Genomic DNA, 107355 nt, shown 5'->3' on the forward strand with positions numbered 1-107355 from the left:
GCTGCACGGAGTGGCCCTGTCGATAAGAAGCACCGGTCTCGGGCTTCCTCGCGACCGCTGGTTTACCGCGGTAAACCGATCAATCCGGTCCGGGATCCCACCGTCTCAGCAACCGGAGTACACCTTGACGGGACGGTCCGAGAAGGTTGGATCGGCGCCTCATCCTGTCGTGCACCGGCTGCGGTTTACCGCGGTAAACCGCGCGTCGGACCCCGGGCGGGGGTCTCACTCGAACTGAACATGAGAACACTCCGTCCGGACACGCATTCGCTCCAGCGAAAGACTGGCCTCGCAAAGAGAGGGCATCGTGGGCGGAGATACTGCACTCAGTGGCCGGGAAGAGCGTTGAGGCACAGACACACGCCGGGGGCTGCGTATCGAGCACGTGGTGGGTTCGGAGTCGTCCATGAACGGTTGTGTCTATAGAGCGTTCTGGCCGTCGACGGTTTACCGCGGTAAACCGTCGACGGATCCTTCTCGTTATTGCCGGCGTATGGTCGGGGGTCCGGAGGGGTTCTCAGCAGGCGCAGACGGTGGCTCGGTTTACCGCGGTAAACCGCGCCACCGTCTGCGCCTGCTGGACTCGAACGGGCGACATTCGGCGGGATCCGCAGGTCGAATCGTGGGCAGGGCGGTACATGCGCCTATACCAAAGACGCGATTCGTTCGATCCTGGTTTACCGCGGTAAACCGCGGCATCTGTTGTACAGATCCGCATAATAGGGGAGCGGACACGGCATCCTCGCGTCGGTGCTGGCCACACCGATGACCAGACGGTCCCGCAGCAGTGGTCCGACAGCCCCGGGTGTCGATCGCGCCCAGATGGAAAGGGAGTGGGTTGCTATGAGGCGACCCCTCGATCCTCCGGTGCTCGGTGACGTCGACGCTCCGGTAACTCGTGTGTAAGTACAACAAGAATCCGTCGCTCTGCTCGAGCAACCTCGCGACATCCTGCCATTCTGAGGCCCGGTTTACCGCGGTAAACAGTGCCTCAGAACGGCAGGATGTGTAAACGGTAAGAGGGAGGTGAAGCGTCACGCAACGCGCGAGAGCCCCGCCGCCCGGACTGGGGCTCGCAAGGATGTACTCGCCGGTGGATCCGGAAGTTCGGTCGCGTAGGGGAGGGGAGGGGCAGCCTCCGAAGTGCGGGAGCCAACGACCAGGGGAGAGAGGGATGCGTAGTGACCGCATCGAATCGCCCGTCCTTCGCTCGGTCGAATCGCAGTAGGTCTGCCGAAACCCGTCACGATACCGAAATGGTGGGCGATCGTGCGCGATGCGATGTCGCAGCAGGGGCGCGCCCCTGCAGAAGTACGCGTCGTATAACTTGGAGACGAATGTCGTGATCGAGCAAGACTCGGACGTGGGGTGGATCGGTGCGCGACGCGAACTCGGACGGGTATCCGATTCGGTGGTTTACCGCGGTAAACCACCGGCCGCTGGAGGATCTGGACCAGTACCGCTGAGCCAGCTCGCTCGCTCTGCGAAAGCAATCTCGGCAGGACGGAAACTCGGAGCCTCGTCCATCCCCGTCATCGGTGTAACTTCCGCGTCGCTCAGGGGAATTCGAGACGCTGTGACTGCAGTTCTTTATGAAAGAAACCCTCGAACATTTGATGTCACTGTGACGAAATGGGGGAGGGGGAGGGAGCGCATTTTCGCCTCCTGCGGAAAGTGTCGCTTCATCCCGCGACGTCCCGGGGCATTCACGACACGCTGAAGCGGTCACAGATTCTCTGGCGTCGAACCCAGCCGGACGTAGGTCGGGGGAGTGCCCGCGTGTGTTCGTCGGCCTCGACCCGGCCGGGTTTCCATCCATGCGTCGACAGTCTCAGGGAGCCAACCGAATCGGGGACCGATAGACGCATCGGCTTGCGGCAGAACACCTTTCCGTAGATAACCTTTGGCGGTGTTGTAGGTGATACCGACACGGTCGGCAACCTCGTGCAATGTCAGGTAGCGGAGCACATCTGAGATGATACGGCGAAAGGTTGTTCCGTAGACCTGTAAGGGTCTATTGTACGAGTTGCGCGCCTCATCGAACTGCATCAGCACCGATGCGGCGATGCGGGCGCAACCGTCATCTCCGCCAGAAGATGGCGAAGCGTAGTCCGAAGTAGCCCCACCGTGGGGTGAAGCATACGGAGGTAACCTATGGCTGTTCATGTCATGCTCAACCAAAAGGGCGGCGTCGGAAAATCCACCCTTACAATGAATCTCGCCGCAGTCAAAGCGGATGTTCTCACCGCCGGCGACGATGACGACGTCCAGTCCCCGGTAGCCGCGATCTCGGTGGACCCCCAGGGATCCGCCGTCTGGTGGGCCTCCCGCGTCCAGGAATTGCCGTTCCTGATCGACCAGGTTCACGACAATCTCGACGTGCTCCGCAATCTCGACAAACTTCCCGGTATCAAGCACGTCTATGTCGATACCCCGGGCTGGATCGATCTGTCCGGCGCCGACGACGGCACCGATGTGCTCGGGACCGGCAGCTCCGCCGACGCCCTACGCGCCGTCCTCGAAGTCGCCGATCTGGTCATCGTTCCCATCGAGCCCGAACCGCTCTGCTTCGACCCCACGGCTCGGACCATCAAGCAGGTCATCGAACCCCTCGGTAAGAAATTCATTGTCGTTGTGAACAACTGGGACCCCCGGGACGGCAAGGTCGACCTCGAACAGACACGAGAATTCGTCCAGGCCAACGGGTGGCCACTTGCGCGAACCGTCGTGCGGCACTACAAGGTTCACACTCGAGCCGCCGCGGAGGGCAGGGTCGTCACCGAGTACGAAGCCAACCGCGTCTCTCTGCAGGCCCGGGAGGATTTCTACAAGCTCAGTCTCGAGCTCGCGGACGGTGGCCGCTGATGGCGCCCAAGGGTGGGCGCGCAAACTTCGCCTCTTTGGTCGGAGCAGTAGGCGACAACTCTCCGGTAGACCGGAAGCGCACTCCCACACCGTACAAAGTTGTTGCCCGGCCCGTCGAAGGTCAACTGCTCGCTGATGTTCCCGTCGGCCGGCTCGTTGCCAACCCCAGAAACCCACGCGACGAACTCGGGGACCTGTCCGACCTGGCTACGATCGTCGACCGGCAACTGCAACCGGGAACCGTCGTCAGCCGCGCAGCCTGGCTGAAACTGTGGCCCGAAGACGAAGACGATATCGGCACTGCCGAGTACATCGTCGTCAACGGCAACCGTCGTCTCGCTGCCGCCCAGAAGTACGGGCGCCCCGGACTCGATGTCGTCCTGCGCGACAGCATCGCCACCGATAGAGGAGAGATTCTCTGGGCTGCAACAAGTGAGAACATCGACCGCCGTGACTTCGACGTCCTCGAAGAAGCCAAGGCCGTCGAGCTGATGGTCTCCGAGTTCGGCAGCGCCGACGCAGCAGCGAAGAAACTCGGCCGCTCCAAAGGCTGGGTGTCCCAGCGCCGCGCCCTGCTCAAACTCGCACCCGAACTTCAAGCAGCCCTGCGCGCAGGCGATCTCGCCGTTCGTCAAGCCCGATCTCTGGCCCGAGTTCCGCTCGAGGAACAGGTCGCGGCATGGCAAGCGGCACAAAATTCTGAGCCGGAACCCGAAGTCGAGCCTGAGGCTTCGGATTCGGAGGAGCCACAGCCGAAAGAGCCTGCGAGCAAGCTCGAGCCGGTGGACAAGGTGGCTCAGGCACTCAAACGACTCGGCGCAGATCCGGATGTGCTTGCCGCGGCAGTGCGTAAGCACTTCACCGATGACGAGCGCCGCAAGCTCATCGATGCGCTCGAGCTCCGGTAGGCACGACTCGGAGACGGCGCCGGTGGATCGCAGAAGGACTGCAGTGGTGAGCCGATGAGCGGAATCGACGACCAGATCGCCCTTTTCGATCTCGATCCCGAATCCGAAGAGCCGACGGTCGAGCCACCTGTCTCCGAAGAACCGACGTCCGACACGCCCGATACGCCGCCGGAAGATCTGTCGGCCACCGACGCTGACACCGCCGCATCCGACGAGGATGTTGCCGCCGGCACCGACCAGGTGCCGGATCTTCCGGCCGAGTCTCGACCACGGGAGTCGCTACCTGTCACCGAGGATGCGGACGGTCACGCCATCATCGTCACCGCCGAAGCCACCTACACACCGTCGGGTGCCCGTCTGACCGGACCGGTCGACTCGATCGAGAAGCTGGACAAGCTGCTGCACTGGGCAGCATTGACTCCGCACGGACTCACTGCACAGGTGTGGTTCGTCGGGATCGACTCGTGCGCCCAGCTCGGTTGGACGATCGACCCCGGCAGTGAAGACGACGTCGACGACCTCGAACAACTCCGCCAACGCGCTGCGACCGAGCTGACCCACGCTATCGCTGCCACTCTGCCGCCTCTGATCGCTGCAGGTTGGGAACTGCGCGGCGATCCCGGCTACGTCATCCATCTCCTCCGCAAGGTCGGTAAAGCCACTCAGATGGTCGATCTCGTCCTCGAGCCCTACGTGTGGACCTACTGGAACAAGGACTTCGGCTGGGGTAACCGCGTCGGAGACATGGGCATCCTAGGCAATCCCGCTGCCGGTACCTACCTGCCCGACGACGACCGTCCCGCCGCCCGCGAACTCGGCCGCCGCCTGGCCTGGTCCGTCAAGCACCTCGACACCCTGCCGGGCCCGACCCCCGCCCGCACCGGTGCCGCCGTACTGGACAAGATCCGTCGCGAACGCCTCCGCACCGGCAAAGGCATCGTCGTCACGGCCGGCGGGCCCCTCCCACCGATCGCCGACGCCCCACGCGGGGACCTCGAACCGGCCGCCGGCTGGTCCCGTATCCCCGACGCCGACGACCTCGATGGTGCCTCCGCGCTGGTCACCATCGACCAGCGCGCCGCGTATCTGGCTTCGGCGGGCATGTTGTCGTTCGGCTACGGCCGGATCCGCAATCTCGTCGGTGACGATGCCGCAGCCGCCGCAGCAGTCGACAAGCCGGCTTTCGGCCTCTGGCGCGTGACTCTGCCCGCCGCAGCGCAATTCGGTCTACCGGAGAAGCTGCCGCTACCGCATCCGGCGATGCTCGACGACCGGCCGGTACAGACATGGATCACTACCGTCAGTCTCGACGGACTGTGCGCGCCCATCGCCGACGGGGGAATGGGGCTCGATGCCGACGACCTCGACGTCACCGAGGCCTGGGTCTACGAGGAACAAGGTCGCGCCCTGGACAAGTGGGCGAAAGTGTTGCGCGAGGCCCGCGCGGTGGCCGTCGGTACCGGCGACGTTGCCATGAAACGCTTTCTCGGCGCCTGCTACAAGGGCTATGTCGGTCGGATGGTCAATCCGGACATGTGGACCGCGACTCGCATGCACCACCACCATCAGCCGTTGTGGAGGGCGGCGATCATGGCGCACTGCCGCTGGCGTGGCCGTCGCGTCGCGATGCGCATCGCCCGTGAGACCGGGCGCTGGCCGATCCGCACCATGACCGACTCCTGGGTGTATCTGGTGGGGGAGGGGCAGACCCTTGCCGACGACAGCGACGCGCTGGGCAAGATGACCCTGGAAAAGCACATCGATCTCACCGATGAGATGCTGCTGGCCTTCGCAGGAGCCGAGACCACCCACGAGGTCCGTCTGGCGATCGCCGCTGCCTACGGCACCGACACCGACAAGGGGGAGTAGATGGCGCTGCACCTCCCGAAACCCCGATCGAAAGCGGTGCCGCAGAAAACTGTCGGTCTCGACGGCATGAAGGTCACCGTCGCCGCCGCGGCAGCCGCCGGTGTCGCCAAGGCACAGGAAACCAGCAGAGGCCTGGCCGGCTTGACCTCGCGAGTCTCGGTCAGACAGATCCGCACCGAGATCGGCAACGAGGGACTGCGGCAGGCAGCCATCGACGCCGGTCGCACTCCACCATCGGACCGAACGCTGCGCCGTTGGGTTCAGCAAGGCCGCATCCCCCATGCCGAGGTGGCCGAGTTGGCCCAGCGTCGCGCTGCCATCGCACGGCTCGGTGGAGTGAACAAGGTAGCGAGGAAGATCGGCCGCAGCCCCTCCTCGGTGCGTAAGTACATCTCCGGCAAGACCAACGAACTGCGCAACGACGCACGGTCGAAACTTAAGGACGTCAAGGCCAAGGACGTCATGGGTAAGGCCGGGGTCTTCAACCCCGACGGCACACCGAAGATTGCCACCATTCGCGTCACCGGCCGTGTCCATGTACGCAACGGTGATGAGACCGGCTACGACTACCGCACCCGCACACTGGACTTCGGCAACTCGGACGTCCCGTTCAGCGCCGTCGAATCGGAAGCGTTGGCGGCGGCGCTTGCCAACGACGACCAGGCCCGAGTCGTCGCCATCCTCGAACGTCACGCGACGATCGACTATCCCGAGAACAAGGGGTTCGACGTCTACAGCGACCAATTCGGCTTCCACTTCGACGCAATCGACAAGATCGACGTCACCTGGCACTGACCGACACCCTCGTTCCTGTTGCGGAATGAACGTAGGGGCGCAACCCGCGGACTCAGCGCTGGGGCTGTCCATATCGTCCAGCGGGTGTGATCCTGCTCGGCAGGCCGAATGTCAGCTCAGACGTTCGAGCACCATCACCATGCCCTGATCGCCACCGACGCACATCGTCTCGACACCGAACTGCTTGTCGTGGGTGCGCAGGTTGTTGATGAGCGTCGCCCTTGCGTGCTCGTCCGATCGGCGACCGTACGGCGGACACGATGACAGCTTCGGGCATGGTGTACTCCTGACAATAGCGGGGTCACAGGCCGAGGTCGCGGCCGATGAGTTCTTTCATGATCTCGTTGGATCCGGCCCAGATCTTGGTGACCCGGGCGTCTTTCCAGGCTCGGGCGACACGGTATTCGTTCATGAACCCGTAGCCGCCGTGCAACTGGACGCAGTGATCGAGCACGTCGTTCTGTATCTCGGCGGACCACCATTTGGTCTTGGCGGCGTCGACGGCAGTGAGGGTGCCGTCGACGTGCGCCACAATGGCCTGGTCGACGAAGGCCTGGGCGGCTTCGACCTTGGTGACCAGTTCGGCGAGCAGGAACTTGTTGTGCTGGAACGAGCCGATCGGCCGGCCGAAGGCGTTGCGGTCCTTGGTATAAGCGATCGTTTCACGCAGGATCTGGTCGACGTGGGCGATGTTGGAGACCGCGCAGCCCAGGCGTTCCTGGGGGAGGCGATCCATCATGTGTATGAAACCGCGGTCCACCTCGCCGATCACAGCGCTCTCGTCGAGGCGCACGTTGTCGAAGAACAGTTCGGCAGTGTCGGATTCGGGTTGGCCCACCTTGTCGAGCTTGCGGCCGCGGGTGAAACCGGGGGTGCCGGTTTCGACTCCGAACAGAGTGATGCCGCGGGCGCCGGCGCCAGGGGTGGTGCGGGCGGCGACGACAACCAGGTCGGCGGAACAACCGTTGGTGATGAAAGTTTTCGATCCGTTGAGCACCCAGCCGTTACCATCTCGGACCGCGGTGGTCTTCAGATTCGCCAGGTCGGTGCCGCCGGAAGGTTCGGTCATGGCGATGGCCGTGAGGATTTCGCCGCTGCAGAAACCCGGCAGCCAACGGCGGCGTTGGTTCTCGGTGGTCAGTTCGGTCAGATACGGGGCGACGACGTCGATGTGGATACCCAGACACGACGACAGGGAGGCCGAGATCCGGGCGAACTCCTCGGTGATCACTGCGGTATATCGGTAGTCGGAAGCCTCCGATCCACCATATGCTTCGGGGATCTGCAGACCGAGGAAGCCGTGCTTGCCGGCTTCGATCCACACATCCCGAGGCACCGCCCGATCCTCGACGAAGTGTTCGGTGCGGGGCGAGACCTGGCGGTGCAGGAACTCACGGACCGACGACCGAAAAAGTTCGTGGTCGTGGTCGTAGAGGGTCCGATCCATGAGAAATCCTCCTTGCGGGAACCCCGTCGTGAAGTGAACAGAAGCGATGTGATGGCTGGGTCGACATGGGGCCGAGGGAGAGCCCGACGATCTCTCGCCGTACGACGCGCCATGCACCCGAGATTCGGTAGGACTGCTCAGGCCACTATCGCCACACCGAGAAGCGCAACAAGCAGCACCCACCCGGTGGCGGCGGCGGCGAGGATGAACGGCCGCGGACCGACCGAGCGCAGCAGACTCAGCCGGACTCCGAGTCCGAGCCCGAACATCGCCGTGGTCAACAAGGCCGATTGAACGAGCGCGGCCTGGTCGACGACGACGTCGGGGAGCAGCCCCGACGACCGGACTGCCACCAATGCGAGGAACCCGAGGACGAAGACCGGGACCAGCGGCGGTCGCGTGCCGACCGTCGCGTCGTTCGTTCCCTTCTCGCGGCAACGGCGTCGCTGCACGAGCCCGAAATAAGCCATGACCGGGGCCAGCATCAGCACACGCGCAAGCTTGACCACAGTGGCCACGGCAAGTGCACTGCCGCCGATCACACCGCCGGCGGCGACCACCTGCGCGACCTCATGGATCGAACCGCCGGCGAGGATTCCGGCCTGTAGATCGTTCATTCCCATGATGTGTGCCAGCAGCGGGATACCGGGGATCATCGCAGTGCCGAAGACGACGACGAGCGCGATGGACGTGAGGGTCTCCTCGTCCTTCGCGTCGACCACACCGTCGGCGGCGGCTACAGCAGCCGCACCGCAGATCGAGAATCCGCACGCGATGAGGACTCGTTGAGTCCACGACAAGCCGAGGAGCCTGCCCAGGTACATCGTTCCGGTGATGCCGAGCGTGACGATCGCGATGACGACACCGATGACACCCCAGCCCAGTTCGATGATGTCGCTGAACATCAATTGGAGTCCGAGGACAGCGATGCCGAGACGGAGCAATCGTTTGGTCGAGAATTCCACCCCGGGCCGGATCCACGCGGGCAACGAGACCAGATTGGCTGCCAGCGCCCCGAGGACGATGGCGATCAGCATCGGGTTCACAGCCGGTGCCAGACCACCGAGCAACAGCGCGGTCCCGGCGCCGGCGACGCACAGCGCGATCCCAGCGGTCAGAGCGATAGCTCGGGAATGCGCGCGCGGCGTAGTCTCGGGCGTCGTGTCGGACTGTGCGGCGACGGGCATTTCCGGTGTCACGTGCAGATCGCCGGTCATCCCCGAACACCTTGCAGTTGGGGTTCTGCTGCGGCGAGTTCGCGCTTGAGGATCTTGCCTGTGGCGGTCGTCGGCAGGATAGTGGTGAATTCGATTGCTCGCGGATATTTGTAGGCCGCCATCTGGTCTCGGCACCAGACGATCAATTTTTCTTCGGTGATCTGCACACCGGGTTCGAGGATGACGAAGGCTTTGACCTCTTCACCGTGGGTGGGGTGGGGGACCCCGACCACCGCAGCGAGCGAGACCGCATCGTGGGTGATCAGTACTTCTTCGATCTCGCGGGGGTAGACGTTGAAGCCGCCGCGAATGATCAGGTCCTTCGCTCGGTCGACGATGTAGTAGAAGCCGTCGGCGTCCCGCCGCGCGAGGTCGCCGGTGCGCAGCCAACCGTTCCGCATCACCTCGTCGGTGGCCTCGGGTCGCCCGAGATATCCGGACATGACGTTGTGGCCGCGCACCGCGAGTTCTCCGATGACGCCGGGGTCGGTAAGGGTGTTCCAGCTCGCGTCGACGAGCCGAGCTTCCACACCCCACACCGGTACCCCGATCGATCCCGGTCGTGGATCCCGTTCCGGGTCACTGAACAGCGCCAACGGTGAGGTTTCGGACAATCCGTAACCTTCGAGGATCTGTACGCCGAATCGTTCGGAGAATCGGGTCAGAATCTCCACCGGAAGCGCTGCGCCGCCGGAGATCGCCCGGCGCATCGTCGCGGCGATCCGTTCGACGTCGACGTTCTCGTCCACCGCATTGAGCAGGCCCCAGTACATCGTCGGGACGCCGGCGAAGACGGTGACACCCTCAGCGGTCATCACGTCCAGCGCAGCACGGGCGTCGAAGCGAGGCAGGAGCACCAAGGTGGCGCCGACCGACAATCCCGCGTTCATCATCACGGTCTGTCCGAACGAATGGAACAGCGGAAGCGTGACCAGATAGGTGTCGTGGCGTACCGGGTTGCTGTCGAACAGTCGGTTGGCGGTGATCGCGTTCATCACCATGTTCGAGTGAGAGAGCTCGGCCCCCTTGGGTTTTCCAGTGGTTCCGCTGGTGTAGAGGATCACTGCGGTGTCCTGCGGCTCACGCACCGCCGACACGAACTCTGTCGGCAGGCCCGCCAGAGCTGCGTCGAGTCGTTGCACGCCGCCGGTTCCGGCATCACCGCCCTCGCCGACCACGAACAGCTCCCGGCACATCGGCGCCGATGCGAACGCGGTTCGCCCGCCCTCGCCGATCGGCAGGTCCGGTCCGCCTTCGAAGCAGAAGTACGCCAGAGCGCCGGAATCGTCGAGATGGTAGGCGATCTCACGGCTCTTGAGCATGATGTTCAGCGGCACTACGACGGCCCCGGCTTTGAGGATGCCGTAGTAGACGATCGCGAATTCCGGCACGTTGGGAAACGACATGGCCACGGTGTCACCCGGCGTGATACCTCGTTCGACCAGCAGGTTCGCTACCTGGTTCGCGCGGGCGTCGAGTTCGCCGTAACTGATCCGGGTGTTTCCGATCACCACGGCATCGCGGTGCGGGTACCGGCGGGCGGAATCCTCCAGAAGAACGGACAGGTTGAGCATTGTGGGGTCGCTTTCAGGATTCGGACAAGACAGTGGATTCGGCGATCGAGGACAGCGGTGCTCCTGTGGCGGCGCGCACCTGATCCTCGGTGACGCCCGGGGCGCACTAGGTCAGGACGAGGCCGTCGGCGGTCACGTCGATCACCGCGAGGTTGGTGACGATGCGCTGGACCACGCCCTCACCGGTGAGCGGCAGCGAGCACTGCGAGACGATCTTCGGGTTGCCCTGCTTGTCGGTGTGCTCCATGAGCACGATGACCGTGCGGGCCCCGTGGACGAGATCCATCGCCCCACCCATGCCCTTGACCATCTTGCCGGGCACCATCCAGTTCGCCAGATCACCGGTGGCCGAGACCTCCATGCCGCCGAGCACCGCGGTGTCGATGTGGCCGCCGCGGATCATGCCGAAGCTCAGAGGCCGGTCATGTCGTGACCCCTGACGGTCGCCGAAGCAGTTCCTGCAGGAGAACGTCGACCTCGGGCCAATCACCGTAACCGGACGCCGGATTGAGGTGTCCGACCTCGCCGAGGTCGACGAATCGACTGCCCCATACTTCCGCCATCCCTGCGACCCGACGCTTCTCTGCGAGCGGATCGTTGCTACTGGCTGCGACAATGCTGGGGAACGGAAGGCGGCGACGCGGTATCGGAAGCCAGCCACCCTGATCCAGATCATCCAGGCCGGGATACCCCTCGGGCAGGGGGTTTTCCAGATCGGCCGGGGTCGCGAGCAGTGCGCCTCGGACCGGCCGGGTGGTCTGCAGAGCCCAGTGCACGCTGATGAGAACGCCGGCGCTGTGCGCCACCAGCACCACCGGTCCGCCGATATCGGCCACGACCGCGTCGAGGGCGGCGACCCGTGCGGCCAGGCTCAGGCGGTCACGCTCCAATGGAGGTACGGTGCGCACCCGGTCGAGCCGATCGGCGAGCAGGGTCTGCCAGTGCTCGGCGACGTGATCGCGCAAGCCGGGCACGATGACCACGGTCGGTTCGATGTCGTCGTTCATCATTCTCCGAAATCATTTCTTTCGCAACGGATTACCGTTCACTCCGACCACCCGGGCGGTCAGCTCGCCCGGGAGGGTGGGGGAGACGGGGTTCGATCGGTCCCCGTCGCAGGCGACGGGGACCGATCGAGGCAGTGTCAGGCGTGCTGGGTGAAGCCGACCTGGCCGGGACGGCGATTGGGGGCGTAGCCGAGCTTGGCGAGGGTTTCGTCGGCGTCGCGGTAGGTTTCGCCGATCCGGTAGATCTCGCGGGCCTCCTTGCCGGTGGCGACCTCACGACCGAGTTCGCCCGCGATGCGGACCAGCTGCCGGATCTGCTGCACCGAGGTCATCTTCTCACCCTTGCGGCCCCAGATCGTGTCCTCGTTGCCGCACCGGGTGTGCAGCCCCATCGCGATGGCCATGGCATTGACCGGCAGCACCGAACGCATGAGGGTTTCCAGGGTCAGGCACGCCCCGTCGGGCACCCGCTGGATGAAGTTCATGATGTTGTACGGGTTCGGGCCGTCGAAGCCGCCGCCGATACCGACCCAGGTCAGGTTCAGCGGGCCCGTGTAGATGCCGCGCCGGATCAGCCGTTCGACGGTTTCGAGCTGCGGGATGGACGAGAGCTGGAAGTGTGGCTGGATGCCGGCGGCCTGCAGTCGACGCAAATGCTCCTCGACCCATTCCGGCCCGGCGGGCACCGTCATCTCCCGGTAGGTCGTCGCGAGCTCCGGGCGTTCCATCGAAGTGCCGGCGATGTCGTCCGCGGTCATCAGTTCCATGATGTTCATCTGGCTGGTGTTGATGGCGATGGTCACCTGATCCGGCTTCGGATCCAGTTCGGCGAGCATGTGCCGAACATCGTCCGAAAGCCACTTCGCTTCGGCGCCTTCACCTTCCGGTGCGAACGAGATCGAACCGCCGACCTGCAGAATCATGTCCGGGACTGCTTCGCGCAGACGGGATAGCAGTTCGTTGAACTTCGACAGTCGCTTGCTGCCCTTGCCGTCGAGCTCGCGAACGTGGATGTGCAGCACCGTGGCACCGGCCTCGTAACAGTCCACCGCCTGCTGGACATGCTCGTCCATCGTCAGCGGCAGGTCCTCCGGGAAATCGTCCGGTTCCCATTCCGGTCCGTACGGGGCCGCGGTGATGACCAGCTTCTCCTGGCATTCGGGGAACAAGGCATCGTCGTGGAAATGCATGACAGTCTCCTGTGATCGGTTCGTGAAGTACTGAGGGAAAGAGATTTCGGTGGTCAGAACGGCCGGTCGCCGATGATGCCGGCGCGCTCCATCTTTCGGACGGCCGGCCAGTAGTCCTGGACCGCGTAGTGCTGAGTGGAGCGGTTGTCCCAGATCGCCACGCTGTTCGGGGTCCACCGCCAACGGACCTGGTATTCGGGGATCGTTGCCTGGCTCTGCAGGTAACGGAGCAGCTCACCTGCTCCGGGGGCGTAATCGATCCCGCAGCGGACGTTGTCCGCATTGTGGAAGTTCGTGAAATGTGTGGTGAAACTGTTGACGAACAGGACCTTTTCACCCGTGTCGGGATGGGTGCGGACGACGGGATGCTCCGCGTCCGGGAATCGGTCCTTCAACTCGAGGCGCTTGTCGATCGGCAGGCGCGCACCGAAGGACGCTTCGATGCTGTGGCGTGCGCGCAGCTCGGAGATCTGTTCCTTCACGTGTTCGGGGAGCCGCTCGTAGGCGAGGGTCATGTTCACCCAGATCGTGTCGCCGCCGACGGCCGGGCCTTCGACGCAGCGAAGGACCGAGCCCATGGGCGGGTTCTGCCGCCAGGTGGCGTCGCAGTGGTAGGAATTCTCGAATGCCTCGGGTGGGCTGTCGAGCCCCTTGTAGATGCGGACCAGGCCGGGATGGTCCGGGTCGCTGCCGAGGACCGGATGGTCCTCGAGCGGGCCGAACCGCTCGGCGAGGGCGACATGGTCGGCCCGGCTCATCTCTTGATCCCGGAAGAACAGCACCTTGTGTTCGAGCAGCAGCGCTTTCAGTTCGGCGAACCGTTCGTCGTCGTGGGCCACGTCGGCGAGGTCCACGCCGTGCAGTTCCGCACCGATGCTGGCGGTGAGCGGTTGTGCATTCATGGTGATGTGCGACTGTGTCTCGTCCCGAGTGCGGTCGGCGGTGGTGGTCATGACGGTCCTCCTGGGCATGACGGGAATGAATGGGGGTCCGGGGAAGGTCAGAGTGCGAACACCGACGAGCCGACGCTGATGCCGGCTTCGAGGTCGCGGTGTGCTTGTTCGGCCTCGGCGAGCGTGTACCTCTGGTTGATGCCGATCTTGATGCGTCCGGTCGCGACATGGCCGAACAGTTCGTTCGCCAGGTCGGCCCGCTCGGCCGGATCGGCGATGTAGTCCGCCAATGCAGGCCGGGTGACGAACAATGAACCCTTGACTGCGAGCTGCATGGCGTCGATCGGGGGGATCGGACCCGACGCGGTGCCGAAGCAGACCAGCAGGCCCCGGCGGGCCAGGGAGTTCAGCGACGTCTCGTAGGTGGTGGCGCCGATGCTGTCGAACACTACCGGCACGCCGACACCGTCGGTCAGTTCGCGGACGCGGGTGGCGACATCCTCCCGGGTGTAGACGATGACTTCGCTGCAGCCGTGGGCCCGTGCCACTTCCGCTTTCGCGTCGCTGGACGTGGTGCCGATGACGTTGATGCCCAGGATCTTCGCCCACTGACAGAAGATCAGACCGACGCCGCCGGCTGCGGCGTGGAGCAGGACGGTGTCACCTGCCTTCAGCGTGGGGGCGATCCGGCGCAGCAGGTACGAGGTGGTGAGTCCGCGCATGGTCATCGCGGCTGCGGTATCGAACTCGATGCCGTCGGGGAGTGCGATCAGGTGGTCGGCCGGCATGATCCGTTCGGTGCTGTATGCGCCGAGGGGGCTGCCGGTGTAGGTGACACGGTCGCCCTCGCGGAAGTCGGTGACATCCGGGCCGATCGCCTCGATCACGCCTGCCGCCTCGACGCCCATTCCTGCCGGGAGCGGAGCTGGATACATCCCGGTCCGGAAGTAGGTGTCCGCGAAGTTCAGGCCGACGGCTTCGTGCCGGATCCGCACCTCGCCGGGGCCGGGTTCGCCGACCTCCACGGTCTCCCATTTCAAGACCTCGGGGCCGCCCGTCTCGTAGAAGCGGATCGCATGCGCCATTTGTATTCTCCTCGAATGTGGGGGAGCTCTACTTCCCTCGCACGGTGTGATGTCGATAACACGAGAGTAGGCGTATACTCGAGGAAATGCTTATCCCTGCGGGACATATTTATTATCATTTGGGGACCAGGCGTTGTCCGGGCAAAGCTGAATTCGAAGAAGGAGAACCAGCCATGGTCTCGCCGAAACCACTGGCGCGATACGCCTCCCTCACCGGCTTCGTCGACCTGGGGCGGTCCCTGTCGATCGATCCGGTTTCCCTGATGCGCAGCGTGGATCTCGACCCGAGTGGGCTCGAATTGCAGGATCGATGGGTGCCTGCTGCTTCCATCGCCCGATTGCTGGAGCTCTCCGCCACGGCCACCAACCGGCAGGACGTCGGACTCAGGCTCGCCGAACGGCGGCGCCTGTCCAGTCTCGGCCCCTTGAGTGTGGCAATCCGCGAGGAACCGAACGCCCGCAGTGCGGTGCACATGCTGATCCGCTACCAGCACACCTACAACGAAGCCCTGTTCATCGACGTCACCGAACGCGACGGATTGTCGAGGATCGCCCTGCGCGTCGAACCGGGGGAACCTATGCCCGTCCGCCAATCCACCGAGCTCGCCGTCGCCGTGATCCACCAATTGCTGCAGCATCTGCTCGGTGATCGTTGGCGGCCGGTGTCGGTGTCTTTCGAACACGGCCGACCCGAGGACGACAGCTCCCACCGTCGCATCTTCGATGCGCCACTGACGTTCGGCGGTGACTACTCGGGGATTGTCCTGTACACAAGTGATCTGGATCAGCCCAACCGCTTGTCCGACCCTCTGCTCCGCAACTACGCGCTGCAGTTCCTCGACGAACATGCTGCACCCGAGACTCCGACACTCGATCGACGCGTGAAAGAACTCGTCGAACTTCTGCTCCCGACCGGGCGTTGCTCGATCGATCAGGTGGCCTCGAGCATCGGCGTCGATCGGCGCACCATTCACCGCCACCTGGCCCGCTCGGGGCAAACCTTCACCGGCGTCGTCGACGCCACCCGCGCCGAGCTGGCCCAACAGTTGGTCGCGGGTCGACGACATACTTTCGCCGAGATATCTCAGATGCTGGCGTTCTCGGCACCGAGTGGGTTCTCACGATGGTTCACCCGCCGCTTCGGCATGACCCCCCGGGAATGGCGCGCACGCTCGGAAGAGTAACTGTCCCGAAATGTATGGATTGACGTCCCCACGGGATAATTCATTCGGCCTCACGGCGGATAAAGTGATATGCACCACCATCCGCCACGGAAGACGTGTGCGACACACCCACGTCCCTCTGCGTGAAACGAGTGCCGCGTGACAAGACCCGAACCCATCCCCACTCCGACACTGGATGCCATGCACCAAGACGGAAAATGGAACCCGTTGTGGGACAAACTGTCCGAATGGGATCCGGAGTGGACCGAGCAGTTCATGGCGATGAACGCCATCCCCATCCAACGCAAAGTCTTCACCCCGCAGTTCGTCGAACTGCTCAGCATCGCCATCGACGCCGCCGCAACCCATTTGTATGCGCCCGGCGTACGTCGCCACATCCGGGCCGCCCTCGACCTCGGTGTCTCCCGTGACGAGATCCTCGCCGTCCTGCAGATGGTCAGTGTTCTCGGCATCCACGCCTGCAATCTCGGCGTCCCCATCCTCGCCGAAGAACTCGACGCCCACCAGGCACGCCGCGCCGCCTCCTGACCACTCATCTGCCTCACCCGAGGAGCATCCATGGCCAATCGACTCCCCTCGATCGACATTTCCGTCGACACCGTTCCCGACTCACCACAGGGCGACGTCGACACTCACCACACCGATGTAGACGGTCGGGTACGCCGTCGTTCCGTCTATCCCTGGCTGGTCTTCGCGCTGACGTTCGCGCTGCTGCTGTCGGACTACATGTCCCGCCAGGTACTCAGCGCCGTCTTCCCGTTCCTGAAAGCGGACTGGGCCCTGTCGGACTCTCAACTCGCCTCGCTCACCAGCATCGTGGCCCTCATGGTCGGTCTGCTGACCTTCCCACTCTCGCTCCTCGCCGACCGCTGGGGTCGGGTACGCAGCCTGATCCTGATGGCAGTGCTCTGGAGCATCGCGACCCTGTTCTGCGCCATCGCAGCCAACTACGAACAGCTGCTGGCTGCACGCTTTCTGGTCGGAGTGGGCGAAGCCGCCTACGGCAGCGTCGGAATCGCCGTGGTCCTGAGCGTCTTCGCACCCCGGGTGCACTCCGCCCTCAGCGGCGCATTCATGGCCGGCGGCTCGTTCGGCTCGGTCATCGGTGTCTCACTCGGTGGCGTCATCGCGGTGCACCTGAGTTGGCGGTGGTCGTTCGCAGCCATGGCAGTGCTCGGTCTGATTCTCGTCGCGCTGTTCCGGGCCGTGGTCACCGAGCGGCGCTTGGCGGCGCACGCCGCAGACCAGGGCGCTGCGATGCCTGCCCGGCCGGATGCACCGCGGATCCGTGTACCCGTCTCGACCCTGTTCACCAGTCCCGCCGTGTGGTGCGCCTATCTCGGGGGCGGCCTCCAGATGTTCACCGCCGCCGTGTTGCTGGCGTGGACTCCCAGCTTCTTCAACCGCGAATACGGCATGGCCCCGGACAAGGCCGGCGTGATCGCATCGGTCTTCGTGCTGCTGGTCGGCACGGGCATGGTGGTGTGCGGGATGATCACCGACCGGGTCGGCCGCGACAATCCGTCCCGGAAATGGTCCAGCGCCATCGTGTTCTGCGCCATCTCCTTGACCTCCCTCGGGACCGCATTCCAACTGGAACCGGGAACGGCGCAACTGATCCTCATCGCGCTCGGGGCCTTCTTCTCCGCCGGCTCCTCCGGTCCGACCGCAGCGATGGTGGCCAGCTTGACCCACCCATCGGTACGGGCTTCGGCACTCGGCAGCCTCACCGTCGCCAACAACCTCCTCGGACTGGCGACCGGGCCCTTCATCGTCGGCATTCTCGCCGATCGCCTGGGTCTGCTCGGGGCGCTGCAAATCACACCACTGGTGTACGTCTTGGCGATCATCGCTCTACTCTTCGGCCGACGGCTCTACCCTGCCGGTTTGAGGAAGCTCTCGGCTCACAGCGACGCCGCGACCGACCGCTGTAGCCGACAGCCGTAACGATCCCCGGTACTACCGTTCTCGTGAAGACCCTCGACCGGCAACCGAACAGCCGGGTAGCCATCGCAATACGCCGAGAACTGCGTGCCTGGCCATCCCGCCGGTTGTCGCTCGGGGGCACATTCTTCTCGGGCATTCATGCGTTATCTGCAAGATGGCGTCCTGTTTCCGGGGTGCCGCCGCAATGGTGATGGAGGCAGGGGAGCGAACCTTCTCGCCGACCGCCCTGGTCCGCTGGGTCGTCGGTGTCGCAGCGAGGGGTTGTCGTCGACAGTCAGTATGTTCCGCTCTATGGGCGCGGCGTCGGATTCTCCCACGCAGCCGGGTTTCTGATGGGCGTGCCTGCGGGCGCTGTTCTCGGTGGCGTGATCACCTCGGTGGTCACGGCCCGATGCGTTCGTGGGTGGGTGATCGAGGACGGATCGATCGTGCCCCCGAAGGTGGGGAACACAGTGTCGGTGGCGTTGCAGTTTCACCAGTACACACCGGATCCGGCCGATCCGCGGACCTGCACGGTGCGAGCCGGGGCGCAACCGATCCAGGCGGACGCGCCCCCAATCGTCGACCGCGACGGGCAGTGGTGGTGGACGATCATGCTGCACGGCGACGGATGGAGCGCAGTGTGCCGAACCCTGCGGCCGCTGATCGATCATGTCGAGGTCACCGGGATGTTCTTCGCCCATATCGAGCTCGGCAGCGGCACCGCCCGCGGGTTGGTGCGGCGGGTGCAGTTGATGACCGGCGAGACCACCTTCGATCCCCACACCCGCAGCTGGGCAGCGGTGGCGGACGAGGACATCCGGTACACCGACATCGAGGCCTCGCCGCGGCGGTTCGAGCGCCCCGACCCACCGGACCCCGCGCACGCCGACCATCCTGTCGAGCGTCAGCTGGGGGTGATGATCGAGCTGGATCTCGGTGCCGCCGAACCCGCCCCGCTACGCCCGCGGGTGCGTCCCGGTGTCATCAGCAGCGGCGGCCGGGTGTTGTGGGCGCTCGACCGGCAACTGCCGGTCCTGCTGCAGCTCGACGACCCGGCCGGCGCTGCGGTTACGACCGAGCATCTTCTGCCCCTTTCCATCGCCACCACGGCCTTTTCGCCGCCACGGGGGCGGGTAGTTGCCGACGCGGCGGGCTGCTGGGTCGTCGCCGAACAGACGGTACTGCGCTGCACCCTCGATGCGGCCGGCGCCCTCGAGGTGTACCGAATCGATTTGGGCCACCGTATGGCAGCGGCCGCGGCGTGGCTCGGTGCTGCTCACCGCGGGCGAGGGCGTGTTTCTGCTGCGTCCCGGCACCGAACCGCTGAGGGAGGAGTTGCCGACCGCACGATGGGTGGCGGCTACCTCGGAAGGGTTCGTGGCGGTGGTGCCGGCCGTGCCCGAGGACGGGGCGGCGCCATTCCCGCGGATCTATCGTATGGTGCGCATCGATCTCGACGGCACGGTCACCGACGGACCGCAGATGCCGTTGTCGTTTCCTGTTCGTGTCGGCTCCACCGGTGACCGGATGGCCATCTACGATCGCCGCGGTGTGGCGGTGTCGATCGGTGCGGATCTGACGAGCATGCCTGTGCCCGCTCTCCCGGGTCGGCCGCTGACATTCGGTGGAGCCGGTGGGTATCTGTGGATGACCACCCACCGTCCCGACGGCACCGGGAAGACCGGCGGGTGGCCGTTCGACAGTTCGGACGAGGTGCCGGCCCGTGAGCACAAGCGGTGGCTGCTGGTGCTGCTCGATCCCGCCACGTATCGGGTCGTCGCGGCGGCGGCGATCGACGATCCGGAGCCGGCGGTGACGGTCGACGAGCAGGGAAGGGTGTGGGTGGCCACCAAGAAAGGCGTGTACCTGCTCGATCCGGTCGGCACACTCGTCGAACTCGACGTTGCTGCACGGCTATGCACCGAATAGCTCGAGGCCTTTCAAGCGAGCGGAGCACGTCGTGGGGTTATCTACGATGTCGCTGGGATCGTGGGCCCTTGTCGATGCGGCGTTGCCGGTCGACGGGTTCGTCGGGGTGAAGCATGCGGTGAAGATCGGCGATGGTGTCGTCGTCGAGGTCGCCGTGGATCACCCCGGCTGCCCAGTCCCAGTCGGGGGTCGACCAGATGTAGAAGCGTGTGCCCCACGACGGTTCCCATCCCTCGGCGCTGCGGGGCCGACGCGAGAGCATCGTCAGGTCGTTCATCGCGTCGAACGCCCCCGTTTGCGGATCATGGGACGGTACCTGGTCGGGGGTGAAATCCATCGGCACCCGCGTGCGCAGCGGCACCTCGGTGATGGCGGTGGTGAACCAGTGTCGCTGGTCGCGTTCGAGGGCGAACTGGCGTTCGCGGTACATCTGCTGTTCCTGCTCGGCAGTGAGTACCGGCCCGTCCCACCCGAACAGGGTGTCGTCGACCGGTTCGCCGACGACGAGGTCGACGAAGTGCGCGCCCAACCCCGCCTGCTCGATCTGTTCGCCCAGCATCTGCCCGGTCTCGATATCCACCCAGATCCGCATCGGGTACGGCTTGCGCAGCGGCGGCGCCAACTCCACCGTCCAGCAGCGCCGGCCCGCGAACTCGACCTCCTCGACCGGACCCGTCGGCTGGGCGAAATCGTCACCGGCCCATTCGGCCGCGCTGCGCCGCCGCAGCAGAAACTGACTGGTGCCCAGATACTGCACCTGACCGACCGGACCTATCCGCGGCCGCTGCGGATCGCGGGTGAAGTCCCACGCAGTCACCCCGTCGGTAACAAAGACCGGGGTTCCGTCCTTCCGTTCGACGCGCAGGCGTGCACCGTGACGCCAAACACGGTGGGCGTCACCGACCATCACCCGAAGCTTGCGCCCGACGGAGACGAATTGCTCGGTGTGCCCATCCGCGTGCACCGCGCGGATCGTTCCCCGCACAGGCAGATCGGGACCCGTGGTCAGTGCCCGCAGAACTTCGATCCACGTCGTCATCGTTCGACACTAAAGTGCGATCGGGGATACACACCCTCGCCGCCGCCTCCGGATTGTCGTTCGGCCATCCCTCCGAGATGCAGAAGAAGCAGTCCTCAGGAGTCGTCGTATAGGCCGCGAGGATCGACAAGACCCTGACGATATCGACGATCGCCGGCGGGCTGTACAGACGCTGCTCGGTCGTACCGGGTTCGGTACCTGCCTGGCCCTGGCCGGGGTGGAGGCGCTGTTGGCGGTGTGGTTCCTGGCGACCGTTTCGATCGGTCCGGGTGTCGGCTTCGCAGTGATCACGGCACGGTTCGTCCTGGCCGCGGTTCTGCGCCGCCCGAAAGCAGGGGACGCGGTGGTCACCGTCGTCGACCAGACGTCTGGCACGGGGAAGCCTGATGGGCGAGGTTGCAGCACGAGCAGGTCCTGGGGGACGCTTACACTGAAAACGACCAATCCGGCAGGTCAACGCACTGCGATGCTGAGCATGAGGGGAGTTGAGATGTCCGTCGTACCGCGGAAGGTCATCCGACAAGAGCTCATGCAGACTGCGGTCCTGGACAAGATCGAGCGTGAGCATCTACCGGTGGACACCGACCAAATTCGCCGAAACCTGGACAGGATCCGGGAGCAGGTCCGCGGTAAGTCCCTGCTCGAGCACGTGGAGCGGTGGGAGCACCTGCTGCGAACCGGTGATCTCGACTTGATCCGGCACGTGGTGCTCTCCGATGACGAGGTGGGACGCGAGATGCGGAATCTGTCACCGTTGACCGTGTTGTTGACCGAGTCCGAGCGTCTCGAGGTGCTCGATAACCTGCGGCATCGTGCTGCGTGAACCGCGAACAGTTCGCTCGCGCGATCAGGACTGCGTGCGCCTATCTTGAAGAGCCGTATGTGGTGGTCTTCGGGTCGCAGTCCATCCTGGGCAGCTACGACGATTCGGCGCTGCCCGCCGAGGCATCGATGTCCCGCGAGGGGGACATATCACCGGGTAGCGCCTTCACAGTCGGGAGCGACCTCGACGACAAGCTCGGTGTCCTGGACGTCTTCGTCGGGGAGGACTTCCCGTTCCACGATCTGCACGGGGTCCATGTCGAAGGCATCCACAAGGACACGGTGGTGCTGCCGAACGCCTGGGAGAACCGACTCGTGCGCTTCACCGCCGACGATGGGTCCGGCGCGGAGTACGGGCGCACCGGTTTGTGCCTCGATCCGGCGGATCTGTGCGCGGCGAAGACCATCGCCGGCCGGACCAAGGACCACGAGTTCGTCTCTGCTCTCATTCGGGACGGCATCATCGGCGCGACCGACATCCTCGATCGCATCACCAGTGCGGGAATCCAGTGGTCGGCCGTCTATACCGATGACCGCGATCTCGCGCTGACCCGCGCCAGGAAATGGCTCGAATCGTTCCTCGTCGCTGCGGAGCCGACCGCACGTGCTGGGCAGTCGGCTGCCGAGTCCTCGAGCGAGGACTACAGCGCTGTGCTCGATGGATTTTCCGCCGCGGCAACCGCACATCCACGCAGCGTCCGGTCGGTGCTGCGGCGACCTCCGAGGACAACATCGGCGGCCGAGGAGCGCAGCGCCGCCGGTCACGAACTCGATCCAGATCATGGACCCGAACTTGATCGCTGAGCTCAGCTGCCGTGGTCACATGGTTCGTGGTGCTGCCGCGCCACCGCTGCGCGCTGGCTTGTCCTCGGATGACCGGGGCCGGGATGGATCGGAGTCCGCTCGGTGGCCAGTGGAGGCGGCGGCGCGACGCAGCCGCTCCGTTCGGAGACGGTCTTCGCGGCCGGCCGGTCCGTGGGGGAATAGGCGAATCGGTAGTGTGGCGTCGGTCCGTACCGGGGTGATACCTGCATCCCGGTACGGACCTTGTCGTATCAGATCGAGAACAGGCCGATCAGGATTCCGTCCATGAGGCGAAAGTACTGTTTGGGTCAGCTACACGAGACCGTCATGCAGGACGGTTAAACAGGACGGTCGGACGGCCGGCTTCCCAGGACACGATCGAGTGCCAGGCAGCTTTGGGGTGTGCTGTTTGAGGATCGTCGAACAGCACGTCCGAAGGTCGGTCGAAAGAAGCGAAGGACTTTCTCTGTCCCTATGCGTCGCGTTGCTGCTGATGTACACGAGCGAGGAATGATTGCGCGGTGACCGGGGTCGTAGTGTCCCTCTTCGCCAGGTGGGGATGGAACCCGGCGAGCACGGTCGCAGGCACCGCAGTGGCGACCAGCATCATCGCGACGCCGCCCACGATCACGAAGGCCACGATTGCAGCGGCAATAAGCATCCCGACCGTCGCCCATGCCACGCTTCGTCGCGGGGCAATCGCCGGAATGGCACACAGCACAACTGGCAGCACCATGGCCACCACGTACCCGGCGCCGCCCTGGTCGATCAGCGATTCGTTGCACACGATGGGATCTGACATGGGGTCGATCTCGCAACTGGTGAATTGATATTGAGGCCAGGACGCCAAGTAGGTGGCGATCATCGCGAACCCGCCCACCGCGAGCGCCAGAAACAACCACGCGGCTCGGATCATCCTCATGTTCTGAGTCTGTCAGTGACCTCACCGGACGGTTCACAGGACACACCGCTGCAGATTGACGAGTTAGGGGCGAGGCAACGATGCTCGTAATGCTCGCAGGTGCATCGAGGTAGTGATCATGGCGGAGTTCAACCCTGAAAACGTACTGGTCGAACACCACTACGTGCTCACGTCATTCGTGACCACGTAAGACCCGCCCCGACCTCTGGCCGATACTTCCCCTGCAACAACGCTCCGTTTGTAGTCAGGGCGGTGAGCACATCACTTACCAGCGCTCCGAGCGAGGGCCACAACGCCTCGGAGCCCCCCATGCTGGTGCTGAACTCGATGACGCAGCCGTTCAGCTCGCCGCTGCGCATGTCCACGACCAATACAGCACCGGTGTTGTCTTCGGCGATCGGAATGAACTGTGGAAGGAAGCGATCCGCTGGTGATCCCGCCGGACGCTCGGCATCTGCTGCAACCGGAGGGAGATCGGCATGCTGTTCGACTACGAATGCCTCAGCGTCGAAGAACATCTGCCGCACCTCGAGCACACGCCCCAGATCCACCAGCTCGAAAGCAGGAACCAGCTCGAAGCCACCGCTGTGCTGCGTGAACAGTGTCCGCAGGTCGGCAGTCCATCGGACCCCCGTCGCGCTCTCCACTTTCGTAACGTCATCGAGGGGTGCACCACTGACGATCGAGACATCGGCGACCAAGTCTCGCAATGCCTGCCACGCGGTCGAGAAACCCGCGGAATCGGCCCCGTAGCGAGAAGCCACCCCAACCGGTGTCCGGACCGATCGCTCTGATTGCGGAGGTGATTGCTCCTTCTGGGATCGGCGATGCACCCTCTCTCGGACTGCGCGCTCTGCGATCTCGTCGAACGACAGGGAACCGTCGAGACCTTCGATCTTGTAGTAATCGTCATCGTCGTCCTCGCCGTCGAGCTGAAGAGTCGCGCAACCGGCGAGGGTCCTGCCGAACTTGTCGGCCCAGGCATGCGCATGGTCTGCGGCGTCACCGATGACATCAGGCAGGGCGCTGCTCGATGTGCTGCCTTTCAGAGTCACGAGTCCTCGGCGAGAATCACCTTCTTGGACTGAACTGAGGGTGATCCGCCAGTGCGTTGTCATGTGATCGAGTCTCCTTCGGTCCGGCTGGAGGCATTCGGTGACCAGCAGGTGACCGCGGTACAGGCATCAAAGGAGCATCTGACACCAGCGTTGGTTTTCCCGCCTCACCCCACCAGACCAGCTGCGGTTTTGTCGAAGGTAGGACGGGAGGGCTGGATTGACAGGCTACTTTGACAGAATGTCGGCGCCGCTGAAGGTCTCCGTTACAGGTAAGCGCAGGTGACACCGGTTTCGCCCTGACCGATCGTTGTCAATCTAGGCGGTCGAGTTCGTCAATCTTCACTGCATCTCGACATATATGAACTGTAGGTTCTCGCCGGACGTGTCAGTAGGACGGTCCTTGGACCTGCGGGTTTCCAAATTCGTGTCAGTTCGGGTTCTTACGATCTTGTCGGAATCCTCAGAAATTCCGGTTCCGTCTTACTGACCGTTCCAGAATGACCTCACGTGTTCGCGGGGTCGTCCGCTCGACAACGGAATTACCCGATCCTGCCTTCCAGCAGCAGTTTCTAGTAGCCCATCACTGCGTGTGCGCTGCGATGCTGGACGATACGAGGCGGCGCGTACGGTGCCGGCCATATCTGCAGCTTGTATCGCTCGACCACCTCGTCGACAACGAGATCCCACGCCAGGTCGCGCCCTGCAGCATAGGCGCGGACTCGGTAGGTTCCGGTGCCGGCCGAGAGCACTGTGTCGGGGAATCCGTCGACGGGTTCCTCCGCTCCGGTGAGGACTGTGGCGATATCCGAGTAGGTCTGCAGCGAGGCTTCCTCGATGTCTTCCCATCCACTGTCGACGAAATCAGGAGCATCACCGAGGACTTCGACTTGCAGATCGAGTGGTCCCATGGACATCCCCGTGTACATGTAGACCATCCCGGTGTCGGCAGCAAGCAGACCGAAGCCTGGCTCGGGCAACGGAGGAAGTTCTTCCCAGGCCCGATCGTCCGCGTCTTTCACACAGAACATCCGGTCGACGCTGGCTCTGCCGGTGTACAACATCGCGCCTCTCTCCTCCTACAACCGGAGCAGTCGATCAGCAGAGGACCGACCGTCCATCTCGGCGGTCCGTTCCCCGTGCATCATAGGAAGAGGCTGGCTGATTGCCGAGGTGATGCGGTGGGGTGGCTGCGGACTTTCCGGACTCGCAGTCCCTGGATCGTCCGACACGGATCCGACGGAGTGAGGGGTCGTTGCGACAGGATCATTTGGAGTCCTGCACGTACCTGATCTCGACCTCGCTGGTCCGGGGCACTTTTCCCGGGTCCCGCTACTGACACGAATTTGAGAAATCGACGCGCAGCTGACAGCCAACTGACGTGAAGTTGAGAAACTGACACCGAAAACGAGAACCTACACAAACCGGATAAATCGGGCGAATTTCGACCCGATTCTATGTCGGTCATGGTTTGTGCGGGATTGATTCTGCTAATTGCCATTAGCGCACCATCGACCGTGTAACTCCTGTTGAGCGCGTTTTCCCGTTCGGGAGCGTCGGTACGGGCCGGTAGGCTCCCGTTTCGTGCCCGTCGACCTGATCAGCCGCCGCCCAGACGACTCTTCGCCGCCTGTCCCGACTTCGTCGGACCCAGCTGCGCCGTCCGTGCCGGTGTTGCCGGCCGAGACCCTCACGAAGGTGGCCGGGACAGCGGGGCGGTCGCGTTCGGAGTCGACGCGCCGGAACTATGCCGCGGACTGGGCGCGGTTCACTGCGTGGTGCCGGCGGGAAGGACATGTGGTGTTGCCGGCGCATCCGCTGACGGTCGCCGCTTATCTCCTCGAGGCGGCGTCGACGGTGACGGAGGCGGGGGAGCGGGCGTACTCGCCGGCGACCCTGGCGCGGTGGGTCGCCGGGATCGGCTACCACCACCGCCGTGCCGGCCACCCCGCTCCCGGGGCGGACGAGCTCGTGGCCGCGACCCTGTCCGGGATCCGGCGGGACTACGCCGCGGCGGGGGAGCGGCCGCGCACGCCGCGGGCGCCGCTGCTCACCGCGGACATCGTCACCATCGTCGAGAAGATGCGCGCCGATTGCGGCGGCTGGGCCGCGGAGGTCCTCGAACGCCGCGACAGTGCCATTCTGCTGCTCGGCTTCGCCGGGGCGTTCCGCCGCAGCGAACTCGTCGCACTGAGTTGCAACGACGTCTCGCTGCACCGCCTCGACGGGTTGCACATCCGCCTCCGGAAATCGAAGACCGATCAGGAGGGGCGGGGGAGTGTCCGGGCGTTGCCGTTCACCCACTCCCACACGAGTTGTCCGCCGTGTGCGTGGCTGCGGTGGGCGCAGGTCGTCGCCGCCTTCGACTCCGGTGGCCGCCCGGCCGTCATCCGCTTGCTCCGGAATGCGGAGCCGTTCGAGGCGCACGTGTGCCGCGGCTCGCGGCCGCGCATGGTGCCGTCCTCGCCGTGGTTGCGGGCGATCCGTAAGAACGGCAACCTCTCCGACACCGCCCTGTCGGGGGCGGCGGTGCACAAGGTGATCCGCCGCCGCGCCGAACAGGCCGGCTACGACCCCGACATCGTGCAACAGCTCGGTGGGCATTCGTTGCGGGCCGGGTTCGTCACCCAGGCCTTCCGCAACGGCGCCTCCGCGCACGCGATCATGCGCCAAACCGGGCACACCACCCCCGCCATGCTCGAAACCTACGCCCGCGAACACGCACCCCTGATCGGGAACGCTGTGACGAACCTCGGATTGTGACAGCGATGGTCATGGGACGAGAAGCTTCTCGTCGCAACGAGGTTCACGATGCCGACCTCGGCCTACGCATCCCGGTCCGCTACCGACATGACTGGGCGCTGTTCGCGGATTGGTGCGCGGCCGCCGATCGCAATCCGATCCCCGCCGCCGCGGAGACCCTGGCGTTGTTCCTGCACGAGCACCCAGCCGCGGTCGCAACGCAGCGACGTCGCCTGTCGGCGATCAACGCCGTCCACACCGATCACGGCTACCCGGCCCCGGGGCGCACCGAGACGGTGCGCCGGCACCTCGACACCGCCCGCGCTTCGCGTCTTGATCGGCTCGGACGCCTTCTGGTGCAGAAAGCGGTCGAGCTGCCCACCACCGGCTGGCCGAGCGGGCTGTTCGGCCGCCGCGACGCCCTGCTGCTGGTCCTCGCCGCCACCGGCATGACCTTCACTGAGGTGGCGCGGCTGCGGCGCGGCGACCTCACGATTCGCCCTGACGAGGTCCTCCTCGTCACTACCGGCGACGGGCAGCACTTCCACGTGCCACCCGACCCGGACAACGGCGAGAATCCGGCGGTGGTGATCTATGAACGCTGGGCGGAAATCCACACGTTTCTCGACCGGAATCCCAGCACCGATCTGCTGCGGCAGCAGCTGACCGACCCGATCGACGTGATCCAGGAACCTCTCATGCCCCGGCAGGCGCGGCAGCCGCTGTTGTTGCCGATCGACCGCTGGGGGCACCTGCCGATCATGCTGCAGCACATGACTGCTCAGTCGGTGTCCGCGCTGGTCCGGGCTTATGTGTCCGGCCGCGTCCCGATCCGTCAGGCGCTGCCGGTACGTACACGCAGCGACGCTACCGACACGTGGATCGAACCCGACATCGAACTCGACCAGTCCTACTACGAACGCGGCACCGCTGCCCGCCGCCGCGACCACGACCGCCTCGAAGACCTCGACGCTGTCTTCGACGAGATCGCCGACCGCGCCGAGGCGCTGTTCGACGAACTACTCGCCGTGCTGGACGGGCTGTGACCAGGGACGTTTTGCGCTATGCATGCACGCACGCACGCAGTGCACGCATAGCAACGTTGGCCGAGATAGACTCGAACGCGTACCGGTACCCCGGGGATAACGGGGTCCACGAAAGTGGTCGATGAAGCTCATCGAACCTTCGTCGATCCTCATCATCAAGTGGGGTGCCTGACGGCGCCGGACATAGGCATATCGATAATCAACTGGTGAACCCGCGATTTTCAGAGCCCGAGTACCAGCTCGTCTGGCCCCGTGATCTCTTCAAAGCGGAGGCTGCGAAGTTGCTGAACATGCGCGACGTTCAAGGCTGGGATGATGACTGCGCGCTCCTACTCGAAGATGCCTTCATCCGGGGATATCGAAGTGGACCACTGAGCGAGTTTCACGACGTACCCGCGGTTGTCGACCCTGGCCGATGGGGGACAGAAGAGGTTGCCAGGGCCACCAGTCGATTGACGCCCCGCCAAGAGTATCTGCGGCTGCTGATGGCCGGTGCAGAGCAGCTCCGAGAAGATCCGCCCCCGCAGCGACGCTACTGGAGTGCGCGAAAAGCAGGGCAAACCCTCTCGGCCACAGCTCTGGAGATGCCGACACTGGTCCGTGAGTTCGTCTCCCTCATAGGTGAACTCGACAACGCGGGGTACCTCGAGAACCGGTTCGGGAAGGACTGCGTCGACGACCCGCGCGACGACACCATCCACACCCTGATCTACAGAGAGCTGGGGTCAGAAGGGATCTGGCCCCTCGACACCGACCGTCTCACCGATAACATCGATCTCTTCTACGACATTGTGGAGTTGCTGCACGATCAAGTCGCGCGACCGAACACGCGCTTCGACCACGACTACGGCGAATGCGGCTGGCATCATGGAAAGTTCGATATCAGGGTGGGTCGCATTGTCTATCGATGGCGGGTGAACAAGCTCTTCAACAACAGCGCCTTGGGACTACGGCTCGCCGAAAATGGCGACGATGTCGGCCGTTTGGTGACCGTGACCGACGAAGCGCGTACCGCCCTGGCCCAGTCTGTTGCCGCTCGTTCCGAAGGGGAGCCAGCGGACCAAGTGCGTCATGCGCTTGCACTCTTCCGCGAACGGGGAAGCGACCGACATCAAAAGCGGTCCGCCGTGGCTGCACTCGCCCTCGTTCTGGAGGAACGGCGCCATGGCGTGCTCACCGACGCGCTCGCGAAAAGTGATCGTGGAGCATTGTTCGACCTCGCCAACAACTTCCACGTGCGCCACCAAGACGCCAAGCAAAAACGTGACTATGACGACTTCTACCTTGACTGGATCTTCTGGGTGTACCTGTCCACCATCGAGCTGACAAACCAGGTTCTCGATACTCAACGAACTGGCTGACATGGCTAAGGAATGTCAAAACCCCGGTGACATGCACCTGGTGCAGAGGCCGATCCGGGGTCTTCACAGAAGATCATACAACACTTCCAGAGAACCCCGTAGAGACCACGGAGTGAGATGCACAACCGTTCCACCGACCTGATCCAGAGCCTCCACACGCTGCTCACCCCCGAACGCCTCGCACCGTACAGGGCCGCGGGCGGCGGTGACCTCGACCGGGCACTCGATCTCTACGAGTGGAACGGTCGCATCAGCGCTGCGATGTTCGAAGACCTCGGCTACCTTGAGGTTGTCCTACGCAACGCTTGCCACAACCAGCTCCAAAATTGGAGCGACCGACAGGGCGGCGGCACCCCCTGGTATCTCCACTCGGTCTTCGGGCCGGCATCCCAGGACGACATCGTTAAAGCACGCAAGCGCGCGACCCGCGGCGGACGCCCGGAGCTGCCCGGTCGGATCGTTGCCGAGCTGATGTTCGGTTTCTGGAGATTCCTCCACGCCAGAAGCTACGAAGCCACGCTGTGGACCCCCTGCCTGCGCCTGGCGTATCCACACCTGCAGCCCCGCCGACGTCACACCGTCTACACCCGGCTCGATCACCTCAACACTCTCCGCAACCGCATCGCGCACCACGAGCCCATCCACGCGACTCAGATCGCCGGCACTGGGCAGAACATAGGCGGCCTGCATACCGAACTGCTCGAGCTGCTCGGTTGGATCGATCCCGTCATCGAAGAATGGGTTCGCACCCGCAGCAACGTTCCGGCGCTCCTCCGAGCCCGACCTTGCTGACCGCCGGTGTTGTCCGTGGTCTGTGGCAGTGTCCGGGCATGCCCTTTGACGCACATGTACTGAAAGTCCTCATCGCCTCTCCCAGCGACACAGCTCCCGAACGGGACGCTATCCAACGAGCGATCATGACGTGGAATGCCTCTCGCGCGGAGGCCACGCAGACTGTGCTCGTCCCCTGGCGGTGGGAAGACAACGCAGTACCATTGCTCGGCGCGGCGCCGCAGAACATCATCAATACCCAGGCTGTCGACAGTTGTGACATCGTCGTGGCCGTCTTCGACAGTCGCCTCGGGACCGCGACCGACGCCGCCGTATCCGGCACCGCGGAAGAGATCATGCGGGCAGCCGACGCCGGCAAGCCCGTGCATGTCTGGTTTTCCAGCGAAGCCATCCCGCGAGACGCCGATCTCGACCAACTGCAACGACTCCGCGATTTTCAGGCGCAGCTTCAAACACAGGGGCTCTTGGGGGCGTACACCGGTACCGACGACCTGATGTTCCAGGTGCGCAACGCGCTCGAGCACGACCTCGAGTCTCTCAGGCTGGGGAAGGTGACGATCGCCAACCTCAACCAGAGCGCACAGGTTCGCGGACGGATCGACAAGCAGCGCGAACAGTCCGGTGTCGACAAAACGGGCGCCCCGAAGTTCACCAACCGCTACAAGATGGTGGTCGAGAACCTGAGTGACACCGTCACCGCAGAGAACCTCACAGTGCACTTCGGGGAATTCACCGAAAACATGCTCAACAGCGAGGAAGCGGCACACGCGTTCGATCTGATCCCGCGGTCGGACTTTGCGTGGCCAATGTGGGTGGCGTCGGGTACGGCGTCTGCTGCCACCGTCTCCTTCGAGTGGGAAGAGAACGGTGAGAACAAGAGTATCGAACAACGGATCGCATTGCCTTGATGTGGCACTTCGGGACTTTGGTGTTCTCGGAATTCATGGCGTCGGTGTGCCGGCTCTGGCACATGTCGGTGGTGTGATGCTGCGTGACACCGATGGCACCGCGGCTACTACGACCTACTACGACCTACTGGACTCCTCGGGGTTTCCCAGTGTGCCTCCAGAATCTTCCCTACCACCAGCACGCAGGTTCAGCCTCGTGTCGACTTCAGCGATAGCCTCCGGCGCCGACGGAGGTGGTGTGACGAGCCCATAGCCAGCCAATAGCCGAACAATGAAGCTCTCCACGGAGACTCGGTCACCCGTGGCTGTCGCACACCAGGTTCGTACCGGTGGCCCAGCCCCGATCCTTGAGCCACCGCACAATCGCAGCAGGCAGCTCACCATCGGCGTCGATACCGCTGATCAGCGACCCACCCCGCAGCGCGTGCAGCTGACCGCCACCGACCTGCTCGTGGGGCTGGCAGTGCGCACAGTGCCGACCCTCGCGGACCTGCCCGCCGGGTCGAGATGTAGCCAGAGCGTGTCGAGGTCGTCGAGGTGCGGAATCATCTCCCGGCGCGTTTGCGGCCGGTATCCGCAGTTCGGGCACTCGAGCCGATCCGCCGATTCGGTTGCTGTGTCGGGCTCGACCGAGACCGTCGGGGTCGGGCAGGCAGCGAGGGTGTGGCGGCGGTGACCGGATATGCCGGCCGAGTCGGCAGGTGCCGGTAGAGGGTCGAGCGGGTCAGCCCGGTCTTGGCGACGATCTCCGCGGCCGTAGCACCGGCGTCGCGGAATTGCACGGCGTGGGCGAGTTGGGATTCGGAGACCACCGAGGGCCAGCCGATCCGGCGGCCTTTCGCGGTCGCGACCTGGCGGGCGTGCGCGGCGCATTCGAGGCTGTAGGTGCGTTCCATCTGCCCGAACAGCGCCAGCAGCACCACCGCTAGCTGCGCCATCGGCGTCCGGATCCGACGAGTCGATCCGGATCGGGTCGGCGAGGTTGCGCACCCCCACACCACGCTCGTGCAGATCGTGGATCAGGTTCAGAGTGTCCCGCACGGTGCGCCCCAACCGGTCGAGAGCGTGTACGACGATGACGTCCCCGTCGCGGGCGTACTCGAGCAGCGCCGTCAACCCGGGCCGATCGGTGGGGCCCCGGACTTACGGTCGACGTAGATGCGCTGCGGGTCGACTCCCGCTGCGGTGAGTGCGTCGATCTGCCGGTCGAGGTCCTGCTTGGTCGTCGACACCCGCGCATGGCCCAGCTCCATGCGTCGGAGAGTGTTGAAAGTTGTGTCCGCACCCTGGTTTCGACACGCAGTTATGGACTCAACTTTTGAGACGCGCCTTCCTGGCCTTTCACACAGGTAAACGCGCATAAGTACATCGTCCCACTACCAAAGGAACGAGACAGTCCTCGGATCTCTTCTGTACTCATAGGGCGTGGCCCACGTTGTCGTGTTCTATCGCTTCTGCCAGCGATGCACGAATCTTCGATCTGCGGCTGGGATTGTCCTGACAGTTCTCGACGATGAGCTCTCGAGCCGCAAGTAGTGATCGCTCGGATTCGCTGCCATCGAAACTCTTGCGAGTGAGGGCGTCGAGGAACTGCTGGTCGGTTCGACCGGGATCAGCCAGCCCCGCTTCGACAAGCTTTGCCCGGATAGTTTCCGTTGTCGACGCATCGTCGGTTCCGTCTGCGGGAGCCGTCTTGGTAAACCGCTCGGAGTACTTCTCAAGAGTGTTGGCTGCGCGAGTTGCTATCGCGTCAGAATCTGTCGCCGCAAGGCTGACAAGGAATGTTCGCGTCGATCCTGCGTTTTGGTCAGCGAGCAGGGCATCCACTTCGCGCCATACCGTCCGGTTCAGGTCTACGGAACGCTCCATGAATGGAACCAGTGCGTCGACGAGCCGCGTGATGTGACTTCCGATGGGGCCTGTCACGAGCCGGAGTGCGGTGACTACTAGTTCCTCTTCAAATCTCGGCGTGTTGGCTGCGAACCCATCCTCAAGGGCATCGATTGCTAGACCCGCACCTGGCATTACGAGACGGTTCACCGCGCTGCTGTGGTCTGAAGCCGCCAGCCGGGATAGAACCGTGTCTCGTAGATAGAGTCTATCCGCGAAGATGTAACCAGCCGCGAGCAACCAGGTGTGGCGCCAGTGTGCCGATGGGATGAGTAGCTGGAGTTTGTCGGCGGCGTCTTCACCCGCCATCAGACACCGAGCGGCAAAAAATTCGGCGAGGCTTCGGACCTCGAATGCCAGGCCGTCCATCCTTGGGACCAAGAGCACCAATCGCTGTTGAGCGAGATGCAGTATCTGCTGGATCAATTCGTCTCGGTCCGATTCGCGGTACCCATCAGACTCAAGGAGGTTGCGGGCAATAGCCTCGAGTTCTTCCACCGGCAGGATAGATTCGGCTTCGCCGGCGCGCTCGGCACGAGCATGAATGGCAAGTCCGCACCGTTCGTGAAGTTGATCAAACTGGGGTCGATAGGCCTCCAGAACATCACCAATTCCCGCAGGCTTATTGCACTCGCGCGCATAGATGACGTCGTAATAGCTCTTGAAGAGCGAGTATCGGCTGGCGGGGGCTTGACGCCGCTGCTCGAGCAGAAGGCTCAAGATCGTGACCTGTAGAGGCGACGTCATCAGTCGGGCCGTCTCGGTACGTCGCGATGCTGCGTCCAGTCGCTCGAGTGTCTGTTCTTGCCGGTCAGGATTGTCCGCAAATCGGTTTGCCAACAGCCGCGAGGCGTAGTGCATCGCATCGCTCGGAGCCAGCGGGGTTAGGTGCAGTTCTTGATAGTCAATGTCAGGGTCGCGTTCGAACCCGATTGGCCGCGACGTGCATATCGTGAAAACGTCCGCCTTCAGAGCGGCCATTTCGTTCAAGAAGTCCGAGATCCGAGTAGACACTTCGCGGCGGTTGTCTGCGGAGGCGACTTCGTCCATGCCATCGAGCACCAATAGCAGGGGCCAGGCCGTCAGTAGTCGCTTGGCCTCTGGAACGTTGATGGGGTCTGAGCCGCGGTGGTTGATCAGGTCAAGAACATGCTGCAGCAGGGTCAACCTCTTGGAGCGGCTCACCGCGTCTGCGAAGGTACTTAATACGACCCGAACGGGGAGTCGATGCAAGGTCGGGGTGGGTAGGCCAGCGGTATCGAGCGCTTCGCGGATCTGCCCTGCTCGCTCCGCTATCTGCTGTGTGACTCGGCCGGATGCTGCCTCCTGCACTAGCGCAACTCGATACATCTGACACAGCAGCCGGGACAAGGTGGACTTGCCCGAACCAGGGCCACCCAAGATCACCATTCGGTCCCGCGCAGCGGGCTTGAGTGCGGGGGACAGAACTTGATCGCCTTGCTCGACGAGCAACCTCAACGCCTGTGACGGCGTCCCGTGCCGAGGATCAAGGGAAGAGGGGAGGTCAATAGCAACTTCCGCGAGAGACAACGGTGAGTTCGTGCTGTCGCCGGACTCGCCGAGCTCGACCTTGATGTCGCTATTGAGCGTTCGGGTGACGTGACCGATCCATGCGTGAGCGAGCCGTTCGTCGGATTCAGTGACCTGCTCATACAGCCGCGAGATCACATCGCCCGGAAGCACCAGATCTGCGTAACTACGGCGTACCTCGCCGTTGTTCTCCAGCAGGCGGTCCAGGTACTCGGCGTGCCACACGGCGTAGTCCCTAAAGTCGGGCATTCCGATCTTGAGGACCCTCCCGTCTGGTGGTGGGAGCTTCTTGGTCAAGTCGCGGTAGTGCGCAAACAGTCGTTCGAGGCGGTCCAACCCGCCTGAATATGCGACTGACGTGAGGGGGACGTTAGTTACGAGGACCAGATAATCAGGCTTGTTCAGATAGCGCTTCTTCTTTGGGTCGATCCATGCATCGAGCTCAGCGGTGACCTGTTCGAAGAACCAGGATTGATCCGCTGCTGTGGTCGTCAGCCGCTCCCGGTACTTCGCTTGGATGACGCCGTAACCGTTCCATTTGCCTTTACCCTCCATGTTGACCTCGCCGCGGAAGGTTGCCTCACGGCCGCCGTCTGGGCCAGCCCCGAAAATGTCGACCCCGTGACCAAGATGGTCGAGTGCGAGTGCCTGTACAAGGTGCTCGAAGCGAGTGCTGCCGAGCCGAGCGAGGTCGTAGGTCACGGTGTCGAGGTTATGTCACAGAGGCAGGTTTGTTGATCAAGGAACCGGATTCTTGATGAGCTCCAAGAGTGCGTTACTCGTCGGGTGGCAGGACCGGGATCTCAGTTGACTGATACCAAAGATCGGTATGCCAAACGCGACCAACGCAGCGGCCGCGAGGACTATGCCGCCGACGATTTTCCCGACAGGCAGGCGGATATCACAACGAGAGCGGCGTTCAGAACCGAGCACCCATGAGTCCGCGGGTTTCACGGGCTGATCGGACAGTTTCCTGAAATCCTCGCGCCAGTTGACCGAGTCTTTTCGGGTCGTGATCTGCTTGTATGACGGCGCCAGCGCCGGCGCGGGCGGGGGTGGCGGCCGCACGCGTCTTTGAAGCCCAGGCCACGCCTTTCCGTACCCAGCTCGAGACGTCGCATCTATGCAGACCAGTGGCAAGATCCTTCTGCGGCGGCACGGGTGAGACACCTTGCCCGGCCGGACCCGCCACCCGTCTCGTCATGCGCGATGATGCTCTGTGACGTACCGGCGTTTCAGACCGTGCGTTAGCTGTTTGGGCGCCAGGTACAGGCTCGCGCAAGGCGTCCGAGTTTCATCGTGAAGCGAGCCTCGTAAGGAGCGTTGTGAGCACCCTCGGTAGCTTCATCTGGTCGATCGCCGACCAACTTCGGGGTCCTTACCGCCCCAACCAGTACGGCAACGTGATCCTCCCACTCACAATCCTGCGCCGCCTCGACTGCATCCTCGAGCCCGACCGGGAGACCGTGTACGCGCTCGCGGCGAAGTACGACAACCCCAACCGGCTCAAGGTCGAGGTCAAAAAAGCCACCGGGCGGCCGTTCTACAACATCTCGAACTACTCCTTCGCCAACCTCCTCCAAGACGCCGACGGGCTGGCGGATAACCTGGCCGACTACATCGACCGGTTCTCGTCCGATGTCGACGTGTTCGAGTACTTCGACTTCAAGAAGGAGATCCTCGCCCTCGACAAGGCGGAGCTGCTGCGTGAGGTCATCATGTCCTTCAAGGCCGTCGACCTGCATCCGGACGTCGTCTCCAACGCCGACATGGGCGATGCGTTCGAGTACATTATCCGCAAGTTCAACGAGGCCGCGAACGAGACCTCCGGTGATCACTACACCCCGCGGGACGCGATCCGGCTGCTGGTCGACCTGCTCTTCGCCGAGAAGGACGCCGACCTGACCGAGGCCGGCATCATCCGCACCTTGTACGACCCCACCGCGGGCACCGGCGGCATGCTCGCGCTGGCCGAGGAACACCTCCTCGAACAAAACCCGGACGCGAAGCTGAGCCTGTACGGGCAGGAGTACAACGGGCAGTCGTACGCGATCTGCAAGTCCGACCTGCTTGCCAAGGGCCACGACGCAACCAACATCGCCTTCGGCAACACCCTCACGGAGGATGCGTTCAAGGACAGGAAGTTCGACTTCTGCATGTCCAACCCGCCGTTCCGTAAAATGTCGGTGTGTTGTGGCAGTGTGTGTTGCTGTGGAGCAGAGCGGAGGGACACGCGGATGGCGACTGGCCTATGCGCGGCCTAGCCGCCGGCGCCTGACCTCCGCTGTGGCGCTGAAGTACGCGCTAACGATCGATGCACGAGAAGCTGCAGTTGGAATCCGTCCCGGCCAGCCGTTCCTGCTGCCCCCGACCGGTCAACCGGACATCGACGTCTCGTTGTTCTTCGCTTCCGACACGTTCAAGCGCCTGGCCACCGACTCCCAGGCCTCGTATGCGATGGACCTCAAGGTGTTCCTGTCGTTCCTCGCTGTTCAAAAGCTCGATTGGCGGGAGGCCACGCGGGACGATCTTGTCGACTTCGAGTTCTGGCGGAGGCGCGACGACCGCAATCCCCGACGTGTGAGTGCGGCTAAATTCTCGCGGGAGCTTGCGGCGATCTCGAAGTTCTACAGCTGGCAGCAGTACCGAGGCACTGTAAGCCGGTCGCCCGTGGTGATGGTCGACCGGAGGAAACGCTCCGGGCCGCCGAGCCTGCGTCCGGAGTTGCTGCCGAAAAGCGTGCGTTCGACCCGGGTGAAGTGGTTGACCCCCCGCGCATATATGCGGTGGCGCGACATCGGACTCGGCGGATACCTTCCGGACGGTACGCGGGACGAGCGGTGGCGCGGCCGCAACGACGGCCGGAACATCGCACTCGCGGAAACCTTGTGGTCCAGTGGATTACGGCTCCGTGAAGGTGGATCTCTGGCGCTCGACGAGCTGCCGTCGTTCGCCTCGGATCTGCAGTACGCCCGAGGTCGAGTCGGCGAATCGGTAGCCAAGGGCGGGCGAGGACGGGACTTCTGGATCTCGGGCCGCACCCTGAAACTGATCGACAACTATCGCGAGTCGACCCGACGCGAGGCCGTCCACCGCGCCCAGCGCGAAGGCCGCTACACCACGATCACCACAAAGAAGGTTGTCGACCAGGTCGACAACCGCCGGATCGTCCACTACCGAGACGGTGCCGGTCGGCCGGGCACCGTGCCCCTGGACAACCTCGACTGGAAGGACCGGCTCGACTTCTTCGTCGAGGGTGAGGACGGTCTCGAGCCGTGGATGCTGTGGCTGTCGGAAGCCGGGCTGCCGTTGCCGTACCGCACCTGGGAGGCCGTGTTCTCTACGGCCAACGCACGCTGCCACGGACTTGGGGTCGACATTCGCTGCCACCCGCACATGCTGCGGCACTCATTTGCACTACGAATGCTGGTCGCGCTCATCTACGCCCACGACAGGCGGATGGGGATCACTGCGGAGGAACGCCGCGAGTTCCGGCACCTGTTCGGCGACCCGTGGGTGCTCGTCCAAACGATGCTCGGGCACGCAAACCTGGCAACGACCCGGGACTGCTATCTCGAGCCGGTATCCGGACTGCAGGTCGAATTGTTCCTCAACTCCGACCCGGCCGACGGGTCACTGATCGACGACCTCGTCTCCCGAGTCGCCCAATTCTCGCCCCGAATCCAGGACAGCGCGGGGCAGCGATGAGCGCGTCAACGTCGGCAGCGTTGCCGCCCACGAAGTACGCCCGACCGTCCCTGGTCGACGACTCTGTGAGGCAGGTGAGCTTCGTCGACCCTGACGGCCGCAGCAAGGTCTTCGATTTCACCGATGTCTCTGCAGCACCAACACTTCTCGACGATCTCATCCGTGCCTTCGCCAGCGGAATCGCACCGGGAGGGCGCTGGCAATCCGTCGCGACAGCAGAAGCGGCCGCTGGCACGGTCAAACACCTGACCCGCTACCTGACCGAGTTCCATCCGCACGTCGTCTCGTTGGCCGATATGAATGCCGAAGTGTGGTGGGCGTGGCGGTCCGAGAAGGACAAGCACACGCGCTGGCCCGGGCAGGTGACGATGATGCGGGCCCTGCTGTCGGAGGCGACAACGCTGCCGCAGTCGACCCGTCGAGCGATGCGCGCGAAGGCCGTGAAACCGCGTAAGCGTCTCCCGGCGAATGACGCTTACACCCGTGACGAGTTCACTGCCATCCGCACTGCGGCGAATCATCGTGTGAACCAAGCACTTCGCCGAATCGAGACGAACACTTCGGTGATGCAGCGCTACCTCGACGGCGACGAACCGGCCGATGCCCCGTCGTTCCGGGTTCAGGGCGCACGGTGGACGGCCGGTTCCCTGCTGGCTCACCTGTCCCGCACCGGGATGATGCCGTCCCCGTACCTGGCCTGGGCGGTGCGCCGAAAAGACTGCTTCGACCTGCGCGGTGTCACCAACCCGGCGCACGCACTGTTCCCGAGCATTGATGAGGTGCTCAGCTTGATGGCCCTACTCGTCTGTGAGCGAGGATTCAACCTGTCGGTGATGAACGCGCTGACTGTCGACTCGTTCCGGGCATCGGACCCGGACACCGAGGACCCCGTTCACACCGTGGGAGTGGACAAGCCCCGACGAGGATCCCGGCGATACTCCCACGAGATCCTTGCCGGCGAAGCCGGAAGACTCTGGGAACGTGCAGTCACACTCACACAACCGTGCCGCAACGCACTGCATCGGATGGGCCACCCCTCCGACAGACTGCTGGTCGCCCACCGGAACAAGAACCTCACATCTGACGGTCCGTTCCGCACCGAGTGGACAACTGCATGCCTCGGCACATCCAACGCAAGCCGGACCGCCGGCGGCCCGAACTGGACGTTCCGGCGTCTCCGGTTGACCGAGCAGGTCTTGAACCAGACAGCACGACAGAACACCGAAACCGAGAGCGAGAACATCTACCGCCGCCCAGACCCGCTCACCGCAGAAGCAGCCGCCGAGACGATCACCGCCGGGTTGAACGATGCCGTCGTACACGCACACGCCTCGATTCACGTCCGCGCGATGAACGCCAGCGAGGTCGAGCAGACGAGGCAGAACCCGGAAGCTGCGGCCGCAGCCCTCGATGTCCCGGTCCACACACTCAAGCTGCTCCTGGCGGGACGCCTGGACACACCGACCGCGGCCTGCGTGGACTTCTTCGGCAGCCCGTTCGCCGACGAGGCCGGTCAACCGTGCCCGGCCTCGTTCTTCGCGTGCTTCGCATGCGGCAACGCGGTGATCACACCACGGCATCTGCCGCGACTGGTCGTCCTCCTTGACGCACTCGACGACATCGCGACCGTGGTGACGCCGACCCGGTGGGACCGGGACTTCGCCGAACACTACGCACGGCTGCGCACGGTCCTCACGTCCAACGCCACGACCGCCGAGATCGTCCACGCACGCCGTGCTGCCTCCGACGAGGACCGAGAGATGGTCCGTCGGCTGCTGAGCCGGAGGCTCGACGGATGAGGCCGCACATCTCCGCGACCCCGACGACCTCCACTGATCTGACCCTGTCGGACTCCGCCCCGATCATCGTCGACAAGGCCCGCATCGCACCCGCTCACACCGAGCCGGTCTCGCGGGTCGGAGACGATCGCTGGGATCTGACTCCACTGCTGCACAAACCCACCGTCGCAGGTGCTCGGTCTATCAACTTCGACACTTTCCCGCCAGCGTTCCGTTCGGTAGCCAAGCGGCTCGTCTGGCTCTGCGTGAACGTGCCCACACCCGTGGAGGATCTGGAGCGACCGACCGCTACGCGTTCCCAGCTGTCGGTCGGCTCCATCGTTGCCTACGCCGGATTCATGCGGTTGTGGATGGCATGGCTTGATGCACACGGTATCCACCGGTTCGACGGTGTTACCGACGACGTGTATCGGTGCTACTGCTCCGAGGTCGCCGCCAGCGGGCTCGGTCGCGAGAGCCAGGCCAATCGACTCTTCGCGATCACCCGGTGCTGGCTGTACGGGCCGTATCTGCCCGACACCGACACGTTGATCCGTCCCTACTGGGAAGACACCCTTGCCCGAGTCGATGTGCTCGGTGACGCCCAGTGGTCCGCGGAGAACCGCACCCCACCGATTCACCCGCAGACCATGTCGGCGCTGCTCGTCTGGGCGATTCGGTTCTGCACCGACTTCAGCGCGGACATCATCGCAGCGGTACGCACGAAATCGAACCCACCACGTCTTTCGCACCTCGACGGCCTGATTCCGAGCGAGCGTTTCGGCAACTATGCACAGCAACAGGGGACGTCATCCAAGACAATTCCGGGGTTCTACCCGGCCAATCGTCCCGATCAACGCTGCATCGCCAAGCAGTTCATCGGGTGGCAGTTAGGCCTGGGCACGGACGACGTCGTTCACCTCGGTTCGATGGATCGGGTCTTCGGCGACCTCGATCCGATTGACGAGGCAGTGCTGCCGGTACCGATCACCGGCACCATCGATACCCGGCCGTGGACCGGCGGCATCAACTTCTACGACGTCGACAACCTGTCCCGGTTATTGGCGACCGCAGCATTCATCGTGGTCGCGTACCTGACCGGTATGCGCGGCGAGGAATGCCGAGCCCTACGACAAGGCTGCTGCCGCACGATCACCGACGAGAAGACCGGACAAAACCGGCACCTGATCTATGGCCACGTCTTTAAGGGCGCGCTCGACGAGTCCGGCAACACCCTTCCGGCCGGAAGTGAACGCGACCAGCCGTGGCGGGCAATCGCACCGGTCGCCAAGGCCGTCGAGGTGATGGAAGCGCTATGTCCCGACAGCGACCTGTTGTTCCCGGTCCGGGCGTACACGCCCTTCCAGAGCGCTGACGGCGACAAGGCTGTGCATCCGCGGATGATCCGTGACCGCACAGCGGACCTGATCACCTGGTGCAACGCCAAAGCCGAAGAGTTCGGTCGCACGCACGAATCCATTCCGGCCGACCCCGACGGTCCGATTGTCGTCAAGCGTTTCCGTCGCACCCTCGCCTGGTTCATCTACCGCAAACCAGGGGGACGCGTCGCTCTGGGAATCCAGTACGGGCACCTTCGGGGACACAGCACCGACGGCTACGGCTCCCGAGTCGCCAGCGGCCTGCGGGACGTATTTTCCATGGAGGAGGCTCTGGCCGCCGCCGAGTACCTCGAAGCTGCCTACACCCACCTCGACGACGGTGAGTCCGTCACCGGACCGGCCGCCCAGCGGTATCGGGACGGCGTCCGCCTCTACCACCGGCAGTTCGGTGGCCGATACCTGACCAGCCGCCAAGCTGCAGCACTGACCTCGAACCCACGACTGCGGATCTACGACAACAGTGTGCAGTTCGTGACCTGCTGCTACGACCAATCCAAGGCCCTGTGTCATCCAGACCGGGACAAGGCGGCGGGCGTCGAGGCGTCGCCAGACATCACCAACTGCCAACCCCACTGCGGCAACATCGCTCGCACCGGTCGCAATATCGCGGACGCCGAAGCGGCAATCCAACACGCCCGCGAAGAGATCGCGAGCCCGGCCATCCCGCTACCACTGAAAGCGCGCCTCGAACAACGCGTCGGCAGCCTTCACCGGATCATCGATCACCACCACAACTCGGAAGGACGTCGATGATGACGGCAACCACGGACGATGATGTGCGGCGGGCGATCCGCGACGCGATGGACCGTCTCATCGCAGGGGAACCCCTGTACTCCGACGGCAAGCTCACTATCAAGTCGCTCGCTGAGGAAGCGCAGGTCAAACGGTGGTTGCTCACGCACCGCCACACCGACCTGCAAGCGGAGTTCCGAGCTCGGGTAGCGAACACGGATACCCCACCCACTTTGGTGGCACTTCGCGATGAGCGCGACGACGCGCAGCGACGCATCGACGAACTGACCGCGGACGTCACAGCCCTGCAGGAAACCGTCCACCAACTCGAACGAGTCATCAACGTCCTTGGACTTGAAAACCATCAGCTTCGTACCGACTACGGACAGCCCGGCACGGTGACGCCGCTGCGAGGCGGCCCGTGATTCGGACACAACCCACAGGGCGACCACGCGCGGTCACCCTGTGTGGCAGTTGACCTCCCCGGCCATCTACCAGCGTCAGGACATCACCTGTGCCCAACATCTTCGACAACCTCACCGACGGCACCCGGTTGCGTACCGCACTGCGAGAGTCGCTCAAGGAATTCGACACCGTCGACGTCGCGACGGGATACCTCGACCTGCGCGGCTGGTCCGGTCTGGCCGACATCGTCGACACCAAACCCGCACCTGAGGAAAACTCGGGGCGTCCTACCGCCCGGGTACTGGTGGGGATGGTCGCCCCCTCGGACTCACAGGAGATCCTCGACGCCCTGCAACGTGACGTTCAACCACCCGCCTACGGTTCGGACATTCACGACCGTGAGAAGGCGCAGGCGAGGCAGGATCAACTCGTCAAACACCTGCGCAACCAGCTGATGCGGGGCCTAGCCACCGCAGATGGTCAAGCCACCCTCCAGACCCTCAAGCGCCAACTTGAGAACGGCTCGGTACAGATGAGGGTTTTCACCGAAAAGCCGTTGCATGGCAAGACCTATCTGTTCCACGCCCCCGACAAGAAGCATGCCCCACGGTGGGCGTACGTCGGATCGTCGAACCTCACCCGTGCAGGCCTGACCACCAACCTCGAACTGAACATCGACGTCCAGGACTCGGACGCCAACGAGAAGATCGCGAACTGGTTCGAAGCACGCTGGAACGATCGCTACTCACTGCCTATCAATGCGGAGATCATCGACCTGATCGCCGAATCCTGGGCCGCCGCCCAGCAGCCGACCCCGTTCGAGGTCTACCTCAAGGTATGCCATGCGCTGTCGCAGGATGCCCGTGACGGACTCGGCTATGTACTGCCGAAATCTATGAAGGATCTGCTGCTCGACTACCAGGAAAGCGCTGTCCGCACGCTTGCCCGCCGAATAGTCCACCGGGGCGGAACCATGCTCGGTGACGTTGTCGGTCTCGGCAAGACGCTGACCGCGATCGCGACCGCGTTGATGCTGCAGTCCGCCGAGGACTACTCGACCCTGGTCCTGTGCCCGAAGAACCTCGAAGGGATGTGGATCAAACACCTCGAGGAATACGGCATCGAAGGTGGCCGTGTCGTGCCCTATTCGATGGCGGACAAGGCGCTTCCTGATCTCAAGCGATTCAACTTGGTGATCTGCGACGAGTCCCACAACCTGCGTAATAGTGGAACCGTCGTGTACCAGGCGATCCGGGAGTACATCCGGCGCAACAGCTCCAAGGTGCTGCTGCTGACGGCCACCCCATACAACCTTGCCTTCCTCGATGTGGCCAGCCAGATCGGGCTCTACATCGACGACGACGAGGATCTCGGGATCGTGCCAACGCAGGCACTCGCCGCGGACCCTGGCCTGCGTGACAAGGTCGACGGCAAGATCAACACTCTCGCCGCATTCCGGCGTTCGGAACACGCTGAGGACTGGCGCCGGCTGATGAGTGATCACTTGGTCCGCCGCACCCGCAGCTTCGTCAAGCGCACAGCCCAGACCGAGACCGTCACAGCCGAGGACGGTACGCAGGAAGAACGGCAGTACCTGCAGTTTGCCAATGGAGAGAAGTTCTTCTTCCCGACCCGGGTTGCGCGTCCGCTCAGTCACGACTTCGCCGATGACGACCCAGCGCGGTTCATGGAGGACGACACCACCCTCGACACGGTGCAGGCCTTGACACTGCCTCGATATCGCCTCGCGGACTACGACAACCCCCGCGTCGCTCATACCGAGACCGACACCAAGATCCTCGACGACATCCGCTCCGGCCGAGGCAACGTCAGCGGATTCGTCCGCACCGGTCTGTACAAGCGACTGTCCTCGTCAGGACACTCGTTCATCTTGTCGCTGCAACGTCAGCGTGCACGCAATGAGCTGTTCATCCACGCGATCGATCACAAGTTGCCGATCCCACTCGGCAGCTTCACCGACAAACAAATCAACATCAGCGACGAAGACGTCGAAGACGGCGCCACCACGCATGGTTCACTTGAGAGCCGCTACGACCAGCTACGAAAGACGCTGCCGGCCAAGACCAAATGGATCAACTCGACCGTCTTCAAGGCCACTCTCCGTAAGGATCTGGAGAAGGACAACCAGCGGCTGACCGCGCTCCTCGACCGGTTCGGCAACTGGGACCCGACCCGCGACTCGAAGATCAACGCACTCGTCGACCTGCTGCGCAACGAACACCCGGGCGAGAAGGTCCTCGTGTTCACCGAATATGTCGACACGGCCGACTACGTCGCCCAGGCACTCCAGGACGCCGGCGTGGCCAATGTCGGACTAGTCTCCGGCAACACGGAGAACCCGGCCGATCTGGCCCGCCGATTCTCACCCCAGTCCAACACTGTGCCGGGCCAGGAAGTACCGGAGGCCTCTTCCGTAGGCGATCCCATCGACGTTCTCGTCGCCACCGACGTGCTTTCGGAAGGCCAGAACCTGCAGGACGCCCACATCGTCGTCAACTACGACCTGCCGTGGGCGATCATCCGGATCATCCAACGCGCCGGCCGTGTGGACCGAGTAGGCCAGAAGTCTGACACCGTCTACGTCTACCTCATCAGCCACGACAAGATCGAGCAACAGATCAATCTGCGGCAGCGGATCCGAAACCGGCTCGGAGCCTCAGCCGAGGCATTCGGGTCCGATGAACAGTTCTTCGGCGGCGACCAGGAAATCAAGATCCTCGACGACTTGTACAAGGGCAAGGTCAACGACGACGCTGAGGACGCTGACGGTGAGGCCGATGCGGTCAGCGAGGCATGGCTCGTATGGTCCAACGCACAGAACAAACACCCCAAACTCGCTCAACGCGTCCTCGGTATGCAGGATATGATCCACAGCACCCGAGAGCAGTACATAAGCGAGACCCGCGGCGGTGTCGCCTGTTTCGTCAGCACCGACTCCGGCGTGGATGCCTTTGCCATCTCGACCACAACACCTGATGGTCAATCGGTCGAGCAGCTCCTCACGCCGCTCGAAGCGATGCGAGTGTTCGAAGCCCAGCTCGACACCCCCACCGCCGAACTGAGAGACGATCACTTCAAACGCGAGCACGCACTGATCCACGGACCACTGACCGTTGAGACTCTCACCACCGGCAACCTGAAGGGCGTCCGCAAATGGGCGTGGGAGCGCCTCGGCGGAAACACGCTATTCGCGGGCATGGCCTCTGCAGCGCTCAATGCACTCCACGACCGGCCTCTGACCGAGCACGCAACCATGCGGTTGAGTCAGGCCAGGCGCAATCGGTACAGCCTCGATGACCTCGCCGATCTACTGAACCAACTGCACGTGGAAGATCGACTCGTCATCAAATCCTCGGAAACCGACAACATCAAGGTTGTTTGCTCGATTGGAGTTCGTGAAGCATGACCGACAACCTCGTCTCTCTCGTTGAGCAGCATCTCTATCAGGAGCTTTTCCTCCACGATCTGAACTGGAGTGCGCCCGACCACCCGCCGATCTCCTACACCGACGCCGAGGGACAGTCCTTCACTGCCACCAACGTCTCCTCCTACAAGGGCCTACGGGTGTGGGTCTGTGACCAAAAGCCGGGTTCGAAGGTTGAAGCCGAGCTCGATCGTTTGATCGCGAAGACCTCAACCGATCGGCTGGTCATCTTCCACAACGATGACGAACAGGTCTGGCGTTGGCCGGCCCGCCGCAACAAGGACAACTCGACTTCGACCCGTCTGACGAGTCACCGGCATCGCACCGGCACTGCGAACCCGAAGTTCGCGACCCGACTCGACGCCATTCGTCTACCGATCGACGTAGTCCTCGACGCGAACGCCGTGCTGGCCAGGGTTCGCGACGCCTTCGACGTCGAGGCGCAGAACGAGACCAAGCGGGCCTCGAAGCTCATGGCACGCATGTATGCCGCGATCGAGAAGTCATACCCGAAGAACTTCGACGACAAGACACGCGACCATGAGATCTCGGTGACCCTCGCCCGGGTCCTCTTCCTGATGTTCGGTGACGACACCGAAATGTGGGAAACAGATGCCTTCCGCAACTTCATCCACCACGACACCCCGGCCGATGGATCCACCTTCGCCGACCAGCTCAACGAGCTATTTGCGCAGCTCGACGCACCCTCAGGTGCTAAACAGCCCCGAGTTGCCGGCCTGCCTTACGTCAACGGCGGGATCTTCCGCGAGCGGATCACCCTTCCGGCGCTCGACGGAGAGTTCCGCGACGCGGTCCTCGATGCCTGCGCCGTCGACTGGTCGACCATTAGTCCCGCCATCTTCGGCTCAATGTTCCAGTCGGTGCGGGACGCGGAGACACGCCGTGAGCTCGGTGAGCACTACACGTCCGAGGAGAACATCCTCAAGACACTCAACCCGTTGTTCCTCGACGAGTTGCGTGCGGAGTTCGATAGAGCCCGCACGATGAAGGACGAGAAGGGCGTTCTGACACGGTTGTGGAATCGATTGGGTGAAATCCGCTTCATGGACCCCGCCTGTGGTTGCGGCAACTTCATCATCGTCGCCTATCGTGAGCTCCGCGATCTCGAACTGCGCATCATGGAGCGACTCCAGGAGGTCACCGGTGACGCCCAGCTCGCCTTCGATCCCACCCTGGCATTGAAAGTCACCCTTGATCACTTCTACGGAATCGAGATCGACGAATGGCCGGCCCGGATCGCCGAAACCGCAATGTTTCTCGTCGACCGGCAATGCGACCTCAAACTTAAAGAGCGTTTCGGCGAAGCGCCGCAACGATTGCCGATCCAAACTCAAGCGAGTGTCCGAGTTTCTAGCTCACTAACCACAGATTGGGCCGAGTTCATCGGCCCAATCGGCGAGATAGTAATTGCGGGAAATCCGCCATTTAAGGGCGGATTGAAGCTTAATCCTGATCAGTCCAAGGATCGTACGCTAGTTTATAACTCAATTTCGTCAGCCGAAGGACTGCGCACGGGAAGGATCGACTTTGTTTGCGCATGGTTTGCAAAGGCGTCGGAATTCTTGAAAACGAGAGAAGCCCGATGCGCCTTTGTCGCCACGAATAGCATTACGCAGGGCGAGCAGGCTCGAACGCTTGGGCCGTTGATGACCCGGCAAGGAGTCGCAATCGACTTCGCATATGAGGCATTCAAGTGGACCTCCGAAGCAGCCGGACAAGCTGCAGTTCACGTAGTCATCATCGGATTCTCTCGAGCAGCAAGAAAGTCGAGCAGAAAACGGCTTCTATTCTCGGCTGAGAACAATTACAAGCCGATTTTGGCTTCCGAGATAAACTGGTGGCTTGCCGCTGCTCCGCACGTGGAAATCAAGCCGCGGCGCACCCCATTTATTCCCGGGCTTCCCAGGATGACTGTCGGCTCCCAGCCAACAGATGGTGGGAATTTGATTGTTGATGAGTCAGAGATAGCGGAGGTCAGGAACGATCCGATCGCTTCTAAGTATCTTCGCAGATACATGGGGGCGAAGGAGATGATGCAGGGAAAGATGCGCTGGTGCCTATGGATGGTCGATGCTTCGACGTCTGACATCGATCGGTCGCCAGAGTTGTCCAAACGCATCCAAGCCGTAGCTACGGAACGCTCGACTTCTCCGACAAAGTCATTTAGAGAAACTCCTGCACACTTGTTTACCCATCGCAAGCATCCAAGTGTCCCATACCTTGCCCTACCTCAAAACTCAACCGACGCGCGAAAGTGGATCCCTGCAGCAATATTTGACATAGACACGGTCGCGTCAAACAAGGCGACAATAGTGTACCCCGCGGAGAAATGGATGCTGGCCTTACTGCAAAGTCAAATGTATCAAACATGGGTGCGCATGATCGGGGGGAGGTTAAAATCGGATCCGACGATCACTGCAGATCTTTCTTACAATTCATACCCTTGGCCAATTTTGACTAACGAGTCGAAGCGTGTGCTGGCGAGTGCTGCGGATGAAATCCTTGCCATCCGTGAACAGCAGGGAGGAAATAGATCCTTGGGTCGACTATATGATTCAGGAGAAATGCCACAGGACCTGATCATTGCTCATGAGGAATTAGATCGCATCGTTGATTCCCTCTACGGCTGCGATTCTGGCACCGAGGAAGAACGAAAGTCCGTTCTTTTTCTGAGATATCAAGAATTGGCCAATGTGACAGAGTGAAAGCTCGCGAAATGGTGGTCGGCGCTGAAGCTTACCGAGGCGTACACGGCGCATCCCAAGACTGGCCTGTTGTCCTGAATGCGTGGCGACGGGCCAGTCCCGGGGTTCTAGATTAACGACCAGCGACTACAGGCGGAGGCCACCTCGCGGAGCAGGTCACGGAGGATGACGACGAGCGCCTCGTGGGCCTGTCCGTCAACGGGGGATACTTCGCCTGCCCAGCGAGTGCCACCATCGTGGTGGAAGAGCCGTCCAGTAGATTGTTCACTCCAAAGCATGACGTATGGGCAACACGATTAAGCCGTCTACGGAACCGCCGTACGGTGTCGACTGGAAGCAGTACGCCAAGGCGGTGACGAAGGAGCGCGACGAGGCCGGCCCTTACGGCCGGTTCGCACCTGGCCTCCCCGCCACGTCGGATGGGCAGATGCTGTTCCTGCTCCACCTGGCCCACAAGATGCGCGCCCCCGAGGACGGCGGCGGCCGCGTCGGCATCGTCATGAACGGATCGCCACTCTTCAATGGCGCCGCCGAGTCCGGCCCCTCCAACATCCGCAAGTGGCTGCTGGAGAACGATCTGGTCGAGGCCATCGTCGCGTTGCCGACCAACATGTTCTTCAACACCGGCATCGCCACATACATATGGATCCTCGACAACACCAAGCACGCCGACCGAAAGGGCCTGGTCCAGCTCATCGACGGCACCTCGTTCTGGACCAAGATGCGCAAGAACCTCGGCTCCAAGGGCCGCGAGATCTCCGACGCCGATCGCGCCGAGATCGTGAAGTTGTACGCCGACTTCACCGACGCCGACCCGGACTATTCCAAGGTGCTGCGCAACGATGAGTTCGGCTACTGGACGATCACGGTCGAGCGTCCTCTCTTCGACAAGTCCGGCCAGCCGGTCGTGGACCGCAAGGGTAACCCCAAGCCGGACGCGAAGAAGCGGGACACCGAGAACGTCCCCTTCACCTACGGCGGCTCGACCGCTGGCGCCGCCGGCAAGACCCAGGTGATCCAGGAGTACTTCGACGCCGAGGTGAAGCCGCACGTCCCCGACGCATGGGTCGACTGGACCAAGGTCAAGATCGGCTATGAGATCCCCTTCACTCGCCACTTCTACAAGTACGTCCCGCCCCGCCCCCTAGCCGAGATCGACGCAGACCTGGAGAAGCAGGTCGCCAAGATTCTTGACCTCCTCCGGGAGGTCGAGGGATGAGTTCCCTGACGCTGATCGGTGCGCACCAGGCTGTCTCGTCGTTACTGGAGACCAGGCCCAAGTCATGGGACGTCGTTCGCTTCAAGGGCCTGTTCGACAGACTCGATCAGCGAAACAGCGACCTCTCCTACGAGATGTTGTCGTTGCGCTCGACAGGTGAGGTAGTTGCGCGCGCCGAGATGGGAGGGCGGCAGGAGCCGGACGAGCGCAGCCTGCCGAAGTACCTCGTCACCGAGATCGACGATCTCATCGTTAACCCAATGTGGCTGATCGGCGGTGGGATTGGCGTGTCTCCGCGCGCCGGAGCAGTGAGCCCCGACTACAGGGTTTTCCGGTCCCGCGGCGCTCTGCTACCGCGGTTCATCCACTACCTATTGCGATCGCAGCCTTATCTTGACCAGTACCTGCTGTACACGCGGGCACAGACCACCTTCGACCGCCGAGTACAGCAGCCAGACCTAGTGCCGCATCACGCAACGTTTGCCCTGTCGACGATCTCCCGTAGCTGTTGATCCTCGGCGTGCTTGTTGCGCCAGATGATGTAGCGACGGATCATCGACGCTTGCTCCCGATGACTGCCGTGGTCGGTGCCATCGAGCGCGAAGTACCGCAGCGCGGTGAACTGCGCCTCGATCCGGTTGAGCCACGAACTGTTCGTCGGGGTGTACGCGATCTCGACGTTGTTCGCCTCTGCCCACAGACCGACCCGTTGGCACTTCCTCGTGGTCAGGTGCGGCGAGAAGTTGTCGCACACGATCGCGATACGAACCTCCGCCGGGTAAAGAGTGCGCAGGTAACGGCAGAACTCGAGGAACGTGGAGCGGTTCTTCGTCGTCTTGACGTGCCCGTACAGCTTGTCCTTGCCCAGGTCGTACGCGGCGAACAGATGCCGCACCCCGTTCGGACGGGTGTAGGTCGCCCGCCGCCGGCGCCGCGGCTCCCGGTCCGGGTCCTTGTGCCTGCCGCCACGCTGCGCCCACTGCCGGCCCGGATGCGGCTGCAGATTCAAGGGACCGAACTCGTCGAGACAGAAGATCGCCTGTGGCTCATCGGGATCGGACACGACATCGCCATCGGCGATGGCATACAGGTGTTCGACCCGAGCCTTCTTCACCGCGTAATCGGGGTCCCGAGATCTCTTCCAGGTCTTCACTTTTTGAAAGGAGACACCCTCCTCGCGGAGCAGCACGCGCAGACCCTCGTGGCTGATGTCGTCGACCACCCCCTCGGCGACCAGGAACTCGGCGAGTTTGGTCAGACTCCAGGTCGAGAACGGCAGATCGTGCTCGGCGGGGGCGGACTTGGCGATCTTCTTGATCTCCCGGCGCTCCGGCAGGGTGAACTTTTTCGGCCGGCCGCCGGCGTACTTCGGGTACAGCGAGTCGAATCCGTCGGCGTTGAAGTTGTGGATGACATCACGGACCCGGTCGGCGCTGGTGAAGCTGACCTCGGTGATCTTCGGTACCGGCATGCCCTGGGCCGAGAGCAGGACCATCTGGGCGCGCCGCCAGGTCACCACCGATCCGGTGCCGCGGCGGATGATCCGTACCAGCCGTCTGCCTTCGTCGTCATCGATCTCTCGCACGCGTACTCGTTCTGCCACTCGACCAGGCTGACCGATCCCGTGGCCGACACGCCGCAACCGGTCGGCGTGTCGGCCAGAACGGGCAAAGGTTCACGGGTGCGGCACTAGATAACCTGCCGCTTCCAGTGCCGCCGCTGGAGGAGCAGCGTTCCATCTCCGACTACCTCGACCGCGAGACCGTCCGCATCGACACGCTAATCGAGGAGCAGCAGCGTCTGATCAAAATGTTACATGAGCGACGCCACTCGCTTATTGACGGAATCTTCAACGGCCATGCGCCCAGTGCCCGGCTACAGAACGCTTGCATTGACGTTGTCGACTGCGTGCACACCACGCCTGAGGTCTCAGACGACGGCCAGTACGAGGCAGTTCGAACGGCTTCCGTCCGCAACGGAAAGTTTCGTAGGGGAAACGGATTGCCCGTCGATGCAGACACATGGAAGTTCCGGAACGCGGCAGGAGCGCCATCCGTCGGAGACGTTCTCTTCACGCGTGAGGCGCCTGCTGGTGAGGCATGCATGGTTCCCAGCAATCAGATCTGCCTGGGCCAGCGGATGGTTCTGCTGCGGATCGACCACACGGTATGCGCGGGGGAATTTCTGCTATGGCAGCTCTATTCCGATCGCGTGCAGAACCACTTCCTGCTCTCGGCAAACGGCTCAACGGTGGCAAACGTCAGGCTCCCGGTCCTGCGCACAACGCCGATCTGGCTTCCGGATCTCACAGAGCAGCGACGCATTACTGCGTATCTCAACGATCAGACTGAGAAAATCGACGAACTCATCAGGGAGACCGAGCAGTTCATCGAGCTTTCTAAGGAGCGTCGTTCGGCGTTGATCACGGCGGCGGTGACGGGGCAGATCGACGTGCGGGAGATGGCGTGATGGCCGATTACAACGAAGTCGTCTTCGAGTCCGAGATCTGCGCGCACCTGGAATCCCAGGGGTGGCTGTACTCGGTGAACGATGCCGGTTACGACCGGGAGCGGGCGCTCTTCCCGGAGGATCTGTTCGCCTGGCTGCAGGAGACTCAACGAGCGGCGTACGAGAAAGCGTTGAAGGCTGCGGGGTCGTCGGCGAAGTTCCTCGACGTGCTGACCACTGCGCTCGACAAGCCTCTTGAGCATGGTGGCGGGGCGCTGAGCATTCTGCGTAACGGGGTGCAGTACATCGGTGGTGGTCGGTTGAAGATGGCGCAGTTCCGCCCCGAAACCAGCCTGAACGCGACCACCAACGAGCAGTACGCGGCGATGCGGGTGCGGGTAATGCGACAGGTGCATTTCTCCACCGCCGACCAGCGCAGCATCGACCTGGTTTTCTTCGTCAACGGGCTCCCGGTCGCGACGGTGGAGCTCAAAACCGATTTCACCCAGTCCCTGGATGAGGCGATCAACCAGTACCGCAAGGACCGTAATCCGCTGACCAACGGGCGGCCGGAGCCGTTGTTGTCGTTCGGGCACCGGGCACTGGTGCACTTCGCGGTCTCCAACGACCTGGCCGCGATGACCACCCGCCTCGAGGGCGAAAAGACGCACTTCCTACCGTTCAACACCGGCTACAAAGGTGGCGCGGGGAACCTGCCAGCGGAGGGCGGGAGATCGGCGACCGCGTACCTGTGGGAGCGAGTCTGGGACAAGGACGCCTGGCTGAACATCGTCGGCCGGCTGATGATCGTCGAGACCAAGGAAGAGTGGGACGTCGCGACCGGGACGTCGGTACGCCGGACGAGCATGCTCTTCCCCCGGTTCCACCAGTGGGAGGCCGTGACGAACATCGTCGCCGCCATCCGCGAAGAAGGGGTCGGCCAGCGCTACTTGATCGAGCACTCGGCAGGATCGGGGAAGACGAACACTATCGCCTGGACCGCGCACCGGCTCGCCCGGCTGCACGTCGACGACGAGAAGGTCTTCGGTTCGGTGATCGTGGTCGTGGACCGCACGGTGCTCGACGGGCAGCTCCAGGACGCGATCCGGCAGATCGACGGGTCGGGGAAGATCGTGGCCACCATCAGTCTGGAGGACGTCCGCAAGGCGGGGGCGAAGTCGAAATCCGATCTGCTCGCGAGCACGCTCAAGAACGGGGCGCTGATCATCGCAGTGACGGTGCAGACCTTCCCCTACGCCCTCGACGCGATCCGGGCCGACTCGTCGATGAAGGGCCGGCGGTTCGCGGTGATCGCCGACGAGGCGCACTCTTCGCAGTCCGGCCAGATCTCCTCCAAGCTCAAGGCCGTGCTGACCGCGGAGGAGGTCAAGGAGATCGAGGAGGGCGGCGAGGTCGACGTCGAGGCGATCCTGGCCTCGGAGATGACCGAGCGGGCCGAGTCGGAGAATATCTCCTACCTCGCGTTCACCGCGACACCGAAGAACAAAACCCTTGAGCTGTTCGGCCGTCAGGGCCCGGAAGGGAAACCGACCTCGTTCCACCTGTATTCGATGCGCCAGGCGATCGAGGAGGGCTACATCCTCGACGTGCTCAAGGGCTACCAGACCTACGATACCGCACTGAAGATCGCCGGTAAGGCCGAGAGCGGCGGCGGTGAGGTAGAGGAGTCCGCGGCACGTAAGGGGCTGATGCGGTGGGTGAAGCTGCACCCGACCAACATCAGCCAGAAGGTGCAGATCATCGTCGAGCACTTCCACACCAACGTTGCCCACCTGCTCGAGGGCAAGGCGAAGGCGATGGTCGTGACCGATTCGCGCAAGGCCGCAGTGAAGTACAAGAAAGCGATCGACGCCTACATCACTAAGCGCGCCGCTCTGGATGCCTCGTACAACTACCGCACCCTGGTAGCCTTCTCCGGTGCGGTGACGATGGACGAGGACGAGCAGTGGGCGTCGGAGTGGGGGCCGCAGCCGAGCAAGGACGACGAGTTCACCGAGGCCAACCTGAACCCCGGTGCCGGCTCGGACCTGGCGGCGGCGTTCAAGGGCGCGACGCACACGATCATGCTGGTCGCCAACAAGTTCCAGACCGGGTTCGACCAGCCTCTGCTCTCGGCGATGTACGTCGACAAGAAGCTCTCCGGGGTCACTGCCGTGCAGACCCTCTCCCGGCTCAACCGCACCCACCGCACCGCGAGCGGGGAGCGCAAGCGCAAGACGTTCGTCATCGACTTCGTGAACAAGCCCGAGGACATCCGGGCCGCGTTCGAGCCGTACTTCACCGGTGCCACCCTCGAGACCGAGACCGACCCGTACGTCGTCGCCCACCTCGCCACCAAGCTCGCCCAGGCCGGGATCTACACCCCCGAGCAGGTGCAGAAGGTCGCGCAGCTGTGGGTCACTCGCAAGGGCAACAACGCACTCTCGGCCGCGATCAGCCCGGCCAAGCACGACTTCGCCCGTCGCTACGCGGCGGCGCTCGAAGCCGACGACAAAGTCACCCTCAACACCCTCGACCTGTTCCGCAAGGACGTCGCCACCTACGTCCGGCTCTACGACTTCATGAGCCAGATCGTCGACTACGGCGACCCGTACATGGAGATGCTGTCGATCTTCCTGCGGCTGCTGGACAAGGTCATCGCAGAATCGTCCTGGGCCGCGGAGGTCGACCTCTCCGACGTGGTCCTGGTCGGGGTCAAGCACAACAAGGCGGCCGCAGTCGACATCGCACTCACCGGTGACGGTCAGCTCAAGGGCATCAGCGCCGCCGGCACCGGAACCCGGAAGGACCCGAAGTACGTCGCCTTGCAGGTCGTCATCGACAAGATGAACGACCTCTTCGGCGCCGAAGCGTTCACCGACTCCCAAGTCCGCGAGTTCGTCCACGGCCTGGTGCAGCGACTGCTCGCCTATCCGGATCTGGTCAAGCAGACCACGGTGAACTCGAAGAAGCAGTTCATAGAATCGCAGGACTTCCAGGAAGCGGTCGTCGAGGCGGTCGTCGACAACCAGGAGGCCCACAACACCATGGCCGACTACTTCTTTAGCGACGGCCCCGCCATCAGCGCCGTCATCATCGCGCTCGCGGACGCCTTCTACGAAGCCGCGATCGACCAGCGGACGGACGCCTGAGCGCCCGGGCCCCGAAACAGACGTTCGGATGCTCGACATGTCATCTCGACCCACGGTCAGGTTCAGACGGCGGTTGCCACGATCCGCGGTGCTGTTGACCTCGGTGGACATTGTTGGCAGCCGCTTAACTACACGCACGAACAGGTCCTATACGTCGACCAACTCGGCAATCTTGACGGCAATGTCTGCCATCGAATCGTCTGCAGTATTCAAGCCGCTTCGCGAGGCGAGCAACGGACTTTCTTCGCGGAGGGCCTCGTATGTTGTCTCGTGCACAACGGGGATGAGCTGCTCGCGCGCCAGGAGCTCCGACAGCTCCTTGTCAGCGATCCCTTCCCCCGCTATGCGGGTCAGAAACGCAGGGGTGACCAGTACGATCCCGACACGCGACTTCGCCAAACCCTTGTCAATCGTCCGGAGTAGCGGCGTGCCGAGCCTTACGTCCTTCTCGCTGAACCAAACCGAGACGTCATTGGCCTCGAGAAGTTCGTGCAGTTCCTTGGCCGCACCGCGTCGGTCATCCCAAGCGTGACAGAGAAAGACATCGCGAAGGTCAGGGTAGGAGTGCGCTCGCACTTCAACCTCGTGGCGAACGGGCGTCAGCGTCCGTACTTCGGCAAGCGTGTAGGTCACGGGGGAGCTAGCCGACGACCAGCTCGGCCGAGGGCTACTGCCGAACCCACTAGACCGCGCCCCGGTCGTGCTGCCCACGCTGCCCCGCGGCTGGTAGACGGGCGGGGAGTAGGAGCGAGGTGAGTACGACCCATAGCCGCCGCATGCAGGACATGCGGCGGTGGCGCTTGCTGTTCGATGGCCCCGTACAGGCGCTGTGCATCTACTCATTGCGCGATGGTAACCAGCACCAGTGACACCACTGCTTCGTCAACGCAAAAGGAAGTCCGGGTCAAGTCCGTCTCGTGGGATACGGTCGGCCGGCCTCTTGGAGTCAGGCGTCGGCGGACGTGGGATGGGGCGCCGTTGGTGCACCCAATGCAATATGCCGTCCTTTGGCTGACATAAGAGCGCGCTATCGGCGGTTCTCGTACCGGCGCAGGTCCTCGTACCGGCCTTCACGACGATCGCGGAACTGGGCCCGGATCTTCTCCACTGCCCGGCCAGGATCGTGCGCCTGATCGTGCAGCAATGGCTGTAGCAGTGCGTTTGTGACCAAGGCACGTATCGTCGATACACCGGCCTCGTCGAGGCGCTTGAGATGTCCGCCATGAAGTAGTCGTGGACCTCGGAAGCCTCCGGGTGTCGCTGGCCAGCAGGAGAGCAATCATGTTCTCAAGGTGGTTCAGAGGGAACATTCCGTATTTCGGCACGCCGTGACCCACGGTGGTCGTCGGTGGAGTCAGACGGAGGGATCGCGGGAGCGTTGGATGGGGGAGGTAGCTCGCATCAGGTGCTCGGTGATGACCTCACCGGAGGCACGCAGGTCGACGGTGGCACATCGGATCCGGTGCCCTTGGATGACCACTTCTTCGTCGAAGTACCCGTCGACGACAGGATGGAGCAGGAGGCCTTCGGCGTGACGGTGCTCGTCGCTCTGTTCCTGTTGGGACATCAGGTAGGCGTAGATCTGATATAGATACGTGCTGTTCAAGGTGGTGGTCCGGTAGTTTCCGGCGTGGGTGATGGCCGTGAACTTGGTGTCGATGACCGCCCGCCGCCGAATCTTCGCGCCCGGACGTAGCGGTGCGCGCAGGGTGATGTCGGTGTACATCCCGGGCAGCACCGGTTGCATACCGTCGGAGATCCGCTCGATGCTCCAGCGAAGTCGGGTGCCGTGTTCGACCGTCCATCCTCGAGGTTCGAGAGTGTGGCGGTAGAAGCCGTAGACGGCGTGTTCGAAGAGTTTGCGTAGGTAGTGGTCCGAATCGTCGGGGGCGACGGTGACGAAGTAGTCCTCGCCGGGATCGGGAATCGACATGGTCAGCAGAAGTTCGGCGAGGGAAAGCATCCGATGGTCGCGGGCGAGCAGTCGCTGCCGGCGCAGTGACGGCACGATGTCCGGTCGTGGGGCAGGTCCGCTCACTCCCGCCGCTTCCAGCTGCAACGCCAAGGATCGGTACCGGGGACGATCCGGGATCCATGTGGCGGCGGCGCGCAGCGCGGCGCGGACGAGTCGATTGGCTGCGGTGTCGGTGACCAGGGTGTCGTAGCGGCATCGCACCTGTCCCCGTTCGAGGAGCCGGTGGCCAGTGGTGCCGAGGACATCGATCCGGCCCCGCACCCGAGTCAGGTCCGACACCGTGCGGGTGAAGCCCACGGACAGGCCGGTGTGCAGCCTGTGTTCGACTTCGTCGGCCAGCATCCGGGCGACGAGCTGGGGCAGGTCCTCGGTGATCTGTTCCGCACCGGCGAATTCGTGGCCGTGATGCCGGTACAGATCGGAGGCGAACAACTGCAGAAGCCACAGGTTGCGGACCGGGATCTTCATCGCATCACACCTCGCGCAGTGTGGTGAGCACGTCGTCGACCGTGTCGGGGCGATCGAACCAGTACTCCTCGAGGAGCGGTGTGATCTCGGTGTGCACCACCCGGTCGAGCCATTGCCGGGTCGTCAGGGTCGCCGCGGCGTGCGAGGGACCGGGGGTGACGAAGCTGTGCCCGAGACGGAACTGCCGGCCCAGTCCCCGATCTTCGGCGATCCGGGTGTTCAGCTCCTGCATGCGCGCCCCGAAGCGTTCGAGGGTTTCCAGGTCGTGACCCAGCCCGCTGACGTATTCGGTCCAGGCACTGCCGAATTGGGGTTCGAGTTCGACGAAGGCGAAGCGGCGGCGCAGGGCCATATCCACCAGGGCAAGGGACCGGTCGGCGAGGTTCATCGTGCCGATGACATACAGATTCGGGGGGATGTGGAAGCGCTCGTCGCCGTGGCGGGGATAGGCCAGGCGCATGGCGTTGTCCGGATTGCGTTTGTCCGCCTCGAGAAGGGTCAACAGTTCGCCGAAGATCTGTGCCGGGTTCCCCCGGTTGATCTCTTCGATCACCAGCACATGGCTGTCGTCGGGGCGATCATCGGCATGTCGGCACAGCTCCAGGAACGGTCCGTCCGCCAGCTCGAGGCGACCTCCGGCCGCCGGGCGCCATCCGCGCACGAAGTCTTCGTAGGACAGGGAAGGGTGGAATTGGAGGACGCTGACACGGTCACTGCCCCGCTCGTTGCAGATCGTCCACGCCAGCCGTCGTGCCAGCCAGGTCTTTCCGGTGCCCGGCGGGCCTTGCAGGATCAGGTTCTTCTTCGCCAGCAGGCGTTCCTGGATCATGTCGAGTTCGGGGCGCGGGATGAAACACCCGTCTTCGACGATGGAGTCGAGGGTGTAGATGTCCCCCGCGATGGGGTCGCTGTCGGACGCCACCGACAAGGTGGTGTCATGCGGTTCGGCGCTGGGTTCGTGCTTGATGTTCGCGTAGCGCCAGGCGGCGGCGGACAACTCGGGGATCGAGGTGAACGGCGTGCTGTCGTCGCCGACCCACGTCTGGATCTGTTCGGTGTTCGCCAGGAACTGTTCCCCGTCGATCTTCGATCGCAGCGCCAGTGTCGTGGCGAACTCGGGATACTGTGCGGTCAGGAACCCGGCGTTGACCTGATCGTAGGCAGCGAAGGTTTCGGGACGGATCCAGTAGATCCCCATGGACAGTTGCCGGGTGTTTCCGCGGGCGGCCGCGTCGAAGGCGGCCACCAGTCGTTCGCGGGTGTTCTCGTTGCCGGCGGCGGCGTAGGCGATGGCGGCATCGGCCAAGTCCCACAAATGGTCGACTTCACCGGGGCTGCGTTCGTTTTCGTAGCGGATGAACCACGAGTTCCAGTTGTTGACCACCGGTATTCCGGCGAACGAGGCCGGTGCTGCAGCGGTGATCTCGAAGACGGTGCGGTAGCTCGATGCGATCCGGGCGCGGGCCGAGTCGGTGATACCGCGGTTGAACGGGCCGAAGACGGTGAACGGATCGATGTCGCGGAGCGCTCCGCGCGAGCCGTCCTCCCTTTGATCGGTGCGCAGATAGCGGAAGTACCGCTCGAGGCCGGGTGTTTCGGCGACCGTCCACACGCGCTCGAGCAGTCCGTGTCGATCGTCGCGGAACGTCCGAATCGTATCGGCGAGTTCATGGTAGAACGGCACCCAGGTGAAGTCGTCCTGCTCGGTCACCGGGCGTGGTTCGTCGATGAGTCGGGCGATCTCGTCTGCGGCGGTGGTGAGAGTGAACAATGACAAGGCCGCGCTGATCTGGTTCTGCGCGGAGACCGACAGTTCGTCGCGCGGAATCCCGGTCGCGAGCCAGTCGACCGGGCGCCAGTGCCGATACTGGTCGGCCTCGGGATGGAACTCGTACCCACCGCGGATCCGGCCGATGTTGATCGTCCGCGTCGCCCGGTCCGGACACACCACGACATCTCCCGCACCAACGGCATGCACGAACCGGTAGAGGGTGCCGGCCCAGGACGCCACCGACTCCGGCCTGTCCGGAAAGGCGCTAGCTACAGCTTCCTTGAACGCGTCCCTCGTCGGGTCCAGCAGCGCGAGATCTCCGAGTTCGTCCCAGCCCAGGCGCACCGCCCCATCGGCCACCGGGTCGATACTCGGCTGGTCGTTGTGAATCCCCCAGAACTCCGTCACATCTCGCACCGTAGATCACACTCGGCCGCGGCTGCCGTAAGCACGTTCGACGCGTCCGACCCGCCCGGGAGGCAACGCATCAGACGTCGAACTGGCCCCAATACTGCTGACTGTGACCAAAATCACAATACCTTGGAGAGTTGGCGCTTTCGAGGGGGTCGGCGAGCCGTCGCATCGCTGGCGCCGACCTGTCGACGTGGCGCTCCGGACGGATTCGCCGGGGAGCGTCGCTGCTGGTCGCCGAATTTTCTAATTAATTGGAGCTTTCTCGCCCAAAAAGCGTCATAAGTATTTGCGCCTTGACATGGGATTTTGCTGACAACACAAAAACAGTTGCCACAGCGGCAAAATTCTTAAATGTGTTGCTTCCCAGCCGCTTTCGTCAGTGGCGGGCCGGGGTGGGGGTGCGCTAGCGTCGTGTCTACCGGCGCCGCAACCATCAAGTTCCGCAACACCATTCGGATCGAGGATCACCATCATGAGCATTTCCCCGTCAGCCCGCCATGCCCTCAACCCCCGCCCCCAGTTGCGCCTGGTGCCCCTCCCTTCCTCGCTGGCTCGGCCGATCGGATCCGCGCCCGTCCCGGACCGTGTCGATGTCTTCCTCGACATGGGGTACGTCATCCGCTCGGCGCACACGGCCTTCGGTTGGCGCGTGGGATCTCGCACTCCGGATCCCCTCACCACCGCCCGAGAGATCCTGGCGCTGCGATGCTGGCCCAGTGAACTCGGCACCGTGCACGTCTTCGACGGCCTCCACGACCCGGCTCGTCGACCGCTCGACCATCATCGGATGCTCGCCTGGAAACGCCGGGTCGAAACCAGCGGCGAGGTGATCGTTCACCTGCGACCCTTGCAGTACCTGCCCGACGGCGGGTTCCGGCAGAAGGAAGTCGACACCACCCTGGCGTTCGCCATGGACGATGCGGCCCGCTCCGGACGTGCCGAGGCGATCGTTGCGTTCACCGGCGACCGGGACCTGCTACCCGCGGCACGACGAGTGATCGCCGCCGACGTCCGCTTCGAATCCGCGTGCTGGGGACAGCGCGGCGGGATCTTCCTGCCAGACATGCGCACCTGGACCCATCGACTCGACCGCGCCGCCTACGAACGCTGCACCGCCACCGGAGAATTCGGAGACGCCGCATGAGCATCTCGCACCCTCCGGTGGGGGAGCTGCTCGACGCGTTCGTCGGGCAGCTTCGTCACCCGCCCACCGCCGACCGCCGTATCGACCACACCGCCTGCATCGTCGCTGCCACCGTTGCCACCGTGCAGGCATCCTTGGATGCTCCGTTCGAGGCACTGCGCAGCGAAGCACGCACCCGACTCGCTGACCATACTGCGCCGCTGCTGCCCGAACCCGACCTGGAGGTCACCTGCAGCACCACCCTGTTCATCCGGATCTGCACCACCGTGTCCGACGCTGCCTCGTTGATGACTCGCTGCCACCACAGATCGACATGGGCGGTACTGGCTGCCGCCGCGGCGGACCTGCACACCCTGACCCGCCTGGTGACCTCCCCGCTCGTCGACGCCGGCAGCATCCTGGCCGTCGATGCGCTGCACGCCGAGAACATACAGAGCGATCACGTCGCGCAGATCCTCGGCGTGGACACACCCCCACACACACCACCAGTTGAATACCCGAGGAAGGACTCTCGGGACGGGAGTGGACGCTCGGTCGTGGACGAGCTGATCCGATCCGTGCGCACCGCAGCCGACACCGAGGCCTGTCGCTTGCCCGCCCCGGCGGTCGATGTGCACGCCTCGCCGGACCGGATCGACTACCCCCACGACGAACCCACCATCATCGCCCAAGCAAGCCTTGCTTTCGACTTGCTCACGCACGCCACTGCCGTGCTGTGCGCGCAGCTGGCAGAGCTCTACTGCGACAACTCGTGGACCACCAGGGGGCAGGAGATCGCCGCCGCCATCGACACGATGAAAAAACGGGTGTGGCCCCAGGCACAGTCCGCATCCCGGGACTGATATCGCCCCCTTGCCCGGCCGTGATGGGATCACATTCGACCGACTTCGACCGGCAGGCAGTGCTGAGCGGCTCCTGCGGTGGCCGCGAACGGGACCCCGTCCGAGCGCGGGCGCTGCGAGATCCACGTCGAGACCGGGACTGGAACGGCGTCGACTACTACGGATTCGCCCCGGTTGCGATCACGCAGGGCCGGCCGGACGCAGGTGGGCAGACGAAACCCCAGGCCGTCTACGACGTCGCCGCCCTGGTCGGCGATGAGTGAGTGCCTGACCGCAGAAAGCATCCCCGCCGCAAGGGGTACGGCGGAGATGGCTGGATGGAAGTATGCCAGGTCGACCCCTTCGAACCTCGAGGTCGACCAACTCTCGCAGCGGCAGTACCTGGAGCCGGCTGGAAGTTCAGGGGCGGGCCGGGGGCGTGCGCAGGTCCTGGAGTTCGGCGATACGTTCGAGGGCGGCTTCGGCTTGCGCGTGTGCGGCGGCGGCGTCGGCGCGGGCGGTCTCGGCGCGGTCGCGTTCGGCTGCCGCGGCGTTGCGGGCGGCGGTGAGTTCGGCTTCGAGCCGCCGGGTGTGTTCGGCTGCGGTGGCGCCGCGGCGTCTTTCTCGGCGATCGCTCGGGTCAGCCGCTCGCGGTGTTCGTCGAGCTGCCCGGTGAGCGCGGCGATTCGGTGCTCGACGCCGGCGATCTGCTCTCGGTGGGTCGAGGCGGCCTGATCGAGCTGCTGCTGCCAGCGGTCCTGTGCCGCGGCGTGGTCGGCCCGGGCTGCGGTGAAAGTGGGGCAGCCGAAGAACTTCATCGACACCGCCAACTACACCCAACAGCTACATCGCTGTCTCCACGACCCCGATATCCCCGTCGATCTGCGAGTTACCGGAGCATTGATCCTGTTGTTCGGGCTGCGTCTGCCCGAAGTGCTCGACCTGCGTACAGATCACGTGCATGTCCGTGACGGTGACCAGTACATTCGTCTGGGCCGTCACGAGTTGCTTGTTCCCCCGGCCCTGGGAGTGCTCCTCAAGCAACTTCCTCGCACCGACACCAACCGTTCGGTCCTCCCGGTCGCTGATCGATCCGCCATGCCGCTGTTCCCCGGTTTCCACAGTGGTCGGCCGGTCACCCCGGAAGGGCACGGCGCACGCCTGCTCAAGCACGGCATCACGCCCCTGGCCGGCCGCAACACCGCGCTGGCAACCCTGGCTGCCGACCTTCCGGCCGCTGTACTGGCCGATCTGCTCGGAATTCATCCGCAGACTGCCGTGCGGTGGGTCCGCATCGCCAAACGTGACTGGCACACCTACCTGGCACATCGTCGTGCGGATCTGAACCTTCGCGGGGAAGCAGAGAAATAGCGCACGGCGGAAGGGGTCTACCACCAGCGGTGCTGCCGTCATCGTTCTGCTACTCCACAAAGGTCCGGTGTAGCAGGAAGTCCAGTTGGCCTTACGGAAACACCCAAGACCAAACTCGTGGAGTCGGACCTTCCGGGTGGTGCCGAGCTGTGGTATCCGTAACCTCGCGGGCATGACTACGCGTCGTCTGATTCGTGCGTTGGAGCCGCGAACTGCTCGTTCGTTCGCCGACATGGTGGCGTACATCGTGTGGCCGTTGGCGGTGATGGTGGGCCTGCAACGCATCTGGTGGTCGCTTGTCGATCCGACTCCCGGCCGGTTCCTCGCCCTCTACGACGCCTCGTTCCGTTTCCTCAACCCACACACGACAGCCGCTGCCAGCGATGCAGTCCTGAGTCCCGGCGCCATCATCCTGACCGCTCCATGGGCCGTCCTCGTTCCGGACCAGGCCCGGTGGGTGGAACTGGCCTTGAGCGTTCTGGCGCTCCTGGGCGCGTGGGCGTTGTTGCTGCGTCTGCTGCAGGTCCCGATACGGTCGGTCCTGGCGCCGGTGTTTCTGCTCGTCGGGTTCTATTGCGGTCCGGTGACCGACACTCTGCTCACCGGTGACCTCGGTGCCTTCGTGCTGCTCGCATTGGTGGCCTGGCTGTACCTGGCGGTGCACGGGCACCAGCTCGCCGCTGGTGTCGGGCTCGGGATTGTCGTGGCATCGATGCCGGTCTTCGCGCCGCTACTGGCGCTTCCGCTGGTTCAGCGTCGGTGGCGTGAGACGGTTCTCGCAGCAGCGATCGCGGGGTCGGCCACCGCGCTGGTGTGGATCCGCCTCGACGGTGGTGACGGGGTGGGTATATCCGCGCTTGGTGGCGTCGACGCCGCGGATCGTTCGTTCTTTGCGTGGGCCGAATATCTGCACTTTCCAACAGGGTTGACCGTGGGGGTGGCGGTGGTGATCGCAGTCGTCGCCATCGCGGCAGTGGCCCTGGTCTGTATCCGGCAGCGTCACAACGAGGTGCTGTTCCTGCTCACGGCCAGTGGCGTCCTGGTTCTCGCGTGCTGTCTGCTCGCTCCGGACAGCCACGGAGATTATTCGATCGCGCTGCTGCCGCTGGCCGGTAGCGTCGTGCTCGTCGGTTCCAGTGTGCGGGTGTGGCCGGCGTGGCTGGCCATCTATGGTTTCGGTTCCGACGAGAACTGGTACTCGCCACATCTTGGTGGGCTCGGGGCGCACATCGAGATCCTCAGGGTGCCAGCAGGATGGTTGCTGCTGTTGGCCACCATCTGTGCGGTTCTCACCGCAGCGGGACCTCGTGCGCATGCAGGTGTCGAGGAGAAACGGGTGCGAGCGGCCGCTACGTAGAGCGTGGTGGGAACATTGAGGTGCGCAGCAAGATCTCCCGTTTGGAAGCCGAGTTGGCGTAACCAGGCTCGAGCAGTGGCGCACAGCCCACCCCGCCGGCCTGTTCACTCACTCAAAGCAGGAATAACGCACATCGAAATATGTACCTACCGCCAGTCGTCTACGACGCGGAGATCGTCATTCCACCCCATACGGGACCACAGTTCTCCGGGGTGCAGTAGAGGATCTCGCCGTGGTCCGGAGTGAAACGACGCTCGAACAGGTCGACGCTCGCACAGTTCTCCGGTTCGTCCGTCGAGGCCGCAGGCGACCACCGATCGTGCGTGCACATCCAATCCGATACTCGTACGTTGATCCATTGCTGGGACCTCACACATCTTGTGGCTCTACCGGCGAGGACCCGTTTCCTGTCGGCAACCCACTGTTACACGTGAGTGAGGTCCCGGCCCAGCCCCTCAAATCGTCTAACCTGGGTCTGGCCACTCATACGGTACATGAATATCATTCTGCGCCAACTTATTTCATCTCTCTCACTTCAAATCGCGCGAAGTGGGTGCTTGTAAGGTAGAGTCGCCCATCGACCAAACCAACCGGTTGGGTTGTTTGCAAGGCACAGGCATGGGGGAGGTGAAGTTCATGACCATCACCAAGAAGAAGCGCACCATTGTCGCTGTCGCCGTCCACCTCTGAGGACGCGCCAGGCGCCCCTTGGCCCGCGTTCCTGCGGGCCGAGGGGCGCCCTCGTCAACGAGCCTCGACTCACCAAGGAATATCGTGTCAAATACTTTTACATCCCCACTCCTGGCCGCCACGGTGACCAGAGACCCCCAGGCCGACTCGCTGACGCTCACCACCACCCGAGGAATCGAGTATGAGGTGAGCCACCCGTCTCTCACAGACTTCGAAAAAGTGCTCCGAAGCCTCGACGGGACACGCAGCCGTGAAGAACTGGCGAAGATGAGCAATCTCCCACTATCCGAGATTGCCGACATCCTCCGGCAACTGGATAGTGCGAACCTCCTCGACGATCCTCCGAGTGCCCGGGGCACGAAGCGAGCGATCGAGGTACAACTTGAATTGGAAGGCTTGATCAACGACGGCTTCGAGACTTACGTCGAAGGCGGGCGCTTCTGGCGAAATTTGAGCACCTCTCCTGCAGCGGTTCCGGAAAATGTGTATTACGGATTCGCTCTGCAGAACTGGCACTTTTTATACCGTGAGAACCTCTTCGACTCCGCAATCCTAACCTTTCCGAGCAATAGTGCCGTTCGGAAGCGTGTCAACGAGTTCTATATCGAAGAGCATCAGCATGACGACATCGTGCTCGAAGCCTTCTCTGCAATCGGTCTGACGCCTGATCAAGTTCGGCGCAGTCGACCGCTGCGGACAACAACAGCGCTCGTAAACGCTTTGGGTTGGTGGGCGCGTACCGATCCCGTTTTCTTCTTCAGCACCATCAGCTCCCTCGAGGGAGGGGTCGCCGCGCGCGAAGATACAGATTCGTTCATCGAGGCAGCCGAGACAAAAGGGGTGCCAGCGGCGTTCATTGAGCCTCTCCGGCGGCACGCAGCGATCAACAATGGGCACGATCACGGTTCGGTGAGCCGTCAAATTATGGCGATGCTTCCCGCTCAGGATGAGCGGACCATAGCCCGACTTAAGGGGCAGGTGCCTTTGTTCATCGAACTGTACCGCGATTTCTACGACGGCGTGTATGACTATTATTCCGAACCCAGTTACTCGCTAATTCGCGAGTTGCCCTAGTATCCGCTATCACATTTAAGAAAGGCGCAGGAATGTCAGCTGGTACTGCAACGCACGTCCAAACACCCAAGCTTCGGGATACCGTTTCATTAGTTAAGAATGAGAAGAGCTTGACGTTTATGCTGGGGGAGCGGGAAATAACTTTTTCTTTTCTCGGCGATTCGGAGTACGAGCAGGGCGAAGCGTTTTCTTTAGAACTGTCGGCCGGTGGTGCGTCACGGGACTCACTGCTCACAAAGTACCCTGGTCTACCAATCGAAGATGCACTCAAAGAGCTGGATGAGGGTGGTTTTCTGACAGAATCACCATCGATCTCGCCGGAAGGGATTACCGGCAAGCAACTGTATCGCGAGGCTCGCCGCGTATACGACGCTGTTATTGCTCAGGCCGCTGAGATCTACCCGCGACAGATCTCCCAAAAGCTCCTCGATGACACCGTTACCCAGGCCGAGTTGATTGGGTATGCGATCGAATACTACCACGTCGTTGCGTTTTGTCCACGAGTTTTGGCACCGGGACTTACTCATGCCGATGATTACGAGACCACGATGGCATTTCGGCGCTTCTACCAGGCCGAGCAGAACCATGATCGAATGCTCTTGAAGTCGCTTTCGGCTGTAGGGATTGATCCCCGGAGGCAGGCAATCCAGCCGCTGCCGGCAACATTCTCGATGATGACTTCCTTGGGGATCTACGCCTACCATTTCCCACTCGCAATGAAAGCTACACTGTTTGTCCTCGAAGAGCCGCAGTTGGAATTTAACGAGGCATTTTTGCGAAACGCGAAACGGCTGGGCTTACCGCAGGACTTCTGGAAGCCAATAAGCGCTCATTCCGATGTGAACGACGATGAGGAGCACGAGGCGATTTCTCTCGACTTGATGTCGACCGTCGAATATGTGGGCGCCGAAGAAGCGCACGAAGTACTCCTATGTGTGGCGGACATGTGCGAACACCTGGTTGCCACAGGGCAGGAAATTTCCGGGTGGTACGGCGAATCGGAAGATGTCAGGCTTCGTGTCTGGTAGCGACGTTGGCGGCCTGGCCACGGCCAAGAAACCTACGTATCGAAATCTGCTTCAAAACCGCGCGTTTGCCGCTCTCTTCGCCGGCCACACAGTATCTATGATCGGCGATTTCGTGGCGTCCGTCGCCTTGGCTACGTGGATATTTCAGACGACCGAATCCGCGTTTCTGACCTCGGTCGCCTATAGCTTAGCGTTCGTGCCAAGCCTGATCAGCGTTCCGGCGGTCCCGTGGGTAGTTCGGCGATTCAGGCCTCGGAACAGCTTGCTGATTACCGCGTTTGTCCCAGCCGCCCTTACAGCCTTATTGGCAATGAATTTGACGAATGTATGGATCGCGCTGACAGCCATGCTTATTGTCGGCATCTTTGGCGCTATCTATTTCGGCTTGAGAGCAGCAGTTTTACCAGAAATCCTTCCCCAGGAGGATATGTACGTTGCTGGACGCGCCCTTCTCAGAATTTCTTCTCAAGCAACACAGGTGGTTGGTTCCCTCGTAGGCGGAGCATTCATCATCGCTCTGGGTGTGAGCGAAGCACTGTTGTTTAATGCTGCCACTTTTTCGACCCTGGCCATACTGGTGCTAGTCGGTGTTCCGCGTGTGATCAATTTTTCTGAAAACAAGCAATCGGAGAAAGGCGGGGTCGGCGTACGCGAGGCGTTCAGCAGGGTCATAGGCACGCCCGGGCTGGTTGGCGTACTTCTTCTCGGATGGCTTACTCCCTGCTTCGCCATAAGCGTGGAAGCACTGGCTGCACCCTACGTTGCTTCGATTGGGCGCGATCCAGCGCTCCTCTCGTTAATCATTGCCGCTAGCGGGGCAGGGATGGTCCTTGGCGATATCGTTGCATCACGGTGGTTGTCGACCGAAACCCGCGTTCGATTGATATTCCCGGCAGCTATTTTATTTTCCGGTGCGCCAATCATCTTCTTCACGCAACCAAACCTCGAATTAACCATCGCGATCGTCTTCATCGCAGGTTTTGGAATTATGTGCTTGCCGGGATTAGATGTACTAACGATACGCCTTGCTCCGCCTACTGTACGAGGATCGGTACTTAGCGTCCAATTTCTAATATTCCTTGGAATTCAAGGAGTGGCTGCGTTAGTTTGGGGATTGCTCAGCTCAGTGATGCCCCCGTACGTAGCTCTGTCTCTGATAGGAGCGCTCGGTATAGTCGCGACGGTGGGGGTGTACATGACAGCGATCCGAGGCACCGTAAGCCTAGGAACACCTGATGGAAAGTCGATAGTTCAGTCATGAGCATAGTGATAGACACCCAGCTGTCGGAAGCGGAACTTTCGCGTATCCTCGATTTCCTCCTTGAGGACGCCTATTGGAATAGGTGGCGCTCGCGAGATCAAATTCGATTCCAATTCGATAGGGCCTGGAAAGTCTACGTTGCGCGAGCGTCGGATTCGGGACAGCTGATCGGCGCCGTCCGAGTGTCCTCGGACGGCGTCAGCTACGGATACATCGCAGACGGGTTCGTCTTTCCGGAGCATCGCGGTACAGGCATCGGAAGCGCAATACTCGAATACCTATTGTCGGATGCCGACGCAGGGGATTTCCGATGGATGCTGCATACAGCGGACGCGCAGCCTCTCTATTCCCGATTTGGTTTTGTCGCTTACGGCCCGACATACATGGAGCGCCCGAGCAAACACGCTCAGCCGACCGATCAGATCGTGCTGGAATGACGTGAAGCCACAGCTCATACAGGGTCAAGCAACGATGTCGATTGCGTGGTGTGGCCAGTCATCGACTCCGGATTTCACGGTGTCCCGCACGAACGCACTACGAACGGTCCTGGGTGAGGTGGGGGCTCCTGGTCCAACAAGGAGAATGCTGGTATGCCTCGCGCCGAGGAAGTAGGACGCGGAGACTCAGAAACGTGCGGTCCGGATGTATCGGGACCGGATCGCCGAACACGGAGGCGCGAAGACTGCAGCCCGTCGCCATGTCGGCGAGCTGCTCGACATCGCGCTGGCGACACTGCGGAACTGGACCGAAGCCACAGAGCGAAAGGATTCCCCGACCGTCGCGACGCCGGACAGCGATGCCGACCTCGACGAGGTGCGCCGACTGCGTAAAGAGAACGCCGATTTACGTAGGGCCAATGAGATTTTGAAGACTGCGAGTGCATTTTTCGCGGCGGCGGAGGTCGACCGCCGACTGCGGTGATCGTCGACTATACCGACGCCCACCGGGAGCGTTTCGGGGTCGACCTGATCTGTGCCGTGCTCACCGAGCACGGCATCAGCATCGCCCCGTCCACATACGCCAAGGCCAAGGCCCGCGGACGGATCTCCTGAGTTGGCTCACGTATTCGACATGAGTGACGGCTCACGTCTGTGACCTGCTGGTTCTCGTCGCGAGCGAGCTGATTTTCACGCACTGATATGGACGTCGATTTGTCAAGAATGCAGGGTAAGGCGGCGCCGGGGACCGTCGTCGCGGGGCGCCGCCTCTGGGGTCCGGCTGATTTTCGGGTGGTGGCGAGCGTGTCGGTTTCGACGCGTGGTCACCCTGATATGCGCGGGTTAGGTACCGCAGGACGTTATTCGGCTGGGGAGTAGGCTCGCTCGTCTAATGTCGAGCGTGATCCACCGTGAGGGGTTGGATTGCTCATAGTGCGCGGATCACTCCCTGGCGCTGCCGCCACCGACCCGGATGATTCAGTCGGACGTGTCGAGGTTCCCCCGTGCGGGCCCGGTCCGTGCTCCGTCGGTCGTCGACCACGGAGTGGAGGCAAGGTGGAGTCCCCGCAGTGCAGCGAGGAGAACCGACCTTGCCGACCGACGGGTCGAGGACCATACTCGCCGACCGGATGTGCAGCGGCGAACCGTTCTTGTCAGGTTTCGAGCACCGTCAGTAACCAACACCAGCCGGCGAATTCACGGGCGATCGCGGTGTTGGCCACCGCGGGACGTTTGCGCCGGACGTCGAACCCGACCCACCCCCGACTTACTGACCGTTTCAGAATGACGTCCTCAGTCTCCTCAAGCAGATGATGCTGCAGGCGAGTTCGAGTAGTCCTTGGTGCAGATCGGCTCGTACCTCGGAGCGGACGCGCAGGCGTTTGAACTGGTGCAGCCAGGCGAAAGTGCGCTCGACCACCCAGCGGACCTTGCCCAGACCGGACCCGTGCGCGACGCCGCGGCGCGCGATCTTCGGCGTGATCCCGTGCCGGCGCAGCAGAGCGCGGTACTTGTCGTAGTCGTAGCCACGGTCGGCGAACAAGCGGCGTGGCCGGTGCCGGGGTCTGCCTCGCCGTCCGCGAATGTGGGGGATTGCCTCGATCAGCGGCAGTAGCTGGGTGACGTCGTGCCGGTTCCGCCGGTCAGCGTCACCGCCAGGGGTGTGCCGTGCCGGTCGACGAGCACGTGATGTTTGCTGCCCGGACGGCCCCGATCGACCGGTGATGGACCCGTGTGAGCCCCCCTTTGAGGGCTCGCACGTGCGAGCCGTCGACGGCGACGTCGTCCATGTCGAGTAGATGCGCGGCGCGAAGCTCGGTCAGGAGCAGTGCGTGCAGGCGCGGCCACACCCCGGCCTCGGTCCATTCCCGAAGTCTGCGCCAGCAGGTGATGCCGCGGCATCCGATCGTCTCGGCCGGAACATCACGCCAGCTCACATTGGTGCGCAGGACGAACAGGATGCCACCGAGCGCGACACGATCGTCGATGGGTGCGTCCCGGGAAGCGGGAACGGCGCGCAGGGCGGGGCGGCAGCAAGGGCGCTATCCGCTGCCACAGATCGTCAGGAACAAGATCATTAGGCATCGGAACATCGTGCCCGACACTGGTTGCCGACGCCACTGCCACCCACATCGTTATTGATAGGGCGCCTCAGTTCGTCCTGTCACTGCTGCTCATAGAGCTTGATGTGCGTGGAACGATCAACCACGTGGGCGAGAAGTAACCAGGTACTTCACTCGAGTCGCGGGAAATCGACCCAGCCTCCCTCGCCGCCGGGAGTATCGGAACGCGGGTACGGATAGGGAGCCGGACCCCGCGACGGTGCTCGAAACGGCGCCAATGTGTGGGTGACGGACCCGAGCGTCAACGTCAGCCGCTGTGGGGTGCTCGTCCATTCGCACAACACCAGTGGACCGAAGCGGTGCACCGGGACGGCGGTGCCGTCGGCGAGCTGAGCCGCTGCCGCTGTCGGTGTGTTCAGCGCCCCGATCACCAGCCACCATGTCGGGTCGGGGCTGTCTCCGGGCCAGACCTGCTGTTTGATCTCGTGCGGGAAACTCTCAGGATCGGTGGTGTACATGACGGAGACCGGCGACCAGTATTCGTTCTCAATTGTGGACGCGGGATCGATGCGCATCATGTCGTCCTCCCGCCATTGGATCGACAGGCCCGAACGCGGCAAGACCAGGGAGTAGAACTCCATGGGTACACCTCCGAAGTGTGATCAACGCGTGCCGTGGTGCACACGGTAGACGACGCTTCCCGAGCCTTCGCGCCCTTCGATCTTCTCCATACCCACTCGAAATACTCCGGCAGCAGGCCGTCATTCTGAAACGGTCACTTAGGACATTTTTAGTACCCCGTGAAGTCGAGATCCGCGAGAATTCTCTGCTGAGCGGCCGGGATCTGCGGCGGGAACGACTCGGTGGCCCCGTTGATGACGATCGTGGAGGTGCGCAACGGTCGTAGCTGCTTGACGACATTGCCGATCGCCAGGCCCGTGGCATCATCGCAGCCCACCCGCCCTTCTCACCGACGGCAGGGACAGCGCCTCTCTATGAAACGATCCGCGCCTGACAGCAACGCCCCGCACGAGGTGGACTTCCAGCACATCCCCACAGGGAGGTTCTTCGCCGAATGCACTCAACCGAGCCGTCAGAGTGCGGAGGAGTTCGCCCTCGCCAAACTCGTCAGTCTCGGTGAAGACCCCGACGTCGCTGCCCACGCGGTCGCCCTGGCCGGCTACACCGCCGCCGACGCCCGTACCTATGCTGTGCGGATCTATCCAACCCGCACGGCAATACCGCCGCAATGAACGGTCCCAAGGGGCCTGTGAGGTGGCGAAAATGACACGAAAAGTATTGTGGCAGAGACTATGCAGGCCGCGAAGCGACGACGTGTGCGCAGCCGTGGACACCTGATAGGTGAGATCCGGTCCCGTACAAGCCAAGAGTGCGTCGACGCTTACGCCAAGGGTGTGGGCGTCGTCGACTACCCGGTCTGAAACGGCAGATCTCCCGCTCGCCGCGCGCGGCAGTGAATTTTTCTGCTGTGGTCAGTGTTGGGTTACTCGGCGACTGCAGCATCGCCGTCCACTCCGGCTGGTAACCGGCGATGTGTCTGCGCTGGGCTGAAGGTCTCCGCCACCGCGCGCAGGGCGTACCCGACGACCCGAACCGGGCAAATTTCCTGCGGTGGACCGAGGTGCGGAACGGCTCCATGACCGCATCGACAAAGCGTTGAAGAGCTCTCGGTGCCGCCCGAATGCGGTGTGAGGCAGATGGGCACGGGCCATGCCGTCACAGACGCCCTGACGGCGAAGGCAGAAGAGAAGAAGGATCGGGTGCGTTCGGTCGCCTCTCGGCGGAGGCGCAGCACGGCTCCAGCCGAACGGAACTCCGCGAAGGCAAAGGGTTGAGCCCGGGGGACACGAAGACGCACCCGATCGGGCCAGTACAACGCGACCGTGCCTCAGACTATTCCCGCCGGGATTTGTACCGGTCCTGACCGCGTGAGCTGCACCAGTGGCGGGACCCAGGACTTCATGAAACCACATCCACCTGATGCGTGCAGTGCGTGCGATGCGTGCACGCATCGCGAGCCACGCATGCATATGTCGCGGAAAGTGCGAGGCCGGAGATCCCCTCGAATGATGAACGCCGTGGTCACGGCCCCAGGTCGGGGCCCGCCCGGGGACTGTGGTCGGGTGGCTCCGGCTGGGCCGGGGTCGTACTACCGCCGGGTGTACCGGGCTTCGAGCGTGGTGGATGACCGGACACGGCGGCGCGCAGAGCAGACAGCAACGCCTCCTGTCCGCTGGGATCACGAGCGACGTGCTGCGCGGTGCCGGTATCGGTAGGTGGTCGGGGTCGCGCGTGGGTCGGCAACGTAGCGGCGGATGAGACCGGACAGACGCGCCGGGGCGATGGTCAGCCCGTCGATGCGCTGGCCACGGTCGAGCATGGTGACCAGCTCGTGCAGCGCCCGGGCTGCGTCCTTGCGGGCGCCGGTGCGGGCGGTGTGCAGCTTCCAATCGGGAAACCGGTCTCGGTGTTCGTGGGTGATCGACAGCAGGGTGCACAGGTCGGCGATGTCCTTGGCGGCGAGGCGGCTGCGCCAGGCGAGCGCCTTGAGCACCACCGCCTGCTCGACGCCGGGCACCGGCACCTCGAAACGCAATGTCTCGCTGGTCGTCAACCGTGCTCGCACCCGAACCCGTAGAGGGTCGGAGGCAAGCGCGAGGGTCAGGCCGGGGATGGCGTCGAAGCCGCGCCCGGCGTATTCGATGCGTTCGAGCCGGCGACCACCGGTGCCGGGAACCAGCAGATCCACGGACAGGGGAGTGTCGTCGCCGGAGGGTGCCTCGTAGTGGTTGCCGGTCACCAGCCGATAGCCGCGGGCGAGCAGCGCGGTGTGGAAGGTGGCGTCGGCTGCGGCGACAGGGTCCATGCCGGCATCGGCGTCGGCGGTGACCCGGGCAGCGGTGTCGGTGGGGTAGAGGCGACCGAGCAGGTGCACCATGTGCCCGCCGACGACCCGATAGTTGGCCCCGGCCGCAGCGGCGGCGAGATCGGCCAACGCCCGCAGGCCGCGGTCGGCGGCATTCGACGCGGCGAGGATCTCCACCTCGGCCATATCAGTCACAGAGCAGCCTTCTGTCGGATCGTGGCGAACACATGATCGGCGGCTTCGGCGGCATCGGGGCCACCGGTGCGCAGCACATCGCCCGCAGTGATCAGCGGATCGGCCAACAGCACTGGCTCGCTGATCTCCGCGGTGCGCCACAGGGTCGGATCGGCGGGGACCTGCACGGCCATGGTGTGTTCGGCCTCGGTGGCGGGACTGAAGCCCGCGGCGCTCAGGTCGACGAACCGATCGGTGTAGAGCAGCGCCCGGGTCGGCAGCCGCCATGGGGCGTACACATCGGCCGCGGCATCGCCGCTGACCAACACTGCCACATCCTGCCGGGCGCAGAAGTCAACAACGGCGGTGGCCTGTGCAATCACCGGATCCAGGCCGTACCAGTAGGTCACGGCGCCACCGGGACCGGGATAGCCGGCCAGATAGTCCGCGAGCAACTCCTCGGGGGATGCGGCGAACCAGCCGTGCTCGGTGCGCCGCACTGCCTGTAGCTGTTTGAGGGCGAATGAGACTGCCTGCTGGGAGACCTCCAGTGTCTCGGCGAGCCGGTGTTGGGTTTGCGCCCTATCCGAGAGCAGCAGGACCCGGGCCAGAGCCCAGCGCACCCAGGGTTTGCGGCCCCGGGCAGCAGATGCGGCAGGGGATGTAGGGGTTGCGTTTTCGGTCACGTCGTAGCGCGCGCCGGCGAATACGAGTAGGTCTTCGTCCACGGCGATGAGATCGATTTCGCCGTTTGTCGCGAGAGTGCGCAGATGCGCCGTGGCGTGTGGGGTTACCACGAGCACGCGCCGGGCTGGGCCCGGTTCGGCGAGCAGCCGGGCGAGGACCGTGGGGGTGGGTGGCCGCCGGGATATGCGCACCCGGGTCGGCAATTCCCGGCCGTCGGGCAGAGTCAGGTCCCAGGCGTCGAGGGAACCGGAGACAAGGCGGATGCCGGCACGACGCAGCAGCGCGATCGCGCCGGAGAGAAGCTGTGATGTTTCGGCCATGCTCGTCCCCTCGACGTGTACAAGCTTAGATGAGCAATCCTACTTTATCTTGTATTAGCTGCTAGAGCGTATAAGGATGTCGAAGTTCGCCCGGTCGCTGGGTCGACTGGAGGCACGAGCGGGCACCGAACGGTGGAGCGGCTCGGCGCCGGCGTGCCTAACGTGACAGTGTCCGGTTCTGGTCCACCCTTCCGTGACGATCCAGCGGCGAGGCCGATATCACCGGTTGTCGGGGTGAGACGGTCGCCGGGTCCCGATCCAGTGAATACCGTCGGGGCCAGGCGAATACGGGTGCGGCAGGTAGCTGGGACAGAACTCGCCGGTGTGCCAGGCGCTCGCGACTGTCTCCGGATCGTCGGGTGCGAAACCTGCTCGGACTGTGGGCAGGTGTTCGCGCCAACCGACCACGCCGGAGTCATCGCGACCCCATACCCGCACCACCAACGTCATGACCGAATCCGCCCAGCTCAGCCGTTCGATCTCGTACACCCCAGTGTCCCAGGGTCGTGCCGACAGATGTCTGGTCAGCGCGGACAAAAAGCGCATATCCCAGTCCGCTTGTTCGAAGTCACCGTGCCGGACGGTCGGCAGTTCCTCACCGACGTCGCTGGTGCTGTAGTACTCGTGGCGACCGTTGTTTCCGGTGCCTCGGTTCCGGTCCATGGCCGAAGTCTGCCAGGCGGAATTGCCAGGATCTCTACCCTGAGTCGCAGTGTCGCACCATCACACACAGTGGTCCAGAACCCGGTTTCCGACCCCACAGAGGATCCCCGGTAGCAACTCGCACGTGCCAGCGGGCTTGACGGCCTCTCGACGTGGCGTCCTTCGGATCGCAGGATGGCGCTGATTGGCGGGGTCACCCTTGCGCAGTTCCGCCACTGCGATAAATCATGGATAACCCAGATTATCCATCGAAGTCGAGCATTTCGTGCACAATGCAACCAGAGCAGCACCACGCCCCGTTCGAACTGACGGGTCTCACGGTGACAGTGCCTGGCTCGAATACGGATCCTGTCCGTGGCATTTGAGAAGTTTCCAGATCCGACCTCGGAGTCGATCGGTCAATTCCAAGTCGTTGACTCGAACGGCAAGGGACAAAGCCCGCAACGGACCGGTGTACTGCGGTTCAGCGACAATCGCGTCACTCTGGAGGTGAGTCCAGGTTTTACGCCGACTGTGAGGTGGAGTCAGCAGCCGAGCGGTGGATGGGTCGGAAGCAACAACGACTCGGAGCCTGCTCGATTCGCCGTTCTGGGTTCGCTTGCGGTGAACCCAAGCGCGGTAACTCTCTGGGGCGTGCGCACGACCCGCCGCCGCTCAATCGGATTCGCGATGCCTGACGAGGAGGCTCCAGGCAACCATGAGATGCGAATGGATTGGTGTCTCGTCGGCGACCACATCCCTGACGAAACCCAGCGGTTCGGCGAGATCCGGGTAGAAGCCACGAACCTGCACGACTGGGCCGGGATTCCGACGACGACGCACACCATTCCTTCGAGTGGTCGCGGCCCACGCGGATTCTCCGTTGAACTCCCCGACGCTCCACAAGCTGTACTGATCAACCCGCCGGGGCAGGTCCGTCTGGTCCCATCGGCCACGATCTCACCGCCAGCGTTCGACGGCTTCAAGGTCTCGACGAACACCGCCGCGGTGTTCAACATCGACGACGGACTGGTCCTGACTGACGCCCTCTCTCAAGTCGCGACACCGATCGCGAGCTTGATGACGATGCTGTCCGGAGCTGAAAGCTCAGTTCGACGACTCGGGTTGATCGAGGGCGACATCAGCGTGAACGTGCTGGGATACCAGGTCGACGCAGCCGCCCCGAAAAGTGCTGGTGAGCTGTTTCTATACCGCGGCGACGTCGACAACGACTTCCTCTCCTGATGGCTGGACCTGTCGCCGCGGGTGTCCCCAGTCCCGCAAATCCTCGCCGCCGCGTGGAGCGGCGAATTCGCCACCGTTGATACTGAGGCTCTCACGCTCGCCACCGCCGCCGAAATGCTTCACCGCCGGCTCTACCCGAATGCAGTGCGGTTCTCGGATGCTCAGATCGAGCAGGCAGTCGAAGCGTTACGTGACTCAATGGTCGAGGAACCGGTCAAGGAGAGCTTATTGAACGCTCTGGGGACATGGTGGGCGGACCAGTCGTACCCCCAGCGGCTCAGAGGAATCGCCGAGCCCGTCGCCGAAGCAGTCCCTTCGGCCGTCGGCAAAATCGGTCGATGGAGAAACGCCGTGCACGCCCAACGCGTTGCTGGCGCCCACGGTTTGGGTGAGAACGAAGCAGGGCGCAATCCAGACATCCTCGACGTCCATGCACTCAACCAGTCGCTGCGGTGGGTCTTAACGTTCAGGCTCCTTCTTGAGACTGGCGTTACACCAGAACAGCTCGCCGCCGTAGCCGGACGTAGTCGACGGTATGAGGCCGACTCGCGGCAGTGGAAGTATCAACTGCCGGACATCTTCGGCTGAGCCGAAGGTCAGGTGAGTGGTGAACGAAGCTACGGTCACTAGTTAACATAACGGGTGGAATTATCGGGAGGCAAACGCGAGCGCATCGAGTCCGCGTCACGCAGGAAGGGCTCCAAGGCGCGGCGAGCGCCACCGAGCGCGTCGAGCTCGGTGAAGGTGAGCCCCCGGCGGAAACCTCCGGTGCGAGGATGTCGCGCAGAACCGGCGTGGGGTCGCCGCGTGCACCTTGATGCCGACGACGGGCGCGATGATGATGACCGCGAACATCGGTACGAAATGAGGACCGGGTGGCCGGCAGCCAGGGCCTCGATCGAGGCCCAGATCGCGTGCAGCAGCATCGCGGTAACAGCCAACGCCGGCCCGGGGTCGATCCGGTGAGGTTCGGCCGACCCGGTGAATCAACCCGGCTCAGGAGACGGCGCTGTAAAGAAGCTGCTCGTAGATGGCATCCACGCACGGACCCCTGGCCGAGTCGCTGTTCGAGCGGTCGATGCGCGCAGCGAGATCACTGGTGGCCGCGGCGGTGACACTCTGCTTACCGCGACGGAGCATCAGGCTCGCGTGATCACAACCGGAGACCGACAAGGTGGCCGCGACACAGATCGCCGCATGCCCCCGCTCGGGTCCGAGCCGCTGCAGGGGATCTCTACCAGCGCGAAGAACACCGTCGCCGGGACCGACGAAGAAGGAATCGGGACGGGGAAGATATCGACCTGGTGATTGTGAACCGGATCACTTATTTTCTGCAGGAGGGGGGTTATTCCTCTGTTTCGACGGGTAGCCAGATGCCAGCCCGGAAAATCCGGGCGACCCGGTACGAATCGGGCCGGGTTCGAATCGACACGAGGAGAAGATGATGACCGAGATCCTGAATGCCTTCATCGAGAACTTCAACGTCGTTCTGCAGACCCTGTCGACCGGTAGCGCGGACCTGATCGACACCGTGGTCTGACCGGAGTCCACCGGGAAGATCGGAGGGTTCTTCCCGAAAACTCCACTGCCCCTGAGGAGATCTGCCACGCTGACTCGGCTGCCACCGTGGCAGATCTCCTTATGTCAACTGACGGTCGACCATTGCAGCTCGGCCGCCGAGGCAATGTCGATCACCTCGCGGAATGTCCGATCCTTCGTCTGCGAGAGACAACCACGAATACGTGTGGATATGCATGAATAAGGCGTCATGTGTTATCGATACGATCACACACGTCATTGTCGCGTTTGTCAGGGGATTCCTGGTGAATGATTCGAAAGCGCATTACCTCAGAGGGCGCCGTGATATTAATGCGTTCGGCTTCCTGATCGCGCGTGGCGTACTGACGATGGGGCTCGTGTCCTGTGGCACGCGTGACGACACCGACCCCCGGTCTCTGCCCGAAACCCCGACATCAGCCGGCGCGACGGTGACCTCGGAAACCGCGCCGCAGAAGCGGCAACCGTGTGACGACGACGAAGGACTGCCCGTCGAGACGTCGGACAGCAGTGTCGAGGCCCGACTGAAAGCAGCGGGGGTGAGCGATGCGCTGGTGTGTGAACTCGGCGTCCGCGTCGACGGTACCGGCTACGGACTCGACGGCCGAGCCACCACATTCGCCCAGCGGGAGGATTTCGCGGTGATGATCGCACAGACCTGCGCGGAGGTGGCCAGCGGATACCGCAGCTGGAACAGCTAATCGACGACGTCGCCCAGGGGACACCGGCAGCGTCGGCGTCGAGACTGTACAGTTATCTGCGCATCGCCCTCGGCCCCAGGTGAGCGCCTCGACTCTGTCCTGGTATCAGGGACGCTTCGAGGCGTGCCACTGTCCGAGTGCACCTCCCGCCTGGGGAGTTCACCTTCGGTCGGGGATACGCGTTCCGGTTCGCCGCCGACACCGTGCTGTGCCTCGAGGATTACTCCGATCGGGGTGACCGTGACGGGCACGAATTGTGGAGCGCTGATGTGGTGTTCGCTGATGCGGTGGCCGAGGATGTGGCCCTGGATGCCGCCCGGCAACTGCTGCCCGAAGATGCGGTCGAGGACAGTCGACCGGTGGCACGAACGCGACCGGTCCCAACAGTTGCCTGAGCGTCGATCACCACTCGGAACGTCTCGAAGGCCACGTCCGGGATGCGGTGTCACGACGGACGAACGATCCGGACTACGTCAACATGCACCTGTATTCCGAGCGTGAATCGGATCTGGGATCGTCGGCGCCGTATACCGGCACCGTGCAGCTCGCGTTGCTGAGCGCCTCCCTCAGCAACGACACCGACGATCCGGTGTGTTGACCCACACCCTTCGGCATCCGTTACCGCATGGCCTGGTGGTCGTGTCGGCTCGTTCACTTGGCGTTGGGGCGATAACACCCTTGGCATTCGCACGCCCGAGCCTGCTCGGTGGTCATTGTGTGCTGCCGTGACCCTCGGTTCAGCCACTGTCGAACAAGCGCATCGAGCTGGTATGGGTGGCGAACCAGCGCACCGGCCCGAAGTCGTCGGCACCGGAGACCAGTTCGTGCTGCCCCCTCCTTTCGCCCGGGCCGGAGCTCGCGATCGCGCTGGGCGTCGGATGTTCTCCGATCAGCCCGGGTGATGTCGGCGCCGACCGCACCGAGGTCACTGTCCGATAACAAGCACATTTTGATAAAGCTCATGTGTCGAAAGCGCTGCGACGGGTATTCCTGGACCAGCGTCCGACACAGGATGCACATTCGATCCCACACTGCACAGGAGGAATACACATGCTTCTCGGATCTCTCGCCCTGACCCTCGGCGGCCTGCTTGCAGCCCTGGGTATCGTGCTCTGAACCCGCTCACCGACCGCATCCGCGTCCGTCCCCATCCCTCCGGGGGCGGACGCGGTCCCCTTTTTACCCTGGAATCTCGGTGGGGTGCAGGGTAGTCCGAAGAGTTTCCCGGGCCCCGCCCCGCCGCCGTGGCCCAGACCTGGCTCCCCGGCCTGAACCCGCTCCTCGACGACCGTCCGCCGGCGCTGCTGCGCGAAGGAGACCTCCCCGACGTCGGCCCGAAGGTCCTCGCCGCGGCCCGGCAGTTCACGGCGGTCGGATGAACGCACCGGACCCGACGCTGATCCGGATCCCGCGCGGTGATATCGCTGCATCCACGTCGACGGCGTGGTCGCCTACCTGCCTGGCGCTCACCACTCGAGTTCGGGTCGGTACTCGATTTCCTGGTCGCAGTCCTATCACGGTGAGGACCAGGGTGTTGCCGATGCTCCCGCCATAGCAACAAGGACCGGAACAAGGCAGAAGTACCGCCGACACCGCTACCGGTGCCAGCACCGCCGTCACGCATGCCGACGGGTCGAAAACAGAATGAAAACAGAACGACCGGTCTGATAAGTTGGATTCGCTGTCATACAACTGGCATCGGGACGGTTCACTTCGAGAGCTTTCGAAGCGGATACCGGTTCGCGTCAGCGCTGGGTCTCGAGGGGCTCGGTGATCGAACCGCAGCCTACAAGAAATTCCCGACCGGAAGGGTGAGTTGACGCCAATGCCAAGACAACCCGGGAGAGCGCCCTTCAATGAGTAGCCCCATCAACCAGGCTCGCAAACTCGAACAGGTGCGATACGACATCCGCGGACGCATCCTGGACAAGACGGAAGAACTCGAAGCCGAGGGTCACACTATCCTCAGGCTGAACGTGGGTAACCCGGCGCCGTTCGGGTTCGAAGCTCCCGACGAGATCATGATGGCGATGATCCGGAATCTCCCCACCTCTCAGGGATACTGCGACTCACGCGGGTTGTTTTCCGCCCGGACCGCGGTGGTGCAGTATTACCAAAGCAGGGGCATTACTGCACTCGACGTAGACGATGTCTACCTCGGAAACGGCGTTTCCGAGCTGATCACGATGACCCTCCAAGCGATGTGCGATCCTGGGGACGAGATCCTCATTCCAGCACCGGACTATCCGCTGTGGACTGCCTCCGTGGCGCTTGCGGGCGGAACACCGGTGCACTACTTGACGGATGAGGCCAGCGCCTGGGCTCCGGATTTCGAAGACCTCGAGGCGCGCATCACCGACCGCACCCGGGGCATCGTCGTGATCAATCCGAACAATCCCACAGGTGCCGTCTATTCGCCGGCAGTGCTCCAACGATTCGCCGACATCGCACGCAGACATGACCTCGTACTGTTCGCGGACGAAATCTACGAGAAAATCGTCTACGACAACCAGGACGTAACCAATCTGGCTTCATTGACCGGCAACGACGTCCTGTGTTTGACGTACTCGGGGCTGTCCAAGGCCTACCGGGTGTGCGGGTTCCGCGCGGGCTGGTTGGCCATTACCGGTCCACGCCACCGCGCCTTCAGTTTCATCGAGGGCATCAAGCTCCTCGCCAATATGCGGATGTGTGCCAATGTCCCGGCGCAGCACGCCATTCAGACGGCGCTCGGTGGCTATCAATCCATCAACGACCTGCTCCTGCCGAAGGGGCGGTTGACCGAACAGCGCAACCTCGCTCACCGGATGCTCAACGAGATCGACGGTGTCAGTTGTGAGCAAGCGCGAGGGTCGCTATACCTGTTTCCGCGCCTTGATACCGATCGATTCGGCATCGTCGACGACGAGAAGTTCGCCCTGGACCTCCTCAGCTCGGAAACGATCCTCATCAGTCACGGCCGGGCATTCAACTGGTCCAAGCCCGACCACTTTCGGCTGGTGACTCTGCCGAGGATCGATGAACTCGGTACGGCGCTCGATCGCCTCGGTAACTTCCTGAGCCACTATCGGCAATAGATTTCCGGCTGAGAGGAAGGGCGACGGGTCTATGGTCGCCGTTCCTCCTGCAGGGGATGTTGCGGACGACGCTCGGCCCGCCTGCGCTGGCCGCAGAACTTCCGGCCGGTTGACGCTACCCCGTCAGCCGGCCTCTGACATGTATGGGCCGGCTTCGATGGAAGAGCCCTGCATGGTCGCCATCATGTTGTCGAACAGTTCGGTGTAATTCTCACCGGAAACACGGAGGTGGCCGACGACGTAATCGAAGAATGTGCTCGTCCGTGGAACAACCGCTTCGGTTCAGGGAGTGCCTCAGCACAAGAGCCCGGGGTGACACCGATGATCGACGTCACCGACTCGACTCGGCATACCGAGGTGGAGCACGCGCAGACTCTCGTGCGTGGAGGAAAGGCCGGGCAGGAACGGGAGGCTCCTCGGGGCGCCCGCTACGCGTGCAGCCACGGCACCGCCGGCAGTGGACCAGGATGCCGCGCGGGTGGTCTCAGTGGCCGGAGCATCGCCGGAAGCACGGGGGTGTAGGTGGTTCGGTGACCCCGGCATCGGAGATCCACACTCCGGTGTCCGGGTCGCGGCCTGCTCCCCGATGCAGCACCGGGGCCGACGCATCGTCGACACTCGAGCCGATCCCGCTGGACGGCGCGTTCTTGGTCGCGAGCGGCCATGACGTTCACGGTAGAGCGTCCAGCAGGCCGTCGGAGCCTGGTGGCGGAGTCGCGCTACCGGCGGGTAAATATGGTTCTTGTGTTCTCGCACGTAGCCTGAAAGCCGATGCACTACCGCACGGAGCACTTCGTGATGCGGACCGAACAGACGTGGGAGACGAGACAAAAATGAGCGCCGATAAGCAGTCGACCATCATCTACACGTTGACCGACGAGGCACCGTTGCTCGCGACCTACGCCTTCCTGCCGATCGTGCGTACCTTCGCCGGTGCCGCGGGCATCGAGATCGAGTCCAGCGACATCTCGGTGCCCGCGCGAATCCTGGCCGAGTTCCCCGACAGCCTTACGGAAGAACAGCGCGTCCCGGACAACCTTGCCGAGCTGGGGCGACTGACGCAACTGGCCGAGACCAACATCATCAAACTGCCCAACATCAGCGCGTCTGTGCCGCAGCTCTTGGCCGCCATCAAGGAACTGCAGGGCAAGGGCTACCAGGTCCCGGACTTCCCGAACGCCCCAAAGACGGACGAGGAGCGTGCAATCCGGGAGCGCTACGGCAAGATTCTCGGCAGTGCGGTCAACCCGGTCCTGCGAGAGGGCAACTCCGATCGGCGCGCACCTCGGGCGGTGAAAGAGTACGCCCGTAAGCACCCGCACAGCATGGGCGAGTGGTCGATGGCCTCACGCAGCCACGTCGCGCACATGCGGCACGGCGACTTCTACCACGGCGAGAAGTCGATGACGCTGGACCGGCCGCGCAAGGTCCGGATGGAGCTGGTGACCGAGGGCGGTGAGACGATCGTCCTCAAGTCCGAGGTGGACCTGGGTAAGGGCGACATCATGGACAGCATGTTCATGAGCAAGACGGCGTTGCTCGACTTCTACGAGGAGCAGATGGAGGATGCGCGCAAGACGGGCGTGATGTTCTCCCTCCATGTCAAGGCGACGATGATGAAGGTCTCGCACCCCATCGTCTTCGGCCACGCGGTGAAGACCTTCTACAAGGACGCCTTCGCCAAGCATCAGAAGCTGTTCGACGAACTGGGCGTCAACGTCAACAATGGTCTCGGCGACCTGTACGACAAGATCGAGACGCTGCCCAGCACGCAGCGCGACGAAATCAAGCAGGACCTGCACAACTGCCATGAGCACCGTCCCGAGTTGGCCATGGTCGATTCCGCCCGTGGCATCTCGAACTTCCATTCACCCAGCGATGTCATCGTGGATGCCTCGATGCCCGCGATGATCCGCTCGGGCGGCAAGATGTACGGCGCCGACGGAAGACCCAAGGACGTGAAAGCGGTCATGCCGGAGTCGACTTTCGCGCGCATCTATCAGGAGATCATCAACTTCTGTAAGACCAACGGCGCGTTCGACCCGACGACCATGGGTACCGTCCCCAACGTCGGGCTCATGGCGCAGAAGGCCGAGGAGTACGGCTCGCACGACAAGACTTTCGAAGTTCCGGAGGAGGGCGAAGCCAACTTCGTCGATGTCGACACCGGTGAGGTGCTGCTCACGCAGCATGTCGAGGCGGGTGACATCTGGCGCATGTGCACTGTCAAGGACGCGCCGGTCCGCGACTGGGTCAAGCTCGCTGTCACCCGGGCACGCAACTCCGGTATGCCGGTTCTGTTCTGGCTCGACCCGTACCGCCCTCACGAGAACGAGTTGATCAAGAAGGTCGAGCTGTACCTGCAGGATCATGACACCGACGGCCTGGACATCCAGATCATGTCGCAGGTGCGTTCGATGCGATACACGCTGGAGCGGCTGATCCGCGGGATGGACACTATCGCCGCGACCGGCAACATCCTGCGTGACTACCTTACCGACCTGTTCCCGATCCTCGAACTCGGTACGAGCGCCAAGATGCTGTCGATTGTGCCGCTGATGGCGGGCGGCGGCCTTTACGAGACGGGCGCCGGCGGGTCGGCACCCAAGCACGTCAAGCAATTGGTGGAGGAGAACCACCTGCGCTGGGATTCGCTCGGGGAGTTTCTGGCGTTGGCCGTAAGCCTGGAGGACCTCGGCATCAAGACCGGCAACGAGCGCGCCAAGATCCTGGCAAACACGCTCGATGCAGCGACCGGCAAGCTGCTGGAGACGAACAAGAGCCCGTCACGCAAGGTCGGCGAGCTCGACAACAGGGGTAGCCAGTTCTACCTCGCGATGTACTGGGCGCAGGAACTTGCCGCGCAGACCGGTGATCCGGAACTCGCAGAACAGTTCTCCCCGCTGGCCGAGACGCTGGCCAGAGACGAGGACACGATCGTGCGGGAGCTGATCGAGGTGCAGGGCGCGCCGGTCGACATCGGCGGCTACTACAAGCCGGACGGCGATAAGACCGTGGCCGTGATGCGGCCGAGTCAGGCCTTGAACACCGCGCTGGCGGCCGTCAACCCTGAGTCCGGAACCGCACCGTGACAGGTAGACCTGCATCCTTGGAGTAAGGTCCGTCACTCCACGGCCGATGTGACGGCAGGTCGTCGAGCAGCCCCAAGAATGCACGGGCAGAGGGAAAGGCGACCGACCTCCCAAGCGGAAGGTCGGTCGACCTGCTCGTGTAGTACGGTTCGACATCAACGACGGATCGATCGTCCTCTCCGGCGACACCGGACCGACCTCGAACCGCACCGCCGCCCTGGAAGGGCTGTACCAGCATCTGACCCAGTCACACACATCGATGACATCGGCCCGATCGCACAGCAGGCGGGGTCGGGACGGTGGTGCTCTCGCACATGGTTCCCGGCAACCGCGCGGAGGAGACCTGGGCGGCATGCGGGGCGGGCTTCGGCGGAAGGCTGATCATCGGTCACGATCTCGAGGTCGTCGGCATCGGTGTTATCCCGTAACCTGCCCTTCGTTCCGGCAGCGGACTCGGGAGAGTCCATGTTGCCCAGTCCCGCCTTGTTCCGAGAGGGCTCAACGCGGTTGGGAGGGTTCGAGGAGTTTCCACATCAGCGAGTTCGACCTGTCGATGATCTTCATCGCCCACAACATGGCGGTGGTGAAGAGCATCAGTGACCGGGTGATGGTGACGTACCTCGGGAAGGTCTGTGAGGTATCGCCCGCTGCGAACATGGAAAATGCTGTGCGGCATCCATAGTCGAGACTGTTGCTGGATTCGATTCCCAACCCCGAACGACATCACGCAGACGCATTGGACGTCGGGCAGATCGAAGGTGACCTGCCGTCGCCACTGAACCCGCCATCGGGCTGTCGTTTTCGGACGCGGTGCCCCCTCGCGACCGACAACTGCGCGGCCGAGGAACCACAGCTGCGCGAGGTCGGCGACAACCACTTCGTGGCCTGCCACCACGTCTGACGATTCGTACGACAACGCTGTCACCGACAGTCGAACAATCCTACTGGCATTCACACAGTCCAGCCGGAACAACCAAGTGGGTAGCCGAGAGCCCCTACTGAACCCGGCGCGCAACACTTCTCCCGGAGCGGGGTGTCCACCGTGGCGACGTAGGGTGATTCGTGTCGCTGTCGACATCGAGCGGTTCTTGCCGAACATCCGCGTCGAGCACCGTATTCAGGACGGCAACTGTCCTGCATTTGCGGCACTCGGGTCATGAGCGGAATCTTTGCGGCTGCGAGTCGGTCGGATCGGGCCGATATCACCGACTATTGCGATCCCGATGCGCCGTGGAACCAGGCTTGGGACGGGCAGGGCGGCATCGTCGATTGGAATGATGATGTGATCAGGGAGTTCCGGGAGAATTCGGGCAAGGTGGGTGGTGCTTACGCGGGTGGAGATCTCATCTTGCCCACTACCAGGGGAGCCAGGAGCAGGAGGCGGCATCCGGTTCCGTTGGCGCCTCTGTACCGGGGCGACGTCATGTTCGTGAGCTCGTTCACGGAGGACAGGTACCCGGCCTGGTGGTACAACATCAAGGTGAATCCGCAGGTCGTTGTCGAGCTCCGGGACTAGATCTACCGGGGGGGCAGGCAGGGTGTTCGAAGGTGCGGAGTACGACGAGTTTGCGGGCTGGGTGCTGGTCGACAACCCTCTGTTGGCGGATTCCAGTCCAAGACGGGCCGGCCTGTGCCGTTGGTCGTGTCGACTCTCGACGGTGAGGTCTGAGCGCTTCCTGAGAATTGCCGGTCTCGGCGCGTCGAATGGTGTGCACCGGGCTGCACTACTCGTTCCCCGAACCCTGAGGAAACACTGTGGCCTGCACCGATATAGGGGTGCAGGCCACAGTCGTGCGCGGAGCGTGAGGGTGGTTAGTTGCTGCTGCCGAACAACGGGTTGGGCACCGGCTCGTTGCCGGGTGACGGGAGCGCCGGGAGTTCGGCCGGCACGGTGACCACTGTTGCCGCCTGTTCGACGGTGAACGATTCGTACGGGAACAGCGCCAGAGTTTCTTCGATGCCGGGATAGTCGGAGACCCACATGGCGGTCGCGTCGGCATTTACGCACGACGCCAAGGCGACGTAGGAACCGTCGGGAACATCGATCACGGTGTGCACGGTGGCGCCCGGTCGGATGTCGCTGGAAGTGCCGAGTTGCGTGCCGTAGAGGACTTCACTCACTGGGGGAAGGACCCCGCCGGGCGCGGGTGCGAGCGACGTCGCGCAGGTCAGGATACCGCCGGTGTTGTTGGTGACTGTATTGGTCACGCTGTGGCCGTCGACTCCGAAGGCGTAGGTGACTTCGCTCGCGTCGGCGGCTGCGGCGAGACCGGGGACGGCCACAGCCAGGGGAACGGCTGCGGAGGTGACAAAGGCGGTGCGGAGGATCGATCGCATGGAGGGTTCCTTGTGGTCGGATGATGGGACAACATTTCTGATCTTGGTGCGTGGGTGCGCGCCCCGCATGTTTTCGGCGGAACCCTGTTCCAGGCGGGGAAGGAATGTGGGGTGAGTGCGCGCGTGCTCCAGGAACTCATTGCCCAGCGCAACATCGTCGAAAGGATGGCGTACACCAAGCGGGGCCACGACGATCCGCACCGCAATCATGTGCCGAGTCGATCGGAGGTCGAAGCGATCCCGACCGGGATGTACCGCCATCGGTTCGATCGGGGGAGAGGGCCATGGAGAACCTCGAGAGGGAGCTCGAGGCGGTGCGTCGACCTCGACGAGACGATAACCGCGACCGATTCGATGGCCGGGAGATGCCGCCCCGATCACGGTGCGTGCAAACTCCCCTCCCGGTCTTCGCGTTAAGGTGCCCTGCATACCCCACGGGTGTCGAAGGGAGTCTCGCGATCATGCAGGTACCTGTCCGTATGGCCGCAGTAATCCTCTCGCTCGCGGTCCTGGCCGCAGGATGCGCAACCGGGGAGCAGATCACTGGACCCGGCGCGCGAACCGGCGATGCGTCCGGGATGTCCTGCGAGCGGGTGGAGTCCTTCACCGGGACTCTGCGGGTAGGAATTTCTGCGCCGCCCCGCCCGACAGGAATGCCTGCAGACGGCACGTTCGCACCCGGCGAGACCCCGCCGGCGGTGGTCTATCCTGTGCTCGACTCCGTCGACATCGTCGGTACCGATGAGGATCGGGTGATGTTCACCTTCAGTGGTGACGGATCGATCGGATGGTCGGCGCGTTTCGTCGCCGTCGCGTTCCGCCAGGGGGAGGATGCTTCTGCACCGGTCTCCGGCCGGTGCGTGCTCCAAGTCGACTTCAGTGGCGCCGACACCGGTGAAGTCTGGTCCGGGGGAGCACCGGTATACCTGTCCCCGGCGAGTACCTCGGAAGTGGTCGAGGTGTTCGGCTACCCCAGCGTCAACCATCTCGCCCAGACGTTCATCGGTACCCGCACCGGCACACCGGTGATCACCGTGGACAGCGCGCCCACCGCCGGCACCCTCGAGGTCGCGGTCGCCACGGCGTCGCGGTAACCGCCCCAGGCCGGAGTGGAACGCGAGTACCGGCTGGGCTCGTGACGGCCGGTGTGCGTTCGACTGTCGGCCCGTCGTCCGAACCTGCCGGACCAGGTGTGCAAAGTCCGGGACGCGATCAGCATCGAAACCTTCCGAGTTGCTCCTCGTAGGGTCTGTAGCCATGACACGGTGGTGGTGGGCAGCGATCGTCGGCGTTCGACGTATCCGGTGGTCACTCGCCGATCCGACCCGGGTCGGTCCACTTCCTCTACGCCACATCGTTTCGTTTCCTCAACTCGCACATGACATCTGCGATCAACGACGCCGGCTTGGGTGCGAGCAGCAGTCAGAGAGGCCCGTACGTGGCATTGCCGACAGGATCGCGCCACGTCCGGAGGTCCTGTTCGAGTAGAGCCTCCTCGTGCCCCGTTGTCGAATTCGCTGTAGCCGAATACCGCGCCGAGGACGACGGCGAAGAAGGCGATCATGCTGATGCCACCCCGTGTCGATCCCGGTCCGCGCATGATCAGGGTGCGTCGCGTGTTGGGCAGCCGGGATCGAAGGCGGCGGCATCCGAGCATCGAGAACCAGGAGTCCCGCTCCGATGGTTCCGAGGGCGGCCGAAGGTCCGACGCCTCCGCCCAGGATGGTGATGAAGACCCCGGTGAGAATGAGAACCGCGCCGGCCCCGATCTGCGCTCCCGGGCTGCTGTCACAGCGCCCCGGGTGTCGGCCAGTTCGCGCAGGCGGGAGCGAGCCTCCGGGTCGCTCGGCCGCGCCAGGTCCGGAGAGATCCAGTACTCCAGTGGTCGCTCCGGCAGCGAGGAGTGGGATGAGCGCCCCAGGTGATCGTCCATCGCTTGCCTTCCTTGCGGACGAAGAGGGTGTTCCCGAATTCGCCGCGGCCGCGCCTTCATCGAGGTGTGGGCTCATCCCAGATCTTCGGCCCGGAACCGACGAAGGTCCTCGGCCATTTTCCTGGTCACCCGGGGCGGTTCGCTTCGTCACCGCGGAGGGGCCTACTACGGGGACCTACTGAAGTAGATCCTTCGCGATCTGCTCGATTCTGAGGACGCTGTCGAACAGGTCTTCGCCGATGCCGGCGCGCAGCTCGGCCTCGATGCCTGCCGCGAGGTCGTCGGCTTCCTCGATGGCCTTCGCGCCGAGCGTTGTCAGCCGTACCTCTACGAGCTTCTGATGCATCGGGGACGGTCGCCGACTGATGAGGCCCTTGCTCTCGAGAGTGGCCAACATCGTGGCAGTCGCTTGGGGGGTGCTCTGCCCAGTTCGTGCGAGCTGCGCTGCAGAGGTCGGCTCGAGGTGCCTGATCGACAGGAGGGTCGCATATTGCGGCACGGTGAGGTCGAGTGGACGCAGGGCCGCCGCCTTCGCGTCGATGATCAGCCGCGAGATTCGCCGAACGTGGGTGCCGAGTCGGTCGTCGAGCACCTCGGACAGCGAGTTGTCGACAGTCTCATCCCTCACCGAGCGCTTCTCCTCCGTCTACACCTACTTTGATGTATCAGAGTATTGCTTCAGGTCGGCGCACGCCAATTCGCCGGCCGAGAGCCTCTGCAAGGCGCCGCCCTTGACAGTCCCGGCCGGCCAAATCTTACCCGCCCATGAACTTCTCGAAGCATGAACTTCTCGAACATGTGATGCGGAGAGTGCAGACGTATCAACATCGAGCCGTGAATAAGTCTATTGATCTATGACAGATAGTTGATACTGTCGTCGTGTCGCCCGACGGAGGACAAGTCGGAGTCCGCCCGCCCACGCGGCTCGGGCGCGCCACGTCGACTCGCCCGTTGATTACAGAGTGGAGGAGCCAGATGTCCATGACGATCGAATCGCAGACAGAGGGCATTTCCTACGAGGAGAGCAAGAGAGAAGTCGTCACAGATGAAGGGGCGTTGCGGTATCACGAGGCCGGTGACGGTCCGCCTCTGTTGTTGCTGCATGGCTCAGGCATCGGCGTCAGCGGATGGCGCAACTACCGCGGAAACCTCGCGACGCTGGCGCAGCAGTTCCACTGCTACGTGCTGGAGTTTCCGGGATTCGGTATCAGTGACCCGGTGGACGGCTACCCCATCGCGACAGCCGCCGCTGCGGTGACACGGTTCATGGATGCCGTCGGTATCGAATCTGCTGCGATCATCGGCAATTCGATGGGTGGTGTCGTTGGCGTCCATGTCGCGATGCGGCACCCCGACAGGGTCTCGAAGTTGATCACCATCGGCGGGGTCGGGCCGAACATCTTCAGCCAGCAGCCCAGCGAAGGCACTCGGCTGCTGCGCGACTTCGCCGACGAACCCAGTCGCGAGAAGCTGGTGCGATGGCTCAACTGCATGGTCTACGACCCTGCCGTCATCACGGAAGAGCGCATCGAAGAGCGGTGGGAGACCGCGAAAGACCCTGCTTCCCACAAGACACTTGCCGCGATGTACGGATCCCAAGCAGCTATCGAACAGCAACGCGCGCTCGAGTCCTCCGACGCACCGCCGTATTGGTCGATGATGCGGAAGGTTCAGTGCCCGACACTGTTCACCTGGGGACTCGATGACCGGCAGTGTCCACCCGACATGCCACTCGTTCCACTTCGATTGGCGCCCAAAGCCGAGCTCCACATCTTCCCGAACTGCGGGCACTGGGTAATGCTCGAAGCCAAGGAAGCGTTCGAGCGTGTCGCACTCGAGTTCCTGCTCCGCCGAGAGCCCGGAGCGTCGACTTCGGCCGCCTGGAACGACGTCGTCGCTCGGCGTTCCGGCGACCGGGTGCGCAGCAGATAGTGATGCCGATGAACCCGACCCGACAACCGCCGACGCAGCCGGAACGTCCTGCCGGCGGGTCGAATCGATTGCTGGGACGACCCTTTCCGGTGACGGTCCGATCGGATGGGCCCGGGTTGTGAACCCGGGGCCATCCGGTGTCACGAAGCTAGTTGGTGGGAGGCATCAGGACCGAATCGATCAGGTAGACCGTGGCATTGGCGGTTTGTACACCGCCACAGACGACTGAAGCGTCATTGACCTTCAAGTCGTCCCCGCTACCGGTGACCGTGAGGGTCGACCCTTCTGCGGTGGTGTGTGTGCCGTCCACATCAGAGGGGCTGAGCTGGCCCGGCACTACGTGATAGGTCAGGATCGTGGTCAGAAGAGCGGAGTCCGTCTCGAGTGTGTCGATAGTGGCCGGATCGATCTTGGCGAACGCCTCGTCCACCGGTGCGAAAACGGTGAACTGACCGCCGTTGAGCGTGTCGACGAGATTCACCTGCGGATTCAGTTCGCCCGACACTGCTTGTGTGAGGGTGGTGAGCAGGGGATTGTTCGAAGCGGCGACGGCCACCGGATCCTGTGCCATGCCTTCGACCGACCCGGCGCCGGTAGGCACCTGCTCGGCGTAGGCGGAGCAACCTGGCCCGACCAGGCCCGAAGCCGAGTCGGCCTGCATGGTCGCAGTCGCCGGCATCGATTCCGTCATTGCCGTCGTCGAGTCGGCTGTGGTCGTCTGGTCGCCGTCCGACGAACAAGCCGACAGTCCCAGAACGGCTACGGCAGTAAGGCTGACGGCAGCTGCGGCGCGGGTCGTGATCATGAAATCCACCTTCGATCGGTCAAGGGTCGGGCCACCAGAGTTGTGCACTGTTGTCCCGGCTGTCAGAAGGGTCTTCGGTACCGATCCCTGTGCGGATGGGTCCGCTCCAGAAGATTTCTCGAACATGCTCGGGGACTCGCACCCATCCGATTCGCGGGCGGCTCCGAAGTCCACACGACCCCGACAGTAAGGACGGCACAGATGACGACGAACGAGGATGCTGCCGCAGGGCATTCCGACCCCTCGGAAACCGGCAGCCCTCGCTCGTCCTGGCGATCGACGGCGCTGGCCAAGGGACTTGCCGGGATACTGTCCGTCGCTGTCGCGCTGGGTATCGGGGAACTGATGGCGGTTCCGTTCGGGCCGTCGACCTCCCCGTTCTTCGCAGTCGGCTCCACGACCGTCGACCGAAGTCCGGCGTGGGCGCGGGAATTCGCGATCACCACTTTCGGTACCGACGACAAGGCAGCGCTGTTCATCGGAATGAGCGTGCTGATCGTGGTATTTGCAGCCATCGCTGGACTCGTCGAACGCCCTGGTCGTCCCTTCGGCAGCGGTGTGCTCATAGCCCTCGGTCTGGCCGGAGTCTATGCCGCTGTATCTCGCCCCGGGGCGAGCGCCCTCGATGCGCTGCCGACGATCGTGGGGTTGGTCGCCGGCCTCGTCGCGCTGCGGCTGCTCACTCACAGCGCTCGAGAACTCGATGGTGTCTCACGGACGCGGGCGGGCGTGTCCCGTCGACGCTTCCTGGTGCTGGCCGGTACCGCAGCGGCGGTGGCGCTAGCCGCGGGTGCAGCCGGACGTCACCTCGCAGGCTCGATCGCTGATGCTGTGCGCAACCGCGCCGCATTTACTGTCCCATTCGTCGTGCCGAGAAATCGCGCCGCGGCAGTTGCTGCGGGCACCGACCTGGCGATACCCGGGGCGACACCGTTCATCACCGGCAACGACGCCTTCTACCGAATCGACACTGCCCTCCAGGTCCCGAGGCTCACCACCGACGACTGGAGTTTGCGCATCCACGGCATGGTCGAACGCGAAATCACTGTGCGCTGGGCCGACCTGATCGCCCGTACCCCCATCGAACGGACCATCACCCTGACCTGTGTGTCCAACGAGGTCGGTGGTGAGCTCGCCGGCACCGCCACTTGGGTCGGTTATCCGATGGCGGAGCTACTCGACGAGGCCGGGGTGTCCGCCGACGCCGACATGCTGCTTTCGACCAGCACCGACGGGTTCACTGTCGGAACACCGATCGCGGTTCTGCGTGACGGCCGAGACGCGCTGCTCGCGGTGGCGATGAACGGGCAACCCTTGCCGTTCGAGCACGGTTATCCGGTGCGGCAGGTGGTACCGGGTCTGTACGGGTTCGTCTCCGCCACCAAGTGGGTCGTCGACTGGGAAGTGACCCGGTTCGACCGGGCACAGGCCTACTGGACTCGGCGCGGCTGGGCCGAGCAGGCCCCCGTCAAAACAGCTTCCCGCATCGATGTCCCGGCCTCCTTCGCACGAATCCCCGCCGGCGAGGTCATGGTCGCCGGGACGGCGTGGGCACAGCACCGCGGCATTTCGCGAGTGCAGGTGAGGGTCGATGACGGGCCATGGACGGAAGCCACTCTGACACCGCAGTACTCGATCGATACGTGGCGGCAATGGTCGTGGAAATGGTCGGCCCTTCCGGGCAATCACACGCTGCAGGTGCGTGCGATCGACGGCACCGGACAGCTCCAGACCGAGCAACGCGCACAGCCGATTCCCGACGGGGCCAGCGGATGGCACACCCGCCAGATCACCGTGACGTGACCGCAGCGGCGAGATACCCGCCCACGGTCAGGTGCACTCCGCCGTACACCTCGGCGACGGCCCGCCGGTCGGGCAGCACCCACCGTCCGTCGCGGCCGGTGGTGCGGTACCAGCCGGGGCGTTTCTGCGCGATGACCTCGAGCGGAAACCGCCGGCACAACTGCACCCAGTCGTCGGGACCGTGGATTTCGAGCACGTCGACGGTGCCGGGAACGACCCGGCGACACCGACCGACCGCACTGGTATCGAGCAGCTCGATCGTCGTCCAAGACGAGGTGATCCGAAGGAAGTCACTCCCGCATGTCCGGCGGAAGAAGGAACACCCGATCACGCTGCACCGGACGATATCCCTTGATAATGACCAATTCTCGTAGACAACCGCCATTGACGACACCGGCGACACCTCTGCATTCTGCAACAGCCTCCGTAGCGAGCCGGAATTCGGCTCCCTCGCCGCCGCCACCGACCCACAGTCCGAGGATGTCGCGGTGGCCATCGACGGTCACCCCGACTGCCACGTAGACGGGTCGGTTGGTGACCTGTCCGTAAGCGGTCCTTGACGTGGATCGCGTCGATGAACAGCACTGGATACGCCGGATCGAGCGGCCGCCCGGTTCATCCGGCCATCTCGTCGAGCTCCTTGTCGGTGATCTTGCTGATCGTGTCCTTCGACACCGACGCTCAGTAGGCGTCGTCGAAGTGGGCGAAGATCTCCCCGGTGGTCGGACCCTTCGCCGATAGCGACAAGGTGATCTCATCGACCCCGATCAGTCGCCGCTGTCGTTTCTTGACGATCTGCGGATCGAACGACGAGCCGGTGTCACGCGGCACCTGGATCTGAACGGCTTCAGGAATGGGAGCGATGTCCGAGGAGCTTTGTCCGTCCCGCAGAGGCCGCGACGATTGGTGAACAAGGCCGTCGTTATCGTGTGTGGTGATGGTTGATGAATCCGCGTTCACACGGGGCGCACGACTTCGTCTGGGCCTGCACGTGCTCGTTGTCGTGCTGGCGTTGATCGTCCTGCTGCGTGCGGTGCTGCTTTCCGAAGCATCGGCGGGATGGATCGGTGCGTTGACTGCGCTGTTCGTTGTCGTTCACATCGTAGGTGCCAGTTCGTTGCGTGCTCCGGCTGCGCGATTCGCTTGGTTGGGATCATTGTGTGCAGTGTGGGTGGCGATGGCGCTTCTGGGCGCCGACGCGGCGTACGTATCGTTCGGGCTCATCCTGCTCTTCATGACCGAGGTGCCGCTCGTGCCCGCTGTGTCTGCGGTGGCGGTGATCACTGGTGCCAACGTGCTGATCGGCGTCCACACTCGCGGACAGTGGGGCGGAGCGCTGGTCGGGTCGTTGCTCGGGGCTGTGGTCGGTGTCGTTGTCGGGCTCGGTTTTCGGGTGCTGTTCTACGAGACGGAGCGCCGGCAGCAGTTGATCGAGGATTTGCATCGCACTCGCGCGGAGCTGGCGGAGACCGAGCGCTCCGCGGGCGAACTGGCCGAACGTGAGCGGTTGGCCAGCGAGATTCACGACACCGTCGCGCAGGGGCTGAGCAGCATTCAGATGCTGTTGCACGCCGCTGAGGCCGAAGATCTGCCCCCGGGTGTTGCGGACAAGATCGTCATGGCTCGGCGGACCGCGTCGGCGGGATTGGCGGACGCGAGACGTCTGATCGCGGCTCTCTCGCCCGCTGACCTGGCGGGCAGTTCGCTCGCCGACGCGTTGGGCAGGGTGTGTGAGCGAGCCGCGGCGGGGAGGGTTGACGTGCGTCTTCTCGTCGAGGGGCAGGCGGTGTCCTTGCCGATGCCGTTGGAGTCGGCGCTGGTGCGCCTCGTCCAGGGCGCGGTCTCGAATGTGGTGCGCCATGCCGATGCCGGCCACGCGGTGGTTACCCTCGGCTATGGTGCTGACGCCGTACACCTGGACGTGGTCGATGACGGACGGGGCTTCGATACCGCGATCCTCGACGATCCGTCCGCACACAACTTCGGGCTCAATGCCATGCGGACCCGGGTCGAGCAGCTCGATGGACAGTGGTTCATCGAATCGGAGCCCGGCCACACCGCAGTGTCGGTGACGTTTCCGCTTCCACAGCAAGGGGAGGAGCTCCGATGATCCGGCTGATGCTCGCAGACGACCATGCGATCGTCCGCGCCGGACTACGAGCGCTGCTCGAGTTGCATTCGGATGCAGTCTCGATCGTCGCCGAAGCCTCCACGGGTCAACAAGCCGTTGCGCTGTGCAGGGAGGGGGGGATCGACCTCGTTCTCATGGATCTGCGGTTCGGCACCGGACTGAGCGGCGTGGAGGCGACCAGCCGGATCCGGGCTCTACCGAACGCTCCGCGGGTACTGGTGGTGACGAACTACGACACCGATGCCGAGATTCTGCGCGCAATCGAGGCCGGCGCCAGCGGCTATCTCCTCAAGGACACTGCGCCGGCCGAACTCTTCACGGCAATCGTCGCGGCAGCAGGGGGTGCGAGCGCGTTGTCACCGTCGGTGGCCTCGAAACTGATGGCGCAGATGCGTGCGGGCCCGACCCTCACCCCACGTGAGATTCAGGTGTTGGAGGCTGTGGCCGCAGGGTTCTCCAACCGAGAGATAGCGCGTCGGATGTTCCTCAGCGAGGGCACGGTGAAGACGCACCTGACGAACACTTTCGGCAAACTGGGTGTGCGATCCCGGACCGCAGCTGTGGCACAGGCACGGGCGCGGGGGATCATCGACGGCACCATCGACTAGATCTACCGCTCGGTCCGACGGTCGGGTGCTGTCTCTGTCCGTATCGGCTGCGTGTGTCGCCCGTGTGGCTCCGGATTGCGCTGCTTCACGCGGTCTCTATCGAAAGTCGTAGATGAATCTCACCGTTCGTTCGATGTGCCAGAGCGCGTAGTCCGGTCGGATGGAAGGTATGAAGATACTTGTCAATTCCGCGTTCGGGTACGCCGTCGCGGGTCTGGCGTCGGGCCTGTACTACCGGGAGCTGACCAAGGCCCAGGACTTCGACGGCCCGACTCAACTGTCCATCGTGCACACCCATTTCCTGGTTCTCGGGGTGCTGTTCCTGCTGATTGTTGCCATTTTCGAGCGCCTGTTGGTGCTCTCGGACAGCCCGCTCTACCGCTGGTTCACCGTCACCTTTCACGCCGGCCTGATCCTCACGGTGGCGATGCAGCTCGTCCACGGGACCATGCAGGTCTTCGGTAAGGATGCGTCGGCCGCGATTTCGGGAATCGCCGGGATCGGTCATGTCCTGCTGACCGTCGCCTTTGTCGTCTTCTTCCTCGCACTTCGAAGCGCAGTCGCGCGCACACCACAACATCGCGACGTTCACCAGATAGCAGACACATCAACGAATGCGGAGGAAGTGGCATGAGTGACCTGCCTCAACGACCGACGGCGACGTCGGATGCCCGCATTCTGGTGCGGGCGTTCCGTATCGTGGCGACGCTGGAAGCAGTGACCTGGCTCGGGTTGCTGATCGGCATGTACTTCAAGTGGATAGCCGAGAGCACCGAGGTCGGCGTCCGCATCTTCGGATCCCTGCACGGGGCGGTGTTCGTGACATTCGTCGTGCTCTCGATCGCAATGTACGTCCGGCTCGGATGGCGCCTGCGGACCCTACTGTTGGCGCTGGTTTCTTCTCTGCCGCCGTTCGCCACGATCGCGTTCGAGGTGTGGGCTGCCCGTACCGGGCGCTTCGTCCCGGGCGCGGACCGCTACTCCGACTTTCCGTCTCACTATCCGACGTCGGTGCGATGAACGCATTCCAGTCGAGTTTGGATGCCCTGATATGACATCACGCTTTATGAACACTCTCTTCGGATCACGGCGTCGGGCCGGCATCGTCGTGCTGCTGTGGATCATCCTCGCGGGCGCCCTCGCAAGCATCGCGCCGGCCTTGGAGGACGTCGAAAACAACGCGGGAGCAAACGATCCGCCCCCGTCATCGCAATCCGTGCAGGCTGCCGAACTCGCTGCCCGCGAGTTTCCCCGCAATGAGGGAACCCCGGCGATCGTCGTCGTGCACGGCGCCGACGGGGCCACGACGGCGGCGGCAGTGGAGCGGATCGTCACGAGCATTGACGGTGCGAGAGCCGACAATCCCGCGATCGCCGCGATAGTCACCGCCGACGGCCCTGGCGGCGACAATCTGCGCACCACCGACGGTGACAGTGAGATGATTATCGTATCGCTGACAGGCGACCCGACCGACGAATCGTTCCAGAACACGGTCGGTGAGCTGCGCGATCTGGTCAGCGAGGCCGCCGGACCTGCTGATGCGGCGGTCACCGGGCCTGCAGGAATCGCCACCGACACCGTCAAGGTGTTCAGCAGCGGCGACAAGATCCTGCTCCTCGGAACGATCCTGCTGGTCGCCATCATCCTCCTGGTGATCTATCGGTCGCCGGTCCTCGTGGTTGTCGCGCTGGCCGGTGTGGGCGTCGCGATGCGGCTCGCCGAGACGGTGGGCGCGATGATGGCCGACGCGGGATGGTTCGATATCAGTTCGCAGACCGCGTCGATCATGACCGTGCTGCTGTTCGGTGTCGGCACCGACTACGCACTGATCGTCACCGCCCGCTACCGTGAAGCCCTCGCGGAGGAATCGAATCGCTCCGCCGCCATGATGCGGGCGCTGCGAGGAGTGTCCGAGGCGATCTTGTCGAGTGTCTCGACGATCGTCCTGGCCATGCTGGCTCTGCTCGTAGCGGTCTCTCCGGCCCTGCGTGGATTCGGCCCCTATCTCGCGCTGGGCGTCGCTTCGATGGGGCTGGTCGCCTTCACCTTCACCCCCGCACTCATGTTGCTCTTCGGAGGAAAACTGTTCTGGCCCTCCACAACCCAGACTGCGTCGGGACGCGCCGGTGGCAAGGTCTGGGAACGGATCGCGGATCTGGTCGACCGATCGCCGAAGACTGTGCTGGTATCCACACTCCTCGGTCTTCTCGTGATGACCGCGGGCCTGGCCGGCTATCGTGAAAGCTTCGACTTCATCAGCGGATTCCGCATCGACACCCAGTCTGAGGCCGGTCAGAACATGATCGCCGACGCATTCGGACCCGGGGAGATCGCGCCGTCCACCGTCTACGTCACCACCCAGCCCGGGACACCGTCACCCGACTGGAACCAGATCACCAGCCGCCTGTCGGACGTGGACGGGGTGGCCCGAGTCGGTGAGCAACCCGCGGTCAGCGCTGACGGGACAACGGCAGCATTCCAAGTCGCCCTTACCGACAACCCCTACAGCCCTGAGGCAATGGACCGCGTAGACACCCTCGCGTCCGCTGCTCGGACTGCAGTGGACAGCGCGGGGATCGACGGTGCGCAGGTCCTCGTCGGCGGCGAAACAGCTCACTCCGCCGATATCCGGGCGGCGCTCGATCGCGACAACTGGGTCGTTGCCGCACTGGTCCTCGTGATCGTCGCCGCCGTCCTGGCACTGCTGCTGCGGTCCGTGCTCGCGCCTCTGTACCTGATCGGGACGCTGGTGCTGTCGTTCACCGCGACACTCGGGATCACGACCTTCATCACTGTCACGCTGCTCGGGGACGAGGGGATCGGGAACCGCGTTACGATCTACATCTTCGTGTTCCTGGTCGCTCTCGGTGTCGACTACACCATCTTCCTGATGAGCCGCTACCGGCAAGAGCTATCGGCGCATCCACCACGGGCGGCCCTGCGGGTAGCGCTCACCCGATCAGGCGGGGTGATCTCGTCTGCAGGACTCATCTTGGCAGCCACCTTCGCGGTGCTGACCACCCAACCGATCCGGGAACTGTTCCAGTTCGGTCTCGCGATGGCCATCGGGATCCTGCTCGACACCTTCATTGTCCGGCCGCTTCTCGTTCCCGCGATCATGCGGCTACTCGGAGACAAGGCGCTGTGGCCGAGCGTGACCGAGGCGAATGTGAAGCCGGCGATGGAACCGTCCCACGTCTGAGGTACCGCCGCCAAGTGCCCGCGTCCCCGTAAACGGACGCGGGCACTCAGCGGGGCCCTGGCCGTCCTCTCAGCCCGCTGAGTTGAGGGGCTGTTCGAACAACCGAATGCGGCGTCGACCTCCACCGGGACTGCTTCGTGATGCCCTTCCTCCTCCTCCGCCCTGCCCGTCGATCGAGCGTCGTGAGGGACGAGGCGACAAAACGGTGCGTTTGCTATGCGCGCTCTGTCGGGGTGGTGGTACCAGCAGCGCGCAGCGCGTCGTCAGGATCGCTGTTGTGCTTGCCGGCGAACGCGCGATAGCCCATGACCACCAGCCAGACGTAGGCGAGCGTCTTCGGGATCATCAACAGGCCGACGGTCTCGTTCTGCTGTGCCCACAGCACAACGGGGAGGTAGAACCCGAACGAGAGAGTCACCGCCGGCCAAGCGAAGCGGTAGAAGGCGTCGCCCCGAGCACGGACCCACAACGCGCCAATGATGGCCACGCCGAGGACGAGGAAGGGGATGTTGCGGATGATCCCCCACGACAACGGCGGGTCTGCGCTGAATATGTCGTTCTGCGGCAACAGGACCAGCAGCACGTGCACGATGGCCGCCGTATACACGACAATGCTCATCACCGGGCTCGGTCCCAACGGCCGATAGGTGCCTTCGGTGCGCGTTTCTCGTGCGGTCGGCCAGCGTCGCAGGATGAGCAGATAGACCAGCACGTAGAAGGCCGTCATGGTCAGCGCGGTGACCAGCTTGCCGTAGCCGAGGGAAACATGGTGGGCCTCGACGCCGGTGGTGTTCAATGCCCACACCCGGGCGAGCAGGTGGAACGAGTCGCCGAAGCCGAGAACGATCGCGGTCCAGCCCGCCAGTTGCGCCGGCAGCTCGCCCCGGCGCGCAGGCCCGCCGCGCAAGATGAGTACGCCGAGCGTGAAGATCGTCAGTAGATAGGTGATGTCGAAAGCCGACTCGAATATCGCTCGCAATGCCACAGCCCCTGTTTTCGTTCGGCGCCGGTTCCTCGAACTGCGCACCGTGTGAGAATCCGATTACATTGCCCGAACGCCGATTCCGTGCTCGACGAACAACGGCCATCGGGCCCCGCCGCGGCGGGGCCCGATGGTCCTGAAGGTAGTCGCCGCTGCGCCTCAGGACGCCGGCGTGGAAAGACGGCTGTAGGTGGGAAGCAGCGCTCCGCTGCGCATTCCATAGGCGCGGTCGACGGGGATCAGCTGACTCAGGTCATGGGTGACCATCACCGTGGCCACGTTCCGGTCGCGGCTCAGTTCCGCGAGCAGACCGACGATCTCGCGGCTACGGGCCTCGTCGAGTGCCGAGGTCGGTTCGTCGACCAGCAACACCGAGGGGTCGTTGATCAGCCCACGCGCAATCGCGACACGCTGGCGCTGTCCGCCCGACAGCTGGTGGGGACGCCGATCGAGCTGCTGCTCGAGACCGAGCGAGCACAACAGGTCCGCGGCGCGCGCTCGGCTGTCGCGGACCGACCCGCCGGCGAGGTGGGTCATCATCTGCAGCTGCTCGACGGCGGTCAACGAGGGGAGCAGGTTCGACTGCTGGAACACGAAGCCGAGCTTCTCGCGCCGCACAGCGGTGCACTGGTCGCGGCTCTGTCCCGTCACGTCCTGACCGTCGATGACGACACGGCCCGAATCGGGAGTGGTGAGCAATCCGGCGACGGCGAGCAGGCTCGACTTGCCTGATCCGGAAGGACCGGTCACGGCCACGAATTCGCCGCAACCGACTTCGAAGTCCACGTCGTCGAGGGCGCGCAGACGCTCGTCACCGTCGGGGTAGGTGAGGACGACGTCCTTCAAGGAGATGCTCATGTTCGGATGTCCTTTCGGCTTCGGGAGCGGCTTATCGGACGGCAGCGAGGGCGGTGAGGGGAACGATCTTGACGATGCGCGCCAGAGAGGCAGCCGCGCCGATCATGCCCATCGCGACGAGGATCAGGAACGGAACGACAGTGGTCGAGACCGCAAGCGTGAACGGAACCACCTGCGCGGCGATCGTTCCCACTCCGAGTGCGGCCAGGGTGCCCAGTCCGGCGCCGAGCACGAGCACGATCAGGCTCTGGCCGAGCGCGTCCTTGACCAGGTAGCGGGTGGAGGCGCCGACAGCTTTGAGGACGGCGAGGTCCTGGCTGCGCTGAATGGTCCACACGGTGAAGAAGGCGCCGACCACCAGGGCGCTGACGATCATCAACATCGCCTGCATCAGCAACAGCGATCCGCGCTCGGAGGTGTAGGAGCCGATCGCATCGAGCGCCCCGTCCTGGTCGGTGATCTCGGTTCCCGTGGCGGCAGCGGCCGCGCCGGCGTCGAAACCGTCCGAGGTCCGCAGCGCGACCACGCTGCCCTCGCTCCCGCCGGCCGACGGCAGCGCCGCCCACGCGTCGTGGTCCATCCAGACCACCGGCTGGTGGCTGTAGAACGAGTCGTCGACTACAGCTGCGATCGTGAACGGCGTTCCGCTCATTGTGATCTGGGTTCCGGTCGCCCATCCGTTGTCCTTGGCCAGGTCGGCATCGACAGCGACTTCACCGCCGGCGAGTGCGACCGGGGCGGCGAAGGAACGTCCGTCGACACCGAAGGCGGAGACGGCGACTTCCCTGCCGTCAACGCCGACCCGGGTCGGCGCGATACCGATGATCGCCGCCGCGTCCACCCCGTGCCTGGCTTCGAGTTCGGCCTGCTGGCGGGTCGTCACGATCGATTCGGCGAACGAGACCCCCTGGCCCTCGGCCGGTGCTCCGAAGGCGAAGTGGTCGGCGCCGAGATTCTTGATCGCGGCGATGGACTGATTGCCGAGGCCGGAGGTCAGCCCGGACAGCATGACGACCATCAGCGAGATGAGGAACAGGGCCGAGCTCATGATGGCGAACCGACCCTTGGCGAAGCGGAGATCACGGATGCTGAGGAACATGTATTCCAGCGTCGCGAAAAGAGGAGGTGGAGACATCGAGTATCGGTTGGGTTCTCCGATCCATCGGAAGTGGGACTCGGCGACGGATTCGAGGGAAGGCAGTGAGCCGCTGTTAGCGTGAGCTCGGTGTTCACGAGTGATCTACGAACACCTGACGTGCCTCATCCGGCCGGTGCCGAACCGGTGCTCCGCGCCATGCAATCAGGCGCACACCTGTTGTTCTTCCTGATCCTGGCAGTGGGTACCGGGCGTGCCGTCGCCGTCAGCGCCCACCTCGCCCTCGTTGTGCCACTCGCCGCGGCGGTGGCGGCGTGGTACCTGTGCGGGATCTGGTCCGTGCGGCGCAGAGGCCTCGAGAACGGCGAGCCCAGAGAGCGTCGGCTGGGACAGATCTGGCTCGGAATACTCGTGCTCGGTTGGGTGGCGCTCGTCGTGGCGGACGCCAACTTCGTCTGGCTGGCGTTCACCCTGTTCTTCCTCTGCTTCCCCCTCCTTGCGACTCCGACGGCGCTGGTCGTGACCAGTGCACTGACCGCGGCCGCCCTCGCGGCGACGATGTGGCACGGCACGACGAACACGTCAGCGTCGATCATCGGGCCGATCTTCGGGGCGTTGGCCGCCGCCGGCATGGCGATGATCTATCAGCAGCTGGTGCGCCGGTCCGCGCAACGACAGCGACTGGTGGACGAGCTCACCGAGGCACACCGCGAACTGCTCGGGGCACAAGACGAACTGGTAGCCCTGCAACGAGAAGCCGGCGCGCTGGCCGAACGGTCCCGGCTCGCCCGCGACATCCACGACACTCTGGCGCAGGGATTTTCATCGATCCTCCTTCTCTCCCGCGCAGGAGAGCGTGGCCCCGCCGACCCGGTCGCGATCTTCACCCGGATCGCGGACACCGCCCAGCAGAACCTCGTCGAAGCACGACAGGTGGTCGACGCCCTCGCACCCGCCGCCCTCGAAGCCGCGCCGCTGCACTCCCCGCGGGGCGGGTCCGATGAGCGCGGTACGGGTACTGCTCGTCGACGACCATCCGGTCGCGCGCCCGGCTACGTACGCTGCTGGCCTTGCACGAGGGCCTCGTCGTGGTGGGCCGAGGCCGCCTGGGGAGAGGAAGCCGTCGCGGCGGCGCCGGCATCGAAACCTGACGTGGTGCTCATGGATCTACGGCCAGCTGCCTGCTCGAGGACACCGACCCGCACGTGCTCATCGAATCGGTGTTCGCCGCCGCTCGCGGCGAGACCGTCCTCGAACCCGACGTGGACAAGCGTCTCTACCACCGCATGCAACAGCCCGCGCCGGTCTCAGCGTCCGGGAGATCGAAGTGCTCTCATTCGTGGCCGAAGGCCTGACGAACCGGGCGATCGCCAGGCAGCTCTTCGTCAGCGAAGCCACCGTCGGATCGGATCTGGTGCACGCCTTCACCGAACTGGCCGTCGACAACCGCACCGCCGCGGTGGTCGTGGCACGCGAACGGGGCTTGATCATCTGACCGCCGGTCAGGCGGTGCGGAGGGGCCGAACCTCACTCGACGGAGATCTTGTCATGGCCCGCGTCATCGGCAGGATCACCCGTGCGGGCGTCCGGTGTCCGGCGCGAGACCCACCAGACGACGATCGCCGCGAGCAGTCCCAGGAGCAGGAAGCCGGAGGTCGCGATCAGCGTCCACTGTGTGGCGTCGCTGAACTCACCCGAGAGGGTCTGCGCGATGTCCTCTTCACCGCGTGTGCGTAGTCCTGCGATCACTCCGCCCGCGGACGTCCGAGTGGCCTCGGCGAATTGCGCGGCCGGCCCGGTCACCTGCGCGAGATTGTGGGCCAGCGCGATCGACAGCACCGACCCGGCGACCGCTGCACCGAATGCGGCTCCGACCTGTCGTACCGTGCTCTGTGTCGCCGACCCCTGACCGGACGCCGCTGCCGGGATATCCCGCAGCACGGTGCTGGTCAGCTGCGCCGACGCGAATCCGAGACCGACGCCGTAGATCATCAGTACACCGCTGATCTGCACCGGGGACGAGTCGGGGATGGACGGTAAACGCGAGCACCAGCACACCGATCACCTCGAGCGCCACACCCACCAACACGGTGCCTGCGGCGCCGAGACGCGCCGCCAGGTGCCGCGCCAGGGCACCGGAGACGAATGCGCCGACTGCCATCGCCGCGAGTACGTACCCGGCGCACATGGTGCTCAGTCCCACCGCGTTGATCAGATACAGCGGCAGCACGAAGATGAGCCCGAACTCCCCGACTGCGATCATCATCGCCGCCACGTTGCCCCAACTGAACGTAGGTGTGAAGAACAGATTCAGATCCAGCAGGGCCGACCGCCGCACGCGCGCGCGGTGTCGTTCCCAGAATCCGAAGGTGACCAGCACCGCCAGAGAGATCGCCAGCAGTACCGGCACGATCGATATCGGCATCTCCTGTGACCACGTCAGGCCGAACACATTCAGGTCGCTCAGCGGTTTCCACCAGCCGAGTGTGTTGCCCTCGATCACCGCGAAAACCAGTGCGCCGAAACCGGTCGCGCTCAGCAGCAAACCGTCGACATCGTAGCCCCGACGCTTCACCGGGGAAGTAGTTTCGGGGACTGCGATGAGTGCGGCTACTACCAGCAGCGCCCCGATGGGAACGTTGACCAGGAAGATCCACTCCCACGTGAAGGTGCTGGTGAGCCAGCCGCCCAGGAGTGGTCCTAGAGCCGCGGCGCCAGAGATCACCGCGCCCCACACCCCGAACGCGGCCGCTCGGTCCTTACCGCGGAACATGTCGTTGACCGTGGACAGCGTGGACGGCAGGATGCAGGCGCCGCCGACGCCTTGGAGGACACGCGCACTGTTCAGTGCGGCAGCGTCTCCCGCAGTGGCAGCCCACAGACTGCCGGCGACGAACAGCACGATGCCGAGAATGAACATTCGGCGTCGGCCGATGCGGTCGCCGAGACTGCCGGAGGTGAGCAGCAGCGCTGCCAGCACCACCGAGTACAGCGAATTCACCCACTGCGCGTCGGTCAAGTCCAGGTGCAGGTCGTCGATGATCGTCGGCAACGAGACCGCGACGATGGTGCCGTCCATGACGATGAGTGCCAGGCCGACAGCTAACACCACCAGCGCCCACCAGCGGCCGGGCGGAGGACGGTGCTGGACGGCAGCGGACACGTCGCCGCCGGAGGCGTGTGGGTCGCTCGTCATGTCATGAAGGCTAGCGAGCGCCACCGCTGTCGACATCCATCGAAAGACTTAACGAATCGCCGGGAGACGACCACTCCACGAGCCGCTGCTCCTGCTGACGCAGGGCGAGCCGGGCCCGGGCCGGCAACTCGGCTGGCCGTTCCGCCGGCCCCGAAGAACGCGGCGAGTCCGAGAGCTGCACCGATCCCGCCCAGTATTCCTGCGGCTCATGCGTTTCGCTCGCCGGGGACGAACAGTTGACTGCACCAATCGACGTTGGCCCACCGCCGCAATGAGCGCCTCGATCCGAGCCATACCCTCACCTAGGCCGTGTTTCGAAAGTGATCTTGAACCGAGATGGTGCCAGCAGGAGTGTCGCAACAACTGAATGAGTGAAGTC

General features: G+C 63.6%; 87 protein-coding genes, 11 pseudogenes and 1 other annotated feature. Of the genes and pseudogenes, 60 read left to right on the plus strand and 38 right to left on the minus strand.

Annotation, left to right across the window (positions count from 1 at the left end):
* Positions 1 to 2154 precede the first annotated feature (2154 nt).
* Genes EQ874_RS20620 through EQ874_RS20635 form a run of 4 tightly spaced genes read left to right on the plus strand, consistent with a single transcriptional unit; the run spans position 2155 to position 6437 of the window.
* Complete coding sequence (locus EQ874_RS20620; protein ID WP_026003342.1) at positions 2155 to 2865, plus strand: ParA family protein; 711 nt, start codon at positions 2155 to 2157, stop codon at positions 2863 to 2865.
* Complete coding sequence (locus EQ874_RS20625; RefSeq protein WP_064063717.1) at positions 2865 to 3773, plus strand: peptide transporter; 909 nt, start codon at positions 2865 to 2867, stop codon at positions 3771 to 3773. The genes EQ874_RS20620 and EQ874_RS20625 overlap by 1 nt, the downstream gene beginning before the upstream one ends.
* Before the next feature lie 54 nt (positions 3774 to 3827).
* Positions 3828 to 5642, plus strand: a complete 1815-nt coding sequence (locus EQ874_RS20630) for a hypothetical protein (protein ID WP_129977987.1) — start codon at positions 3828 to 3830, stop codon at positions 5640 to 5642.
* Positions 5643 to 6437, plus strand: a complete 795-nt coding sequence (locus EQ874_RS20635) for a hypothetical protein (RefSeq protein WP_129977988.1) — start codon at positions 5643 to 5645, stop codon at positions 6435 to 6437. It abuts the gene before it with no gap.
* Between the two features lie 301 nt (positions 6438 to 6738).
* Here EQ874_RS20635 and EQ874_RS20645 read toward each other — a convergent pair whose 3' ends face one another.
* The 8 genes and pseudogenes from EQ874_RS20645 to EQ874_RS20680 form a co-directional block, all read right to left on the minus strand.
* Positions 6739 to 7884 (minus strand): acyl-CoA dehydrogenase family protein, encoded by a 1146-nt coding sequence (locus tag EQ874_RS20645; RefSeq protein ID WP_129977989.1) that lies wholly within the window; start codon positions 7882 to 7884, stop codon positions 6739 to 6741.
* 137 nt (positions 7885 to 8021) lie between these two features.
* Positions 8022 to 9101, minus strand: a complete 1080-nt coding sequence (locus tag EQ874_RS20650; RefSeq protein WP_129977990.1) for a putative sulfate exporter family transporter — start codon at positions 9099 to 9101, stop codon at positions 8022 to 8024.
* Complete coding sequence (locus EQ874_RS20655; RefSeq protein WP_129977991.1) at positions 9098 to 10675, minus strand: long-chain fatty acid--CoA ligase; 1578 nt, start codon at positions 10673 to 10675, stop codon at positions 9098 to 9100. The genes EQ874_RS20650 and EQ874_RS20655 overlap by 4 nt, the downstream gene beginning before the upstream one ends.
* Positions 10676 to 10688: 13 nt before the next feature.
* A pseudogene (locus tag EQ874_RS20660) lies at positions 10689 to 11090 on the minus strand (CoA-transferase); the annotation flags it as partial.
* Between the two features lie 7 nt (positions 11091 to 11097).
* Positions 11098 to 11682, minus strand: a complete 585-nt coding sequence (locus tag EQ874_RS20665; protein WP_064063794.1) for an alpha/beta fold hydrolase — start codon at positions 11680 to 11682, stop codon at positions 11098 to 11100.
* Positions 11683 to 11819: 137 nt separating this feature from the next.
* Positions 11820 to 12872, minus strand: coding sequence for a 3-keto-5-aminohexanoate cleavage protein (locus EQ874_RS20670; RefSeq protein ID WP_064063725.1), 1053 nt, complete (start codon positions 12870 to 12872; stop codon positions 11820 to 11822).
* 53 nt (positions 12873 to 12925) lie between these two features.
* The gene (locus tag EQ874_RS20675) at positions 12926 to 13825 is read right to left on the minus strand and encodes a TauD/TfdA family dioxygenase (RefSeq protein ID WP_129977992.1); all 900 of its coding nucleotides are present in this window, start codon (positions 13823 to 13825) and stop codon (positions 12926 to 12928) included.
* A 47-nt stretch (positions 13826 to 13872) separates the two neighbouring features.
* Entirely contained in the window at positions 13873 to 14850 is a 978-nt protein-coding gene (locus EQ874_RS20680; protein ID WP_129977993.1) for a quinone oxidoreductase, read from the minus strand.
* 173 nt (positions 14851 to 15023) lie between these two features.
* Between EQ874_RS20680 and EQ874_RS20685 the strand changes: the two genes are divergently transcribed.
* The 5 genes from EQ874_RS20685 to EQ874_RS20705 all read left to right on the plus strand — a co-directional run bounded on the left by EQ874_RS20685 (position 15024) and on the right by EQ874_RS20705 (position 19892).
* The gene (locus EQ874_RS20685) at positions 15024 to 16034 is read left to right on the plus strand and encodes an AraC family transcriptional regulator (RefSeq protein WP_129977994.1); all 1011 of its coding nucleotides are present in this window, start codon (positions 15024 to 15026) and stop codon (positions 16032 to 16034) included.
* A gap of 180 nt (positions 16035 to 16214) precedes the next feature.
* Entirely contained in the window at positions 16215 to 16562 is a 348-nt protein-coding gene (locus tag EQ874_RS20690; protein ID WP_064063729.1) for a carboxymuconolactone decarboxylase family protein, read from the plus strand.
* A 30-nt stretch (positions 16563 to 16592) separates the two neighbouring features.
* Positions 16593 to 17981 carry an MFS transporter gene (locus EQ874_RS20695; protein ID WP_129977995.1) on the plus strand — a complete coding sequence of 463 codons (1389 nt, stop codon included), beginning with the start codon at positions 16593 to 16595 and terminating at the stop codon, positions 17979 to 17981.
* Between the two features lie 332 nt (positions 17982 to 18313).
* Positions 18314 to 19486, plus strand: coding sequence for a hypothetical protein (locus EQ874_RS20700; RefSeq protein ID WP_129977996.1), 1173 nt, complete (start codon positions 18314 to 18316; stop codon positions 19484 to 19486).
* Between the two features lie 4 nt (positions 19487 to 19490).
* On the plus strand, positions 19491 to 19892 hold the full coding sequence (locus EQ874_RS20705) for a hypothetical protein (RefSeq protein WP_129977997.1): 402 nt from the start codon (positions 19491 to 19493) through the stop codon (positions 19890 to 19892).
* 37 nt (positions 19893 to 19929) lie between these two features.
* Here EQ874_RS20705 and EQ874_RS23050 read toward each other — a convergent pair whose 3' ends face one another.
* The gene (locus EQ874_RS23050) at positions 19930 to 20931 is read right to left on the minus strand and encodes a hypothetical protein (protein WP_207213596.1); all 1002 of its coding nucleotides are present in this window, start codon (positions 20929 to 20931) and stop codon (positions 19930 to 19932) included.
* Between the two features lie 217 nt (positions 20932 to 21148).
* Between EQ874_RS23050 and EQ874_RS23280 the strand changes: the two genes are divergently transcribed.
* Both EQ874_RS23280 and EQ874_RS20720 read left to right on the plus strand, forming a co-directional pair.
* Positions 21149 to 21754: a hypothetical protein gene (locus tag EQ874_RS23280; protein WP_242496852.1), complete on the plus strand. Its 606-nt coding sequence runs from the start codon at positions 21149 to 21151 to the stop codon at positions 21752 to 21754.
* Positions 21751 to 22557, plus strand: a complete 807-nt coding sequence (locus tag EQ874_RS20720; protein ID WP_207213597.1) for a hypothetical protein — start codon at positions 21751 to 21753, stop codon at positions 22555 to 22557. The genes EQ874_RS23280 and EQ874_RS20720 overlap by 4 nt, the downstream gene beginning before the upstream one ends.
* A gap of 472 nt (positions 22558 to 23029) precedes the next feature.
* Here EQ874_RS20720 and EQ874_RS20725 read toward each other — a convergent pair whose 3' ends face one another.
* From EQ874_RS20725 to EQ874_RS20735, 3 genes are all read right to left on the minus strand, one after another.
* Positions 23030 to 23479 (minus strand): hypothetical protein, encoded by a 450-nt coding sequence (locus EQ874_RS20725; RefSeq protein ID WP_129977998.1) that lies wholly within the window; start codon positions 23477 to 23479, stop codon positions 23030 to 23032.
* A 167-nt stretch (positions 23480 to 23646) separates the two neighbouring features.
* Positions 23647 to 24597, minus strand: a complete 951-nt coding sequence (locus EQ874_RS20730; protein WP_129977999.1) for an SMI1/KNR4 family protein — start codon at positions 24595 to 24597, stop codon at positions 23647 to 23649.
* 509 nt (positions 24598 to 25106) lie between these two features.
* Positions 25107 to 25598: a hypothetical protein gene (locus EQ874_RS20735; protein WP_129978000.1), complete on the minus strand. Its 492-nt coding sequence runs from the start codon at positions 25596 to 25598 to the stop codon at positions 25107 to 25109.
* Positions 25599 to 26133: 535 nt separating this feature from the next.
* Between EQ874_RS20735 and EQ874_RS20740 the strand changes: the two genes are divergently transcribed.
* From EQ874_RS20740 to EQ874_RS20760, 5 genes are all read left to right on the plus strand, one after another.
* Positions 26134 to 27297: a tyrosine-type recombinase/integrase gene (locus tag EQ874_RS20740; protein ID WP_242496864.1), complete on the plus strand. Its 1164-nt coding sequence runs from the start codon at positions 26134 to 26136 to the stop codon at positions 27295 to 27297.
* Positions 27298 to 27302: 5 nt separating this feature from the next.
* Positions 27303 to 28322 (plus strand): hypothetical protein, encoded by a 1020-nt coding sequence (locus EQ874_RS20745; protein ID WP_242496865.1) that lies wholly within the window; start codon positions 27303 to 27305, stop codon positions 28320 to 28322.
* Between the two features lie 164 nt (positions 28323 to 28486).
* Positions 28487 to 29683, plus strand: a complete 1197-nt coding sequence (locus EQ874_RS20750) for a hypothetical protein (protein ID WP_207213598.1) — start codon at positions 28487 to 28489, stop codon at positions 29681 to 29683.
* A 117-nt stretch (positions 29684 to 29800) separates the two neighbouring features.
* Positions 29801 to 30475, plus strand: coding sequence for a hypothetical protein (locus tag EQ874_RS20755; protein ID WP_129978002.1), 675 nt, complete (start codon positions 29801 to 29803; stop codon positions 30473 to 30475).
* Between the two features lie 125 nt (positions 30476 to 30600).
* Positions 30601 to 31383, plus strand: coding sequence for a hypothetical protein (locus tag EQ874_RS20760; protein ID WP_129978003.1), 783 nt, complete (start codon positions 30601 to 30603; stop codon positions 31381 to 31383).
* Positions 31384 to 31928: 545 nt separating this feature from the next.
* Here the strand turns inward: EQ874_RS20760 and EQ874_RS23285 are convergent.
* The 4 genes and pseudogenes from EQ874_RS23285 to EQ874_RS20770 all read right to left on the minus strand — a co-directional run bounded on the left by EQ874_RS23285 (position 31929) and on the right by EQ874_RS20770 (position 35526).
* On the minus strand, positions 31929 to 32321 hold the full coding sequence (locus EQ874_RS23285; RefSeq protein WP_242496853.1) for a helix-turn-helix domain-containing protein: 393 nt from the start codon (positions 32319 to 32321) through the stop codon (positions 31929 to 31931).
* A gap of 64 nt (positions 32322 to 32385) precedes the next feature.
* Positions 32386 to 32499 (minus strand): annotated as a pseudogene (locus EQ874_RS23380) (recombinase family protein); the annotation flags it as partial.
* Positions 32496 to 32636, minus strand: coding sequence for a recombinase family protein (locus tag EQ874_RS23385; RefSeq protein ID WP_277986195.1), 141 nt, complete (start codon positions 32634 to 32636; stop codon positions 32496 to 32498). The pseudogene EQ874_RS23380 and the gene EQ874_RS23385, both read right to left, overlap by 4 nt.
* A 163-nt stretch (positions 32637 to 32799) precedes the next feature.
* Complete coding sequence (locus tag EQ874_RS20770; RefSeq protein ID WP_129978004.1) at positions 32800 to 35526, minus strand: hypothetical protein; 2727 nt, start codon at positions 35524 to 35526, stop codon at positions 32800 to 32802.
* A 623-nt stretch (positions 35527 to 36149) separates the two neighbouring features.
* Between EQ874_RS20770 and EQ874_RS20775 the strand changes: the two are divergent.
* From EQ874_RS20775 to EQ874_RS20815, 9 genes and pseudogenes are all read left to right on the plus strand, one after another.
* A pseudogene (locus EQ874_RS20775) lies at positions 36150 to 36998 on the plus strand (class I SAM-dependent DNA methyltransferase); the annotation flags it as partial.
* A 37-nt stretch (positions 36999 to 37035) separates the two neighbouring features.
* Entirely contained in the window at positions 37036 to 38532 is a 1497-nt protein-coding gene (locus tag EQ874_RS20780) for a site-specific integrase (RefSeq protein WP_242496854.1), read from the plus strand.
* Entirely contained in the window at positions 38529 to 40331 is a 1803-nt protein-coding gene (locus tag EQ874_RS20785) for a hypothetical protein (RefSeq protein WP_129978006.1), read from the plus strand. The genes EQ874_RS20780 and EQ874_RS20785 overlap by 4 nt, the downstream gene beginning before the upstream one ends.
* Positions 40332 to 40960: 629 nt before the next feature.
* Positions 40961 to 42463 (plus strand): hypothetical protein, encoded by a 1503-nt coding sequence (locus tag EQ874_RS20790; protein WP_242496855.1) that lies wholly within the window; start codon positions 40961 to 40963, stop codon positions 42461 to 42463.
* The gene (locus EQ874_RS20795) at positions 42460 to 42867 is read left to right on the plus strand and encodes a hypothetical protein (protein WP_242496856.1); all 408 of its coding nucleotides are present in this window, start codon (positions 42460 to 42462) and stop codon (positions 42865 to 42867) included. The genes EQ874_RS20790 and EQ874_RS20795 overlap by 4 nt, the downstream gene beginning before the upstream one ends.
* Before the next feature lie 89 nt (positions 42868 to 42956).
* Complete coding sequence (locus tag EQ874_RS20800; protein ID WP_129978008.1) at positions 42957 to 46274, plus strand: helicase-related protein; 3318 nt, start codon at positions 42957 to 42959, stop codon at positions 46272 to 46274.
* Complete coding sequence (locus EQ874_RS20805; RefSeq protein ID WP_129978009.1) at positions 46271 to 49018, plus strand: DNA methyltransferase; 2748 nt, start codon at positions 46271 to 46273, stop codon at positions 49016 to 49018. The genes EQ874_RS20800 and EQ874_RS20805 overlap by 4 nt, the downstream gene beginning before the upstream one ends.
* A 313-nt stretch (positions 49019 to 49331) precedes the next feature.
* Positions 49332 to 50237, plus strand: a pseudogene (locus EQ874_RS20810) (N-6 DNA methylase); the annotation flags it as partial.
* Positions 50234 to 50749, plus strand: coding sequence for a hypothetical protein (locus EQ874_RS20815; RefSeq protein ID WP_129978010.1), 516 nt, complete (start codon positions 50234 to 50236; stop codon positions 50747 to 50749). The pseudogene EQ874_RS20810 and the gene EQ874_RS20815, both read left to right, overlap by 4 nt.
* On the opposite strand, the gene EQ874_RS20820 is transcribed toward EQ874_RS20815, so the two are convergent.
* The gene (locus EQ874_RS20820) at positions 50707 to 51840 is read right to left on the minus strand and encodes an IS630 family transposase (RefSeq protein WP_129978011.1); all 1134 of its coding nucleotides are present in this window, start codon (positions 51838 to 51840) and stop codon (positions 50707 to 50709) included. The genes EQ874_RS20815 and EQ874_RS20820 overlap by 43 nt on opposite strands.
* A gap of 107 nt (positions 51841 to 51947) precedes the next feature.
* Here EQ874_RS20820 and EQ874_RS20825 point away from each other — a divergent pair, with 107 nt between their 5' ends.
* Complete coding sequence (locus EQ874_RS20825) at positions 51948 to 52706, plus strand: restriction endonuclease subunit S (RefSeq protein ID WP_129978012.1); 759 nt, start codon at positions 51948 to 51950, stop codon at positions 52704 to 52706.
* Positions 52706 to 55837: a type I restriction endonuclease gene (locus tag EQ874_RS20830; protein WP_129978013.1), complete on the plus strand. Its 3132-nt coding sequence runs from the start codon at positions 52706 to 52708 to the stop codon at positions 55835 to 55837. The genes EQ874_RS20825 and EQ874_RS20830 overlap by 1 nt, the downstream gene beginning before the upstream one ends.
* A gap of 147 nt (positions 55838 to 55984) precedes the next feature.
* Here EQ874_RS20830 and EQ874_RS20835 read toward each other — a convergent pair whose 3' ends face one another.
* From EQ874_RS20835 to EQ874_RS23295, 3 genes are all read right to left on the minus strand, one after another.
* Entirely contained in the window at positions 55985 to 56470 is a 486-nt protein-coding gene (locus tag EQ874_RS20835) for a toll/interleukin-1 receptor domain-containing protein (protein WP_242496858.1), read from the minus strand.
* A 721-nt stretch (positions 56471 to 57191) separates the two neighbouring features.
* On the minus strand, positions 57192 to 58280 hold the full coding sequence (locus EQ874_RS20840) for a 5-methylcytosine-specific restriction endonuclease system specificity protein McrC (RefSeq protein WP_129978015.1): 1089 nt from the start codon (positions 58278 to 58280) through the stop codon (positions 57192 to 57194).
* A gap of 4 nt (positions 58281 to 58284) precedes the next feature.
* Complete coding sequence (locus EQ874_RS23295; RefSeq protein ID WP_129978016.1) at positions 58285 to 60459, minus strand: AAA family ATPase; 2175 nt, start codon at positions 60457 to 60459, stop codon at positions 58285 to 58287.
* A gap of 478 nt (positions 60460 to 60937) precedes the next feature.
* On the opposite strand from EQ874_RS23295, the gene EQ874_RS20850 reads away from it, so the two are divergent.
* The 6 genes from EQ874_RS20850 to EQ874_RS20875 all read left to right on the plus strand — a co-directional run bounded on the left by EQ874_RS20850 (position 60938) and on the right by EQ874_RS20875 (position 65158).
* Positions 60938 to 61609, plus strand: coding sequence for an NYN domain-containing protein (locus EQ874_RS20850; protein WP_129978017.1), 672 nt, complete (start codon positions 60938 to 60940; stop codon positions 61607 to 61609).
* Complete coding sequence (locus EQ874_RS20855; RefSeq protein ID WP_129978018.1) at positions 61606 to 62451, plus strand: hypothetical protein; 846 nt, start codon at positions 61606 to 61608, stop codon at positions 62449 to 62451. The genes EQ874_RS20850 and EQ874_RS20855 overlap by 4 nt, the downstream gene beginning before the upstream one ends.
* A 23-nt stretch (positions 62452 to 62474) precedes the next feature.
* Positions 62475 to 62714 (plus strand): hypothetical protein, encoded by a 240-nt coding sequence (locus EQ874_RS20860; RefSeq protein ID WP_129978019.1) that lies wholly within the window; start codon positions 62475 to 62477, stop codon positions 62712 to 62714.
* 46 nt (positions 62715 to 62760) lie between these two features.
* Entirely contained in the window at positions 62761 to 63165 is a 405-nt protein-coding gene (locus tag EQ874_RS22975) for a hypothetical protein (protein ID WP_165369298.1), read from the plus strand.
* A gap of 60 nt (positions 63166 to 63225) precedes the next feature.
* The gene (locus tag EQ874_RS20870; RefSeq protein WP_207213599.1) at positions 63226 to 63801 is read left to right on the plus strand and encodes a hypothetical protein; all 576 of its coding nucleotides are present in this window, start codon (positions 63226 to 63228) and stop codon (positions 63799 to 63801) included.
* A 172-nt stretch (positions 63802 to 63973) separates the two neighbouring features.
* Positions 63974 to 65158, plus strand: a complete 1185-nt coding sequence (locus EQ874_RS20875; RefSeq protein WP_129978020.1) for a glycosyltransferase family 87 protein — start codon at positions 63974 to 63976, stop codon at positions 65156 to 65158.
* A 160-nt stretch (positions 65159 to 65318) separates the two neighbouring features.
* On the opposite strand, the gene EQ874_RS22980 is transcribed toward EQ874_RS20875, so the two are convergent.
* The gene (locus EQ874_RS22980; protein WP_165369296.1) at positions 65319 to 65489 is read right to left on the minus strand and encodes a hypothetical protein; all 171 of its coding nucleotides are present in this window, start codon (positions 65487 to 65489) and stop codon (positions 65319 to 65321) included.
* A gap of 443 nt (positions 65490 to 65932) precedes the next feature.
* On the opposite strand from EQ874_RS22980, the gene EQ874_RS20880 reads away from it, so the two are divergent.
* The 5 genes and pseudogenes from EQ874_RS20880 to EQ874_RS20900 form a co-directional block, all read left to right on the plus strand.
* Positions 65933 to 66922, plus strand: a complete 990-nt coding sequence (locus tag EQ874_RS20880) for a hypothetical protein (RefSeq protein WP_129978021.1) — start codon at positions 65933 to 65935, stop codon at positions 66920 to 66922.
* A 119-nt stretch (positions 66923 to 67041) separates the two neighbouring features.
* The gene (locus EQ874_RS20885) at positions 67042 to 67950 is read left to right on the plus strand and encodes an iron-containing redox enzyme family protein (RefSeq protein ID WP_242496866.1); all 909 of its coding nucleotides are present in this window, start codon (positions 67042 to 67044) and stop codon (positions 67948 to 67950) included.
* Positions 67928 to 69211, plus strand: a complete 1284-nt coding sequence (locus tag EQ874_RS20890; protein WP_165369300.1) for an MFS transporter — start codon at positions 67928 to 67930, stop codon at positions 69209 to 69211. The genes EQ874_RS20885 and EQ874_RS20890 overlap by 23 nt, the downstream gene beginning before the upstream one ends.
* Complete coding sequence (locus EQ874_RS20895) at positions 69208 to 69648, plus strand: GNAT family N-acetyltransferase (protein ID WP_129978024.1); 441 nt, start codon at positions 69208 to 69210, stop codon at positions 69646 to 69648. Before EQ874_RS20890 ends, EQ874_RS20895 begins: the two co-directional genes overlap by 4 nt.
* A 205-nt stretch (positions 69649 to 69853) precedes the next feature.
* Positions 69854 to 70260: pseudogene (locus EQ874_RS20900) on the plus strand (IS3 family transposase); the annotation flags it as partial.
* Positions 70090 to 70221: a sequence feature (AL1L pseudoknot), on the plus strand. (Overlaps the previous pseudogene by 132 nt.)
* Positions 70261 to 70927: 667 nt before the next feature.
* Here EQ874_RS20900 and EQ874_RS20905 read toward each other — a convergent pair.
* The 3 genes and pseudogenes from EQ874_RS20905 to EQ874_RS22985 form a co-directional block, all read right to left on the minus strand.
* Positions 70928 to 71733 (minus strand): annotated as a pseudogene (locus EQ874_RS20905) (IS5 family transposase).
* A gap of 148 nt (positions 71734 to 71881) precedes the next feature.
* Positions 71882 to 72352, minus strand: a complete 471-nt coding sequence (locus EQ874_RS20910) for a hypothetical protein (protein WP_129978026.1) — start codon at positions 72350 to 72352, stop codon at positions 71882 to 71884.
* Positions 72353 to 72501: 149 nt separating this feature from the next.
* Positions 72502 to 72669, minus strand: a complete 168-nt coding sequence (locus tag EQ874_RS22985) for a hypothetical protein (protein ID WP_165369297.1) — start codon at positions 72667 to 72669, stop codon at positions 72502 to 72504.
* Positions 72670 to 72706: 37 nt separating this feature from the next.
* On the opposite strand from EQ874_RS22985, the gene EQ874_RS20915 reads away from it, so the two are divergent.
* Positions 72707 to 72964 (plus strand): hypothetical protein, encoded by a 258-nt coding sequence (locus EQ874_RS20915; RefSeq protein WP_129978027.1) that lies wholly within the window; start codon positions 72707 to 72709, stop codon positions 72962 to 72964.
* A 1007-nt stretch (positions 72965 to 73971) separates the two neighbouring features.
* Here EQ874_RS20915 and EQ874_RS20920 read toward each other — a convergent pair.
* From EQ874_RS20920 to EQ874_RS20930, 3 genes are all read right to left on the minus strand, one after another.
* Positions 73972 to 74793 (minus strand): hypothetical protein, encoded by an 822-nt coding sequence (locus EQ874_RS20920; RefSeq protein ID WP_129978028.1) that lies wholly within the window; start codon positions 74791 to 74793, stop codon positions 73972 to 73974.
* Positions 74790 to 75779 carry a hypothetical protein gene (locus EQ874_RS20925; RefSeq protein ID WP_129978029.1) on the minus strand — a complete coding sequence of 330 codons (990 nt, stop codon included), beginning with the start codon at positions 75777 to 75779 and terminating at the stop codon, positions 74790 to 74792. Before EQ874_RS20925 ends, EQ874_RS20920 begins: the two co-directional genes overlap by 4 nt.
* 219 nt (positions 75780 to 75998) lie before the next feature.
* On the minus strand, positions 75999 to 76442 hold the full coding sequence (locus tag EQ874_RS20930) for a hypothetical protein (protein WP_129978030.1): 444 nt from the start codon (positions 76440 to 76442) through the stop codon (positions 75999 to 76001).
* A gap of 354 nt (positions 76443 to 76796) precedes the next feature.
* Here EQ874_RS20930 and EQ874_RS20935 point away from each other — a divergent pair, with 354 nt between their 5' ends.
* From EQ874_RS20935 to EQ874_RS23395, 9 genes are all read left to right on the plus strand, one after another.
* Positions 76797 to 77666: a hypothetical protein gene (locus tag EQ874_RS20935; protein ID WP_129978031.1), complete on the plus strand. Its 870-nt coding sequence runs from the start codon at positions 76797 to 76799 to the stop codon at positions 77664 to 77666.
* A gap of 21 nt (positions 77667 to 77687) precedes the next feature.
* The gene (locus EQ874_RS20940; protein WP_129978032.1) at positions 77688 to 78254 is read left to right on the plus strand and encodes a HEPN domain-containing protein; all 567 of its coding nucleotides are present in this window, start codon (positions 77688 to 77690) and stop codon (positions 78252 to 78254) included.
* A 1166-nt stretch (positions 78255 to 79420) separates the two neighbouring features.
* A complete protein-coding gene (locus EQ874_RS20945; protein ID WP_129978033.1) occupies positions 79421 to 79924 on the plus strand; it encodes a hypothetical protein in 504 nt (167 codons plus the stop codon).
* A 137-nt stretch (positions 79925 to 80061) separates the two neighbouring features.
* Complete coding sequence (locus tag EQ874_RS20950) at positions 80062 to 80319, plus strand: hypothetical protein (protein WP_129978034.1); 258 nt, start codon at positions 80062 to 80064, stop codon at positions 80317 to 80319.
* Positions 80320 to 80366: 47 nt separating this feature from the next.
* Complete coding sequence (locus EQ874_RS22990) at positions 80367 to 80522, plus strand: hypothetical protein (RefSeq protein WP_165369301.1); 156 nt, start codon at positions 80367 to 80369, stop codon at positions 80520 to 80522.
* 646 nt (positions 80523 to 81168) lie between these two features.
* Positions 81169 to 81303, plus strand: a complete 135-nt coding sequence (locus tag EQ874_RS23390) for a hypothetical protein (RefSeq protein WP_255163048.1) — start codon at positions 81169 to 81171, stop codon at positions 81301 to 81303.
* Positions 81304 to 81780: 477 nt separating this feature from the next.
* Positions 81781 to 83001 (plus strand): pyridoxal phosphate-dependent aminotransferase, encoded by a 1221-nt coding sequence (locus EQ874_RS20955; RefSeq protein ID WP_129978035.1) that lies wholly within the window; start codon positions 81781 to 81783, stop codon positions 82999 to 83001.
* 833 nt (positions 83002 to 83834) lie between these two features.
* Positions 83835 to 86093: an NADP-dependent isocitrate dehydrogenase gene (locus EQ874_RS20960; RefSeq protein ID WP_129978036.1), complete on the plus strand. Its 2259-nt coding sequence runs from the start codon at positions 83835 to 83837 to the stop codon at positions 86091 to 86093.
* 299 nt (positions 86094 to 86392) lie between these two features.
* A complete protein-coding gene (locus EQ874_RS23395; RefSeq protein WP_277986196.1) occupies positions 86393 to 86521 on the plus strand; it encodes a hypothetical protein in 129 nt (42 codons plus the stop codon).
* Positions 86522 to 86591: 70 nt separating this feature from the next.
* Here EQ874_RS23395 and EQ874_RS23300 read toward each other — a convergent pair whose 3' ends face one another.
* Positions 86592 to 86750, minus strand: coding sequence for a hypothetical protein (locus EQ874_RS23300; RefSeq protein WP_242496859.1), 159 nt, complete (start codon positions 86748 to 86750; stop codon positions 86592 to 86594).
* A 34-nt stretch (positions 86751 to 86784) separates the two neighbouring features.
* Between EQ874_RS23300 and EQ874_RS23305 the strand changes: the two genes are divergently transcribed.
* Both EQ874_RS23305 and EQ874_RS20970 read left to right on the plus strand, forming a co-directional pair.
* Positions 86785 to 86994, plus strand: a complete 210-nt coding sequence (locus tag EQ874_RS23305) for an oligopeptide/dipeptide ABC transporter ATP-binding protein (RefSeq protein WP_269726636.1) — start codon at positions 86785 to 86787, stop codon at positions 86992 to 86994.
* A gap of 255 nt (positions 86995 to 87249) precedes the next feature.
* Entirely contained in the window at positions 87250 to 87609 is a 360-nt protein-coding gene (locus tag EQ874_RS20970; protein WP_242496860.1) for a nitroreductase/quinone reductase family protein, read from the plus strand.
* 296 nt (positions 87610 to 87905) lie between these two features.
* Here EQ874_RS20970 and EQ874_RS20975 read toward each other — a convergent pair whose 3' ends face one another.
* Positions 87906 to 88640 (minus strand): hypothetical protein, encoded by a 735-nt coding sequence (locus EQ874_RS20975; RefSeq protein WP_347400878.1) that lies wholly within the window; start codon positions 88638 to 88640, stop codon positions 87906 to 87908.
* A 251-nt stretch (positions 88641 to 88891) separates the two neighbouring features.
* On the opposite strand from EQ874_RS20975, the gene EQ874_RS20980 reads away from it, so the two are divergent.
* Positions 88892 to 89524, plus strand: a complete 633-nt coding sequence (locus tag EQ874_RS20980; protein WP_242496861.1) for a hypothetical protein — start codon at positions 88892 to 88894, stop codon at positions 89522 to 89524.
* Between the two features lie 1014 nt (positions 89525 to 90538).
* On the opposite strand, the gene EQ874_RS20985 is transcribed toward EQ874_RS20980, so the two are convergent.
* Complete coding sequence (locus EQ874_RS20985; RefSeq protein WP_016934037.1) at positions 90539 to 90991, minus strand: MarR family transcriptional regulator; 453 nt, start codon at positions 90989 to 90991, stop codon at positions 90539 to 90541.
* A 347-nt stretch (positions 90992 to 91338) separates the two neighbouring features.
* On the opposite strand from EQ874_RS20985, the pseudogene EQ874_RS20990 reads away from it, so the two are divergent.
* Positions 91339 to 92214, plus strand: a pseudogene (locus tag EQ874_RS20990) (alpha/beta hydrolase); the annotation flags it as partial.
* A 229-nt stretch (positions 92215 to 92443) separates the two neighbouring features.
* Here the strand turns inward: EQ874_RS20990 and EQ874_RS20995 are convergent.
* Positions 92444 to 93100 (minus strand): fasciclin domain-containing protein, encoded by a 657-nt coding sequence (locus EQ874_RS20995; RefSeq protein WP_064063804.1) that lies wholly within the window; start codon positions 93098 to 93100, stop codon positions 92444 to 92446.
* Between the two features lie 201 nt (positions 93101 to 93301).
* On the opposite strand from EQ874_RS20995, the gene EQ874_RS21000 reads away from it, so the two are divergent.
* Entirely contained in the window at positions 93302 to 94903 is a 1602-nt protein-coding gene (locus tag EQ874_RS21000) for a molybdopterin-dependent oxidoreductase (RefSeq protein WP_242496862.1), read from the plus strand.
* On the opposite strand, the gene EQ874_RS21005 is transcribed toward EQ874_RS21000, so the two are convergent.
* Together EQ874_RS21005 and EQ874_RS21010 are read right to left on the minus strand one after the other, a co-directional pair.
* Positions 94890 to 95099, minus strand: a complete 210-nt coding sequence (locus EQ874_RS21005) for a hypothetical protein (RefSeq protein ID WP_242496863.1) — start codon at positions 95097 to 95099, stop codon at positions 94890 to 94892. The genes EQ874_RS21000 and EQ874_RS21005 overlap by 14 nt on opposite strands.
* Before the next feature lie 232 nt (positions 95100 to 95331).
* Positions 95332 to 95746: pseudogene (locus tag EQ874_RS21010) on the minus strand (transposase); the annotation flags it as partial.
* A gap of 94 nt (positions 95747 to 95840) precedes the next feature.
* On the opposite strand from EQ874_RS21010, the gene EQ874_RS21015 reads away from it, so the two are divergent.
* The 5 genes from EQ874_RS21015 (at position 95841) to EQ874_RS21035 (ending at position 100844) form a co-directional block, all read left to right on the plus strand.
* Positions 95841 to 97013, plus strand: coding sequence for a sensor histidine kinase (locus EQ874_RS21015; protein ID WP_064063766.1), 1173 nt, complete (start codon positions 95841 to 95843; stop codon positions 97011 to 97013).
* Positions 97010 to 97642, plus strand: a complete 633-nt coding sequence (locus tag EQ874_RS21020) for a response regulator transcription factor (protein ID WP_064063767.1) — start codon at positions 97010 to 97012, stop codon at positions 97640 to 97642. The genes EQ874_RS21015 and EQ874_RS21020 overlap by 4 nt, the downstream gene beginning before the upstream one ends.
* A gap of 169 nt (positions 97643 to 97811) precedes the next feature.
* The gene (locus tag EQ874_RS21025; RefSeq protein WP_165369302.1) at positions 97812 to 98276 is read left to right on the plus strand and encodes a DUF2871 domain-containing protein; all 465 of its coding nucleotides are present in this window, start codon (positions 97812 to 97814) and stop codon (positions 98274 to 98276) included.
* Positions 98273 to 98662, plus strand: a complete 390-nt coding sequence (locus tag EQ874_RS21030) for a DUF3817 domain-containing protein (protein WP_064063769.1) — start codon at positions 98273 to 98275, stop codon at positions 98660 to 98662. Before EQ874_RS21025 ends, EQ874_RS21030 begins: the two co-directional genes overlap by 4 nt.
* A gap of 31 nt (positions 98663 to 98693) precedes the next feature.
* Entirely contained in the window at positions 98694 to 100844 is a 2151-nt protein-coding gene (locus EQ874_RS21035; protein WP_129978038.1) for an MMPL family transporter, read from the plus strand.
* A gap of 214 nt (positions 100845 to 101058) precedes the next feature.
* Here EQ874_RS21035 and EQ874_RS21040 read toward each other — a convergent pair whose 3' ends face one another.
* The 4 genes from EQ874_RS21040 to EQ874_RS23430 all read right to left on the minus strand — a co-directional run bounded on the left by EQ874_RS21040 (position 101059) and on the right by EQ874_RS23430 (position 104581).
* Positions 101059 to 101829 carry a hypothetical protein gene (locus EQ874_RS21040; RefSeq protein WP_207213600.1) on the minus strand — a complete coding sequence of 257 codons (771 nt, stop codon included), beginning with the start codon at positions 101827 to 101829 and terminating at the stop codon, positions 101059 to 101061.
* 156 nt (positions 101830 to 101985) lie between these two features.
* Positions 101986 to 102684: an ABC transporter ATP-binding protein gene (locus EQ874_RS21045; RefSeq protein WP_129978039.1), complete on the minus strand. Its 699-nt coding sequence runs from the start codon at positions 102682 to 102684 to the stop codon at positions 101986 to 101988.
* 31 nt (positions 102685 to 102715) lie between these two features.
* Positions 102716 to 103783 carry an ABC transporter permease gene (locus tag EQ874_RS21050; protein ID WP_129978040.1) on the minus strand — a complete coding sequence of 356 codons (1068 nt, stop codon included), beginning with the start codon at positions 103781 to 103783 and terminating at the stop codon, positions 102716 to 102718.
* Between the two features lie 579 nt (positions 103784 to 104362).
* Positions 104363 to 104581 (minus strand): hypothetical protein, encoded by a 219-nt coding sequence (locus tag EQ874_RS23430; protein ID WP_347400879.1) that lies wholly within the window; start codon positions 104579 to 104581, stop codon positions 104363 to 104365.
* A gap of 27 nt (positions 104582 to 104608) precedes the next feature.
* On the opposite strand from EQ874_RS23430, the pseudogene EQ874_RS23435 reads away from it, so the two are divergent.
* Positions 104609 to 104683: pseudogene (locus tag EQ874_RS23435) on the plus strand (hypothetical protein); the annotation flags it as partial.
* A 97-nt stretch (positions 104684 to 104780) separates the two neighbouring features.
* Positions 104781 to 105275 (plus strand): annotated as a pseudogene (locus EQ874_RS21060) (response regulator transcription factor).
* Between the two features lie 32 nt (positions 105276 to 105307).
* Here EQ874_RS21060 and EQ874_RS21065 read toward each other — a convergent pair.
* Positions 105308 to 106976 (minus strand): annotated as a pseudogene (locus EQ874_RS21065) (DHA2 family efflux MFS transporter permease subunit).
* Positions 106977 to 107355: the final 379 nt, after the last annotated feature.

The organism is Rhodococcus sp. Q1 (assembly GCF_004153645.1).
In the GTDB taxonomy this organism is placed as follows: domain Bacteria; phylum Actinomycetota; class Actinomycetes; order Mycobacteriales; family Mycobacteriaceae; genus Rhodococcus; species Rhodococcus gordoniae.

Bases quoted from the DNA above. Each gene is read 5' to 3' on its own strand.
- EQ874_RS20620 (WP_026003342.1), top strand. From the start codon at position 2,155: ATGGCTGTTCATGTCATGCTCAACCAAAAGGGCGGCGTCGGAAAATCC.
- EQ874_RS20625 (WP_064063717.1), top strand. From the start codon at position 2,865: ATGGCGCCCAAGGGTGGGCGCGCAAACTTCGCCTCTTTGGTCGGAGCA.
- EQ874_RS20630 (WP_129977987.1), top strand. From the start codon at position 3,828: ATGAGCGGAATCGACGACCAGATCGCCCTTTTCGATCTCGATCCCGAA.
- EQ874_RS20635 (WP_129977988.1), top strand. From the start codon at position 5,643: ATGGCGCTGCACCTCCCGAAACCCCGATCGAAAGCGGTGCCGCAGAAA.
- EQ874_RS20645 (WP_129977989.1), bottom strand. From the start codon at position 7,884: ATGGATCGGACCCTCTACGACCACGACCACGAACTTTTTCGGTCGTCG.
- EQ874_RS20650 (WP_129977990.1), bottom strand. From the start codon at position 9,101: ATGACCGGCGATCTGCACGTGACACCGGAAATGCCCGTCGCCGCACAG.
- EQ874_RS20655 (WP_129977991.1), bottom strand. From the start codon at position 10,675: ATGCTCAACCTGTCCGTTCTTCTGGAGGATTCCGCCCGCCGGTACCCG.
- EQ874_RS20665 (WP_064063794.1), bottom strand. From the start codon at position 11,682: ATGAACGACGACATCGAACCGACCGTGGTCATCGTGCCCGGCTTGCGC.
- EQ874_RS20670 (WP_064063725.1), bottom strand. From the start codon at position 12,872: ATGCATTTCCACGACGATGCCTTGTTCCCCGAATGCCAGGAGAAGCTG.
- EQ874_RS20675 (WP_129977992.1), bottom strand. From the start codon at position 13,825: ATGACCACCACCGCCGACCGCACTCGGGACGAGACACAGTCGCACATC.
- EQ874_RS20680 (WP_129977993.1), bottom strand. From the start codon at position 14,850: ATGGCGCATGCGATCCGCTTCTACGAGACGGGCGGCCCCGAGGTCTTG.
- EQ874_RS20685 (WP_129977994.1), top strand. From the start codon at position 15,024: ATGGTCTCGCCGAAACCACTGGCGCGATACGCCTCCCTCACCGGCTTC.
- EQ874_RS20690 (WP_064063729.1), top strand. From the start codon at position 16,215: ATGCACCAAGACGGAAAATGGAACCCGTTGTGGGACAAACTGTCCGAA.
- EQ874_RS20695 (WP_129977995.1), top strand. From the start codon at position 16,593: ATGGCCAATCGACTCCCCTCGATCGACATTTCCGTCGACACCGTTCCC.
- EQ874_RS20700 (WP_129977996.1), top strand. From the start codon at position 18,314: ATGGGCGTGCCTGCGGGCGCTGTTCTCGGTGGCGTGATCACCTCGGTG.
- EQ874_RS20705 (WP_129977997.1), top strand. From the start codon at position 19,491: ATGGCCATCTACGATCGCCGCGGTGTGGCGGTGTCGATCGGTGCGGAT.
- EQ874_RS23050 (WP_207213596.1), bottom strand. From the start codon at position 20,931: ATGACGACGTGGATCGAAGTTCTGCGGGCACTGACCACGGGTCCCGAT.
- EQ874_RS20725 (WP_129977998.1), bottom strand. From the start codon at position 23,479: ATGAGGATGATCCGAGCCGCGTGGTTGTTTCTGGCGCTCGCGGTGGGC.
- EQ874_RS20730 (WP_129977999.1), bottom strand. From the start codon at position 24,597: ATGACAACGCACTGGCGGATCACCCTCAGTTCAGTCCAAGAAGGTGAT.
- EQ874_RS20735 (WP_129978000.1), bottom strand. From the start codon at position 25,598: ATGTTGTACACCGGCAGAGCCAGCGTCGACCGGATGTTCTGTGTGAAA.
- EQ874_RS20745 (WP_242496865.1), top strand. From the start codon at position 27,303: ATGGTCATGGGACGAGAAGCTTCTCGTCGCAACGAGGTTCACGATGCC.
- EQ874_RS20755 (WP_129978002.1), top strand. From the start codon at position 29,801: ATGCACAACCGTTCCACCGACCTGATCCAGAGCCTCCACACGCTGCTC.
- EQ874_RS20760 (WP_129978003.1), top strand. From the start codon at position 30,601: ATGACGTGGAATGCCTCTCGCGCGGAGGCCACGCAGACTGTGCTCGTC.
- EQ874_RS23285 (WP_242496853.1), bottom strand. From the start codon at position 32,321: ATGGCGCAGCTAGCGGTGGTGCTGCTGGCGCTGTTCGGGCAGATGGAA.
- EQ874_RS23385 (WP_277986195.1), bottom strand. From the start codon at position 32,636: ATGGAGCTGGGCCATGCGCGGGTGTCGACGACCAAGCAGGACCTCGAC.
- EQ874_RS20785 (WP_129978006.1), top strand. From the start codon at position 38,529: ATGAGCGCGTCAACGTCGGCAGCGTTGCCGCCCACGAAGTACGCCCGA.
- EQ874_RS20790 (WP_242496855.1), top strand. From the start codon at position 40,961: ATGTCGGCGCTGCTCGTCTGGGCGATTCGGTTCTGCACCGACTTCAGC.
- EQ874_RS20795 (WP_242496856.1), top strand. From the start codon at position 42,460: ATGATGACGGCAACCACGGACGATGATGTGCGGCGGGCGATCCGCGAC.
- EQ874_RS20805 (WP_129978009.1), top strand. From the start codon at position 46,271: ATGACCGACAACCTCGTCTCTCTCGTTGAGCAGCATCTCTATCAGGAG.
- EQ874_RS20815 (WP_129978010.1), top strand. From the start codon at position 50,234: ATGAGTTCCCTGACGCTGATCGGTGCGCACCAGGCTGTCTCGTCGTTA.
- EQ874_RS20830 (WP_129978013.1), top strand. From the start codon at position 52,706: ATGGCCGATTACAACGAAGTCGTCTTCGAGTCCGAGATCTGCGCGCAC.
- EQ874_RS20840 (WP_129978015.1), bottom strand. From the start codon at position 58,280: ATGAAGATCCCGGTCCGCAACCTGTGGCTTCTGCAGTTGTTCGCCTCC.
- EQ874_RS20850 (WP_129978017.1), top strand. From the start codon at position 60,938: ATGAGCATTTCCCCGTCAGCCCGCCATGCCCTCAACCCCCGCCCCCAG.
- EQ874_RS20855 (WP_129978018.1), top strand. From the start codon at position 61,606: ATGAGCATCTCGCACCCTCCGGTGGGGGAGCTGCTCGACGCGTTCGTC.
- EQ874_RS20860 (WP_129978019.1), top strand. From the start codon at position 62,475: ATGGGATCACATTCGACCGACTTCGACCGGCAGGCAGTGCTGAGCGGC.
- EQ874_RS22975 (WP_165369298.1), top strand. From the start codon at position 62,761: ATGGCTGGATGGAAGTATGCCAGGTCGACCCCTTCGAACCTCGAGGTC.
- EQ874_RS20875 (WP_129978020.1), top strand. From the start codon at position 63,974: ATGACTACGCGTCGTCTGATTCGTGCGTTGGAGCCGCGAACTGCTCGT.
- EQ874_RS22980 (WP_165369296.1), bottom strand. From the start codon at position 65,489: ATGTGCACGCACGATCGGTGGTCGCCTGCGGCCTCGACGGACGAACCG.
- EQ874_RS20885 (WP_242496866.1), top strand. From the start codon at position 67,042: ATGCTGGGGGAGCGGGAAATAACTTTTTCTTTTCTCGGCGATTCGGAG.
- EQ874_RS20890 (WP_165369300.1), top strand. From the start codon at position 67,928: ATGTCAGGCTTCGTGTCTGGTAGCGACGTTGGCGGCCTGGCCACGGCC.
- EQ874_RS20895 (WP_129978024.1), top strand. From the start codon at position 69,208: ATGAGCATAGTGATAGACACCCAGCTGTCGGAAGCGGAACTTTCGCGT.
- EQ874_RS20910 (WP_129978026.1), bottom strand. From the start codon at position 72,352: ATGGAGTTCTACTCCCTGGTCTTGCCGCGTTCGGGCCTGTCGATCCAA.
- EQ874_RS20915 (WP_129978027.1), top strand. From the start codon at position 72,707: ATGAAACGATCCGCGCCTGACAGCAACGCCCCGCACGAGGTGGACTTC.
- EQ874_RS20925 (WP_129978029.1), bottom strand. From the start codon at position 75,779: ATGGCCGAAACATCACAGCTTCTCTCCGGCGCGATCGCGCTGCTGCGT.
- EQ874_RS20930 (WP_129978030.1), bottom strand. From the start codon at position 76,442: ATGGACCGGAACCGAGGCACCGGAAACAACGGTCGCCACGAGTACTAC.
- EQ874_RS20945 (WP_129978033.1), top strand. From the start codon at position 79,421: ATGAATAAGGCGTCATGTGTTATCGATACGATCACACACGTCATTGTC.
- EQ874_RS20955 (WP_129978035.1), top strand. From the start codon at position 81,781: ATGAGTAGCCCCATCAACCAGGCTCGCAAACTCGAACAGGTGCGATAC.
- EQ874_RS20960 (WP_129978036.1), top strand. From the start codon at position 83,835: ATGAGCGCCGATAAGCAGTCGACCATCATCTACACGTTGACCGACGAG.
- EQ874_RS23300 (WP_242496859.1), bottom strand. From the start codon at position 86,750: ATGTTCGCAGCGGGCGATACCTCACAGACCTTCCCGAGGTACGTCACC.
- EQ874_RS20970 (WP_242496860.1), top strand. From the start codon at position 87,250: ATGAGCGGAATCTTTGCGGCTGCGAGTCGGTCGGATCGGGCCGATATC.
- EQ874_RS20975 (WP_347400878.1), bottom strand. From the start codon at position 88,640: ATGATTGCGGTGCGGATCGTCGTGGCCCCGCTTGGTGTACGCCATCCT.
- EQ874_RS20980 (WP_242496861.1), top strand. From the start codon at position 88,892: ATGCAGGTACCTGTCCGTATGGCCGCAGTAATCCTCTCGCTCGCGGTC.
- EQ874_RS20995 (WP_064063804.1), bottom strand. From the start codon at position 93,100: ATGATCACGACCCGCGCCGCAGCTGCCGTCAGCCTTACTGCCGTAGCC.
- EQ874_RS21000 (WP_242496862.1), top strand. From the start codon at position 93,302: ATGACGACGAACGAGGATGCTGCCGCAGGGCATTCCGACCCCTCGGAA.
- EQ874_RS21015 (WP_064063766.1), top strand. From the start codon at position 95,841: ATGGTTGATGAATCCGCGTTCACACGGGGCGCACGACTTCGTCTGGGC.
- EQ874_RS21020 (WP_064063767.1), top strand. From the start codon at position 97,010: ATGATCCGGCTGATGCTCGCAGACGACCATGCGATCGTCCGCGCCGGA.
- EQ874_RS21025 (WP_165369302.1), top strand. From the start codon at position 97,812: ATGAAGATACTTGTCAATTCCGCGTTCGGGTACGCCGTCGCGGGTCTG.
- EQ874_RS21030 (WP_064063769.1), top strand. From the start codon at position 98,273: ATGAGTGACCTGCCTCAACGACCGACGGCGACGTCGGATGCCCGCATT.
- EQ874_RS21035 (WP_129978038.1), top strand. From the start codon at position 98,694: ATGACATCACGCTTTATGAACACTCTCTTCGGATCACGGCGTCGGGCC.
- EQ874_RS21045 (WP_129978039.1), bottom strand. From the start codon at position 102,684: ATGAGCATCTCCTTGAAGGACGTCGTCCTCACCTACCCCGACGGTGAC.
- EQ874_RS21050 (WP_129978040.1), bottom strand. From the start codon at position 103,783: ATGTTCCTCAGCATCCGTGATCTCCGCTTCGCCAAGGGTCGGTTCGCC.